This is a genomic window from Nocardia sp. NPDC004573, from assembly GCF_053602135.1.
Window position 1 is genome coordinate 1 of the sequence record NZ_JBSGDA010000018.1, and the last position, 113999, is coordinate 113999.

Annotated in this window: 107 protein-coding genes (1 of these 107 running past the window's edge); 55 read left to right on the top strand and 52 right to left on the bottom strand. The window is 69.2% G+C overall.

Annotation, left to right across the window (positions count from 1 at the left end; translation table 11 throughout):
* Positions 1-450 precede the first annotated feature (450 nt).
* On the bottom strand, positions 451-1098 hold the full coding sequence (locus ACWEKR_RS24790; RefSeq protein WP_452356500.1) for a hypothetical protein: 648 nt from the start codon (positions 1096-1098) through the stop codon (positions 451-453).
* Between the two features lie 280 nt (positions 1099-1378).
* Between ACWEKR_RS24790 and ACWEKR_RS24795 the strand changes: the two genes are divergently transcribed.
* The 4 genes from ACWEKR_RS24795 to ACWEKR_RS24810 all read left to right on the top strand — a co-directional run bounded on the left by ACWEKR_RS24795 (position 1379) and on the right by ACWEKR_RS24810 (position 4567).
* Positions 1379-2071, top strand: coding sequence for an LLM class flavin-dependent oxidoreductase (locus tag ACWEKR_RS24795; protein ID WP_452356501.1), 693 nt, complete (start codon positions 1379-1381; stop codon positions 2069-2071).
* Positions 2068-2523, top strand: a complete 456-nt coding sequence (locus ACWEKR_RS24800) for a nuclear transport factor 2 family protein (protein WP_452356502.1) — start codon at positions 2068-2070, stop codon at positions 2521-2523. The genes ACWEKR_RS24795 and ACWEKR_RS24800 overlap by 4 nt, the downstream gene beginning before the upstream one ends.
* A gap of 25 nt (positions 2524-2548) precedes the next feature.
* Entirely contained in the window at positions 2549-4195 is a 1647-nt protein-coding gene (locus ACWEKR_RS24805) for an amidase (RefSeq protein ID WP_452356503.1), read from the top strand.
* An 87-nt stretch (positions 4196-4282) separates the two neighbouring features.
* Positions 4283-4567, top strand: coding sequence for a hypothetical protein (locus tag ACWEKR_RS24810; RefSeq protein WP_452356504.1), 285 nt, complete (start codon positions 4283-4285; stop codon positions 4565-4567).
* A gap of 45 nt (positions 4568-4612) precedes the next feature.
* Here ACWEKR_RS24810 and ACWEKR_RS24815 read toward each other — a convergent pair whose 3' ends face one another.
* The 3 genes from ACWEKR_RS24815 to ACWEKR_RS24825 are packed head-to-tail and all read right to left on the bottom strand — an operon-like array spanning position 4613 to position 5924.
* Positions 4613-5149, bottom strand: a complete 537-nt coding sequence (locus tag ACWEKR_RS24815; protein ID WP_452356505.1) for a hypothetical protein — start codon at positions 5147-5149, stop codon at positions 4613-4615.
* A 56-nt stretch (positions 5150-5205) separates the two neighbouring features.
* Entirely contained in the window at positions 5206-5460 is a 255-nt protein-coding gene (locus tag ACWEKR_RS24820) for a hypothetical protein (protein WP_452356506.1), read from the bottom strand.
* Positions 5461-5465: 5 nt separating this feature from the next.
* Positions 5466-5924, bottom strand: coding sequence for a DNA-directed RNA polymerase subunit beta (locus ACWEKR_RS24825; protein WP_452356507.1), 459 nt, complete (start codon positions 5922-5924; stop codon positions 5466-5468).
* A gap of 253 nt (positions 5925-6177) precedes the next feature.
* Here ACWEKR_RS24825 and ACWEKR_RS24830 point away from each other — a divergent pair, with 253 nt between their 5' ends.
* The 5 genes from ACWEKR_RS24830 (at position 6178) to ACWEKR_RS24850 (ending at position 11353) form a co-directional block, all read left to right on the top strand.
* Positions 6178-7068 (top strand): helix-turn-helix domain-containing protein, encoded by an 891-nt coding sequence (locus tag ACWEKR_RS24830; RefSeq protein WP_452356508.1) that lies wholly within the window; start codon positions 6178-6180, stop codon positions 7066-7068.
* Positions 7058-7264, top strand: coding sequence for a DUF397 domain-containing protein (locus tag ACWEKR_RS24835; protein ID WP_452356509.1), 207 nt, complete (start codon positions 7058-7060; stop codon positions 7262-7264). The genes ACWEKR_RS24830 and ACWEKR_RS24835 overlap by 11 nt, the downstream gene beginning before the upstream one ends.
* Before the next feature lie 361 nt (positions 7265-7625).
* Positions 7626-8156, top strand: coding sequence for a lipoprotein LpqH (locus ACWEKR_RS24840; protein ID WP_452356510.1), 531 nt, complete (start codon positions 7626-7628; stop codon positions 8154-8156).
* Between the two features lie 99 nt (positions 8157-8255).
* Entirely contained in the window at positions 8256-9056 is an 801-nt protein-coding gene (locus ACWEKR_RS24845) for a hypothetical protein (protein WP_452356511.1), read from the top strand.
* Between the two features lie 233 nt (positions 9057-9289).
* Positions 9290-11353 carry a PhoX family protein gene (locus tag ACWEKR_RS24850; protein ID WP_452356512.1) on the top strand — a complete coding sequence of 688 codons (2064 nt, stop codon included), beginning with the start codon at positions 9290-9292 and terminating at the stop codon, positions 11351-11353.
* A 109-nt stretch (positions 11354-11462) separates the two neighbouring features.
* Here the strand turns inward: ACWEKR_RS24850 and ACWEKR_RS24855 are convergent, their stop codons facing one another.
* Together ACWEKR_RS24855 and ggh are read right to left on the bottom strand one after the other, a co-directional pair.
* On the bottom strand, positions 11463-12203 hold the full coding sequence (locus ACWEKR_RS24855; protein WP_452356513.1) for a glycoside hydrolase family 25 protein: 741 nt from the start codon (positions 12201-12203) through the stop codon (positions 11463-11465).
* 66 nt (positions 12204-12269) lie between these two features.
* Entirely contained in the window at positions 12270-13607 is a 1338-nt protein-coding gene (gene ggh, locus ACWEKR_RS24860) for a glucosylglycerate hydrolase (protein ID WP_452356514.1), read from the bottom strand.
* A gap of 229 nt (positions 13608-13836) precedes the next feature.
* On the opposite strand from ggh, the gene ACWEKR_RS24865 reads away from it, so the two are divergent.
* Positions 13837-14526: an SDR family oxidoreductase gene (locus ACWEKR_RS24865; RefSeq protein ID WP_452356515.1), complete on the top strand. Its 690-nt coding sequence runs from the start codon at positions 13837-13839 to the stop codon at positions 14524-14526.
* A 110-nt stretch (positions 14527-14636) separates the two neighbouring features.
* Entirely contained in the window at positions 14637-14789 is a 153-nt protein-coding gene (locus ACWEKR_RS24870; protein ID WP_452356516.1) for a hypothetical protein, read from the top strand.
* A 3-nt stretch (positions 14790-14792) separates the two neighbouring features.
* On the opposite strand, the gene leuS is transcribed toward ACWEKR_RS24870, so the two are convergent.
* A complete protein-coding gene (gene leuS / locus ACWEKR_RS24875; protein WP_452356517.1) occupies positions 14793-17639 on the bottom strand; it encodes a leucine--tRNA ligase in 2847 nt (948 codons plus the stop codon).
* Between the two features lie 164 nt (positions 17640-17803).
* On the opposite strand from leuS, the gene ACWEKR_RS24880 reads away from it, so the two are divergent.
* Positions 17804-18211 carry an SdpI family protein gene (locus tag ACWEKR_RS24880; RefSeq protein WP_452356518.1) on the top strand — a complete coding sequence of 136 codons (408 nt, stop codon included), beginning with the start codon at positions 17804-17806 and terminating at the stop codon, positions 18209-18211.
* A gap of 79 nt (positions 18212-18290) precedes the next feature.
* Here the strand turns inward: ACWEKR_RS24880 and ACWEKR_RS24885 are convergent, their stop codons facing one another.
* From ACWEKR_RS24885 to ACWEKR_RS24905, 5 genes are all read right to left on the bottom strand, one after another.
* Positions 18291-18674 (bottom strand): hypothetical protein, encoded by a 384-nt coding sequence (locus ACWEKR_RS24885; protein WP_452356519.1) that lies wholly within the window; start codon positions 18672-18674, stop codon positions 18291-18293.
* Between the two features lie 113 nt (positions 18675-18787).
* Entirely contained in the window at positions 18788-19825 is a 1038-nt protein-coding gene (locus ACWEKR_RS24890; protein ID WP_452356520.1) for an aminotransferase class I/II-fold pyridoxal phosphate-dependent enzyme, read from the bottom strand.
* Positions 19822-20856 carry a 3-oxoacyl-ACP synthase III family protein gene (locus tag ACWEKR_RS24895; protein ID WP_159846413.1) on the bottom strand — a complete coding sequence of 345 codons (1035 nt, stop codon included), beginning with the start codon at positions 20854-20856 and terminating at the stop codon, positions 19822-19824. Before ACWEKR_RS24895 ends, ACWEKR_RS24890 begins: the two co-directional genes overlap by 4 nt.
* Position 20857: 1 nt before the next feature.
* On the bottom strand, positions 20858-21517 hold the full coding sequence (locus ACWEKR_RS24900; RefSeq protein WP_452356521.1) for an SRPBCC family protein: 660 nt from the start codon (positions 21515-21517) through the stop codon (positions 20858-20860).
* Between the two features lie 35 nt (positions 21518-21552).
* Positions 21553-23235 (bottom strand): thiamine pyrophosphate-binding protein, encoded by a 1683-nt coding sequence (locus tag ACWEKR_RS24905; RefSeq protein WP_452356522.1) that lies wholly within the window; start codon positions 23233-23235, stop codon positions 21553-21555.
* A gap of 136 nt (positions 23236-23371) precedes the next feature.
* On the opposite strand from ACWEKR_RS24905, the gene ACWEKR_RS24910 reads away from it, so the two are divergent.
* The 3 genes from ACWEKR_RS24910 to ACWEKR_RS24920 all read left to right on the top strand — a co-directional run bounded on the left by ACWEKR_RS24910 (position 23372) and on the right by ACWEKR_RS24920 (position 25739).
* Positions 23372-23902 (top strand): EXLDI protein, encoded by a 531-nt coding sequence (locus ACWEKR_RS24910; protein ID WP_452356523.1) that lies wholly within the window; start codon positions 23372-23374, stop codon positions 23900-23902.
* A gap of 101 nt (positions 23903-24003) precedes the next feature.
* On the top strand, positions 24004-24975 hold the full coding sequence (locus tag ACWEKR_RS24915) for an ATP-binding cassette domain-containing protein (protein WP_452356524.1): 972 nt from the start codon (positions 24004-24006) through the stop codon (positions 24973-24975).
* Positions 24972-25739, top strand: coding sequence for an ABC transporter permease (locus tag ACWEKR_RS24920; RefSeq protein ID WP_452356525.1), 768 nt, complete (start codon positions 24972-24974; stop codon positions 25737-25739). The genes ACWEKR_RS24915 and ACWEKR_RS24920 overlap by 4 nt, the downstream gene beginning before the upstream one ends.
* A 58-nt stretch (positions 25740-25797) precedes the next feature.
* Here ACWEKR_RS24920 and ACWEKR_RS24925 read toward each other — a convergent pair whose 3' ends face one another.
* From ACWEKR_RS24925 to ACWEKR_RS24935, 3 genes are all read right to left on the bottom strand, one after another.
* On the bottom strand, positions 25798-26592 hold the full coding sequence (locus ACWEKR_RS24925; protein ID WP_452356526.1) for an anti-sigma factor family protein: 795 nt from the start codon (positions 26590-26592) through the stop codon (positions 25798-25800).
* Complete coding sequence (locus ACWEKR_RS24930; protein WP_195084448.1) at positions 26589-27125, bottom strand: sigma-70 family RNA polymerase sigma factor; 537 nt, start codon at positions 27123-27125, stop codon at positions 26589-26591. The genes ACWEKR_RS24925 and ACWEKR_RS24930 overlap by 4 nt, the downstream gene beginning before the upstream one ends.
* A gap of 131 nt (positions 27126-27256) precedes the next feature.
* Positions 27257-27901 (bottom strand): YqgE/AlgH family protein, encoded by a 645-nt coding sequence (locus ACWEKR_RS24935; RefSeq protein WP_195084447.1) that lies wholly within the window; start codon positions 27899-27901, stop codon positions 27257-27259.
* A 125-nt stretch (positions 27902-28026) separates the two neighbouring features.
* On the opposite strand from ACWEKR_RS24935, the gene ACWEKR_RS24940 reads away from it, so the two are divergent.
* The gene (locus tag ACWEKR_RS24940) at positions 28027-28788 is read left to right on the top strand and encodes a lysophospholipid acyltransferase family protein (protein ID WP_195084446.1); all 762 of its coding nucleotides are present in this window, start codon (positions 28027-28029) and stop codon (positions 28786-28788) included.
* Between the two features lie 4 nt (positions 28789-28792).
* Here ACWEKR_RS24940 and ACWEKR_RS24945 read toward each other — a convergent pair whose 3' ends face one another.
* Positions 28793-29104 carry a GNAT family N-acetyltransferase gene (locus ACWEKR_RS24945; protein ID WP_159846383.1) on the bottom strand — a complete coding sequence of 104 codons (312 nt, stop codon included), beginning with the start codon at positions 29102-29104 and terminating at the stop codon, positions 28793-28795.
* A gap of 157 nt (positions 29105-29261) precedes the next feature.
* Here ACWEKR_RS24945 and ACWEKR_RS24950 point away from each other — a divergent pair, with 157 nt between their 5' ends.
* Positions 29262-30857, top strand: a complete 1596-nt coding sequence (locus ACWEKR_RS24950; RefSeq protein ID WP_452356527.1) for an alpha/beta hydrolase — start codon at positions 29262-29264, stop codon at positions 30855-30857.
* A gap of 202 nt (positions 30858-31059) precedes the next feature.
* The gene (locus ACWEKR_RS24955; protein ID WP_452356528.1) at positions 31060-32178 is read left to right on the top strand and encodes a glycerate kinase; all 1119 of its coding nucleotides are present in this window, start codon (positions 31060-31062) and stop codon (positions 32176-32178) included.
* Here ACWEKR_RS24955 and ACWEKR_RS24960 read toward each other — a convergent pair.
* Complete coding sequence (locus ACWEKR_RS24960; RefSeq protein ID WP_452356529.1) at positions 32175-32525, bottom strand: winged helix-turn-helix transcriptional regulator; 351 nt, start codon at positions 32523-32525, stop codon at positions 32175-32177. The two genes, ACWEKR_RS24955 and ACWEKR_RS24960, sit on opposite strands and share 4 nt — an antisense overlap.
* 144 nt (positions 32526-32669) lie before the next feature.
* Here ACWEKR_RS24960 and ACWEKR_RS24965 point away from each other — a divergent pair, with 144 nt between their 5' ends.
* The 3 genes from ACWEKR_RS24965 (at position 32670) to ACWEKR_RS24975 (ending at position 35111) form a co-directional block, all read left to right on the top strand.
* Complete coding sequence (locus tag ACWEKR_RS24965; RefSeq protein ID WP_452356530.1) at positions 32670-33545, top strand: NAD(P)-dependent oxidoreductase; 876 nt, start codon at positions 32670-32672, stop codon at positions 33543-33545.
* Between the two features lie 161 nt (positions 33546-33706).
* Positions 33707-34495: an ArsR/SmtB family transcription factor gene (locus tag ACWEKR_RS24970; protein ID WP_452356531.1), complete on the top strand. Its 789-nt coding sequence runs from the start codon at positions 33707-33709 to the stop codon at positions 34493-34495.
* A gap of 169 nt (positions 34496-34664) precedes the next feature.
* Positions 34665-35111 (top strand): nitroreductase family deazaflavin-dependent oxidoreductase, encoded by a 447-nt coding sequence (locus tag ACWEKR_RS24975; RefSeq protein ID WP_452356532.1) that lies wholly within the window; start codon positions 34665-34667, stop codon positions 35109-35111.
* On the opposite strand, the gene aroQ is transcribed toward ACWEKR_RS24975, so the two are convergent.
* Positions 35108-35557: a type II 3-dehydroquinate dehydratase gene (gene aroQ / locus ACWEKR_RS24980; RefSeq protein WP_452356533.1), complete on the bottom strand. Its 450-nt coding sequence runs from the start codon at positions 35555-35557 to the stop codon at positions 35108-35110. The two genes, ACWEKR_RS24975 and aroQ, sit on opposite strands and share 4 nt — an antisense overlap.
* A gap of 38 nt (positions 35558-35595) precedes the next feature.
* Positions 35596-36195, bottom strand: a complete 600-nt coding sequence (locus tag ACWEKR_RS24985; RefSeq protein ID WP_452356534.1) for a hypothetical protein — start codon at positions 36193-36195, stop codon at positions 35596-35598.
* 378 nt (positions 36196-36573) lie between these two features.
* Between ACWEKR_RS24985 and ACWEKR_RS24990 the strand changes: the two genes are divergently transcribed.
* Entirely contained in the window at positions 36574-38253 is a 1680-nt protein-coding gene (locus ACWEKR_RS24990; RefSeq protein ID WP_228829310.1) for an NTF2-like N-terminal transpeptidase domain-containing protein, read from the top strand.
* Here ACWEKR_RS24990 and ACWEKR_RS24995 read toward each other — a convergent pair.
* The 3 genes from ACWEKR_RS24995 to ACWEKR_RS25005 are packed head-to-tail and all read right to left on the bottom strand — an operon-like array spanning position 38224 to position 41274.
* On the bottom strand, positions 38224-38622 hold the full coding sequence (locus tag ACWEKR_RS24995; RefSeq protein WP_452356535.1) for a DUF3054 domain-containing protein: 399 nt from the start codon (positions 38620-38622) through the stop codon (positions 38224-38226). The genes ACWEKR_RS24990 and ACWEKR_RS24995 overlap by 30 nt on opposite strands.
* A gap of 38 nt (positions 38623-38660) precedes the next feature.
* Entirely contained in the window at positions 38661-39749 is a 1089-nt protein-coding gene (locus ACWEKR_RS25000; protein WP_452356536.1) for a lysylphosphatidylglycerol synthase transmembrane domain-containing protein, read from the bottom strand.
* Between the two features lie 4 nt (positions 39750-39753).
* Positions 39754-41274, bottom strand: coding sequence for an adenylate/guanylate cyclase domain-containing protein (locus ACWEKR_RS25005; protein ID WP_195084527.1), 1521 nt, complete (start codon positions 41272-41274; stop codon positions 39754-39756).
* Positions 41275-41417: 143 nt separating this feature from the next.
* Here ACWEKR_RS25005 and ACWEKR_RS25010 point away from each other — a divergent pair, with 143 nt between their 5' ends.
* The 4 genes from ACWEKR_RS25010 to ACWEKR_RS25025 all read left to right on the top strand — a co-directional run bounded on the left by ACWEKR_RS25010 (position 41418) and on the right by ACWEKR_RS25025 (position 45292).
* On the top strand, positions 41418-42698 hold the full coding sequence (locus tag ACWEKR_RS25010; RefSeq protein WP_452356609.1) for an AI-2E family transporter: 1281 nt from the start codon (positions 41418-41420) through the stop codon (positions 42696-42698).
* Positions 42658-43851, top strand: coding sequence for a MacS family sensor histidine kinase (gene macS / locus ACWEKR_RS25015; RefSeq protein WP_452356537.1), 1194 nt, complete (start codon positions 42658-42660; stop codon positions 43849-43851). The genes ACWEKR_RS25010 and macS overlap by 41 nt, the downstream gene beginning before the upstream one ends.
* Before the next feature lie 19 nt (positions 43852-43870).
* Positions 43871-44536, top strand: a complete 666-nt coding sequence (locus ACWEKR_RS25020; RefSeq protein WP_195084433.1) for a response regulator — start codon at positions 43871-43873, stop codon at positions 44534-44536.
* A gap of 120 nt (positions 44537-44656) precedes the next feature.
* Entirely contained in the window at positions 44657-45292 is a 636-nt protein-coding gene (locus tag ACWEKR_RS25025) for a DUF1707 SHOCT-like domain-containing protein (RefSeq protein ID WP_452356610.1), read from the top strand.
* 9 nt (positions 45293-45301) lie between these two features.
* On the opposite strand, the gene ACWEKR_RS25030 is transcribed toward ACWEKR_RS25025, so the two are convergent.
* Complete coding sequence (locus ACWEKR_RS25030; protein WP_452356538.1) at positions 45302-46414, bottom strand: alkene reductase; 1113 nt, start codon at positions 46412-46414, stop codon at positions 45302-45304.
* A gap of 65 nt (positions 46415-46479) precedes the next feature.
* Between ACWEKR_RS25030 and ACWEKR_RS25035 the strand changes: the two genes are divergently transcribed.
* A complete protein-coding gene (locus ACWEKR_RS25035) occupies positions 46480-46848 on the top strand; it encodes a MerR family transcriptional regulator (RefSeq protein WP_195084431.1) in 369 nt (122 codons plus the stop codon).
* Here ACWEKR_RS25035 and ACWEKR_RS25040 read toward each other — a convergent pair.
* A complete protein-coding gene (locus ACWEKR_RS25040) occupies positions 46845-48035 on the bottom strand; it encodes a helix-turn-helix domain-containing protein (RefSeq protein WP_195084430.1) in 1191 nt (396 codons plus the stop codon). The genes ACWEKR_RS25035 and ACWEKR_RS25040 overlap by 4 nt on opposite strands.
* 357 nt (positions 48036-48392) lie before the next feature.
* Here ACWEKR_RS25040 and ACWEKR_RS25045 point away from each other — a divergent pair, with 357 nt between their 5' ends.
* Together ACWEKR_RS25045 and ACWEKR_RS25050 are read left to right on the top strand one after the other, a co-directional pair.
* Complete coding sequence (locus ACWEKR_RS25045; RefSeq protein ID WP_452356539.1) at positions 48393-48860, top strand: hypothetical protein; 468 nt, start codon at positions 48393-48395, stop codon at positions 48858-48860.
* 1115 nt (positions 48861-49975) lie between these two features.
* Positions 49976-51586: a DUF2339 domain-containing protein gene (locus ACWEKR_RS25050; protein ID WP_452356540.1), complete on the top strand. Its 1611-nt coding sequence runs from the start codon at positions 49976-49978 to the stop codon at positions 51584-51586.
* A 147-nt stretch (positions 51587-51733) separates the two neighbouring features.
* On the opposite strand, the gene ACWEKR_RS25055 is transcribed toward ACWEKR_RS25050, so the two are convergent.
* From ACWEKR_RS25055 to ACWEKR_RS25070, 4 genes are read right to left on the bottom strand one after another with little or no spacing between them, the layout of a single operon-like run.
* Positions 51734-54742, bottom strand: coding sequence for an MMPL family transporter (locus ACWEKR_RS25055; RefSeq protein WP_452356541.1), 3009 nt, complete (start codon positions 54740-54742; stop codon positions 51734-51736).
* Positions 54742-55470: an NYN domain-containing protein gene (locus tag ACWEKR_RS25060; RefSeq protein WP_084488352.1), complete on the bottom strand. Its 729-nt coding sequence runs from the start codon at positions 55468-55470 to the stop codon at positions 54742-54744. Before ACWEKR_RS25060 ends, ACWEKR_RS25055 begins: the two co-directional genes overlap by 1 nt.
* A complete protein-coding gene (gene trmB, locus ACWEKR_RS25065) occupies positions 55467-56279 on the bottom strand; it encodes a tRNA (guanosine(46)-N7)-methyltransferase TrmB (protein ID WP_452356542.1) in 813 nt (270 codons plus the stop codon). The genes ACWEKR_RS25060 and trmB overlap by 4 nt, the downstream gene beginning before the upstream one ends.
* A 59-nt stretch (positions 56280-56338) precedes the next feature.
* Positions 56339-57685, bottom strand: coding sequence for a lipase family protein (locus tag ACWEKR_RS25070; RefSeq protein ID WP_452356543.1), 1347 nt, complete (start codon positions 57683-57685; stop codon positions 56339-56341).
* 151 nt (positions 57686-57836) lie between these two features.
* Between ACWEKR_RS25070 and ACWEKR_RS25075 the strand changes: the two genes are divergently transcribed.
* The 4 genes from ACWEKR_RS25075 (at position 57837) to ACWEKR_RS25090 (ending at position 63464) form a co-directional block, all read left to right on the top strand.
* Entirely contained in the window at positions 57837-58619 is a 783-nt protein-coding gene (locus ACWEKR_RS25075) for an SDR family oxidoreductase (RefSeq protein WP_452356544.1), read from the top strand.
* Positions 58620-58685: 66 nt separating this feature from the next.
* Positions 58686-59819 carry a hypothetical protein gene (locus tag ACWEKR_RS25080; RefSeq protein WP_452356545.1) on the top strand — a complete coding sequence of 378 codons (1134 nt, stop codon included), beginning with the start codon at positions 58686-58688 and terminating at the stop codon, positions 59817-59819.
* The gene (locus ACWEKR_RS25085) at positions 59806-61413 is read left to right on the top strand and encodes a hypothetical protein (RefSeq protein ID WP_452356546.1); all 1608 of its coding nucleotides are present in this window, start codon (positions 59806-59808) and stop codon (positions 61411-61413) included. Before ACWEKR_RS25080 ends, ACWEKR_RS25085 begins: the two co-directional genes overlap by 14 nt.
* Before the next feature lie 218 nt (positions 61414-61631).
* Entirely contained in the window at positions 61632-63464 is a 1833-nt protein-coding gene (locus ACWEKR_RS25090) for a phosphoenolpyruvate carboxykinase (GTP) (protein WP_452356547.1), read from the top strand.
* Positions 63465-63577: 113 nt separating this feature from the next.
* On the opposite strand, the gene ACWEKR_RS25095 is transcribed toward ACWEKR_RS25090, so the two are convergent.
* Positions 63578-64330 carry a phosphohydrolase gene (locus ACWEKR_RS25095; protein ID WP_452356548.1) on the bottom strand — a complete coding sequence of 251 codons (753 nt, stop codon included), beginning with the start codon at positions 64328-64330 and terminating at the stop codon, positions 63578-63580.
* A gap of 109 nt (positions 64331-64439) precedes the next feature.
* Between ACWEKR_RS25095 and ACWEKR_RS25100 the strand changes: the two genes are divergently transcribed.
* Both ACWEKR_RS25100 and ACWEKR_RS25105 read left to right on the top strand, forming a co-directional pair.
* Positions 64440-65396 (top strand): GlxA family transcriptional regulator, encoded by a 957-nt coding sequence (locus ACWEKR_RS25100; RefSeq protein ID WP_452356611.1) that lies wholly within the window; start codon positions 64440-64442, stop codon positions 65394-65396.
* Positions 65397-65729: 333 nt separating this feature from the next.
* Positions 65730-65933 carry a hypothetical protein gene (locus tag ACWEKR_RS25105; RefSeq protein ID WP_159846310.1) on the top strand — a complete coding sequence of 68 codons (204 nt, stop codon included), beginning with the start codon at positions 65730-65732 and terminating at the stop codon, positions 65931-65933.
* On the opposite strand, the gene ACWEKR_RS25110 is transcribed toward ACWEKR_RS25105, so the two are convergent.
* Positions 65934-67379: an aldehyde dehydrogenase gene (locus ACWEKR_RS25110; protein WP_452356549.1), complete on the bottom strand. Its 1446-nt coding sequence runs from the start codon at positions 67377-67379 to the stop codon at positions 65934-65936.
* 209 nt (positions 67380-67588) lie between these two features.
* Here ACWEKR_RS25110 and ACWEKR_RS25115 point away from each other — a divergent pair, with 209 nt between their 5' ends.
* Positions 67589-67900 carry a hypothetical protein gene (locus tag ACWEKR_RS25115; RefSeq protein WP_159846304.1) on the top strand — a complete coding sequence of 104 codons (312 nt, stop codon included), beginning with the start codon at positions 67589-67591 and terminating at the stop codon, positions 67898-67900.
* On the opposite strand, the gene ACWEKR_RS25120 is transcribed toward ACWEKR_RS25115, so the two are convergent.
* The gene (locus ACWEKR_RS25120) at positions 67897-68682 is read right to left on the bottom strand and encodes a class I SAM-dependent methyltransferase (RefSeq protein ID WP_324198071.1); all 786 of its coding nucleotides are present in this window, start codon (positions 68680-68682) and stop codon (positions 67897-67899) included. The genes ACWEKR_RS25115 and ACWEKR_RS25120 overlap by 4 nt on opposite strands.
* A gap of 115 nt (positions 68683-68797) precedes the next feature.
* On the opposite strand from ACWEKR_RS25120, the gene ACWEKR_RS25125 reads away from it, so the two are divergent.
* Entirely contained in the window at positions 68798-69970 is a 1173-nt protein-coding gene (locus tag ACWEKR_RS25125) for a glycosyltransferase family 4 protein (protein WP_452356550.1), read from the top strand.
* Positions 69971-70245: 275 nt separating this feature from the next.
* On the opposite strand, the gene ACWEKR_RS25130 is transcribed toward ACWEKR_RS25125, so the two are convergent.
* A complete protein-coding gene (locus tag ACWEKR_RS25130; RefSeq protein ID WP_452356551.1) occupies positions 70246-72405 on the bottom strand; it encodes a hypothetical protein in 2160 nt (719 codons plus the stop codon).
* Between the two features lie 568 nt (positions 72406-72973).
* On the opposite strand from ACWEKR_RS25130, the gene ACWEKR_RS25135 reads away from it, so the two are divergent.
* Together ACWEKR_RS25135 and ACWEKR_RS25140 are read left to right on the top strand one after the other, a co-directional pair.
* The gene (locus ACWEKR_RS25135; protein ID WP_452356612.1) at positions 72974-74146 is read left to right on the top strand and encodes a polysaccharide biosynthesis protein; all 1173 of its coding nucleotides are present in this window, start codon (positions 72974-72976) and stop codon (positions 74144-74146) included.
* Between the two features lie 195 nt (positions 74147-74341).
* The gene (locus tag ACWEKR_RS25140; protein ID WP_452356552.1) at positions 74342-74497 is read left to right on the top strand and encodes a hypothetical protein; all 156 of its coding nucleotides are present in this window, start codon (positions 74342-74344) and stop codon (positions 74495-74497) included.
* Between the two features lie 65 nt (positions 74498-74562).
* Here ACWEKR_RS25140 and ACWEKR_RS25145 read toward each other — a convergent pair whose 3' ends face one another.
* Positions 74563-75723, bottom strand: coding sequence for a DUF3068 domain-containing protein (locus ACWEKR_RS25145; protein ID WP_195084414.1), 1161 nt, complete (start codon positions 75721-75723; stop codon positions 74563-74565).
* 203 nt (positions 75724-75926) lie between these two features.
* Here ACWEKR_RS25145 and ACWEKR_RS25150 point away from each other — a divergent pair, with 203 nt between their 5' ends.
* Complete coding sequence (locus ACWEKR_RS25150; protein WP_452356553.1) at positions 75927-77111, top strand: acyltransferase family protein; 1185 nt, start codon at positions 75927-75929, stop codon at positions 77109-77111.
* Between the two features lie 16 nt (positions 77112-77127).
* Here ACWEKR_RS25150 and ACWEKR_RS25155 read toward each other — a convergent pair whose 3' ends face one another.
* From ACWEKR_RS25155 to ACWEKR_RS25180, 6 genes are all read right to left on the bottom strand, one after another.
* On the bottom strand, positions 77128-77628 hold the full coding sequence (locus tag ACWEKR_RS25155) for a DinB family protein (RefSeq protein ID WP_195084412.1): 501 nt from the start codon (positions 77626-77628) through the stop codon (positions 77128-77130).
* A 118-nt stretch (positions 77629-77746) separates the two neighbouring features.
* Entirely contained in the window at positions 77747-82108 is a 4362-nt protein-coding gene (locus ACWEKR_RS25160; protein ID WP_452356554.1) for an alpha-(1->3)-arabinofuranosyltransferase, read from the bottom strand.
* A complete protein-coding gene (locus tag ACWEKR_RS25165) occupies positions 82089-82259 on the bottom strand; it encodes a DUF2613 domain-containing protein (protein ID WP_195084410.1) in 171 nt (56 codons plus the stop codon). Before ACWEKR_RS25165 ends, ACWEKR_RS25160 begins: the two co-directional genes overlap by 20 nt.
* Positions 82260-82406: 147 nt before the next feature.
* Positions 82407-83501, bottom strand: a complete 1095-nt coding sequence (locus ACWEKR_RS25170; protein WP_452356555.1) for an isochorismate synthase — start codon at positions 83499-83501, stop codon at positions 82407-82409.
* 53 nt (positions 83502-83554) lie between these two features.
* Positions 83555-84043, bottom strand: a complete 489-nt coding sequence (locus ACWEKR_RS25175) for a universal stress protein (protein WP_452356613.1) — start codon at positions 84041-84043, stop codon at positions 83555-83557.
* 210 nt (positions 84044-84253) lie between these two features.
* Complete coding sequence (locus tag ACWEKR_RS25180) at positions 84254-84841, bottom strand: hypothetical protein (RefSeq protein ID WP_452356556.1); 588 nt, start codon at positions 84839-84841, stop codon at positions 84254-84256.
* A 1063-nt stretch (positions 84842-85904) separates the two neighbouring features.
* Between ACWEKR_RS25180 and ACWEKR_RS25185 the strand changes: the two genes are divergently transcribed.
* The 3 genes from ACWEKR_RS25185 (at position 85905) to ACWEKR_RS25195 (ending at position 89119) form a co-directional block, all read left to right on the top strand.
* Positions 85905-87065 (top strand): glycoside hydrolase family 3 N-terminal domain-containing protein, encoded by a 1161-nt coding sequence (locus tag ACWEKR_RS25185; protein WP_452356557.1) that lies wholly within the window; start codon positions 85905-85907, stop codon positions 87063-87065.
* Positions 87066-87164: 99 nt separating this feature from the next.
* Positions 87165-87764 carry a TetR/AcrR family transcriptional regulator gene (locus ACWEKR_RS25190; RefSeq protein WP_159846239.1) on the top strand — a complete coding sequence of 200 codons (600 nt, stop codon included), beginning with the start codon at positions 87165-87167 and terminating at the stop codon, positions 87762-87764.
* Positions 87765-87874: 110 nt separating this feature from the next.
* Positions 87875-89119: a DUF5685 family protein gene (locus ACWEKR_RS25195; protein WP_452356558.1), complete on the top strand. Its 1245-nt coding sequence runs from the start codon at positions 87875-87877 to the stop codon at positions 89117-89119.
* A gap of 117 nt (positions 89120-89236) precedes the next feature.
* Here ACWEKR_RS25195 and ACWEKR_RS25200 read toward each other — a convergent pair whose 3' ends face one another.
* Positions 89237-90127: a MaoC family dehydratase gene (locus ACWEKR_RS25200; RefSeq protein WP_452356559.1), complete on the bottom strand. Its 891-nt coding sequence runs from the start codon at positions 90125-90127 to the stop codon at positions 89237-89239.
* The gene (locus tag ACWEKR_RS25205) at positions 90124-91482 is read right to left on the bottom strand and encodes a 3-oxoacyl-ACP reductase (protein WP_452356560.1); all 1359 of its coding nucleotides are present in this window, start codon (positions 91480-91482) and stop codon (positions 90124-90126) included. Before ACWEKR_RS25205 ends, ACWEKR_RS25200 begins: the two co-directional genes overlap by 4 nt.
* 210 nt (positions 91483-91692) lie before the next feature.
* Between ACWEKR_RS25205 and ACWEKR_RS25210 the strand changes: the two genes are divergently transcribed.
* Entirely contained in the window at positions 91693-93015 is a 1323-nt protein-coding gene (locus tag ACWEKR_RS25210; protein WP_195084403.1) for an acetyl-CoA C-acetyltransferase, read from the top strand.
* A 54-nt stretch (positions 93016-93069) separates the two neighbouring features.
* Here the strand turns inward: ACWEKR_RS25210 and gnd are convergent, their stop codons facing one another.
* Positions 93070-94098 carry a phosphogluconate dehydrogenase (NAD(+)-dependent, decarboxylating) gene (gene gnd / locus ACWEKR_RS25215; RefSeq protein WP_452356561.1) on the bottom strand — a complete coding sequence of 343 codons (1029 nt, stop codon included), beginning with the start codon at positions 94096-94098 and terminating at the stop codon, positions 93070-93072.
* Positions 94099-94397: 299 nt separating this feature from the next.
* Here gnd and ACWEKR_RS25220 point away from each other — a divergent pair, with 299 nt between their 5' ends.
* Positions 94398-96296 carry a VanW family protein gene (locus ACWEKR_RS25220; RefSeq protein ID WP_452356562.1) on the top strand — a complete coding sequence of 633 codons (1899 nt, stop codon included), beginning with the start codon at positions 94398-94400 and terminating at the stop codon, positions 96294-96296.
* A 71-nt stretch (positions 96297-96367) separates the two neighbouring features.
* Here ACWEKR_RS25220 and ACWEKR_RS25225 read toward each other — a convergent pair whose 3' ends face one another.
* The 3 genes from ACWEKR_RS25225 to ACWEKR_RS25235 form a co-directional block, all read right to left on the bottom strand.
* Positions 96368-97453 carry a DUF4185 domain-containing protein gene (locus ACWEKR_RS25225; protein ID WP_452356563.1) on the bottom strand — a complete coding sequence of 362 codons (1086 nt, stop codon included), beginning with the start codon at positions 97451-97453 and terminating at the stop codon, positions 96368-96370.
* A gap of 37 nt (positions 97454-97490) precedes the next feature.
* Entirely contained in the window at positions 97491-98243 is a 753-nt protein-coding gene (locus ACWEKR_RS25230) for an MmyB family transcriptional regulator (RefSeq protein WP_452356564.1), read from the bottom strand.
* 257 nt (positions 98244-98500) lie between these two features.
* On the bottom strand, positions 98501-100336 hold the full coding sequence (locus ACWEKR_RS25235; RefSeq protein ID WP_159846215.1) for an acyl-CoA dehydrogenase: 1836 nt from the start codon (positions 100334-100336) through the stop codon (positions 98501-98503).
* A gap of 412 nt (positions 100337-100748) precedes the next feature.
* On the opposite strand from ACWEKR_RS25235, the gene ACWEKR_RS25240 reads away from it, so the two are divergent.
* Positions 100749-101339, top strand: coding sequence for an alpha/beta hydrolase family protein (locus tag ACWEKR_RS25240; RefSeq protein WP_159846212.1), 591 nt, complete (start codon positions 100749-100751; stop codon positions 101337-101339).
* A gap of 4 nt (positions 101340-101343) precedes the next feature.
* Here the strand turns inward: ACWEKR_RS25240 and ACWEKR_RS25245 are convergent, their stop codons facing one another.
* The 4 genes from ACWEKR_RS25245 to ACWEKR_RS25260 all read right to left on the bottom strand — a co-directional run bounded on the left by ACWEKR_RS25245 (position 101344) and on the right by ACWEKR_RS25260 (position 105393).
* The gene (locus tag ACWEKR_RS25245) at positions 101344-102015 is read right to left on the bottom strand and encodes a class I SAM-dependent methyltransferase (RefSeq protein WP_159846209.1); all 672 of its coding nucleotides are present in this window, start codon (positions 102013-102015) and stop codon (positions 101344-101346) included.
* Positions 102016-102063: 48 nt separating this feature from the next.
* Positions 102064-103272, bottom strand: coding sequence for an erythromycin esterase family protein (locus ACWEKR_RS25250; RefSeq protein ID WP_452356565.1), 1209 nt, complete (start codon positions 103270-103272; stop codon positions 102064-102066).
* A 94-nt stretch (positions 103273-103366) separates the two neighbouring features.
* Positions 103367-104473: a DUF4185 domain-containing protein gene (locus ACWEKR_RS25255; protein WP_452356566.1), complete on the bottom strand. Its 1107-nt coding sequence runs from the start codon at positions 104471-104473 to the stop codon at positions 103367-103369.
* A 176-nt stretch (positions 104474-104649) separates the two neighbouring features.
* Positions 104650-105393 (bottom strand): crotonase/enoyl-CoA hydratase family protein, encoded by a 744-nt coding sequence (locus ACWEKR_RS25260; RefSeq protein WP_452356567.1) that lies wholly within the window; start codon positions 105391-105393, stop codon positions 104650-104652.
* A gap of 117 nt (positions 105394-105510) precedes the next feature.
* On the opposite strand from ACWEKR_RS25260, the gene ACWEKR_RS25265 reads away from it, so the two are divergent.
* The 3 genes from ACWEKR_RS25265 to ACWEKR_RS25275 are packed head-to-tail and all read left to right on the top strand — an operon-like array spanning position 105511 to position 108478.
* Positions 105511-107040, top strand: coding sequence for an acetyl-CoA acetyltransferase (locus ACWEKR_RS25265; RefSeq protein WP_452356568.1), 1530 nt, complete (start codon positions 105511-105513; stop codon positions 107038-107040).
* Complete coding sequence (locus ACWEKR_RS25270) at positions 107037-107801, top strand: crotonase/enoyl-CoA hydratase family protein (protein WP_452356569.1); 765 nt, start codon at positions 107037-107039, stop codon at positions 107799-107801. Before ACWEKR_RS25265 ends, ACWEKR_RS25270 begins: the two co-directional genes overlap by 4 nt.
* Positions 107802-107851: 50 nt before the next feature.
* A complete protein-coding gene (locus tag ACWEKR_RS25275) occupies positions 107852-108478 on the top strand; it encodes a TetR/AcrR family transcriptional regulator (RefSeq protein ID WP_452356570.1) in 627 nt (208 codons plus the stop codon).
* On the opposite strand, the gene ACWEKR_RS25280 is transcribed toward ACWEKR_RS25275, so the two are convergent.
* Entirely contained in the window at positions 108462-109253 is a 792-nt protein-coding gene (locus tag ACWEKR_RS25280; RefSeq protein WP_452356571.1) for an alpha/beta fold hydrolase, read from the bottom strand. The genes ACWEKR_RS25275 and ACWEKR_RS25280 overlap by 17 nt on opposite strands.
* A gap of 98 nt (positions 109254-109351) precedes the next feature.
* Between ACWEKR_RS25280 and ACWEKR_RS25285 the strand changes: the two genes are divergently transcribed.
* The 4 genes from ACWEKR_RS25285 (at position 109352) to ACWEKR_RS25300 (ending at position 111077) form a co-directional block, all read left to right on the top strand.
* Positions 109352-109576, top strand: coding sequence for a hypothetical protein (locus ACWEKR_RS25285; protein ID WP_159846189.1), 225 nt, complete (start codon positions 109352-109354; stop codon positions 109574-109576).
* Positions 109563-109859: a hypothetical protein gene (locus ACWEKR_RS25290; protein ID WP_159846186.1), complete on the top strand. Its 297-nt coding sequence runs from the start codon at positions 109563-109565 to the stop codon at positions 109857-109859. Before ACWEKR_RS25285 ends, ACWEKR_RS25290 begins: the two co-directional genes overlap by 14 nt.
* A 132-nt stretch (positions 109860-109991) precedes the next feature.
* Positions 109992-110321, top strand: a complete 330-nt coding sequence (locus ACWEKR_RS25295) for a hypothetical protein (RefSeq protein ID WP_228829302.1) — start codon at positions 109992-109994, stop codon at positions 110319-110321.
* A gap of 120 nt (positions 110322-110441) precedes the next feature.
* Complete coding sequence (locus tag ACWEKR_RS25300) at positions 110442-111077, top strand: hypothetical protein (protein WP_452356572.1); 636 nt, start codon at positions 110442-110444, stop codon at positions 111075-111077.
* Between the two features lie 33 nt (positions 111078-111110).
* Here the strand turns inward: ACWEKR_RS25300 and ACWEKR_RS25305 are convergent, their stop codons facing one another.
* Positions 111111-111413 carry a DUF1905 domain-containing protein gene (locus tag ACWEKR_RS25305; RefSeq protein WP_452356573.1) on the bottom strand — a complete coding sequence of 101 codons (303 nt, stop codon included), beginning with the start codon at positions 111411-111413 and terminating at the stop codon, positions 111111-111113.
* Between the two features lie 367 nt (positions 111414-111780).
* Here ACWEKR_RS25305 and ACWEKR_RS25310 point away from each other — a divergent pair, with 367 nt between their 5' ends.
* On the top strand, positions 111781-113004 hold the full coding sequence (locus ACWEKR_RS25310) for an acyl-CoA dehydrogenase family protein (protein WP_452356574.1): 1224 nt from the start codon (positions 111781-111783) through the stop codon (positions 113002-113004).
* A 70-nt stretch (positions 113005-113074) separates the two neighbouring features.
* Here the strand turns inward: ACWEKR_RS25310 and ACWEKR_RS25315 are convergent, their stop codons facing one another.
* A complete protein-coding gene (locus ACWEKR_RS25315; protein ID WP_452356575.1) occupies positions 113075-113596 on the bottom strand; it encodes a GAF domain-containing protein in 522 nt (173 codons plus the stop codon).
* A 58-nt stretch (positions 113597-113654) separates the two neighbouring features.
* Between ACWEKR_RS25315 and ACWEKR_RS25320 the strand changes: the two genes are divergently transcribed.
* On the top strand, positions 113655-113999 hold the 5' portion of the coding sequence (locus ACWEKR_RS25320) for a styrene monooxygenase/indole monooxygenase family protein (protein ID WP_452356576.1). It continues 1047 nt past the right edge of the window; only the first 345 of its 1392 coding nucleotides appear in the window; it begins with the start codon at positions 113655-113657; the stop codon falls past the right edge of the window.

Here is a 113999-nt window from a genome sequence, read left to right on the forward strand (position 1 = left end):
GCACCCCCTACAGCCAAGCCCGCCTCACCGGCCTGACCGGCCTCACCGCACACCTCACACTCATCGAGGCCCACCACCCCGGCGACCCCATCACCCTGCCTTTCCCCCTCGGCCGCGCCCGCGCCACCGACCGCGCCGACCGGCCTTCCAGCAGCGCCGATCGATGATGCGGCAGGTCGGTGACCAGCGATAAGATCATGACCAGGTCGGGGAACCGCAGAAATTTCGGTCTCGGAAGGAGATGAGATCGATGGGCTTCTTCGGCCTCGATCTCGGTGCCGGCCTCCACAGGGTCCTCAGATGGCTGGCCGTCACGTTCGGAATCGGATACGGCCTCAGCTGACCAATGCGCCGCACCCTCGCCGGAGCCCGGCTCGCGCGAATCGAGCGGGGCTTCGGGCGTTCAACGAGCGATCGTCGAGAGCGGACACGGCGAGATGGCCCTCTGGTTCAAAGTCGAAACGCCCGGCCGACCGCGTCGGTCAGATCAGTCTCGATCATCGCGATGTCCATCTCGATAGCGGGCAAGCGCAGGCGTGTGGTCTCGTCGCGAATGCGGTCGGTGAACAACCGGTCGCGGTCGAGCAGGTTCTGTGCGGCACGCTCCGGGTGACGTGTCCTGGCGGGGATGTCCCAGCCGCGCCGGTCGAATGCGGCCCGGCGGAACTCGGGTGTCGGAAGCAGCCACACGCCGTGCGAGACGGTCGGGAGCAGGGGCGCGACCAATCGCGGCAGCAGGCGGAACCCCTCGGCGATCACACCGGTTTCGGCAGACATACCCAGCAGGTCCTCGACTATGAAACCGAAACCCTCACCGTGGAACCAGTGAAACGTCTCCAGCATCGTCTCAGGTGATCGGTTCACCCAGCGTTCGTCCATATCCATCGCTCGGAAGCGGCTGAGCAACGGCGCGTCATCGGACGTGCTGCGGGCAGCGTGGTCGCGCATCGCCGCATCGGTCGAATACACCCGCAGCCCGTGCCGCGTCGCGAGATTCCGTGCGATCGTCGTCTTCCCCGCGCCGCTGCCCCCACCGATCCACCGGACGTGTCGAAGCCGCTCACGCAATACAGTCGCGGGGACAGATCGGATGTCCATCAGATCGAGTATTACAACCGAACCGGCTCCTACCGGCATCCGCACAACTATCCGTCCAGGCGATCCCCCGTAGTCGCCCCGTATCGCCGCGTGCAGGAGCGCGTCCACGCTCTCGGCCGCACCGATGATTTTCGGGGCGATCCGCCGTCGATGTCTCTGTAAGGACATGATCATGGACCTTCCCGAGGGGTGGTCGGTAGATGATCTCGCGGACAGGGAGAGGAATCCAGGCATGACGAGACCGTTTCGGTTCGGGGTCGTTGCCCCGCTCAGGACTGACGTGCCGACGTGGCGAGACCGCGTGCGCCGCATCGCCGACTGCGGCTACTCGACGCTGCTGGTGCCCGACTTCCCGCAGACGCAACCGGCGCCAGGCCCGATGCTGGCCACCGCCGCGGCCCTGACCGATCTGCGCGTGGGGACGTGGGTGTACGCCTCTCCGCTTCGCCCGGCCTGGCTGACGGCGTGGGAAGCGCACTCGCTGTCGCTGCTGACCGACGGTCGCTTCGAGATGGGCATCGGCACCGGCAGGCCGGGAAACGAGGACGAGCTCCGCGACAAGGGACAGCCCGCCGTACCGCCGCCGAACCAGCGGCTGGCGCAGGTACGCGAGACCGTCGGGGCGCTGCGAGATCTCGACGGCCCGGACCGTCACACGCCGGTGGCGATGGCGGTATACGGTCCGAAGGCCCGGGCGTTGGCGGCCGAGGTCGCGGACACGGTCACCTTCGTGCTGGGGGGTCAGCCTCGGGGCGAGGTCGAGCGGCTGGTAGGTGAGTTCCGCACCATCGGGGATGCCGAACTGGCGCTCGCGGTTCCGGTTGTCGGCGACACTGTCGCGCCGCACATGGCGCCCCCCGACACCGACCCTGCCGCGTGGCGCGCGGCGGACGCACTGACCGTGCTTCCGGACGACCCGGCGGCCGCCGCGGAGGAAATTCAGCTGTTCGCGGCTATACCCTGCGGTCCATGACACTCGACAGCAGGACCGTTGTCCAGGCCGCGTGGCGTGCGTTCGCCAGCCATGATGCCGAGCAGATCGCGGCATTCTTCACCACCGACGCGGAGTGGCTGGCGCCGTCCGGCAACGCGACCGCGGTCGCGCTGAACGCACCCAGTCACATGGTCGGCCGCACGGCCATCACGCAGTTTCTCGCGAACGACTTCCCGCGCTTGTTCGTCGCCGATGTCGTGGTGAACTTCCACGGCTTCTATTCCGACGGTAATCGGGTGATTGTGGAGGAGACGATGAGTGCCACGCTGGCGAACGGAAATCGATACGTCAACGACTATTGTTTGGTATTCGAGTTGCGCGACGGTTTGATCCACCGGGTTCGGGAATACCTGGATACCGCACGCGGCCATCGCGATGTCTTCGGTGATTCGGCTACCACTACCAGCGGAGATCCCCAACTCGCTTCATGATCGCGAAGTCCGGACGGCGTACTGGTTGTCGGGGGACGAGACATCGACGGCTCTCGCCGCCGCCGATCGTCCCGCCCACGTCCACGGCGTCTCCGGTGCCACCACGATTCCTATTGCGTTCGGCACTTCGATGTGCCCTCGCGGAGGAACTCGCCATATTGTTTCCGTTGCGAGAAAAGTAATTTTATGGCCTCTGCGGATGGCCGTTAGCTTCGAAGTCATGGAATGGAATCTTTGGTCGGCGGGTGAGATGGCGGCCGCGTTGCGGGCTGGTGAAGTGTCCTCGGTGGAATTGACCGACGCGGCGATCGCTGGGATCGAGCGGCATGACGGGGCGATCAACGCCATCTGTGTGCCGGACTTCGATCGCGCGCGGGCGGCGGCACGGCATGCCGACCAGGCGCGCAGCCGGGGCGACGATCGGCCGCTGCTGGGTATCCCGGTGACGGTCAAGGAGTCCTACAACATGGTCGGGATGCCCACGACTTGGGGCATGCCGCAGTACCGGAACTTCGCACCGGCCGAGGATGCGGTGCAGGTGTCGCGGCTGAAGGCCGCGGGCGCGGTAGTGCTCGGCAAGACCAATGTGCCGTTGGGGCTGCAAGATGTGCAGAGTTTCAACGAGATCTACGGCACCACCAACAACCCGTGGAATCGCGGCCGCACGTCGGGCGGATCTTCCGGCGGATCGGCCGCGGCCCTGGCATCCGGCTTCGGTGCGCTGTCCATCGGCTCCGACCTCGCCGGTTCGTTGCGCACCCCGGCGCATTTCTGCGGCGTCTACGCGCACAAGCCGACACTCGGGCTGGCGGCGATGCGCGGTATGACCCCGCCGCCTGCGCCGGCCTTGCCGACCGAGGCCGACCTCGCTGTTGTCGGTCCGATGGCGCGCACCGCCCGTGACCTCACTCTGCTGCTCGACGTGATGGCCGGACCGGACCCGCTGACGCTCGGCGTGGCGTATGAGGTGACGCTGCCGCCCGCGCGCCACGAGAGACTCGGCGACTTCCGGGTCTTGGTCCTCGACCAGCATCCGTTCATCGCGACCGGGGCCGCGGTTCGAGCGGGCGTGAACCGGGTGGCCGACGCGCTTGTCGCCAGTGGTGCCCGCGTCGAACGGCACAGCCACCTACTGCCCGATCTGGCCGAAGCCGCGACTCTCTACACGCGGCTGCTGTTCTCCGGCTCCGTGGCGCGATTTCCCATCGACACCTACGAGCAGTTGCAGGCACGCGCAGCCGGCCTGAGCGCGGACGACCAGAGCCTCGACGCGGCGCGGCTGCGCGGCATGGTGTCGAGTCATCGCGATTGGATCGAGGTGAACAACCGTCGCGAGATCCACCGCCACGGCTGGCGGCAGCTGTTCGGCGAGTTCGATGCCGTGGTGTGTCCCATCACGCCGACTCCCGCGTTCCCGCACGACCACAACCCAGATCTGATGGAGCGTCGGCTCGACATCGACGGGGTCGAGTACCCGTACTTCGACCAGCTCGTCTGGGCCGGGCTGGCCACCATGCCCGGCCTTCCCGCAACAGCTGTACCGGCGGGTCGATCCCCCGAAGGTCTGCCGGTCGGAGTGCAGCTCATCGGCCCGATGTTCGAGGACCGCACCCCACTGCGGCTGGCCGAACTGCTCGAACAGCGAATCGGCGGCTTCCAGCCACCGAAGTAGGCGTGCATCGAGGGCCTGTCGGGGACGAAGGCCCTCGACACTCGCCGGTAAGAAGTGCGCCACCGGCCGCGCTTAGGGTCTGACCGTATGACAGCCCTCTTCCGTCCCATCAGAAGTCTGGCGATCGTACTCGGTGTGGCTGTGGCGATTCCGCTGCTCGCGACCCTGGCCTTCGCGGCCATCGGCCACCCCGAATGCGCGACCATCCCGCAAGATGTGGGCCCTTGTGGATACTGGGCGCGCGTGGCGGAATTCGGGCCGTTCATCATGCTGTGGGGAACGGTCATCACCGCAGGCCTCGGGACAACGGCGTGGCTGATGGGCGTCGCCGTACTCGGTCTCTTCGCGGCGCTGCGCCGTCGCCGCGAGTAGTGCATCGGCGTGGCATATCGGGCGATGCTCGTGGTCCCCGCTCGTTCACGGTCCGTCGTACAGTCGCTCGTTCGGCAGCCGGCGTAAGCCCGTTGTGTCGCCTGGGATCACCTCGACGGAGTCGACGAACCGTCGCCGGTGCTGTTCTTGCAGGAACCACAAGGCGGAGGTGAGGCAGGCGGCGAAGTCCAGGCGGTGGCCGTCGATCACCACAGCCAGGCGCACGTCCGGCTGCTCCGGGTGCGGTGAAAGTTGCTCTCGGGTGTGGTCGAGGGCCGGTTCGTGTTTGCGCCCCACGGTAGATTCCGTGCCGGGTGCTCGCATGATCGATCGTTGGCGCAGGGCATCGGAAACACCGTCGGCGCCAACCGATTTCCTGATTTTGTAGAGCGCCGCTATGTAGGTGGCGCAGGTCATGGGTGGGCAGTTCTGGTGATGGTGGTAGGCCGTGCGCGCGGCCTCGTAGCTCTGCATCGGCCAGTGCGGGTTGCTGTGGTCCAGCCACGAAAGCGTCCGGGCGAGGACGTCGGTGTCGTAGCACGGCCCGCTCGAGTCGGCCTCGGTATCGCCGTTGATGGCCATTCGGTCGAACACCTCCCACGAGAAAGGCGGCGCGGAGCCGCGACAGAACTTCGGAGTCATGTGCGTGGTGCCGCCACGCGAAGGTGGAGCGGGAGCGGTTGAGCCGGACCCGGTTCCGCGCGCACCCACGGATCACGGCGCGGCTCGGTGAGGTCACACAGGCGCTCGATATCGACGTCCGATGGAAGCGATCGGCTGGCGGCCCGCTCCAGATAGAGCCGTTCCGCGCGGGTGACGCGGTACTCGAGGATCGCCGTGCTCACGAAGAAACAGATCGCGAGCCACGAGACAACCCCGAAGGCGATGAGCACAGGCATCATCGCGCTAGTGCGGACCAGGCCCGCACGGCATCGATGACTGCAAGGCCGGACGGAAGGAAGGCGTTCCGAGCCGGGACAACCCATTGCCGGATGGAGCCGTTCGGGACCGGGGAAGGGAGCGCTATGACGGCTCCCTCTCGCGCGATGCTCACATCCCTGCGGAACATCTCGGCGAACAGTTTGACGTCGTCGTCTTCGATGTCGGGACGGATGAGGAACGTCCAGCGATCCGAGCGCGTGTGTCCGACAACAGGTCCGAGTGCGACACCCCTGCCCTGCATGTGCGCTTTCACCGCTCGGCCCAATCCGCTGGGCATCGTCACCGCCCACACAGACCCGGCCCGCATCACGATCCGCCCTAGTTCCGGTGGGTCGATCACGGCGTTGAAGCCGCAATTCCTGCGATAGAACATGCAGCGGGACAGCGGTGTGTCCCCGAACGCTCCGTCATCCATCGGTAGACCTCAACTCACAGAGAAGGCGGGTAGGTGCGCCCGGCTCCGTCCACCCGTGCTGGGCGGCGAACCGGCGTCGGGAACGTGAGCGGAAGATCGCCGTCGCTTGCTCACGCCGCCGGGCGCACGATCAGGAGACACCCAAAACCCGCTTGGCCGGGACGATTTCAACGCAAACGTTCGCAAAAATCTGGTGTCGTTTTAGTTGTTGACGCATCCTTGTTCGAGTTGCAACACACTCCGGAAGGTCGAGATGGCAACAGATTCCACAATCGCCCGGCGCATCCTGGGCATGCAGCTGGAGACGCTGCGGGAGCGCGCCGACATCACGAGAGATGCCGCAGCTACCGCGATCGCCTCCGCGCGATCAACGATCTGGAAGATGGAGACCGGTCAACCGGTCCGCTTCAACCCGGTCCTGATCGAGCGACTGTGTCAGCTCTACAACGCCACTGAGAAGGAGACCCGGGTCGTCCTGGAGCTGGTCAAGGAAACCAAGGGTGCGAAAGGCTGGTGGCAGGCATTTGCCGAGGACACGATCCCGAAGGACTTCAATCTGTTCGTCGGTCTAGGGGATGCCGCCAACCGGATCACGTCGTACCAGACGACGTTCTTGCCGGGCCTGCTGCACACTGAAGAGTACAAGCGCGCGCTTATCTGGACGGAGTTCCCGAACAAGCCCGCCGAGGATGCCGAACGCATGTTGCAGGTCGGACTCAAACGCCAATCACGGCTCACCGACGAACGTAATCCCCTTACCTTTCATGTGTTTGTCGATGAGTCTGTGCTTCGACGCAAGACGGGAAACACCGAAATCATGACTGCCCAGCTCCGCCACTTGTTGGAGGTCGGGGAGTTGCCGAACGTATCGATCCGCGTTGTGCCTGCGACAGTTGGCGCGTACCGCGCTCTTCTGGTCGGCATATTCGTGCTGTTGGAGTTTCCGCGCCACCCAACCGCAGATTTGACGGTGCCACCCGTGGTCTATGTGCAAGGTTTCTTGGGCGACTTGTACCTTGAAAGCGCAGACGAGATCCGGCAGTACCGTCAAGCCTGCGCAGAACTGGACCGTCTGGCGCTGGATGAGGCAGGCAGTCGAACCCTCATCTTCAAGATCGCGAAGGAGTATGACAGTGAGCGTTGACCTATCCAGTGCGAAGTGGTTCAAGAGTAGCCGCAGCAGCGGGGCGAAGGATTGTGTCGAGGTCGCGCACCTCGAAGGCGGCATGGTCGGCGTCCGCGACTCGAAGAACCCCACCGGCCCGGCGCTGGTGTTCACTCCCAGCGACTGGGACGCGTTCACCGCTGGCGTGAACGACGGCGAGTTCATGCGCCCCTAGCAGTAGCGATCCCTGCGGCCCGGCCCGCTGTCCTCGAAAGGACAGGGGCCGGGCCGTTTTCGTTGTATCTCGACCGAGAAGTCGCGACCCGGCAGCCGACAGCCACCGCACACATCAAGATCAGCGGCACATGGTCGAGACTCTTCTCGCGAAATGCCACAGCCGTGTGCCACTCGACGGCACCGCCGCGTTCGGGAACGGTGGCTGGTTGGGGGTGGAGTTAGGTCCTCTACCTGCGGAAATGTGGAAAACCTGGGATCGGTAGGGCGCGAATCGTTCCTACCTTTTTCTCATCGGCCCCACACAAGGGCCGGGGAAACAGAACCAGGGGCCTCCGCCCCGCAAACGACAAGGACAGACCATGAACACCACTTCGTTCCGCATCGCCGCCGCCGCTTTCGCCGCCACCGCCGCGGTCGCCGTGCTCACCGGCTGCGGTGACAGCAAGGGCAGCTCGCCCGCCGCGCCCGCGCCGACCTCGGCGCAGCCGGCCGCTCCGGCGGGGAAGTCGGTCGCTTCGGTCGACGGCAAGGCCTTCGACGCGAAGTTCGACACCACTTGCGCCAAGCAGGGCGGCACCCTCGCGCTCGCGCTGACCGACACCGCGAACTCCGCCTACGGCAACCTGACGGTGAGCGCGACGATCACCGACGCGAACACCGTGCAGGCCGTCGGGATCGCGGGCAGCAAGGGCGGCGACAACGGCCTGCCCTACGCGGTCGGCTTCGGCAACGGCATGCCGGGCGGCTCCGCCACGGTCGTCAAGGACGGCAACACCTTCAAGGTCACCGGCGAGGGCGTGGGCGCCCCCGACCTGACCAACCCGCTGGCCGCCCCGAAAACCGCGAAGTTCGACATCACCTTCGCCTGCTCGTCCATCGTCGGCGCCTGATCGCCGCATGTTCTCCCGGTCCGCCCCGTCATCCCGCTCGAACCACCGGGATGACGGGGCGCGGCGAACCCCGAAACCGCACACCGAAAAGGAAATGTCATGAAAAGGATCCGTCTGCTCGCCCTCGCCCTCGGCGCCGCCGCGATCGGCTACTACGTCTACCACGCTGTCACCTACGTCCCCACCAGCGACTGGGAGCCCTCCGGAATGGGCTGGCTCGGCGTCGAGATGGCGCTGCCGATCCTCGCGTTCACCCTGGTCCCCATGGTCTTCGCCTTTACCGGCGAAGGGATCATGATCGCCTTGACCGGACGCAACAGCGCCGAGTTCCGCGAGGGGCTCACCGGCCTGGGCACGGTCCGGTCGGTGCGGCAGACCGGGGTCACCGTCAACGACCAGCCGCAGGTCCACGTCGAGTTCAGCGTCGAAGGCGCCGACGGCAAGATCTTCCACTCCGCCGCGAAGATGATCGTGCCGTTCACCGAACTGGCCCTGCTGCGGGCCGGGGTGGTGCTTCCGGTGCGCTACCTGCCCGGCCGCACCGACCGGGTCGAGGTCGACCTGTCCGGCGACGCGTCCGCCGCACAGCAGGCGATGAACGAGTCGCTGATCCGCAAGGGCATGACCACCCGGCACAAGCTCGACATCGCCGAGCGGGGCATCGCCACCCAGGCGGTGGTGCAGTCGCTGTCGGTCACCGGCACGATCCGCGATGGGCACACCGAGGTCGAGCTCGGTTTGGTGGTCACCCGGCCGGACGGCTCCACCTTCGCCACCCGGGTCACGAAGTTCCTCGCCCCGGCCGGTGTCGCCCAGGTTCAGGTGGGTCGCATCCTGCGGGCGCACTACCTGCCCGAGGACGAGAGCGAGGTCGTCATCGCCCTTCCGGTGAACGCCTGATGGGTGGGCCGGACGAAATCCGAGCCGGTCCCACCGAGAACGAGGCAGCTGTTTTCCGACACCCATGCCGCGCCGATTCGAGATCATCGAACCGGCGCGGTTTCCGTTTGTTCCCAGGTCTGGTGGTCCGGCAATTTGAGGGTTACCTAATTGGGCGGTTGTTCACTTTGCCGTCCCTTCCGGATTGTCCGGATGGTTTACCGTGCGGCCATCGGCCCAACCCAGGAGTCACCGTGAGTCTTCAGCCACTCGCCCTTTTCGTGAAGCACGACGGACAGTCGTCGCGCGCCGCCGTGACATGTGAGTACAAGTGCGCGAACGCGTGCTTCCACGAGCCGCCGAACACCTCCTCGGGCGCCTACTTCGGCGACATCGTCAGCTCGCTGAACCGGCGGGGGCTGATCAAGGGCGGCGCGGCCGCCGTGCTCGCGGTCGGTGCGGGCAGCGTGCTCGCCGCCTGCGGTGACGACGAGCCGAAACCCGCGGTGTCGGCCTCACCCGCGGGCCCGCCGGGAACCGGCACCGATTTCGCCGCCGTCGCGCCGAACAAGGAAGACGCCGTGGTAATCCCGGACGGCTACGAGCAGTCCGTCGTGATCCGCTGGGGCGATCCGCTGTTCCCGGACGCGCCCGCCTTCGACTTCGACAAGCAGACCGCCGCCGCGCAGGCCAAGCAGTTCGGCTACAACAACGACTTCGCCGCCCTGTTGCCGATCGAGGGCCAGGCCAACGGCTACCTGCTGGTGGTCAATCACGAGTACACCACCAGCCCGCACATGTTCCGTGGCTACAACAAGGACGCGCCGACCGACGAGCAGATCGCGGTCACCATGGCCGCCCACGGGTTGACCGTGGTGGAGGTCAAGGGTGAATCCGGCTCCGGCAGGCTCGTTCCCACGTTCGGCAAGTACAACCGCAGGATCACCGCGACCACCGAGTTCCAGTTGACCGGTCCCGCCGCGGGCAGCGAGTTCGTGAAGACCTCGGCCGATCCGACCGGCACCAAGGTGCTCGGCACCTTCGCCAACTGCTCCGGCGGCCTGACGCCGTGGGGCACCGTGCTGTCCGGCGAGGAGAACTTCAACGGCTACTTCGCCAACGGCGACAAGGTTACCGAGTCCGCCGCCGCGACCCGGCTCGAGCGCTATGGCTTCGCCGCGGGCAAGACCGCCAACCAATGGGAGCGCGCCGACAAGCGTTTCGATCTGGCGCAGGAACCCAACGAGGCCAACCGTTTCGGTTACGTGGTCGAGGTGGACCCGTGGGACCCGAACTCGACGCCGATCAAGCACACCGCGATGGGCCGGCTCAAGCACGAGGGCGCCACGATCTACGTCACGAAGAACGGCGACGTCGTCTCCTACACCGGTGACGACGAGAAGTTCGACTACATGTACAAGTTCGTGTCCTCGCGCAAGATCCAGTCGGGCACGGGCGCGGCCAGCATGCGGCACAACCTGACCATCCTGGACGCGGGCACCCTGTACGTCGCCAAGCTCACCGGTGATCACGCGGACAAGATCGACGGCACCGGCGCGAAGCCGTCGGACCAGGGTTTCACCGGCACCGGCCAGTGGATTCCGCTGCTGGAGACCGGCGCGGACGGCAAGGGCAAGTCGCTGGTCGACGGCATGAGCGCGGAGGAGGTGGCGGTGTTCACCCGTCTGGCCGCCGACAAAGTGGGCGCCACCAAGATGGACCGCCCGGAGGACTTCGAGGCCAACCCGTACACCGGCAAGGTGTACGTGGCGCTGACCAACAACGACAACCGCGGCGCGGAAGGCAAGCAGGGCCCGGACGAGGCGAACCCGCGCAAGCTGAACAAGAACGGCCAGGTCCTGGAGATCGACGACAACCACACCGGCACCACGTTCACCTGGTCGCTGCTGCTGGTCTGCGGTGATCCCGCGGCGGCCGACACCTATTTCGCCGGATACGACAAGGCCCACGTCAGCCCGATCTCCTGCCCGGACAACCTGGCCTTCGACCCGTACGGCAACCTGTGGATCTCCACCGACGGCAATGCCCTGAAGTCGAACGACGGCTTGTTCGCCGTGGTGCTCGACGGCCCGAACCGCGGCCAGACCAAGCAGTTCCTCACCGTCCCGCGCGGTGCGGAGACCTGCGGCCCGGTGGTGAGCGAGGCGCGGGTCATGGTGTGCGTGCAGCATCCCGGCGAGGCCGACGACGCCACCCCCGAAAACCCGTTGTCGCACTGGCCCGACGGCGGCACAGCTCAGCCGCGCCCCTCGGTCGTGGCGGTCTGGAAGAAGGCAGGCGGCCGCATCGGGGTCTGACGACCACAGCCGCGGCGCCCCACCGGCCCCCTGCAACCACGGCCGACCACCTCCGCGGCTTTCCCACGGGTGGAGCCGCTACTCGACTGGGCGAGTGGCGGCTCCACTCTCATCCGCTGCCGGTGCCGCCGCTCATGTTCGCGAAGCGGGCGAAATCGCCTTGGGCGCCGCTGTAGACGTTGAGGTCGACGCGGCCCGCTATGCCGGGGATGGTGCCGCTGTCGGTGGTCTGCCAGAACGTCCACGTGGACCAGCCGCCGGGGACTTCCGGTTGGGCGTTGCCGCGATAGTCGGCGATCCACAGCGGGTAGTCGGCGAACTCGGTCGTGTCGGCCATCGCGGTATGCCAGAAGTTGGGATAGGTGTAGAGAATCGGGACGCGGCCGGTGAGTGCTTCCACAGTGTTCAGGTAGCGGCGAGTCCAGTCGATCAGGGCTGCCGGGCCGAGACCGCCGGTGTTCTCCAGGTCCAGCACCGGCGGCAGGTCGAGCGGTCCGTTCTGTCCCAGCGCCACCGCCGCGTACATCGCGGCCTGCGGTTCGGGCGGCAGATTGGGCCGGGCGTAGTGGTAGGTGCCGCGAGCGAGGCCGGCGGCGCGCATCAGCAGGCTGTCGGGCACGAAGTACGGATTGATGTAGTTGAGCCCCTCGGTGGCCTTGACCATGGCGAAGTTGTGGCCGGCGCGCTTGACCGCGAACCAGTCGATCAGACTGCCATCGGTGTGCTGCCAGGAGGAGACGTCCGGACCGGTCGGCGCGGCGGTCGCGGGTAGCGCGGTGGCGAGGATGCCGGACAGTGCGATCAGCGACAGCGCCGCGGCGCGGCGAGGGGTCGACCTCCAGGTGTCCATGCCGCACGACGATAGCCATTCGCTCTGATTGTTACCAGTGTGACGGATGGGATGTCTGATGTGTCCTCAGCCGAGCCAATCCAACACCGAGGCCGCCGTCCACGACTGCTGCATGCTGCCGAGCGGTTCGCCGGTGAACGGCTCGTAGTACTCGGCGAAACTGCCGTCGCTGGCCTGCCGCAACCCCTCGGCGCGCAGCATGAACGAGCGCTCGGCCCAGCCGCGCCGGGCGAAGACCCAGGAGAACAGCCAGCTCATCACCGGCCACACCGGGCCGCGCCAGTACTCGCGGGAACGGAAATCCTTGGACACCGGCGACGTGGAGGGCGGCAGCGCGTAGCGCAGATCCGGATGCCCGCAGAAGCGCGGGCCCTCGAACAGGCGCAGCAGAGCGCGCTCGGTGTCGCGGGGAAGACCGCCGCACAGCAGCGGCGCGAACATCGAGAGCGTCTCGGTGTTGATCCACCGCTGCAATCGCACGTCGAAATCGCGGGCCGCGCCGGTGCGGGCATCGGCCGTCGCGACGACGCCGGCGCGAAACCGGTCGGCCCAGGCGTAGAGATCGCGCACGTCCGCGTGCGGCTGCTTGTACTCCTCGCCGATATTGGCCAGCACCTCGCAGGCCAGCGAGAAGATGCCGGTGACGAACACGTCCTCGACGGCGAAGCTCATGGTGGAGGCGAGCTGGTAGTCGTCGTAGCCCGCGCGGCGCATCTGCTCGACCAGCCACAGATAGCGGTCGTACTCGCGGTCGGTGGGGCGCTGGGTCGGATCGGACACCACCAGCACGTCCTCGCGCCGGTAGGGCGGCAGGTCGCCGGGGACTACGTGCTCATAGGCGCGATCCCAGCGCGGCGAGTTGTCCATCCCGGACTCCCAGCCGTGATACAGCGTGATGCGGCCGGTCTCCTTGGGATCGCGAGCGTGCGCCAGCCAGCGGTGCCAGCGCACCAGATCCGGCCAGCGCCGGTTGAGGAACTCCTCGGCAATGGCCCTGGTACTGCGACCGTGCCTGCGCGAATGATCCAGGATCCGCTGCACCGCGATGGCGTGCACGGGCGGTTGGGTGATCCCCGAGGTGTCCGGGCCGTCCGGCGCGTCGGCCGCCAGTTTGCGGCACTCCCAGCGGGCCGGGCCGGGGAAGTAACCGTCCACGCCGTTGGCGAAGACGATGTGCGGGATCATTCCGTTCTTCCATTGCGCCGAGAGCAAGGTGTCCAACTCGACCACCGCCCGCTCCACGCTCAGCGGCGCGAGCCCGACCGCGACGAACGCCGCGTCCCAGCTCCACATGTGCGGGTACAGTCGGGGCGCCGCGCTGGTCATCGTGCCCAGATCGTTGCCGCGCAGCAGGTAGGCAGCGCGGGCCGCGAGCTGGGTGGGGGTGAAGCCCGGATGTGCCATCCCCCTATTCTGCGATGTCACCCGCAGATATGCCCGCTCAGCGGTGTCCGTTTCGTCTTCATCCGCTCGGCCCGCGGCCGGTTCTTGTTCGGCGGTTCTCACTTTCGCACGCCCCGTCCATGATTCGCTGCTTCGAGATTCTCACCTCGAGTCAGCCTGCATCGCTAGTCGTTCGTCCAGTGCTACCGGTTTTTACGCCTTCTTCTCCCAGCCGGTTACGGTGGGGGCCATGACTTCCGCCGCGAGCCCGAAACCGACCGCGTTGATCACCGGCGCCGGCCGCGGCCTCGGCGCCGCGATCGCCCGTGCGCTCGCGCCCACACACGATTTGCTGCTCGGCGCGCGATCGGCGGAGTCGCTGCGCGGCATCCTGGCGGAGCTGCCCACCGCGCAGGGCTGGCCGGTGGAGCTCACCGACTACGCCGCCGTCGCCGAAGCGGCCGCGCCGATCCGGAGCCTGAACGTGCTGGTGCACAACGCGGGCATCGCCGATCTCGGCACGATCGCGGAATCCACCGTCGAGCAGTGGCGGAATACGTTGGAAGCCAACCTCATCGCGGTCGCCGAACTCACCCGCCTGCTGCTGCCCGCGCTGCGGGCGGGCCGGGGTCACGTGGTGCTGATCAACTCGGGCGCGGGGCTGCGCGCCAACGCGGGCTGGGCCTCGTACGCGGCGAGCAAGTTCGGGCTGCGCGCTTTCGGTGACGCGTTGCGGCAGGAGGAGCCGCAATTGCGGGTGACCTCGATCCATCCGGGGCGCATCGACACCGATATGCAGCGCGAGATCATCGCGGGCGAGGGACGCGAGTACCGGGCCGAGGACTTCCTCACGCCGGAGACGGTGGCCTACGCGGTGCGTTCGGCCATCGAAACTCCCCGCGACGCGCACCCCACCGAGGTCGTGCTCCGGCCGTACTGAATCGCGGACTCACGGCGAATCGCGGGCGGAGCGCCGACGACAGCGAATTCCGCCCGGTGGCACGGCTCGCTGTCCGACTCCGGTGTGATCACCGAGGAGTAGCTGATCGAATGCGCGCGGCAGCACTCCAGCCGCAGACGATCGTCATCGGGCATGCCGACGCGCCCGCCGTCACGCACTGCTACGGGCGATTGGTAGACATCGTCGAAGAGCGCAACCTTTCGCTGGTCACGCTCGACGACGTCCTGCTCCCGCCGCGCTGACCGTCAGGCGACGATGTTCACCAGGCGGCCCGGCACCACGATCAGCTTGCGCGGCGGCGCTCCGTTCAGCAGCGCGGCGATCTTCTCGTCGGCCAGCGCGGCCGCCTCGATCGCCGCGTTGTCCGCGTCGGCCGCCACCTGAACCCGGCTGCGTACCTTCCCGTTCACCTGGATCGGATACTCCACCGACTCCTCCACCAGCAGCGCCGGATCGGCGACCGGGAAGGGGCCGTGCGCCAGCGAGGCGGTGTGCCCCAGGCGTTCCCACAGTTCCTCGGCGATGTGCGGGGCCATCGGCGCCAGCATCAGCACCAGCGGCTCCACCACCGAGCGCGGCGCACCGTCCGGGTAGCTCTTGGTCAGGTGATTGGTCAGCTCGATCAGCTTGGCGCCCGCGGTGTTGTCGCGCAGCGCGGCGAAATCCTCGTCCACGCCGGCGATCGTCTTGTGCAGCAGGCGCAGCGTCTCGCCGGTCGGCTCGGCGTCGGTCACCCGAAGGGCGCCGGACTCCTCGTCGACCACCAGACGCCAGGCGCGCTGCAGGAAGCGGTGCGCGCCGACGACGTCCTTGGTCGCCCACGGCCGGGAGGTGTCCAGCGGGCCCATGGACATCTCGTAGAAGCGGAAGGTGTCCGCGCCGTACAGGTCGCACATCTCGTCCGGCGAGATGGCGTTCTTCAGCGACTTGCCGATCTTGCCGTATTCCTGGCGCACCGGGATCTGCGCGCCGGTGGCGTCGGTCCAGAAGAATTCGCCGTCGCGCTCGATGACCTCGGCGGCGGGCACGTACGCGCCGCGCTCGTCGGTGTAGGCGTGCGCCTGGATGTAGCCCTGGTTGAACAGTCGCCGGTACGGCTCGCTCGCGGACACGTCACCCAGGTCGTAGAGCACCTTCTGCCAGAACCGGGCGTAGAGCAGGTGCAGCACCGCGTGCTCGACGCCGCCGACGTACAGGTCGACGCCGCCCGGATCGTCCGGTCCGCCGACGTCGGTGCGCGGGCCGAGCCAGTACGCCTCGTTCTCCTTCGCGCAGAACGTTTCCGCGTTCGTCGGATCGGCGTAGCGGATCTCGTACCAGGAACTGCCCGCCCACTGTGGCATGACGTTGGTGTCGCGGCGGTAGCGCTTCGGCCCGTCGCCCAGGTCCAGTTCGACTTCCACCCAGTCGGTCGCCTTGGCCAGCGGCGGGGACGGCTCGGAATCCGCGTCGTCCGGATCGAACGTCACGGGGGCGAAATCGTCCAGCTCCGGCAGCGATACCGGCAGCATCGATTCCGGCAGCGCGTGCGGAGCGCCCTGCTCGTCGTACACGATCGGGAAGGGCTCACCCCAGTAGCGCTGACGGGCGAACAACCAGTCGCGCAATTTGTACTGGATGGTGCCCTTGCCGTGGCCGTCGGCCTCCAGCCGGGCGATCATCGCCGCTTTGGCCTCCTCGACGGACATGCCGTCGAGATAGCCGGAGTTCACCAGCACGCCCTCGCCCGCGTGCGCGCCCTTCGCCAGGTCGCCGCCGCTGATCACCTCGACGATCGGCAGCCCGAGGACGGACGCGAACTCCCAGTCGCGGTGGTCGTGCCCGGGCACGGCCATGATCGCGCCGGTGCCGTAGCTGCTCAGCACGTAGTCGGCGATGAAGATCGGCACGGCCTTGCCGTCGGCCGGGTTGATCGCGTAGTTGCCCAGGAAGACGCCGGTCTTCTCCTTGTTCTCCTGGCGCTCCAGATCGGACTTGGCCGCGATCGACTTGCGGTAGGCCGCGACGGCGTCGGCCGGGGTGGCTGCGCCGCCGTTGGTCCAGCGCGGGTCGGTGTTCGCCGGCCACGCCGGCGCGGTGAGCTTGTCGACCAGCTCGTGTTCCGGCGCGAGCACGACGTAGGTGGCGCCGAACAGGGTGTCGGGCCGGGTGGTGAAGACCTCGATCTGCTCGCCGTCGGCGTCGAACTTCACCTGCGCGCCGCGGGATCGTCCGATCCAGTTGCGCTGCATCGACTTCACGTTCTCCGGCCAGTCCAGCCGGTTTAGGTCGTCGACCAGCCGATCGGAATAGGCGGTGATGCGCATCATCCACTGCCGCAGCCGCTTCCGGAACACCGGGAAGTTGCCGCGCTCACTGCGGCCGTCGGCGGTGACTTCCTCGTTGGCCAGCACGGTGCCCAGACCGGGGCACCAATTGACCACCGACTCGGTCTGATACACCAGCCGGTGCGAGTCCAGCAGCGCGCCGCGCTCGGCCGCCGACATCGTGTCCCAGGACCGGCCGTCCGGCACGGCGCGCGCGCCGGAGGCGAACTCGGCCGCCAGTTCGGCGATCGGGCGGGCGCGGTTCAGTTCGGTGTCGAACCACGCGTTGTAGATCCGCAGGAAGATCCACTGCGTCCAGCGGTAGTACTCGGGATCGGTGGTCGCGAACGAGCGGCGCCGGTCGTGGCCGAGGCCGAGGCGGTCCAGCTGGCGCTGCATCGTGGCGATGTTCGACTCGGTGGTGTCGCGCGGGTGCGCGCCGGTCTGCACCGCGTACTGCTCGGCAGGCAGGCCGAAGGCGTCGTAGCCCAGGGCGTGCAGCACGTTGCGGCCGTGCATCCGGTGGTAGCGCGCGAAGACATCGGTGGCGATGTAGCCGAGCGGATGCCCGACGTGCAGACCCGCGCCGGACGGGTACGGGAACATGTCCTGGATGAACAGCTTGTCGGCCGGGGTGGGGCCGGCCAGCGGCCCCACCGGGTTCGGCGCGTGGAAGGTTCCGCGTTCGTCCCACGTCCGCTGCCACCGGCGCTCGATGCGGCCGGCAAGCTCCGCGTTGTACCGGTGCTCTGGTACATCGCTTTCGGTTGCACGTGTGTCTTGCACGGTCCTGCCTTCTTGTGGTCGCCGATCCCCGACAAACTTCGTCTATCAGGGTAGAACGTCCCCTCCGATGGACCGAAAATCGGGCTGGCCTGGACTTTGCGGACGTGTTCGCCGTCGCACCGCCCGTCGGCGGCGCGGCGGCACCGATGCGCTAGCCTGCCTAGGTGTTCGTCGTCGCTCTCGTCCTGTTCGTGCCTGCCGTCGTGGCCGTCACAACCGGCGCCCTCGGACTGACCGGCCGGTTGCCCCGCAATCGTTTCTTCGGCGTCCACACCGAGGCCGCGCTGTCCACGGACGAGACCTTCCGCGTCGCCAACCGGGTCGCCGCGCCCACCTCGATCGCGGCCGGAGCGCTGCTGTTCGCCGGTGGTCTGGTCGGGCTGGCCGCGGGCGGCGTCGTCGCGCTCGCGGTCGCGGGTGTCGCCGCCCTGGTCGCGCTGTTCACCCTCGGCGCGGGCGCCAATGCCGCAGCGCAGGCGGCCGCCGCCATCGCGCCGCCGCCGGAGACCGGTGGCTGCGGCAACTCCTGCGGCGCCTGCTCACTCCGCGACGCCTGCCAACCGGCAGGCTGACGTCGGCCGTACGCGCCGGGCCGCGATAAGCCGGGCCGACAGATAGCCGCGCGCATTCGCAGCGTGCCGAGTAAGAGGCTCACGCCCTGTCTTCCGCACACGGCGGCGGTGCGACACTGCGCGACAGCGGGCTGCCGACCGGAGTGATGTAGAGCACACACAGCAGTACCGGCGCGGTCCCGGCGTTGCGAGCCACGTGCGGGTAGCGCGGTCCGCTCGGTTCCCGGAAGACCCGCCACCGCCGATAGGCGACCGGCGCGCAGTCCGCGCCGGGGTGATCCAGGGTTCCCCGCGCTACCAGTACGAACAGTGTCCCGTCGTGGTAATGCCACCCGCTGCTGCCGCCGGGCTCGATGAGCGTCTGTCGCAGGATGAACGCCCATCGCCCCACGGCGAGCCGGAACAGCACACGACTCGCGGTCCCGTGCGCGGGCGCCGCGTTGACCTCGAATTCGCCCCACATCCCTTGATCGAATCACCTCGGACAGCCGCTCCAACCTCCCGACGCGCACGGATGGCGGATGTCCTGCATCGGACATCCGGTCCGCGAGTCGTCGTCGGGGCACGGCCCCGAGCTCACCGGGCGTGCGTCGAAAGCGCTTGGAGAACCGCCTGGTCTGCGGAGGGATCGCCGACCGCGATCCGCGCGCTGCCGTCCGGATAGGACTTCGCGGCGATCCCCGCGCGGCGCAGCGCGGTGACGGTGCCGGGACCGGGGATGTACAGAAAGTTGGCGCGACTTTCCGGTATCGCGAATCCGCGAGCCATCAGTGCGGCTCGGAGCGCATCCCGCTCCTCGGTGATGCGGAAGGTGCGCGCGGCGAGCTCGGGTTCGGCGGCGTAGGAGGCGGCGACCGCGGCCACCGCTGCCGCGCTCATCCCGAAGGGGAGTTGCAGCTTGCTCGCGCGCGCGATCAGCTCGGGCCTGCCGAAGGCGTAACCGATCCGCAGCCCGGCCAACCCGTACGCCTTCGAGAAAGTCCGCAGGACGAGCAGGTTGGGATGCTTCGCGATCAATGCCAGCGGGTCGATGTACTCCGCCGCACCGAGGAATTCGACGTACGCCTCATCGAGAAGCACCGGGACACGGGCAGGCACGTCGGATAGGAACGCTTTCAACTCGTCCGCCGCAAGCACCGTTCCGGTGGGATTGTGCGGACGGCACACCACGACCAGTGCGGTGCGCCGGTCGACGGCATGCCGCATCGCCCGCAGGTCCTGATCCCCCGCCGCGTCCAGCGGCACCGGCACCGCCTCGAGCCCGGCCATCTCCGCCATGATCGGATACCCGTCGAACGTCGGCGCGCTGTAGACGATCTGTTTTCCCGGCGTGGTGAGCGTTTGCAAAATCTGCAGGGCCACGCCGGTCGCCCCCGAGCCGACCACCACCTGATCTGCCCGAACACCCACATGCCCGGCGATCAGCGACGGCAGCCGACGCGGCAGGAACTCCGGGTAGCGGTTGGCCTGAGCAAGCGTCATGTGCACCGCCCGCAGCACCGAAGGCAGCGGTGGGAACGGATTCTCGCTGAGGGTGAGGTCGAAGCGGGGCGGCACCCGGGATACCTGGTGCCGGCGAGAGGGCCGGGTGCCGTCGACGACGCGCACGCTCATCGCGCAGCTCCCCAGCGGACGGCGGCCGCGCCCGCGAAATCGCCCGCGTGCGCGAAGCCGGCCAGCAGCACCAGCGATCCGTTGGCCAGCCGTCCCGCCCGGTTCTCCACATCCAGCGTCACCGGGATGCCCGCGGCGAACAGGTTGCCGCAGGAGTCGAAGGTGTCGGGATGCCGCTGCGCGGGCAACTCCAGCGCGTCGTGCCAGTTGCGCAGGAACAGCCGGTTCGGCTGATTGGTGACGAACGTGTCGACGTCGCGTCCCCGCACCCCGATCCGATCGCACACCGCCAGCGCCACTTCCGGAACCAGCCGGTTGCCCCGGGCGAACACCTTGGTCACCTTGGACTCGGTGAAGCTGACACACCCTTGGCCCTCGCCCGGCTCCCAATACTTGCGCTCGCCGTTGGTGGAGAACTCCATGTCTCCGGCGAACTCGGGATAGGTGCGGCATTCGATGTCGAGAATCGGCGCGCTGTCGTCCTTGCGCAGCAGCCCCACCCCGCAGCCGTCGCCGGGCACCGGGGCCTGGGCCAGCTTGCGGATCTCGGTCTGGGTGAACACCGGTCCCGCGCAGTTCTGCGACGCCGCGATCAGCGCGGTGCGGGCCGGGGTGGTCTGCAAGATCATGCGGGCCATCGCCATCATGTGCACGAACGCCGCGCATCCGCCGTTGTGCAGGTCGTAGACGTAGGAGGGGCGGATGCCGAGCCTGCGCGCCACCTCGGGCCCACAGCCGAGCACCGGGTTGTCCGGCAGCTGGGTGTGCGTGATCAGCACATCGATATCGGCGATCGCGTCCGCGCCGTTGCGCTCGATCAGCGGTGCGACGGCGCGCTCGACCATGTCCACCGCGGTCTCGTCCCGAGCCACGTGGTGGCGGCCCTTGGGCGCGCGGAACATGACGTTCTTCGCCATCCGATCCGAGCGCGCGAATTGCGTGAAGTACTCGGTGCCGACCGGCTCGCCGGGTAGGTACGAGGCCACGTCGACGAGACTGACCTGCGGCAAATTCTGGGTGATCAATGCCATCTCATTTCATCCAGTCGGGCTTGATGGGCAGGCCGTGCGCGGCCCGGTACTCGCAGATGGCCTTGAGGTTGTCCATCTCCAGCTGATGACCCGCCGAGAACATGTCCCAGAAGTCGCCGACCCACACCGGCCGTTCAGGCGGCGCGGTCTCGGGGTACGGGTTCGCGTCGTAGAAGGGGTGTTTGCAGTTCACCCACAGGACCACCGACCCCGGCTTGTCGAACACCACTTGGGCGTCGACCACGCGCAGGAGGTAGATCATCCACAGGTGCCGGGACTGGTCCCAGGCGCAGTGGTAGTCGACGGTCATGGCCTCGGGGTTCGCGAGGGTGCGGGTGAAGATCTTGGTCTCGTCGCCCAGCCGGTCGTAGGCCAGCCACAGCCCGGGTTCGTCGGTCTCGACGAACCCGCGCATGCTGTAGGTCCACTCCTCCAGCGACCTGGTGTCGGCGAGATATTCGTACACCTCTCGCGGCGGTGCGGCGATATAGCCCTGCACCGGACAGTAATCGCCGTAGATCTGGTCGTGCGGATACACCGACCGCAGCATGTCCATGATGATCGGCGTGGTCGCGTCCTTGTCGGAGTTCTCGATGCGGAGCACGCCCGGCACGGCCTGTTCCGGGATGTCACTGAGGGCAGGGAGGGAACTCGTCGTCACGGGGTTACTCCTTCGGGTTGTGCGGGCGCGGACGTTCAGTTGTGGCCGCGGGTTTGCTCCACGGTGGTCAGGAACGGCAGGAACGGCGGAATCTCGTCGGGATCGCACTCGATCGAGAGGAACGACGGTCCCTCGGTATCCAGGCAGTGCCGCAGCGCTGCGGCGAGATCGTCGACGGTGTGCACCGAGAAGGCGGGCAGGCCGGGGAACATCGCGGCGATGCCCGCGCCCAGATAGGCCGGACGGAATCGGTTGAAGCTGTAGCGATCCCGGTAGTACAGCTGCTCCCTGGTCACGCACATGGCGTGCGCGTTGTTGTTCAGTACGACGAAGGTGACCGGCAAGGCGTGCTCGATCGCGGTGTGCAACTCCATGCCGTGCATGTAGAACGACCCGTCACCGGCGATGACCACCGTCCGGCGGACGCCATCAGCTCGCGCGAACGCGGACCCGATGCCCGCGCCGAACGCGTACCCCATTCCACCCATGCCGAGGGCGACCACGAACCGCCCGTCCCGCGGGACCCGGAGATGGTGCACGACGGCCGCGCCGGTGTTGCCCGCGTCCGCGAACACATCGGTGCCTTCCGGCAAGACGGCGTCGATCGTCTCGACTGCTTCCCGATAGCGTAGACCGGGACCGGCGGAGGCGGGTACGCGCAGCGAGGTCAGCGGTTGCGCCGCGCGCACGCGTTCGGCTCCGGTGCTGCCGTCGTCCAGTTCGTCGGCGAGCCTCGCGAGCGTTCGCGAGAGATCGGTGCTGGTCGCGTGGATCGCGGGCAGGAACGGTGGCGCCACACCGATGCTCGCGACCATGCGTTCGGCGAGCGCGGTCTCCGAGCCGGCGCGGGCCGGAACCGGCATCCGGGTGCCGACCAGCAGGCACAGGGCCGAAGACCGGATGGCCGCCGCCAGTTCGGGATGACCCATGCTGCCCGTGACACCGCAGAAGGCGGGATCGGTGTTGTCGTAGGTGTCCTTCGCGTCCGGCGCGACACCCACCGCGGCGTCCAGCGCGGTGGCCAGGCGCGCGAGTTCGGCGCGCGCGTCGTCGCGCGCGACCTGATCGCCGGCGATGATGACGATCTTGCCGGTGTGCCGGGCCGAGTCGAGCGCGGCGCGGACGCGGGCGATCCCGGCCTCGTCGGACCGATGCGTCCGCGGCGCGGGGCGCCACCACGGCGCCGGGTCGCCCGCGTCCGCCTGCTGCACGTCTTTGGGCAGCAGCAGCACCGCCGGACCGCCGCGCCGGGCGGCTCGCACCGCGCGGTCCAGCCGATCCGGCAGGTCGGCGGCGGCCTCCACACGGGCGCAATAGGTGCTGACCGCGCCGAACAAACGGACGGCGTCGATCGCGCCCGCGCGTCCGCTGGTGTCCTGGAAAGCGCCGTTGCCTTCCAGGACGGTCGGAGGCTGGCCGACCAGGGCGAGCACCGGCACCCGCGAGGCGAACGATTCGGCCAGTCCGGCAACGAGATTCATCGCGCCGCCGCCCGAGGTCGCCGCGACCACCCCGAATCCCCCCGTGCTGCGGGCGTACCCGTCGGCCATGGTGGCCGCCGAGAACTCGTGTTTGGCAACCACTCCGGTGACATGCTCCGGCGCGTCGAAGATCGCGTCGTACAGGTCCTCGATGTTGGCGCCGTCCACCCCGAAGATGTGGCGCACGCCCAACGCCGAGACCGCTCGCACCAGATGGTCCACCACCCGAGTCCGCATCCGCGCTCCTTTCCGCTGACGAGATATCGACTGCGTACAGGAGTGATACGGATCGGGACGCCGGACGGTTCAACGGCGGCTCGAAAGATATGCCGCCCTACTTGCGTGTACGTATACATCTACGTATAGTCAGAGCATGCCCAACAAGACGATCTACGTTGCCGACGACGACCTCCCGCTCTTCCAGCGCGCGCAGGAACTGGTCGGCGGCAATCTCTCGGGGGCGGTGGTCACGGCGCTGCGCCGGTTCATCGAACTCGAGGAGGGCCGGCTGGAGGGTTACGACGAAATCGTGCTCAAAGTCGGTCGCGACGGTGTGCGGCAGGTCCGCTTCTCCGGCGCCCTGCTAGGGGAGTGGCACGAGGTCAACGATACGCGGATCGAGCACGTCCAGGTGTATCGCAGCCGCAAGGGCAAATTCGTGATGCACGCCCAGTATTCGAACTGGGACGAGTATCCCGCCGACGTGGGTGCGAAGTGGCTCAAGGACTGGCGGGACCCGAAGAGCTGGCGTCGCTTGCTCGGCGTCGGCCAGCAGGACTGGGGTGATTTCGTCTTCGTCGTCGTCGATTCCCTCGACGAACTGAAGGGTCAAGTGCCCGACAAACTCTACCGGCGGGTGGTCGACGTGGCCGAGGGCCCGAAGATCGAAGACCTGGACATCTAACCGCCGCAACTGAATCAATCAGCACCGCGTCCCCGAGGGGGCGGTGTGGGCAACACATGCCCGAATTCGCATAGTCGCATGTATATCAGAAGGGAAAGACCATGGTGAACGGCCATCGCACGGCCGCCGTCTCGGCGCGGGGCCTGCGGAAATCGTTCGGCGAGCAGGTGGTGCTCGACGGGATAGATCTGACCGTCCCCGAAGGCACGGTCTTCTCGCTGCTCGGACCGAACGGCGCAGGCAAGACCACCACCGTGCAGATCCTGACCACGCTGATCACCCCGGACGCGGGCGACATCCGCATCGGCGGCCACGATCTCGCCGCCGAGCGCAAGCAGGTGCGCGCGCAGATCGGGGTGACCGGCCAGTTCTCGGCGGTCGACGAACTGCTCACCGGCCGGGAGAATCTGCTGCTGATGGGTGATCTGCACCATCTGCCGCGGCGCGATGCCCGCAGGCTGGCGCAGAGCCTGCTGGAGCGCTTCGACCTGGTCGACGCGGCGGACAAGACGGTGGCCACCTACTCCGGCGGCATGACCAGGCGCCTGGACCTGGCCATGACGCTGGTCGGCGATCCGCGCATCATCTTCCTCGACGAGCCGACCACGGGGCTCGATCCGCGCAGCAGGCGGGCGATCTGGGACATCATCCGCGGGTTGGTGGACGACTACCGCGTCACGGTCTTCCTCACCACCCAGTACCTGGAGGAGGCCGACCAGCTCGCCGACCGCATCGCGGTGCTCGACCACGGCAGGATCGTCGCCGAAGGCACGGCGGCGGAACTGAAGCGCCTGGTGCCGGGCGCGCACATCCGCCTCGAGTTCGCCGATCGCCCGGCTCTGGCGGCGGCGGCCGACGCGCTCGGCGTCGCCGCCCCGGCACCGGACGACGACGAGAACCTCACCCTCGCGGTGCCCAGCGACGGCGGCGTGAAATCGCTGCGCTCCGTATTGGATCGCCTCGACTACGAGCAGATCGAGGTCGAGGGCCTCGCCGTGCACACCCCCAACCTCGACGACGTCTTCCTCACCTTGACCGGCCACCCCACCACCGAGAAGGAAACCGTGCGATGAGCATGTCCTACGCCCTCGCCGATTCGGCGACCATGCTGCGGCGCAATCTGCTACACGCCAAGCGTTATCCGAGCCTGAGCTTCGGCGTCATCGTGATGCCCACCGTGCTGCTGCTGGTGTTCAACTTCGTCTTCGGCGGCGCGCTGGAGAAGTCCTCCGGCGGAAACTACATCGACTATCTCGCGCCGGGCATGCTGTTGATGATTCCGGCGTACATGACCGTCTCGGTCGCGGTGTCGGTCGCCACCGACACGACCAAAGGCATCGTCAACCGGTTCCGCACGATGGACATCGCGCAGTCGGCCATGCTGACCGGTCACGTTGTCGGCGCGTTGATCCAAGCGCTGGTCGGCATCGCCGCGATGGCGGGCGTCGCACTGCTGATCGGCTTCCGCCCGAATGCCGACCCGGTCGAGTGGCTCGCCGTGTTCGGGCTGCTCGGCTCGGTGATGTTCGCGCTCACCTGGCTGTCGGTGGCGCTGGGCCTGCTCGCGCCGAACCCGGAGAGCGCGAGCAACACCCCCTTCCCGCTGGTGATGCTGCCGTTCCTCGGCAGCGGCCTGGTCGGCACCGACACCATGCCCGCCGGATTGCGTCAGTTCGCCGAGTACCAGCCCTTCACCCCGTTCACCGAGACCGTCCGCGGACTGCTGATGGGCACCGAGATCGGCGACAACGCGCTCATCTCGATCGCCTGGTGCGTCGGTCTGACCGCGGTCGGTTACCTGTGGTCGTCGTCGATCTTCCGGCGTCGGACGCGCTGAGCGAGTCGTGCGCAGGCGATCCCCCGCGAGCAGTGCCCGCGGGGGATCGTCCTATCGCTCACACCGTGCCGGTGAGCAGCACCTTCCCGGAGTTGGCCGCGCGGATCTCGACCGCGCGGACCTGCTCGGGCGCACCGTCGATGGTCCGGTCGATGGTCAGCTCGGTCCCGGGGCCCGCGGGCCAGGCGTCGAGTTTCTCCTGTTGACCAGTGGTGCGGGTGAGGTACAACGCGAGCTCGGTGCTGTAGGGCTGCTGTTCGCCGGGCGGGTAGCTGCAAGTCATCACCACTCGCGTCCGGTCGCCCGCCGGGACGAGCTTGAAGCTCGCCGAGACCGGCGTCGGCTCCACCGGAGTCATCTGGCGTTCGACGAACGCCTGCTCGCTGGTGCCCGGCTCGGTCGACTGGTTCGATCCGGACACCGAGACGGCGATCGGGACCGCGATCGCCACCGCCGCCGCGGCCGAGGCCACCGCGATGCCGACCGACGTCCACCCGCTGCGCCTGCGGCGGCGTTCGGCCGCGTCGGCGATTCGCGCGGGTGGTGGGAGGGAGGGTATCGGCGGTGGGGGAAGGGAGGGCATCGGCGGTGGGGGAAGGGAGGGCATCGGCGGTGGGGGAGGCAACTCCGGCGCGGGCTCGGCGGGGTGGGCGGTCGGCTCGATCATCGCGTTCGCGATGTCGCTCTCCACGAGAGCGAGCATTCCCGGTAGCCCGGCCAGTTCGGCCACGGCCGCCCGGCAGTCGGGACAGTCGGCGAGATGGCTCTCGTACTGCAGGCGCTCTTCGCGGGTGAGGGAGCCGAGCACGTACGGGGCGTCCCACGTGCTGTAGTCGTCGGTGATCTGCGTCACTGGTTCGTCACCCCCATCTCCTGTAAGGCCAGGCGCAATGCGCGCATACCGTAGTGCATCCGGGACTTCACCGTGCCCGGCGGAACGCCGAGTTCCTCGGCGATCTGGTGTGTGGACAGGCCGCGATAGTAGGCCCGCACGATCACCTCGCGGTGATCGGCGCTGAGCCTGCCGAGCGCATCCGCGACCAGCCAGCTGTCCAGCGCGCGGTCGGACTGGTCCGGGGCCGATTGTTCGGGCGGACTGTCGGTGCGGACCTCGCGCCTGCTGCGGGCGCTGCGATGCTCATCCACGGCGAGATTGCGCGCGACGGTGAACAGCCACGCTCGCGCCGACGCGGTGGACTGATCCAAGACGTTCGGCCGTTGCCAGGCCCGGAGCAAAGTCTCCTGCACGATGTCCTCCGCCCGTCCGGAATCCCGTACCAAGCCGAGCGTGTACCGCCACAGCGCGGTGGCGTGTTCGCGATAGAGAGCCCGCAGCAATTCGGACTGATCGTCGGGTCGACCCGTCTGGCCGCCTAGGTTGCGCACAACTGGGTACCTCTCCGCTCGAGTCGCGGGGCCGGTCGGTGGGCGCAGTCGACAAGTCACCCATGCTCTTGCCGTTCAGTTGTCGTGTCTCATACCGTGTCTCCTTCGGTGCCTTCGAGGAGTACACGTTCTCAGTTGCGTTCGAGTTCAATGGGGTGCGTCGCCAGCAAGGACAGCGGCAGCGGCTGGCGGCGAAGCACATGCGCCCACAGGTCCGCACGGCCGCTGCTGATGGGGTCGGACGGCAGCGCGGACACCACCATCCAGTCGTTGTTCTCCAGTTCGCCTTCCAACTGGCCGAAGGTCCAGCCCGCGTAGCCCGCGAAGATCCGAATGCCCTCGACGAGCGGGGCCACCCGCTCGGGATCGGCGTCCAGGTCGACCAGGACGACGCGTCCGTCGATGCGGCGCAGACCGGGGACGCCCTCGATCCGCGCGCCCACCCGGACGGTGCCGAGGCACAGCGCGGCGTCCCGTTTCACCGGGCCGCCGATGAACAGCGTGCGTGGCGCCGCGACCGCCTCCGTCCAGCGCGGCAGCACCTCGTGCACCGCGGTGTCGCTCGGGCGGTTGAGCACGACGCCGAGACTGCCCGCCTCGTTGTGCTCGATGATGTAGACCACGGTGCGCCGGAAGGTCGGTTCGACCAGTTCGGTGGCCGATACCAGCAGCGTCCCGGCACGAACCACCTGGTCACCGTGCCGGTACTCGCGTCGCCTGCGGCCACTGTGCCCGCCGCGAGTCTTCCGATCGTCCGGGTCTTCTGCGCGTGCCACTCCGACATCATCGCAGCTGTTCGCTCAGATTGCGCCTTCTGCGGCCGACTTCTGCCTTCCGGATTCGCCGAGCGGACGGCGGACGCCCCGTCGCGCCGTCGCCGCGACATCGTAGAGTCCAGGTCATGGAACCGCCCGAGGTGCGCCTCGAGAACAGCGACACCGTGTACGACTTCTATCGCGATCACCGCCAGAACCGCCTACAGGCTTGGGGGGCTTACGCCATTCTCGGCCGCCGCTACCATCCCCGCGTCACCTACGCGGACGGCGCGCGCTCCGCGCTCCGCGCGGCCATCAGGCAGAACCGGCCGCTGCTCATCGCGATCAACCATCTCTCCGAGAGCGATCCCTACACCGTGGCCGCGGCCGCCTGGCGCAGCGGACTACGGCGGGTGATCGGCCGGGTGCGGGTGCTGGCCAAGGACGAGTTGTTCGCCGATCCCGATCAGCGCCGCAAGATCGACATGATGGGCGGCATCCCGGTGTTCCGCGGCAAGGACCACGGCATCCGCGCGGTGAACGCCGCAGGCCAGCGCATGATGGATGTCTGCGCGGAGCGGATGGCCCGGGGTGACGGCATCGCGGTCTTCCCCGAGGGCACGTGCAACGACGTGGATCCGGCCCGTGTGCAAGCGGTGGGCAGCGGTATCGGGCACATCGCGTTCCGGGCGATGAAGCTCGGTGCCGAGCCCGTGCTGGTGTCCATGGCGCTGAGCTACGGGCCGCGCCGCGATCCCTCGGTGCCGCCGACGAAGGAGGAGGCCAAAGGAGCCAGCTTCCACTTCGGCGTCCCGGTGCTCGAGTTGCCGCCCCGGCCCGGTGACATCGCCCGGCTGGTGCGCGCGGATCTGCAGAAGGCGCTCGACAGCGCCGTCGCCGCGTACTGACGGCTTACTGCGGCAGATTCAGCCGGTCGCGCGCCCAGTGCGGCACCATCCCGAGGTATTCGGGACGGGTCTCGATGAAGTGGTGGACGGTCCGGCACATGGGCAGCGCGCCGAGCTTGTCGTCGCGCGTGCTGTTCAAGGCCGTCTCGACCAACAGCCGCGCGTAGCCCTGGCCCTCGTAGCGGGGGTAGATCTCGGTGTGCACGAACGCGCGCTCGGAAGCAGTGTCCTGGTATTCGGCGTAGCCGGCGATCGCACCGTCGACGTAGATCTCGAAACGGTCCAGTGCGGTGTTGTTGTTGACCTCGGTCGACATGGCTCGACGCTACTCTGTGCCCCGGTTTCCCGGTAAATCACGCTCCGGACCGGGCGGAATCCCGCCACCGACTTGTCTGACCCGGCGGCCCTGCGCAGAATGCTCTTGGTCGGGTCCGTCGTCACGCGCGAGCGGGCAGGCTCGGGGAGGTACGAACATGATGAGGACACCGCGGTTTTCGCGGGTCGCGGCCGCCGTCGCCGTCGCCGCCGCGGGCCTGCTCGGTGGATCGATCGCCACCGGCGGCGCGGACGCCGCGCCCGCAGTGGCGTTCGGCCGGTGTCCCGCGGGGTCCGTGACCGCCGATCGGGGCGTGCAGTGCGCCGTGGTCTCCGTCCCGATGAATCACGCCGACCCGGACGGCCCCCGGATCGAGTTGACCGTCAGCCGGATCGCGGCCACGGGCGAGCGGCAGGGTGTCCTGTTCGCCAATCCCGGCGGCCCCGGCGCGGACGCGCTGGATTTCTGGGCGCGCAGGCTGGAGGTTTTTCCCGCGGCGCTCGCCGCGCACTACGACCGGATCGCCGTGCAGCCGCGCGGATTGCGCTGGGCGACGCCGCTGGAATGCGGCACGAGCTCGACGGACGGGCCGGGTCGGCAAGTCTCGCTGGGCGGCGGTAATCGCGACGAGATCAAGAAGGCTTGCGATGCGGCGCAGCCCGGGTACCTGGACACCATCACCACCGAGAACACCGCGCGTGACATGGACGCCGTGCGCGCCGCGCTCGGGTTGGAGCGGATCGGCTACCTCGGCACCTCCTACGGCACCTACCTCGGTGCGGTCTACGCGGCGCTGTTCGGCGACCGGGTGGAACGGATGATCCTGGATTCCAACGTCAACCCGGACTGGGTGTGGACCGAGGAATTCGCCCAGCAGCAGGTCGCGGGCAAACAACGCCTCGACGATCTGTTCGCCTGGATCGCCGAACACGACGGCGACTACCACCTCGGCGACACCGCTCTGCAGGTCTACCGCACCTGGGTGCGGTTGGCGGCCGCCCAGGGCGGCGGCTGGTACGCCAATCTGACCCCGCCGCCCGCGAGCATCGCCGACCTGCCCGGCGCGCTGCCCGAACCGCTGGCCGAAATCGCCAGGGACGGCTACACCGGGAGCGTCGAGCAGCTCGGCAAAGTGCAGAACCTGTTGCGCACCTTGGTGAGCGGCGGTGTCTCCGCGCAGGTGCCGTTGCTCGGCGCGACCACCGTGGCCACCTATACCCGCACCTTCTGGCCGACCTTCGCCCGCGCGATGGCCGACGCCGCGGCCGACCCGGCGAACGTGCAGCGTCTGCGGGCCATCGAGGGTGCCACCTCGACGGACCCCACCGGGCGGTTCGTGTTCAGCGCGATCACCTGCAACGAGAACGCCGTGCCCGGCAGGCCGGAACTGCTCGGCGCCGCGGCGGGGCACATCGTCTCCGGCGGCAACGCCATGGACGCGCGCGCCGACCTGGTGCGCTCGGGAATGGCCTGCGGTTCCTGGAAACCCGTGACGAAGCCGGTGCCGATCACCGGCGCGGGGCTGCGCACTCCGCCCCTGGTGCTGCAGAGCAAGCACGACGCGCTGACCAAGTACGAAGGCGGCCCGGCGATGGCCGCGGCGTTGGGCGGCAGGCTGGTCGTCGTGGACGGCGGCGACCACGGCACTTTCGGTCGCGGCAACCCGGCGGTGGACGAGGCGGTGCTCACCTACCTGCGCACCGGAAAGGTGGACATCACCCGCGCCGACCAGGCTCCGTTGCCCGTTGGGTGAGCGTCCCCAAGCGCGAAGGCGGTTCGCGTCGGTCGCTATCGCGAGCGTGACGGTGTCGTGACTGCGCCGAGCGGGCCCTGTTGCCCGTTGGCTGAGCGTCCCCACGGGCGCGGGCAGTTCGCGTCGGTTGCCGTCGCGAACGCGATCACGGCGTGGCGGGTGTCGTGGTGCGGCTCGTCCGGTCGCGCCCGAGAATGTGGGGATGACATCCGCTGCGCGAGTGATCCTCGCCCCGGACAAGTTCAAGGGATCGCTCGCGGCTCCGGAGGTGGCGGCGGCGCTGGCTTCCGGACTGCGGAAGCGTGCGCCGCATGCCGAGATCCGCCAGCTTCCGGTGGCAGACGGGGGTGACGGCACGGTTGAGGCGTTCGTCGCGGCGGGTTGGACGCGGGTGGAGGTGACGGCGCCGGGACCGACCGGCGTTCCGCGCCCGGCGGCCTATGCCCGGCACGGGGCGAGGGCTGTCGTCGAATTGGCCGCCGTGGTCGGTCTGGCCCAGTTACCCGAAGGACAGCCCGATCCGTTGGGCGCGAGCACGTACGGGCTCGGCGTGGTCTTGGCGCACGCTATGGAGCACGGTGCTACCGAGATCGTGCTCGGTTTGGGTGGCAGCGCCTCCACCGACGGCGGCGCGGGCATGGTGCAGGCGCTCGGCGTCCGCGTCCTCGACAGCGACGGACGGGAACTGCCGCGCGGCGGAGCGGCTTTGGCCCGCGCGGTGCGAGTGGACCGGTCCGGCCTGCACCCCGGTGTCGCCGGTACCGAGTTCACGCTGGCCTGCGATGTCGACAATCCGCTGCTAGGCCCGGCCGGCGCGACGGCGGTGTACGCGCCCCAGAAGGGGGCCGGGCCCGCCGACCTCGACGTTCTCGAGAATGCCCTCGCCACTTGGGCGCGGATCGTCGGCCCCGAGTTCGCGCGGCTCCCCGGTGCGGGCGCGGCGGGCGGTACGGGTTTCGGCGCGCTCGCCGTGCTGGGTGCACGAGTGCGCAGCGGTATCGAGGTGGTGCTCGAATCGCTCGATTTCCCCGCCTTGCTCACCACCGCGACGCTCGTGGTCACCGGTGAAGGATCGCTCGATCGGCAGAGCATGCACGGCAAGGCGCCGATCGGCGTGTGCGCGGCCGCTCGGAAGGCGGACGTCCCGGTGCTCGCCGTGGCGGGCCGCACGCTGCTCACGCCCGAGGAGATCCGGTCCGCGGGTTTCGCTGATTGCTATGCGCTCGCCGATCTGGCCTCCGACCCCGAACGCTCGATGTCCGAGGCGGCGGCGCTGCTCGAACGCGTCGGCAGGCGGATCGCCGAGGAGTGGCTGGATTAGCTCGCCGACGCCAGCAGGTTCGCGGCCAGCTCGGTCTTGTGCCGGTCGCCCCACTCCTCGAGCGGACGCAGCGCGACGGCCAGCTCCTCGCCGAGCGGGGTGAGCGAGTATTCGACCCGGGGCGGTACCTCGGGATAGACCTCGCGGTGCACCACGCCGCTGGCCTCCAGCTGGCGCAGGTTCTCGGCGAGCACCTTCTCGCTGACCCCGTCGAGCAGCCTGCGGATGCGGCCGAAGCGCTGCGGGCCTGCGCTGAGCACCCACATCAGGTGCATCTTCCACTTGCCGCCGACGACATCGATCGCGACCGTCATGCCGCACACTTCGTGATCCGCGTCACTGCTCATGCCCACCGCGCTCCTCTGACCTCGTTTCGGACCTCGAGGTAAGCAACCGCACCTCGACGTTCGGTCTTCCCGACCCTACCTGCGGGAACGACGATGAACACCGGCGCCGACGCAAGTAACCGACGAGAACCGAAGGGACCAACCATGTCCGAACAGACCACCGCCCGCACTGTCTCCGTCGTCGGCCTCGGGCCGATGGGGCAGGCGATGGTCCGGGCCTTCCTGGCCGCGGGCGTCGAGGTGACGGTGTGGAACCGCAGCCCCGAGAAGGTCGACGCCATGGTCGAACTCGGCGCGAAGCGTGCCGCTACCGTCGCCGACGCGCTCGACGCCAACGAGGTCACCGTGCTCAGCCTCACCCACTACGCGGCGATGTACGACGTGCTCGGCCCGGCAGCCGACCACCTGAAGGGCAAGGTGATCGCGAACCTGTCCTCCGATTCGCCGGAGAAGGCCCGCGAAGGTGCGCAGTGGGTTCGCTCGCACGGCGCGCAGTTCCTCTCCGGCGGCGTCATGTCGGCCGGGGACAACATCACGCATCCGGCGTCGTACATCTTCTACAGCGGCCCGCGGGAGGTGTTCGACGCGCACGCCGAACTGTTGCGGCCGTTGAGCCCGCAGGAGTACCTCGGCACCGACGACGGCTTGGCGCAGATCTTCTACCAGGGGCTGCTGACCATCTTCCATCCCTGGTTGCTCGCCTTCGACCAGGCCACGGCGATGATCGACCGCTCCGGTCACGACGTCGCCGCTTTCGTCCCGTTCGCGATCCGCTCCGCCGCCGCCTTCCCCTATTTCATGGAGGAGTTCTCGGTCGCCAATCAGAACGGCGGCTGGGCGTCGCTGGCGAGTTTGAAGATGATGGACGCGGGCGCGCAGCACGTCATCGACGCGAGTGAGGAAGTCGGCGTGGACGCCGTGCTCTCGCACACCGCCCAGCGGCTGTGGCGTAAAGCCATCGCTGCCAGCGAGGAGGCGGGCAAGCCCATTTCCACCTACGCCCTCCTCCGCAACCCCTGACCGATCCCGTTCTCCGGCTTCGCCGAGCCGGCCGGTTCCTCGTCCGTGCGAGGAGTCGACCGGCTTCGCGAGGCCGGTTTGCTTTCCAGGGTTGATACGCAGCCATTAAGCTGCCTATTGTGTTTAGGCAGCCAAATGGCTGCATGTTGGAAAGGTGGGCGATGGACGAGGTCTTCCGGGCACTGGCCGACCCGAGCAGGCGGCGACTACTGGACAGCCTGAACGCCCGTAACGGGCAGACGCTGCGCGAGTTGTGCGCCGGGCTGGCGATGGCCCGCCAGTCGGTGAGCAAGCATCTCGCGGTGCTGGAGGAGGCCAACCTCATCACGACCCGGCGCAGCGGCCGGGAGAAGCTGCACTACCTCAATGCGGAGCCCATCAACGCCATCGCCGACCGCTGGATCAACCGGTACGACCGCGAGCGCGTGCACGCCCTCGCCGACCTGAAGAGAGCACTGGAGGACCAACCCATGGGCGACAACGCATTCGTCTACACCACCTACATCAGGACGACCGCCGAGAAGCTGTGGCGGGCGCTGACCGATCCGGCGTTCACCAACCGGTACTGGGGCGCGAGCTTCGACACGGACTGGCGTCCCGGCTCGGAAATGACGTGGCATCAGCAGAGTTGGACCAGCAAGGACCCCGAGCAGGTAGTGCTCGAAGCCGAGCCCTACCGCCGTCTCTCCTATACCTGGCACACCTTCGACCCGGCCTTCGCCGCCGCGTTCGACATGAACCCGGATAACGTCGCCGCCTGGGCGCGCGAGCCGCGATCGAAGGTCACCTTCGACATCGAAACCCAAGGGGAGATCGTCAAACTGACAGTCGTGCACGACGGCTTCGAGCCCCGCAGCCAGGTGCTGGAGATGATCACCACCGGATGGCCCGGCATCTTGTCCGGCCTCAAGACCCTGCTGGAGACGGGTGATCCGCTGCCCTCCGCATAACGTCGAGTTCAACGGCACATGGGGACGGCCTACTCGCGAAAAGCCGCAGTCATGTGCCGTTGATCGTGTCCACGCGGTACCCGAAAAGAGAGCAGTGCTCTTGACGTTGCCGCGCCTTGTGTGGAACACTTCTCTCTATAGAGAGCAGTGCTCACAACAAGGAGTAGTCATGGACCTCGGCACCCGCTACATCGGCCCCGCCGGATTCGACGCGATCTTCAACCGGATCGCCAACCTGTTGCCCAAGCTCGGCATCAGCGTGATGGGGTCGCGCCTGCTCGCGGTGCGCGGGCGCAAGAGCGGCGAGTGGCGCACCACGATGGTCAACCTGATGGTGCGCGAAGACGGCGAGCGCTTCCTCGTCGCGCCGCGTGGGCACACGCAGTGGGTGCGTAACCTGCGCGTGGCGGGCGGCGGCGAGCTCCGGCTCGGCCGCAAGGTCGAAGCGTTCACCGCCACCGAGGTGGCCGACGCCGACAAGGTGCCGCTGCTGCGCCTCTACCTGCGGAAATGGGGCTGGGAGGTCGGCAGGTTCTTCGAGGGCGTGACCAAGGACGCCACCGACGAGGAACTCGCCGCCATCGCGCCGGGGTTCCCGGTCTTCCGGCTGAACTAACTCCGGCGGGCGAGGAATTCGATGGCCGCGGCGTAACCCTGGATGCCCATGCCCGCGACCACCGCGGTCGCGATCGGGGAGATGTAGGAGTGATGCCGGAACTCCTCGCGCGCGTGCACATTGCTGATGTGCACCTCGACGATCGGCAGTTCCGGAATCACCAGCGCGTCCCGCAGCGCCACCGAAGTGTGGGTGAGTCCGCCGGGATTGATCACGATGCCCGACTCGGCGCCCCGCGCCTGGTGGATGCGGTCGATGAGCGCGCCTTCGGAATTGGACTGGAAAGCGACGACCTCCCGGTCGAACCTCGCCGCCGTTCGCAGGCACAACTCCACCACGTCGTCCAGCGTCGCCGACCCGTACACCTCCGGTTGCCTGGTGCCGAGCATGTTGAGATTCGGGCCGTTCAGAACCAGGATCGGGCCCGGCGTCGCGGTCGCAGCCATGCACGGCAAGATACCGCGCCGCCGCCGGACCCGACCGGCTACAGCCCCTGCGGACCTTCCGAGCGCAGGTCGTCGACCTTGCGCATGGCCTCGCGCAGTTCCTCCAGCCACGTTTCCGCGTGCTTGCCCGCCAGCTTCACAGTCCAGGCCAGCGCGTCGGCGCGGGAACGGGCGACGCCCGCGTCGACCAAGGTGTCGAGCACCTTGCGCTCCGGCTGGCGCAGCCGGGTCATGACGGGGACGGCGAGATGGGTGAACATGATCCGTTCCCCGTCCACCGAGACGCCCCAGGCCACATTGCGCCGGTAGCGGTGCTGTGCTTCGTTCGCGATCTGCATGCGAGCCGGCCGGGTCGACTCGCGGAACCGGGCGACCGCGCCCTCCTTCGTCGCGCGCGGCACTTCTTCGGCCGGAGCGTCGGCGTCGTCGGCGCCCGGCTTCTTCTCCGGCTGCGGAATCGGCAGTTCCCCGATGACGACGATCTCGTCCCGGTCCACCTCGATCACCGGAGGGCCGGTGAACCAGTCATCTGGCAATCTTCCGGCGAACCAGTCGGGCAGGTCCGACGGGTCCGGCAGATCGGCCTGCTGCCAGCCGCCTGTGCGGCCGAAGCCCCGGCCGCGGTGTGCGTTTCTCATTGGCGGGTCACCTACTTACTATGCTGCGGTGCTTTCAGTGATTACAAGATTACTTCTCAAAGGGCCGCTCGGGGTTCCGCTGTGTGCGAACAGGGGTCCGATTGCTTCGATCCACACCCTTCGGGGTATTTATTGATTCGAAAACGTCGAGGGCGGCGGTAACCGCGCGACTTTTCGAGAAGGCCGGTACGGTAGCGGCGCCGGTTGCCGCCGACCGGCTGGGCGATGATCATGAAAGGCCCCCCGAGATGCGAGATCCCGGGGCAGAATTGGGATGCTGAGCATGGGTAACGTCCGCGCTACGGAGGCATCGCGGTCTGGTCTTTTTCGGGTACGGTGGTCTTGTTACTGGAGTGACAAGAGTGAAGAGTGGGCGACATGGACGTGTGGGGATCCCGCCGCTTTCGTGTTCGCGGCGCAATGGCACTCATGGGGGTGGCGGCGCTCGCGCTCGGGATCGGGTCGTGCGGGATACATGAGAAGCAGAACGAAGCCGAAGCGGTCGTGGAGCGCTTCACCGATCTGCTCGACGATCAGGACTACACCAAGGCGGCAGACCTGACGTCGTACCCCACGGCGGCCACAGCAACCCTCAAGCAAATGTTTACCGGGCTGCAGGGCGCCGAGGTCGACTACCGCAAGACCCAGTTCATCGGTCTCGATGCCGAGTCGGCGATCTTCAGCATGGACGTCGAATGGAGTTTCGGGGAGAAGAAGACCTGGAACTACAGCCTGGAAGGCAATGTGCGCAAGCTGGCCATCGGCTGGCGGATCTCCTGGGAGCCCGCGGTCGTGATGCCCCAGCTCACGCACAACCGGAGGGTGCAACTGGTGCGCACCTATCCGACGCCTGCGCCGCGAGTCAACGACATCGCCGGTGCGCCGTTGATGACCGAGCAGGTCATCAACGTCGTCAAACTCGATCCCGCCAAGATGCCCGACCCGATCGCGTCCACCGACGCGCTGGCCAAGGCCATCGAGCCGGTCGCTCCGTTGATCACCGGACCCGCGCTGATGCAGCAGCTGGCCACCTCGCAGGGCAAGCCGATCGTCGCGGTGAACCTGCGCGAGGGTGACTTCGCGATCCTGGAACCGCGAATGGCGCCGATTCCCGGCGTGGTGATGGAGAAGCAGCCCCGGCTGATCTCCGCCGACCGCCGCGTCTGGTCGCCGATGCTCGACGCGCTGCGCAAGGTGCAGCAGGAGAGCCAGGAGGCGCATTCCGGATGGGGCGTCCAACTGTTCGAGCAGGACGGACGGTTCATCACTCAGCTCGCGGGCCAGCAGGGTCCGCCGGGACCGGACATCGCGGGCACGATGGACCAGCGCTTGCAGCGTGCCGCCGAGGACGCGGTGGTCAGCGTGCCCACCCAGGCCTCCATCGTGGCGATCCAGCCGTCCACCGGCGCGGTCGTGGCGGTCGCGCAGAACAGCCAGGCCAGTGAGCACGGGTCGGTGGCGTTCACCGGACTGTATCCGGTGGGCGGCGCCATGGAGCTGTTCCGCGCGGTCGCGGCGTCGGCCGAAGGCAAGGCGCCGCAGGAGGTGTCCGTGCAGGACGCGGCCGAGGCGGCGACCGCGCTCGGCGTCGGCATCGACTTCAAGGTGCCCGGCCTCGACGAGGTCACCGGCCGCTTGGCCGTCGCGGGACGCAGCGCCGAGCAGGTATCGCAAGGCGGCGGTTCGGACGCCGTGCTGGCCAGCCCGTTCGGCATGGCCATCGCGGCGGCGACGATCGTGCGCGGGTCGGTGCCGCCACCGATGATCGAGGCGGGTCGCCCCAGCGCCACCGATGCGCGGCTCGATCCGCTCCCGCCGCAAACCGCCGACCGGCTGCGCGGGATGCTGCGCGACGCCTCGAACGCGCCGGAGCTGGCGAGTGTGCGCCGCTACCGTGACGTCGACGCGTTCGCCGCGACCGCGGGCCCGGACGGGTGGCTGATCGGGGCGATGGGCGATCTGGTCTTCGCGATCCACATCAACGACGTGGACAGCAAGGACGCGACCGCGCGGATGGCGGCCAGAATGCTACAGGCGCTGGCCACTCCGGAGCCGTGATCGCCGGACGGCTTCGGACACCGCGCGCCAGCCGAGCAGGAAGACCGCGAGCACGACGCCGGCCACCAGGACGAAGCTCACCGCCGTGCCCTGACCGCTGACCACGCGCAGCAACATGCCCCCGACCAGGGTGCAGGCCCAGATCACGACCCCGGCGGGCCACAGGGCGGTGATGTCGAATCGCGCGTCAGCGGCGGCGCGCCACCGCCGCGCCGCCACGGCGAGCCAGCCGACGACCAATCCCGTCGCGAACGGCCACACGGTGCGCAGCAGCCCGGCGAGCACCGCCTCGTCGTGGCTGCGCCTGCCGATCGCGCAGAAGACGACGACGAGCAGCGCATCGAGCACGAACGGCAGCGATTTCCTCACGCGGGCCAGCGTAACGCCGGACCCCGGTGCGGTCGCGGTCACAGCCGCCGCTGTTCGAACTCCCGCTCGAACTCGGCGTCGTCGGCCTGCCGCCTGCGGAACAGGAACAGGAAGACGATCCACCCGGCGATCGCTACCAGGATGAAGCTCACCATCCGATAGACGAACGCCGCGGCGACCGCCTGCGCGGCGGGCAGACCGGCCGCGGCGGTGAGGCCGTAGATCAGCGTGGCGTCGACGTAGACGATGCCGCCGGGTGCGAAGGGGATGGACCCGACCGCCTTGCCCACGGCGAAGGCGAGCAGCAGGCCGGCGATGCGGGGATCGGCGCCCACCGCGTAACAGGCCGCGCCGAGGCAGGCCACGTCGGCGAAACGGTGCATCAGCGCCCAGAGCGCCACCAATACACCGTCGCGCTTGCCGAGCTTCACCGATTCGAGCTGGTCGAGCACGTCCTCGATCTTGGCGGCGCCGGACTCCTGCGGGCGCTTGCGCAGCCGGTTGACCAGCGCGAGCAGCTTGCGCAGCAGTGCCTCGAGCGAGCCGGGATGGCGCGAGACGTGATTGCCCGCCAACACCAGCGCGACGACGGCGGCCACCGAAAGGATCAACTTGAACGGGCCGACGCGCCCGCCCGCCAGCAGCGTGCCGCCGACGCCGAGCAAGGCCAGGCCCACGGCGGCGACCACACCGGAGAAGACCAGCTGCCAGGAGGCGACGATCGGGCTGGCGCCCCAGCGCCTGGTCTGCCGGTAGGTGAACGCGGTGGAGAACACCTGGCCCGCGGGCAAGGTGACCGACATCGCCGTCGCACCGTAGACCACCGCAACGGATTTCCGCTGACTCACCGCGACGCCCCCCGCGTTGAGCAGCTGCTTCTGCACCCTGCCGAACCCGCTCATCGACAGCGCTTGCAGCCAGATCGAGGCCGCCAGCCACCCCCAATGGATCTCGGTGAGCTTCTGCCAGGACTCGTGCAGGCGCGGCCAGAGGTACACGCCCTCGGCGATCAACAGGGCCAGCAGCGCGGCGCCGAGCACCCATTTCAGCCAGCGGAATCTGCCACGGCGGGAACCCGCCGTGGGCGGCGGCGCAGGATCCCCTGCCAGTTCCCCGTCGGCCGTCACGCGGTCAGCCTAACGAACGCACCGTTTCGACCTCGGTATCGTCGGGCGCGTCGGCCCGTTCGCGGGGCCAGGCCAGGAGCGTTTTCCTGCGTCTGCCGCGCAGCTGCACCTCGTCGCCGGTTTCCCACTGGTCCTGCTCGCTTTCCTCGGCGAAATACAGCGCACTGCCCGAGGCCAGCGTCCGGCCGGGACGTTCTTTGGCCAGCTCGGTGAGCCGGGATGCCTCGTTGACCGGGTCTCCGATCACCGTGTATTCGAAGCGGTTGGCCGCGCCGATGTTGCCCGCGACGGCCAGACCGGCCGAGACGCCGATGCCGATGTCGAGACCGGGCACTTCCCGCAGGGTTTCGCGCAGTTCGCGCGCGGCGGCGAGCGCGGCGGTCGGTGCGTCCGGGCGATCCAGCGGCGCGCCGAAGATGGCCAGCGCCGCGTCGCCGACGAACTTGTTGACGAAGCCGTGGTGGCGGTCGATCACGTCGACCACGATGCGGAAGAACTCGTTGAGCAGGCTGACCACCTCGGTGGGCGGGCGCTCGGCCGCGGCGGCGGTGGAGCCGACCATGTCGACGAACAGCACCGCGACGAACCGGGTCTCGCCGCCGAGTTCGGTGCCGTAGTCCAGCGCCCGCTGCGCCACCTCCTCGCCGACGTGCTGACCGAACAGTTCCTGAAGCTGGCGGCGTTTGGCGGCCTCCTCCATCATCCGGTTGAAGCCGACCTGCAGCAGGCCGATCTCACTGCCGTCGAAGACCTCGACCTGCACGTCGCGCGCCCCGGCCTGGACCCGATCGATGGCCTGGCTGAGCTGGCGCACCGGGTCGGAGATGCTCGAACCGGTGAGCATCGACAGCGCGAGGGCCTGCATGATCACCACGCCGCACAGCAGCAGGATGGAGATGGCCAGCGACTGCGCGGAGAACTTCACGTCCGAGGAGATCTGGGTGACGCACAGCAGCACGATGGCGATGGTGGGGGCGAAGGTGCCCATGCCCCAGGTCATCGCCATCCTGGTGCCGACGCCCGGGGTGAGGGTGTGGTCGAAGGTGCCCTCGGTCAGCGCCTGGGCCGCGACCGGGCGCAGGATGCGTTCGCCCAGCATGTAGGTGAAGCCGAACACGATGGTCGCGGCCATGCACTCGGTGATGATGACCGCCCCGGCCAGCGCGGGAGTGTCCCGGATGATCAGCGTGGCCAGCACGGCGCCGCCGATCAGCCACAGCGCGAGATGCAGGATCGCCTGGCGCAGCGGTGCGTGCAGCGCGGCCATCTGCTCTTGGCGGCTCGGCGGGCCGCCGCGCATCTGCCAGCGCATCACCGGACGCAGCATCAGCGCGGACGCGGCCATGCTGAGCAGGCCACCCGCCACGAAGACGACGGCAGGGACCAGCAGGCCGGTGCGCCTGGCACCGGAGGCCTCACCCTCGGGAACGGGTAGCCCGTACTGGATGAACGCCCACACCAGAACCGCGCCGAAAGCGTTCGCCAGCAGCATCGATGTCAGGTACAGCGGCCAGCGCGTTCGCATGGTCTGTTTGACCGCTTCCAAGGGCGCCGACACGGGGTCCAATCTAGCGTTCCGATCATGTCGGCATGTCCGCGGCGCTGGCCGCCGGTCGCGCCGCCGCTGATGGCGGACAGGGCTCGGCCGAGCCGGTTAGGCTCACGGAGGTGACCGACGCGAAGTCAAGTCCAGAGCGGAAAATCACCCTGTCCCGGCCCGCCACGGAGACGGTGCACCCGATCGTCCGGGTGTCGGCGGAATGGGGCTGGCGGCTGCTGGTGCTGTTCGCGCTGGCGATCGCGGTCACGGCGATCGTGCAGAAATTGGCGACGGTGGTCATTCCGCTCGCCATCGCCCTGCTGGCGGCGGCCCTGCTCGCACCGCTGGTGGACTGGATGCAGCGGTTGGGCGTGCCGCGCGGGGTGGGGGTGTTCGTCGCGCTGGTCGGCTCGATCGGTGTGGTCGCGGGCATCATGACCTTCGTCGTGGAACAGTTCGTCGCCGGTGTGCCGGAGCTGTCGAACAAATTCACCGACAGCATTCATCAGATCCAGGACTGGCTGATCAACGGCAGGCTGCATCTGAGCAACGAGCAGATCCGCAACGTGGGCGATGCCGCCGTCAAGGCGATCCAGTCCAATCAGGACAGCCTGACCAGCGGGGCGCTCACCACCGCCACCGTGATCGGCGAATTGCTGACCGGCACATTCCTGACTCTGTTCATCCTGATCTTCTTCCTGTACGGCGGCGACCAGATCTGGGAGTTCGTCACCAGGATCGTGCCCACCGACCATCGGGAGCGGGTCCGCACCGCCGGGCGGCTCGGGTTCGGCACGCTGGTCGGCTTCGTCCGCGCGACCGTCGTGGTCGCCGCGGTCGACGCCATCGGCATCGGCGCCGGGCTGGCCATTCTCGGGGTGCCCTTGGCGCTGCCATTGGCCTCGCTGGTGTTCATCGGCGCGTTCATCCCGATCATCGGCGCGTTCCTGGCCGGGTTCATCGCGGTGTTCATCGCGCTGGTGACCAAGGGCCTGGTCACCGCGTTGATCGTGCTCGGCATCATCATCGCGGTGATGCAGCTGGAGGGGCATGTGCTGCAACCGCTGCTGCTCGGGCGCGCGGTCAGCATCCATCCGCTGGCCGTGGTGCTGGCCATCACGGCGGGCGTGGTGATCGGCGGGATCGCGGGCGGTCTGCTGGCCGTGCCGTTGGTCGCGGTGATGAACACGGCGATCCGGTCGCTGCTGGACGGGCCGGAGGAGTTGTACGAGGAGCTGCAGACCGGCGACGATCATCGGGGGCTGTACGCGGTCGAAGCCGATCGACCCGATCCCGGCCGGTTCGACCTGGCCGCGACGCTGATGGAGGCGGCCGCGAAGCGGGCGGCGGAGCGGAAGGCGGGATCCGATGGCGACGCGCAAGCGGGCGAAGGCAGCGCGCGGGACTGAGGTGCGCTCGGCCGACGTGGCGACCACCCCGCTGTGGCGGGCCGCGCAGGCGCTGCGGTTGGTCACGCTCCTGTACGCGGTCGGCCAGCAGATCGCCTCGGTGCCGTACTACACGAACCAGCGGTTGAGCTGGGTGCTCGTCGCGCTGATGGCGGTGTGGTCGGGCGCGTCGGCGATCATGTTGTCGCAGTGGCACTTTCCCGAGGTGGCCCGGCTGCGCATCTGGGTGGTGATCGGTGACCACGTGGTCGTGATCGGGCTGATGGCCGCCACCCGCCTGGTCGCCGATTACGGCTGGTACCACGGCCACCAGACGCTGCCGACCACGCTGTGGGCCACCAACGCGGTGATCGGGGCGGCGATTCTGCGCGGACCGTTCGCGGGCGTGCTGTCCGGAGCCTTGATCGCCGCGGTGTCGCTGACCGTGCGCGATCAGTGGGGCGAGGACGTGTGGACGGACGCGACGGTGCCGGTGCTCGTCTCGGTGGGCCTCGCGCTCGGGTTGGCCGCCAACACCGCGCGCCGCGCACAGGACCAGTTGGAGCAAGCGGTGCGCCTGACCGCGGCGGCCGAGGAGCGCGAGCGGCTGTCCCGCGAGGTGCACGACGGGGTGTTGCAAGTGCTCAGCTACATCAAGCGCCGCGGCAGCGAGATCGGCGGTCCCACCGAGGAATTGGCGCTACGGGCCGGTGAGCAGGAGGTGGCGCTGCGCGTGCTGATCACCGAGCAGGCCGATCACCGCGACGCGGGCGGAGCCGAGGTGGACCTGCGTCCGCTGCTGACGGCGCAATCCACCCCCACGGTGTCGGTGTCCACGCCCGGCGATCCGGTGCGGGTGGGCCGCTGGATGGCGAACGAGATCGCCTCGGCCGTGGCCACCGCCCTGTCCAATGTCGAACTGCACGCCGGGCCGGATGCTCGCGCATATGTGTTGCTGGAGGACACCGGCGACGAACTGGTGATCAGTGTGCGCGACGATGGTGTCGGCATCCCGCCCGGCAGGCTGGCCGAGGCGGAAGCCGAAGGGCGCATGGGGGTTTCCCGATCGATCGTCGGGCGGATCGCCGCCCTCGGCGGCAGCGCGGACCTGCTCACCGAGATCGATGGCGGAGTCGGGTTCGGCACCGAATGGGAATTCCGGGTGCCCAGATGACCGGAAGCGGGAGGCGCGGATGACAGACCGGGCGGATGGATCCATCTCGGTGATGGTGGTGGACGACCACCCGATGTGGCGGGACGGCGTCTCCCGCGACCTCACCGAGGCCGGATTCCGGGTGACGGCCACGGCCGACGGTGTCGCCGCGGCGGGCAGGCGCGCGGCGGCGGTGCGCCCGGACGTGGTGCTCATGGACATGCAGCTGCCCGACGGCAACGGCGCGCAGGCCACCGCCGAGGTGCTGCGGGTGTCTCCGCAGAGCCGGGTGCTGGTGCTTTCCGCCTCGGCCGAGCGCGACGACGTGCTCGACGCGATCAAAGCCGGCGCCACGGGCTACCTCGTCAAGAGCGCGTCGGCGGCCGAACTCGTCGACGCCGTCCGCGCCACCGCCGCCGGTCAAGCGGTGTTCACTCCCGGCCTGGCCGGCCTCGTGCTCGGCGAGTACCGGCGGATGGCGACTGCCCCCGCGCAGCCGGACGAGCCGCACCGGCCCGCGCTCACCGAGCGCGAGACCGAGGTCCTGCGGATGGTGGCGAAAGGGCTGTCCGCCAAGCAGATCGCGACACGGCTGGGACTGAGCCATCGCACCGTGGAGAACCATGTGCAGGCGACACTGCGCAAACTGCAACTGGCGAACCGGGTCGAGCTGACCCGCTACGCCATCGAACAGGGGCTCGAGTGATCCGGGTGGGCGCCCCCGAATCAGGGATCGCCCGGATGCGGTAGTAGCCCACGGCTCGGTAACCTCGATCGCATGGGCGGGCCCGAATCGGTATCGAACGCGGTCGGCTCCGGCGGCGCGGTGGGCGATCGGGAACTGCGCGTGTCGGACGCCGAACGCGAACACGTCGGTCAACTGTTGCAGCGCGCGGTCGGCCTCGGGATGCTCTCGCTCGGCGAGTTCACCGAGCGGATGGACACCGCACTGGCCGCCAAGACACGCGGCGAACTGAACGCCGTCCTCATCGACCTGCCCGGCGTCCGCCTGGTCGGGCAGCCCGCCGCGCCGCCGTCGGCGTTCGTGAACTCCTCGCCCGCTTACCCAAGGCGGGCTCCCGGCTCGAACGCCACGGGCGCCGTGATCCGTTCCCGCATGTCCGGGTTGAACCGCCGGGGCTCGTGGCAGGTGCCGCCCACGCTGCATCTGAACAACTGGCTGTCCGGGATCACCTTGGACTTCACCGAGGCGATCATGTCGACCCAAGTGGTGGAGCTGCGGGTCGACGACTTCTTCGGTTCGATCACCCTGGTCGTGCCCGCGGAGGCCACCGTCGACCTGAACGGGCTGGAGCTGATCGGTTCCAGCGTGAACAACAAGGTGCGCACCGGGCCGCCGCTGGGGCCTCTGCATCTGGTGGTGCACGGCAAGATGCGATTCGGATCGGTCACCGCGAAACATCCGCTCGTCGCGCAGTGGCGCCGGTTGATCGGTCGCTGAGCGGCCGGGTCAGGCCGCGGTCGGCACCGCGGCCAGCGTCGGGTAGTCGGTGTAGCCTTCCGCGCCGCCCACGTACATGAGGTGCGCGTCGCGAACCGGGTTCAGCGGCGCGCCCGTGCGCAACCGCTCGACCAAGTCGGGGTTGGCCAGGAAGGAACGCCCCAGCGAGATCATGTCCGCGCCACCGGCGAGCAGGCGCTGCGCGGCATGCCCGCCGCCGTCCTCGGGCAGCGGAACACCCCAGCCCAGATTCGGGTTGGCGATCAGGACGCCCGGCCACAGCGCCCGAATCCGCCGGAACAGCGGCTGATCCGGGTCGGCGAAGACGTAGTGCAGGTAGGCGAGTCCCCTGCCCGCCAGCGCCGAGACGAGTGCGGGATAGATGTCCTCGGTGTCGCCCTCGTCGACGCCGTTGACGGAAACTCCGGGGGAGATGCGCACCCCGACGCGCTCGGCGCCGATCGCGTCGGCGACCGCCTCGACCACTTCCAGGGTGAAGCGGATGCGGTTGGTCACGGTCCCGCCGTAGGAATCGGTGCGCTGATTGGCGTTCTGCGCGAGGAATTGATGCAGCAGATAACCGTTCGCGCTGTGCACCTCCACCCCGGCGAAGCCGGCCGCGATGGCGTTTCGGGCGGCGGAGACGAAATCGGCGACGGTGGCTTCGATATCGGCGGTGGACATCTCCAGCGGCACAACGGCATCCTGCGCGCCGCTGGGCGTGTGGATGGGTTCCGGTAGCGGAATCGGCGAGGGCGCCATCGGGGTCAGGCCGCTGTTGTCCGGATGGCCGACCCGGCCACCGTGCTGGAGTTGCAGGAACATACGCCCGCCCGCCGCCGAGACGGCGTCGGTCACCGCATGCCACCCCGCGATATGCGCGTCGGTGTAGATGCCGGGGATGTTCGCGTAGGTCTGGCCCACCCGGTTCGGTGTGGTCGCCTCGGCGATGATCAAGCCCGCGCTCGCGCGCTGGGCGTAGTAGGTAGCCATGAGCGGGGACGGCGTGCCGTCGGCCGCGGCGCGATTGCGGGTCATCGGCGCCATCACGAGACGGTGCGGCAGTACCAGGGAGCCGAGGGCCACGGGCTGGAAGAGGGCGGGATCCGCTGCGTCCGTCATGTTGATACGGTAAAACTTGACACTGATGTGAGATTCAAGCCGGAACGGGAAAGGCCAGGTGGCGGATGCGAATCGGGGAGCTCGCCGAGCGCACCGGCGTGAGTGAACGGTCGCTGCGGTACTACGAGCAGCAAGGCATGCTGGCCTCCGATCGCACGCCCGGAGGTCATCGAGACTATCCGGAACGGGCGGTGGACCGGGTCATCCACATCCAGGAGTTGCTCGCGGCGGGACTCACCAGCAAGAAGATCGCCCGCATCCTGCCCTGCATGCGCGACGCGGACGGCGGCCCCAACGAGTACGCCACCCCGGCGCTGGTCGCCGAGCTGCAGACCGAGCGGGAGCGGATCACCCGGACCATCGACGATCTCATGCGCTCGCGCGAGGTGCTGGACGAGGTGATCGAACGAGCCGACGAGCGGTCGTCGGCCTAGGTGTTGACCCCGATCCGGCGGGCGAACGCACGCAGCGGCACCTTCCGATCGTGGTCGAGCAGTTCGGACACGATATGCCGGGGCAGCGTCTGGTATTTCAGCCAGTCCGCGCCGCCCACCCGTTCGGCGGTGAGCAAGGCATCCAGCGCGCGCTGATGCCTGCCGGTGCGGGTCAGCGCGACAGCCGTGTCGGCGAGGTGCCGGGCCCGGGACGTTTGCGGGAGACTGCCGTTGGCAGGCATGGCCTTGGCGGCGGCCAGCGCCTCCGGGTAACGCTCCGAGGAGACGTTGACGTCGACCGTCTGCATGACGACCTGCGACGGGCCGAAATACGTCTCGTAGTCCTGCCGATCCGCGCCGATCCGCAGGGCGACTTCGCTCGCGGTCTCCACCAAGGACAACGCGTCGGGCACGTCCTGCGCCCGGCCCGCCGCGGTCGCGCCCTGCAACACCAGTGAGCCGTAGGCGGACAGGTGCATCGGTGTGACGTCGCCGGAGGGCTCCAGAGCCGCGGCCGCGTTCAGCGCGACGCCGCGGGACTCGTCGTAGCGGCCCTGCACCAGCAACTGCCAGGCCACCGATCCGCGGATGGTGGCCAGCAGCAGGGGATCGTTGCCGAGCTCGGCGGCGGCGAGCGCCTGCCGGATCGCCAGGAACGCCGGATCGGTCTGACCGAGATGCACCAGCGTGCATCCGGTCACCCAGTACATCCGGGCCAGCAACTCGTTGGCGGGCGCGACCGAACCGTTGTGCGCGGCGTGCACGGTGGCGCGGAGCTGGGTCAATCCGGGCGGCAGGATCGAGGTAAGCAGTTCGTAGCGACCGGACCAATAGGCGCCCCAGGCGTATTCGACCGAGCGACGGCCGTCGTCGAGACTGACCGCCGCCTCCTCCTCGGTTTCGCCCAGCAGGTCGTCGACCGGCGTCAAGGCGCGGCGGATGGCCACGATGCCCGCGTCCGGATCGGCGGACGGCACGCCCTGGCGCTTGCCGATCAGGTCGGCGATGTCCACGTCCAGGGCCCGGGCGAGCTTCTGCAAGCTGGCGATGGATGCGGTCTGACGGCCGCCCTGCTCGAGTTTGCGCACCAGATCCACACTGACACCCGCCTGATCGGCGAGCTGGCGCTGCGTGAGCGCCTTCCCGCGGAACTGGCGGATCCGAACTCCGATCGACGAGTCGTCCATACCCAAGTCCTTTTGTTAAATCTGGGTTTCAGAGTACGACGCTATGTTATCCGCGACTACCGGAGTGGGACATTGCGTACGACTCGTTCGCTGCTGGTTGGAATACCGTTGCCTTTCTGCAACTTTGACTGCAAAGGGCGGCGGCAATGAAAATCATGCCGAATACCACCGTGCAGGCCGGGCGCGCCGATCGCGCGCGGCGGCCTGGTGCACAGATCACGCGACCGGCGCGCCGCAGCGCGATTCGATCGGAACACCGCGTCAGCGCACGGCCCGCGAACACCGGAACACGGATGCGCGACCAGCGCGAGTTGCTATGCCGAAAGTCTGCCGCTATGACCGGATTCGGCTCTCATGATGCGGAGTAGAGCGATGTTCGAGGGCTGTCATACACCCCATGAAGTCGCACATCTGCTGCGGCATACCTACGGGCTTCCGGTCCAGCTGCTCGCCGGACGCCCGATCATCACCACCGGCTCCATCATCGGGGCCATCGTCATGCCGCCGGAACTGGGCCGGAAAGTTCTGGCTCCGTTGAACCGCCAGCACACCGCCCCCGTGATCGCCGACCCGGGCGAACGCTCATGGACCTTTCTCGTCACGCCCCCGAGCCCGGCCCGGCCGGTGGAGGTCCCGGTCCGGCGCTGCCTCGCCGGGCACGGGGTCACCGTGATCCCCGGCGGTCGCATCGTGCTGCTTCCCAGCTCCGATTCGACGCTCGGCTGGCATTGGGCGGGCGAACCGGCGCCGGGTGTCCTGCGCATGCCGCCGCGCGGCGCGGTGATCGACGCTGTGCACGAGGTGGTCGGACTCCGCGCGCACTGACCACCTGGCGCGACCGGTCCGCATCCGACTGCCCGGGTGCGGGCCGGTCGGGCCGGCTGGTCGGAAGCCGGGTAGAACCCGTCCGTCTACCAGGGGTAACTACTCATGCCCGCGCGCGGCGCGGAAACCAGCATGAAGTCATGACTACCTCCATCGATCCGGCGCTGCTCGCGCGGCTCTCCGGCGAGTTCACCACCTTGGGAACACAGCTGGGCGTGCTCGGACGGGATCTGGATCTGCTGCGTGAGCAGGTCACCGCGGAGACAACCGGCGTCCAGGGGGATTCCGGCGCATCCGGGACACCGAGTGCGCGCGTGCCTGGGGGAGCGAGCGAGCCGGTGTCCGGCAGGGCTGCTGCGCCCGGGGCTGATCCGACTCGCGCGCGCGTATCGGGTGCGCCTGGCACCGAGGCAGCGTATGGGCCGGTATCCGGTGCGCCAGGTGTGTCGGGGAGCGATGCGGCTCGCGGGTGGGCGTCTGGTGCGCTGGGTGTGTCCGAGACGGGCGCTGCTCGCGGGTGGGAGGCCGGCGTGCCGGGTGCGGAGGGGACCGGGTCAGTGTCCGGCGCGCCAGGTCTACCCGGGAGGGATGCTGCTCGTGAGTGGGCGTCTGGCGCGCCGGGTGTGCCCGGGACCGGGGCAGCGCGCAAGTTGGCGGCCGGGGAGGTGAGCGGTTCGGTATCGCGGCCCTCGGTGCCAGGCGGAAGCGACGGCCAGGCACTCGGAGTTCCCGGTGCAGCGGCATCCGATGCGCCCGGTGGTCCTGTCGCGGTGCCGCCGGGTGGAGCCGATGCGTCCGTGGGCGGCCGTTCCTATGCGAGTGAGTCCGGTGCGTCCCACGGGAACATCGGCGAGGTACACGCGGGATCGGCGCGCGTCCCGTCCGATGCGGGCCCACCGGTGATGCCGCCCTGGCCGGGCCACGCGCCGACGGCCGGTATGCCGGTTCCCCCTCCGCAGCCCGCGTATGTTCCGCGTTTCGCCCCGCCGCCCGGCGGCGCGTGGGGTGGCGCTCCGTGGCCGCCGAACGCGCAGGGGCCGATGCCGCCTCGTCCTCCCGTACCACCGCCCGCGAGGCCACCGGCGCCGCACACGCCGTGGTGGCAGCGCGACGGCGTGATCAGCCGGATCCTGGCGCTGGCCGGTGTCGCGGTGACGTTGATCGGCGTCGCGATGCTGCTGGTCCTGGCCGCACAGGCGGGGTTCTTCGGGCCGGTACCGAGAGTGGTTGCCGGTGCGGTGTTCTCGGTCGCGCTCGTGGGCGCGGGCGTGCGGGTCTTCCAGCGGACCGGCGGACGGGTCGGTGGTATCGCGCTGGCCGTCACCGGTATCGCGGGTGCTTACCTCGACGTCGTCGCGGTGACGGTCGTCTACCACTGGCTGCACCCGGTGTTCGGGCTCGCCGTCGCCTTCGGTGTCGCCGCCGCGGGCGTCGGGCTGGCGATGCAATGGCGGGCACAGCCTTTGGCGGTGCTGGTCGTGCTCGCCGCGGCGGTGCTGTCTCCGGTGCTGACCACGCGGCCGGTGCTCCTCGCGTTCTTGATCGTGTTGCAGTTCGCCTGCGTACCGGTGCAATTGGCCAAAAACTGGCCGTATCTGCACGTGGCACGGACATTGCCGGCCGTACTGGCGACGCTCGCGTTCGTCGCGGGGGCGGCGCTCGGTACGCCCGCGGCCGCGGAGCGCGCCTGGGTTCTCGCGGCCGCCGCGGCGGTCGCGCTGGTCGGAGTCGCCGGGACGATCGTCGTCGTCCGGCGCCGGGCCGCCGATCTCACCGCCTCGTCGACGATGGCGGCGGCGCTCGTGCCGATCCTGGTCGCCGCGGGGATGTACGAGCAACGAGTCGTCACCGTGTCGGTGGCGTCGATCATCGCGACGGTGCTCTTGCTCGTCGCTGCGGTGACCTTGGTGCCGAAACTGAATGCGCTCCTGCGAATTCCGGGGCATACCGCGCTCGTGGCTGCCCTCGCCGGCTCGGTCGCGCTGCTCGAGGCGTGCGTCGGCGCGACCGAGACGCGGACGCTGCCCACAGCCTTGTTCCTGGTGGCGTTGGCCTTCCTCGGCGTGGCGGGCCAGCGGAGGTCGCGCCCGGCGGCGGGCCTGGGCACGGCCTTCGCGGTGCTCGGCGGCTTCGCGTTGCTGAACGTCGCGAGCCCCGAAATCCTCGCTTCGCAGCATCGCTCGGAGGCGAGCCTCGGTGTGGCGAGCGTGCTCGGGGCGGTACTGGCCCTCGGTGTGGTGGCCGCGGCGCTCTGGTGCGCGCGGCGACTGCCCGGCCTCGCCGGGGGCAGTGCGTGGCCGTGGATCGCCGCGAGCGTCGCGGGACTCTACGCGGTCACCACGGCGACGGTCTCGATCGGCGTCGCGATCGGCACGCCGAACGGGTTCCTCCTCGGCCACAGCGCCGCGACCATCCTCTGGATGGCGGCCGCGACCGGCGCACTGCTGTTCGGACTGCGCGAACTCGCCGACGCACCCGCGGTCGCCAAACTCGCGCTCGGCTCCGGTCTCCTGGTCACCGCAGCCGCATTGGCGAAACTGTTCCTCTTCGACCTGGCCACCCTGGACGGCTTGGTCCGCGTCGCGGCGTTCCTGATCGTCGGCATCCTGCTGCTCTTGGCTGGAACCCGCTATGCCCGCGCCTTCGCCGACGCGGGCGCCGGCTCTGACGGAAACCGCGATGACGCTGGGGAAGCGGCTGAGCGAAAGATCGACGCCGACGGCTGAGCTGGTACTCATCAGCGGGGTGCTGCGCGGCCGATCGGGCTTGCCTTCGCAGACCTGGTCAGCGGTACCACACAGCGTGTCCTGAGGAGAAGAAAGCCGCTGTGCCCGACGGGCGCAGCGGCTCTCCCATAGCTCAGCGGCTACGGCTCATTCGCGTTCGCGGCGGCGCAGCAGTTCGTTGACACTCACCGTGCGGCCGTCACCGCCGTGGTGCCTGCCCTCCTCGGGGACCCTGCCGATGTGGCGGCGGGAGGAGCGCAGTTCGGCCATCCAACTCTCGATGCTGCTGCGGTTGGTGGTGTCGGGACCGTTGTACGGCTCCGCGGGGGCCTCGGGTTCGGGGGCGCGATGCGCGGGACCTTCGGATGCGTCCGGAGCCTCGGGCGGCAGGTGCCGCGCAGCATGGGGCTGCTGTGCGAGGTCGACGGTCGGGTCCCGCGTGATGCCGGCGAGCGGGCGAGGTTCCGGTGCCCGCGTCGGACGCGGAGCGGGCGGCGTGATCGGCGAGACGGCGGGCCGCGGGCTCGGCTCGGGAAGGATCACCGACGGCACACCGGCATACGGCGCGTTCCGGTCCTGGGACAGACCGGTGGGCGGCGCCGGTCGCGGCCCCGGGTTCGCGGGCGGCGCCGGCGGCCGCTGTTCTGCCTGATCGGGTGCCGAGCGAGGGTCGTTCGGGACCTGCGAGATCCGCCGCGGGCGAATCGGTTCGCCCTGCGGGGGTGTGGAATTGCGCGGCGGTTCCGGTCGCTGCCTGCCCGGATCGAGCGGCGGCGGCGCGGGCGTCGCCTGCGCCGCGGATGACGGCGGGACCCGGTCCAGCCGCCTGGTCGGCGCTTCGGCCTCGATCTCGGCGACCGTGCGCGGTTTGCGCCTGCGCGGCAGCTTGTTGGCGTCGGCCACCGCGGGGATCTGCATGGTCACCGGGTCGGTGATCGGCGTGGTCTTGACCAGGTCGACGACATCGCTCCCGCCGACCCGCTCGTCGTCGAGGATCGGCTCGCCGAGCCCGACCTTCTCCTGCACCTTCTTCATCCAGGCCGGGGCCCACCAGCAGTCGTCGCCGAGGAGTTTCATGGTGGCCGGGACGAGCAGCATGCGCAGCACGGTGGCGTCGATGAACAGCGCCGCGATCATGCCGTAGGCGATGTACTGCATCATCACCAGGTCGGAGAAGGCGAACGCTCCGGTGACGACGAGCAGGATCAGCGCGGCGGCGGTGATGATCCGGCCGGTCTGCGCGGTGCCGATCCGGACGGCCTCGGTGGTGCTCGCGCCCTGGGCGCGCGCCTCGACCATGCGCGACATCAGGAAGACTTCGTAGTCGGTCGACAGACCGTAGATGATCGCGATGATCAGCACCAAGACCGGTGACATGATCGGTTGCGGAGTGAAATTCAACAGCCCGGCGCCGTGGCCGTCGATGAAGATCCAGGTGAGAATGCCGAGCGTGGACCCGAGACCGAGGGCGCTCATCAGTGCGGCCTTGATCGGCAGCACCAGCGAGCCGAAGGTCAGGAACATCAGCAGCGTCGTCACGAACAACACGAGCGCGATCATCAGGGGCATCCGGGCCAGCAGCGCGTCGATGCTGTCCTTCTGGATGGTCGGCTGACCGCCTACGAGCATGGTGACGCCGTCGGGTAATTCCAGCGATCGGAGATAATCGATGGTCGGTTCGGCGTCCTCCGAATTGATCAACGTGACGGAGGTGTTGTAGATGGTCTTGTCTTTAGGGGCCGTGCGCGGCGGGTAATCGAATTCGCCCGCTAGTCCAGGGGCTTTGCTCGCCTCTTTGACCACCTTGCCGACCTGGGGGGCGAGGCTCGGATCGTCGACCACGAAAACCAGTTCGATCGGGTCCGATTTGCGCAGCGGAAAGACCTTGTCGAATTCCATCTGCGCCAGACGAGTCGGATTGTCCGGCGGCAGATACCGCTCGTTGATGCCGCCGAAACTGAGGTTCTTGACCGGGATGATCAGCAGCAGCAGAACGATGCACAGCGGAATCGCGATCTTGAGCGGATGCTTCATCACCCAGCGGGTGGACTGGCCCCAGAAGCCGCTTTCCACTTCGTCGGCGGTCTTCGTCTTGCGGAACCGCTTGAGCCCGAGCATGTCGACGCGCTTACCGAGCACCGCCAGCATGGCGGGCAGGACGGTGATCGAGGTCAGCGCCGCCAGCGAGACCGTCGCGATGGCGCCGTAGGCGACCGATTTCAAGAAACCCTGTGGGAACAGCAGCATGCCGCCGAGGCTGGCGACGATCATCGTGGCGGAGAACACCACGGTGCGGCCCGCGGTCATCACCGATCTGCGGACGGCCGCTCTGGTGTTGTAACCCTCGGCGAGTTCCTCGCGGAATCGGCTCACGATGAACAGGCCGTAGTCGATGGCCAGGCCGAGGCCGATCATCGAGACGACCGGCGAGACGAACGAATTCACCTCGGTGAACTCGGTGATGAAGCGGACGATGCCCCACGCGCCGACCACGGTGAGGCCACCGACGATCAAGGGCAATCCGGCGGCGACGATACCGCCGAAGATGAAGAAGAGCAGCAGGGCCACCGCCGGAATGGCCAGGATCTCCATGCGCTTCTGGTCGTCGGCCATGGTGTCGTTCAGCGTGCCCGCCACCGCTTGCAGGCCGGTCACCTGCACATCCACACCGGGGATGAAGAAGACGTTCTTCACCTTCCGGTAGTTGCGCACCATGTCGGTGTCGTTGTCGCCCTTGATGGCGATGGAGGCGAAGGCGTACTTCTTGTCTTTGGAGCCGAAAACGGAAGCCTGAACCGGGATATTCGCGTCGTTGCGCCAGTAGATGCCGTTGACCTTGGTGATCTCGTCCGGATGCTCGCGAGGCAGACTCGCCAGATTCGCGACGATCTTGCCGCTGAATTCCGGATCATCGATGGTCTTGCCCTCCGGCGCCGTGTACAACACGATGACGTCGGAGTTGTGATCCCGTTCGAAGGCTCCGTCTTTGATTCGCGCCGCGCGCGCCGACTCCGATGTCGGGTCATCCCACCCGCTGGAGCTGAGGTGGTCCTCCAACCCGAGGCCGTAGCCACCGAGAGCCAGAAGACCGGCCACGACCACGCCGATGACGGCGAAACGCAGCCGGTATACCAGATCGCCCCAGCGTGTGAACACTAAGCGACTCCTTGGGCGGGGCGAGAGGTGAGCAGTGCCGACAGCGGCCGGAACGGCTGCAGCCAGGCACCCTCGTCGGGCAACGAGTCGAGGCTCACCCGGGGCAGGGGTTCACGGAACACGCCCGGAATGTCCTCGAGGTCGATGAATTCGAGAGTATCGGATGTGACGGCCCAACTCGCGTGCTCGCGGAAGCCGAGTACCTGAACCGGCACTCCTTTGGCGGCGAGTTCCTCCAGCGGTTCGCGGAACGCCTGGCCGTCGGCCGAGGCGACCATGATGCCCGCCAGGCCGGCGCCGCGACTGCGCAGGGCGATGTGCGCGAGCATGTCGGCGTCGACGTCGGAGTCCTCGTCGATCTTGGGTTTGGCGAAGACCGCGTAGCCGACGTTGCGCAGCGCCTCCACCCAGGGCCGCACGACGTCGGCGGTGCCCGGCGCGATGTTGGTGAAGACGGTGGCCTCGGGTTCCACGCGATGCACCGCGCCCACCGACAGTTCGGCGGTCCGGGCCAGCAGCCAGCGGCCGAGCGCGTCGAACCGCGGGCGGTAGGCGGCGGTCGGCCGACCGCCCAGGATGGCGCCGAGGCCCATGTCGAGGTTCGGGGCGTCCCACACCAACAGGACGCGGCGCACGTCCGGCCCCGCGCTGCCCAGGCCTTCCGCTCCGCTTCCGTGCACCTCCCCGGCAACATCGACCACTTCGTGGGCCATCTCACTGACGCTCATCGGTCGATCTTCCCCCATATGAGCTCGGTGATGGCGCTACCGGCGCGATGTGCCTTGCCTTCGAATTTCGTGACGGGACGCTCGAAACCGATCGGCGCGGTGGCGCGATGGTCGGCACTGACGCCGCCCGTGGCCTCGTTCAATCCGCTGAGCAGGGGCTCCGCCATACCGACCGCATGGATGTGCTCGGCGTAGCCGGCATGGTCGGTGGCGACGTGCAGTACGCCGCCCGGCTTCAGGCGGCTGGCGATCAGCGCGACCGTCGCGGGCTGCAGCAGCCGCCGCTTGTGGTGGCGCGCCTTCGGCCACGGGTCCGGAAAGAACACGCGGACACCGGTTAGCGACTCTTCGGCAATCATGTTTTCCAGCACGTCGACCGCGTCGCCGCGCAGCAGCCGGATGTTCCCGATCGCCTCGCGTTCGATGCGCTGCACCAGTTGCGCGAGGCCGGGCTGATAGACCTCGATGCCGATCAGGTTCAGGTGCGGTTCGGCCTGCGCCATGGCGGCCGTCGCGGTGCCCGTGCCGCAGCCGATCTCGATCACCAGCGGCGCGTCGCGGCCGAACCAGGCGGCCGCGTCGAGCGGCTCGTCGGCGACCTCGCGGCCGATCGACGGCCACATCCGGTCCCAGGATTGCTGCTGGGTCGCGGTCAGCGCTCCCCTGCGCGACCGGAAGCTGGTGACTCGTGGGTACAGGCGGGAGCCGGTCTTGTGCCGGGGCCCGCCCTCGGCCGGAGCCGAAGCTGTGGACGGCGGGCCCGGAACTGACTCGGCAGTATGGTTCGCGGCGTCGTTCACGGCGTCCATTGTCCAGCATCCGGCGATCAGCGCGGCAAGCGGTTGGGCGCGCACCGCTGAGCAGGAGGTCAGGCGGCGCGCGCGGGCGCGACTGCGGCCACCGTCGGACGTTCCTGGCGCAGTGGTCTGCCCAGCGCGACCTTGGCCGCCGTCACCGCCATCTCCAGCAGGCCACGCACGCCCGAGGGCGAGGCCGCGACCGACCAGACGGTGCGGTCGCCGACGTCGCTCACCGGTTGCCCGGCGAACCGGTCGGCCAGCCAGTCCAGGCTGATCGGCGTGGACAGCGGCAGCAGGGAGAAGTGCTCGCTGAGCCGGTCGCGGACGTAGGTCACCGCGGCGCCGCCGCGGCGGTAGCGCGACACCTGGCCGTCGATCCCCTCGATGTGGATGACCTGATCGTGGATCGGTTGCACCACCAGCAGCGGGCAGGCGGGCGTCGTGTTGCCCAGCCGCAGGTCGTCGAACATGGCCCGCAACTCGGGGGTGTCGAGCACCTCCGCGAGCGGGCGGTCGAGGAAGTCGTCCACTTTCTTGCCGGCCAGCCCGAGGATGGCGCCCACGGGGGTCGCGTTCTCCGCGCGGACGACGAATCGGTGGCCTTCCGGGCTCAGTTGGTCATCGATCAGCGAGCTCAACGCGGGATACAGCCTCCGCAGGGCGGCGATGACGATGGCGGGCAGGCCGGCGTAGGAGGTGCCGTTGAGCCGGTCGAAGACCTGGCGCGGGTCGCCGACCGGGGCGCCGAGCACCGCGCCCACGATGTCGAGCTCCGGGGCATAGGTCGGCGCCATCTCGACCGTCCAGGAGCTGGCCATACCGCCGCCGGAGTAGCCCCATACCGCGACGCGGGTCTGCGGGCCGAGGCCGAGCGGGCCGAAGCGCAGGGCGGCGCGGATGCCGTCGAGCGCGCGGTAGCCGGGCTCACGCGGCGCGCCGAAGTTCCCGTGCGGGCCCTCGTGGTCGGCGATGGTTACCGCCCAGCCGCGCCGCAGCGCGTTCGCGACCAGCAGCCATTCGAGCTGGGTGATCGAGCCGAGGGCCCGCGCGCCGTGCCGCAGGGCGTAGGACGGGGAGCATTTCTCCGTGACCGCGTCCATCGCGGTCTGGAAGGCCAGCAGTGGGCGATCTTCGTCGGGTTCCGCGTCGACCGGCAGCAGGACCGTGGTGATCGCCGCTTCCGGCGCCCCGTGCAGATCACAGCTGCGGTACAGTAGCTGCCAGGCCGAGACCTGCTGCGGCACAATCCCGAACAGCGCTACCTCGATTTTCCTGCTGCGCAGGATGGTGCCGGGCGCTTTGGCCGCGAACCCTTTGGGCGGTCGATGGAACGGGTCCGTGCTGGGCAGCAAAGGCTTGCGGGCCGCGGGACAGGCCGGTTCCGGGTCGACAGCGCCGATGACATTCGCGGTCATCGCAACCTCCTCATCGTCGAGGTCGGTTGCCGCATGCGAAAGTTCAAGTTGCGCACCGGGTATGGTGCCGACCACTTCAGCAGGGTAAGTGACCGGCGGGCGTCTGGGAACCCCGGAGTACACGTCATTCCCGGCACTAGACTTCCCGGGCATGAGCAGACCGACAGTATTCATCACCGGCGCGGCGGCTGGTATCGGCCGGGCCACGGCCTTGCTTTTCGCTGCGCAGGGGTACCAGGTCGGGGCTTACGACATCGACGAAGTCGGGCTGACCAGGCTTTCCGGTGATATCACAGCTGCGGGTGGCGTCGTTCACACCGGGGTGCTCGATGTGACCAACGCCACTCAATGGGTGGAGCGCCTCGCGGAGTTCCATGCCGCGACCGGACGGCTGGACATCCTGGTCAACAACGCGGGCATCCTGCGCGCCGGGCCGTTCGACGCGATCGAACTCGCCGCCCATCGGGCGATCGTCGAGGTGAACCTGGTCGGCGTGCTCACCGGAACGCACAGCGCCTTCCGCTACCTGCGCGACACCCCGGGCGCCCAGGTGGTCAACCTGTGCTCGGCGTCGGCGATCTACGGCCAAGCCGAACTCGCGACTTACGGCGCCACCAAGGCGGCGGTGAAGAGCCTCACCGAGGCGCTGGACCTGGAGTGGGAGCGCTACGACATCCGGGTGCTCGCGATCTGGCCGTTGTTCGTGGCCACGGCCATGGTGGACGGGGTGACGACCGGGACGACGAAGTCGCTGGGAGTGCGGCTGACCGCCGACGACGTCGCCGCCGGAATCTGGGAGGCCACCCGCAAGCGCGCGCGGCTGCCGAAGGTGCACTACGAGATCGGCGCGCAGGCGAAGGTGCTGGCGACGGTGGCGAAATACGCGCCGAACTGGGCCGTGCGCACCGCGAACAAGTACTTCAGCGGCAGCTGAGCGGTCGCGCCTGCCCAGGGAGCGGACTTCTGACAGAATTGCGCACCGTACAAGGGGGTGGGCAGCATGCCGACAGCCACGGATTCCGACGGGCCGGTGCGGGAGCGCGGCGTTCCCACATCCGCCCATGATCAGCTCGACAAGCTGCTCGCCGAGCTGCGCTTCGGCACGGGGCGTGATCCGCAGATCGGGTACGCCGCGGCCGCCGCCGTCACCGCTTGGCGCAAACCGCCGCGCATCCAGGTGACCGGGCGCGCGCACGCGGGCCGCTCCACGGTGCTGCACGCGCTCGCGCTCATGTCGGCGGTGGAGACCGATCCGGTGGACCGGCCCGGAGCGCCCGACCCCGAACTCGACGCCGACATCGTCGTGTACGTGTTGTCGGCCGCGCCGACACCCGCCGACCGCAGGGTGCTGGCCACGCTGCCGCCGCAGCGCGCGATCGCGGTGCTGAACAAAGCCGACGCGATCGGCTCCCGCTGGGGTGATGCCGTGGCCGCGGCCCAGCAGTACGGCCGTGAGCTGCGGATACCCGTGGTTCCGGTGGTCGCGTCACTGGCCGTGCGCACCAGGTCGGGCGCGTTGAGCGGCGCCGATCTGGAGCTGCTGCGCAAGCTCGCCGCCGACGCCGACCCCGCGCTGGTCCTCGCGCCCGACCTGTTCCTCGCGCCGGGACCGGACGCCGCCGAGCGCGAACAGCTGCTGCGGCGCTGGGACCTCTACGGCGTGGCCTGCGCGTGCACGGCCCTGCGCCACGATCCGGACCTCGCTCCCCAGGCGCTGCTGCAGATCCTGCACGCGGCCAGCGGCATCGACGCGCTGCACCAGTTGTTGCACCGCCGCTACGAGCAGGTGTCCGCGTTGCGCGGCGGCGAACTGCTCGACGAGCTTGCTCGACTGGCCGCCCGCGCGGTCCCCGAGGAGGGCGGCCGCGCGCGCGACCTGCTGGAGTCCTATCTCTACGGCGACGATGCCGTCTGGCTCGGCCTCTGCGCGGGTCTCGCGGGGCCGGAGGTGGCCCACCTCGCCGCGGGGTATGCCGCCCCGGCGCCCACCGACGCCGACGACGCGCTCGCCCGCGCGACCCGCTGGCGCGCCGTCGTCGCCAGCGATATGCCTCCTGCCGCCCGCCGCGCCGCGTTGCGCGTGCACAACGGATACGTCCGACTATGGGAACGGATGAGCAGTGCCGGTCTCTGAACCTCCGGAATCGGCGACGGCGAGTAGGCCGCCCGAGGCGGATGCCCCGGCGCGTGCGGGGGACTCGTCCGCCGACGGTGCATCCGGACGTGCCGCGACCGCGCTGACGCCCGAGCTCGCGGCCGTGGTGGAGCGGTGGAATCCGCAGGGCATGGCGCTGCTGCGCGCGGTGCACGGCTCCGGCGGCGCGGGTGCCGTCGTGGTGATCGGCCCCGCCGACGTGAACACGACCTTGTTGCGCACCGAGCTGGCCCGGTTCGAACCGCGCGTCACGCTGTCCGAGCCGCCCGCGGACGCGGGCGCGGGGGTAACGGCCACCGCGCCCGCCGGTGCGGCCCCGCCCGCGGTGGCGTTGATCCTGCTCGACGCGGGCACCATCATCGGCGCGGACCTATTGGGCGTGATCGGCCGGTTACGCGCGGACGGCACCCGCCTGCTGCTCGCCATGAACGGCGTCCACGCCTACCAGGACTGGCGGGCGGTGCGGGAGCGCGACCTGGAGTTGCTCGCCGCGCACGGGGCGGGCGACCTGGACATCGTGCCGGTCTCGGCGCGGCTCGCGGCCGCGGCGCGCACCGCGGGCGACGCCGGACTGCTCGATCGCTCGGGTGTCGGGGCGCTGCACGCGCAGCTCACCGCGGCCGCCGCCGCGGGCGGTGACCGGCCGGGCGCGGTCACCGCACGGGTGCTGGCCGATACCCGCCAGCGGGTGGCCGAGCAGGTGGCGACGCTGCGCTCCGGCGCCGAACCGGCGCGGCTGCGCGAGGAACGCGCCGTCCTGCTGGCCGGACGCGACGGCGGACGAGCGACCGCCATGTCCACCTTGCGCGGGCAGCTGCACCTGGCCCGGGTGGATCTGATGACCGAGATCGGAGCGAGCATCCGGGCGCTGCACACTGCCGTGCGTGCCGATCTGGACCGGCTGCGCCCCGCCGGTCTCGCCGGCTATCCGGCCCGGCTCCAGCAGTCCGTCACCGAACTGACCGGTGCTCTCGACCATGTCATCGACGAACGCATCGCCGATCTGAGCGCCCGGATCGAGAGCGGAGATCGCGGTGCGCCGACGCGACGGCGCGACCCGGCTCCTCGGGTCGGCCCCGATCCGGAGCCGCGCCATCGGGGTGTCGAAGATCACCTTATGATCGCGCTCGGCGCGTCGGCCGGTGTCGGCCTCGGTCGCTTGCTGGTTGCTCCGTTCTCCCTCGTCCCCGCCCTCGACGTCGCGACCGTGCCGGTAACGCTGCTGCTCGGCGGGGGTGCGGCGGCGTGGGTGGTGCGCGCCCGACGCCAGCTGGCCGATCGAGCGCACATCCGGCAATGGGTCGCCGACGCGCTGGTCAACGTAAAAGCACAGCTCGAGCAACGTGTGGTGACCGCGCTCGTGGAAGCGGAGACCGTTTTGGCCGATCATGTGGTTCAAGCAAGCACCGCGCGAATGGTCGAGACGGATCGCCGGGTGGCCCGGTTGGAGGCCGATTTGCGCCGGATCGCGGCCGAACAGCCGGGGCAGCTCGCCGCGTGCGAGCGCGACATCACGATCCTCGATCGGTGGATCCTCCCTGTTGAAACGAACGACCGATTGGGTACACAGTGAGGAACCCGATACCGTACCGGCCGTCACATCGCGTTAACCTCTATTCAGGAACTTGGGCGTCCGCTAAGTCCTGATCTGCCGCCCTCGGTGGGTGCGTGTTCGACCGGTCGGAGCGGGCGCCTTCCCGCCAACGGTGGCGCTCGGTGCATTCGCGCTGGTCATGGGCCTAGGGCCAGGCGGCGAAGCAGCGAGTAGCCGCCCATCTCAGGAGAGTTTTCATGACGTCAGCGACCATTCCTGGTCTTCGTGGATCCGACGGCAAGGCGCCGACCGAGCACAGCGAACTACTCGCCTGGGTACAAGAAGTCGCCGAACTCACCCAGCCGGATCGAGTGGTGTGGGCGGACGGCTCCGACGAAGAGTGGGAGCGGCTGACCGAGCAGCTCGTGGCAGCGGGGACGTTCAAGCGCCTGGATGAGAAGAAGAAGCCGAACTCCTTCCTCGCTCTCTCCGATCCTTCCGACGTGGCGCGGGTGGAGTCCCGCACCTTCATCTGCTCCAAGACCGAGGCCGACGCGGGCCCGACCAACAACTGGGTCGACCCGGCCGAGATGCGCGCCACGATGACCGAGCTGTACCGCGGCTCGATGAAGGGCCGCACCATGTACGTGGTGCCGTTCTGCATGGGCCCGCTGGGCGCCGACGACCCGAAGCTCGGCGTCGAGATCACCGACTCCGAGTACGTCGTGGTGTCGATGCGCGTGATGACCCGTATGGGCGCCGCCGCTCTGGAGAAGCTGGGCGCCGACCGTCCGTTCGTGAAGGCGCTGCACTCCGTGGGCGCGCCGCTGGCGGAGGGTCAGGCCGACGTGCCGTGGCCGTGCAACGACACCAAGTACATCACCCACTTCCCCGAGGACCGGGAGATCTGGAGCTACGGCTCCGGCTACGGCGGCAACGCGCTGCTCGGCAAGAAGTGTTACTCGCTGCGGATCGCCTCGGCGATGGCCCACGACGAGGGCTGGCTGGCCGAGCACATGCTGATCCTCAAGCTGATCTCCCCGGAGAACAAGGCGTACTACATCGCCGCCGCGTTCCCGAGCGCCTGCGGCAAGACCAACCTCGCGATGATCCAGCCGACCGTGCCGGGCTGGCGCGCGGAGACCCTGGGCGACGACATCGCCTGGATGCGTTTCGGCAAGGACGGCCGCCTCTACGCGGTGAACCCCGAGTTCGGCTTCTTCGGCGTCGCGCCGGGCACCAACCGCAGCTCGAACCCGAACGCCATGGCCACCATGGAGGCGGGCAACACCGTCTACACCAACGTCGCGCTGACCGACAACGGCGATGTCTGGTGGGAGGGCCTGGAAGGCGAGCCCGACCACCTGATCGACTGGAAGGGCAACGACTGGTACCTCCGGGAGACCGAGACGCTGGCCGCCCACCCGAACTCCCGCTACTGCACGCCGATGGCGCAGTGCCCGATCCTGGCGCCCGAGTGGGACGACCCGCAGGGCGTGCCGATCTCGGCGATCCTGTTCGGCGGCCGCCGCAAGACCACCGTCCCGCTGGTCACCGAGTCCTTCGACTGGCAGCACGGCGTGTTCATGGGCGCCACGCTGTCCTCCGAGCAGACCGCGGCCGCCGAGGGCAAGGTCGGCACCGTCCGCCGCGACCCGATGGCCATGCTGCCGTTCCTGGGCTACCACGTCGGTGACTACCTGGGCCACTGGATCAATGTCGGCAAGAACGCCGATGCCGCCAAGCTGCCCAAGATCTTCTACGTCAACTGGTTCCGGCGCGGTGACGACGGCCGCTTCCTGTGGCCGGGCTTCGGCGAGAACTCCCGCGTGCTGGAGTGGATCGTCGGCCGTATCGAGGGTTCCGCGCAGGCCGAGGCGACCGCGATCGGCAACGTGCCGACCGCCGCGCAGCTCGACCTGGACGGGCTGGATGTCGACGCCAAGGACGTCGACGAGGCGCTCGCCGTGAACGCCGAGGAGTGGCGCAAGGAGATCCCGCTCATCGAAGAGTGGTTCGAGTTCGTCGGAGACAAGCTGCCTTCCGGCGTGCGTGACGAGTTCGAGGCGCTCAAGCAGCGTCTGGGCTGACACTCCACCCAAAGTAGCATTCGCCCGCACCATCTGGCAGATGGTGCGGGCGTTTTGTTCTGCGCGACAGACGTTTTGCGCGCACTGCCGGGGAATCCGGTGCAGCGACCGCGTTATTCGTGGAACGGTGACAGCCGGATCATGGTCAGGAAGCCCGCTCGGTTGAGCCAATGGATCCGGCCTTCCGGCATGGCCTTCGCTTCCGCCCGGAACGCCGCGATCACGCGCCGCTCGAAGTCCAGGCGCGGGTGCCGCCGCAGCAGTTCGGTGACCCAATCCCGGTCCAGCTCCGCGAGCCGCGTCCCGAGCACGTCCACGGACGCTCCCGCGGAGACGAAGCCGCCGGGATCGCCGAGATCGTCGGCGACGCCGGGCGTGATGTGCGCGGCGATCGCCGCGCCGATCGCGTCGGCCCGTTCCGGCGGGGCGCCCGCATCCCGTGCGATCGCGGCCGCCCGTTCGCCGCCGACCACCGCGAAACACCTTCCGGTTGTCGGGCTTTCGAGTTGCAGGTCGTGCAGCAGGCAGGAGACGTAGACGAGTTCGTCGTCGTAAAGTGCGCCGTCGAGCTCGGCGAGGACCCGCCCGAAGTAGTAGGTCCGCAACGAATGGTGCAGGACATGCGGAGACAGCGACTCCCGCGCCTCGGTTTCCGCCGCGACGGCGAGTTTCGAATCGGGTAGCCGCAGACCGGCGAACTCCAGCTTTCCGCGGCCGCGCCTGCCCAGCGCGATCCGGACCCGGTTCGGCGCCATGGCGGGCAACGTACGGGCGATCGCGACGGCGAGTCGGCGGCGTTGCTCCTTCGACAGCGCGCCCCCGGTACGGGTGGCCCATGCCCAGTCGAGACCCGTCGGTGCGGCCACGATGTCCTCCTTCTCTCGGGTCGCTCGGTATGCCCTTGGAGTCAAGTGTGCGGCGAGGCCCGCGACGAGTGGCGGAAATGACAGTAATACTCGGATTCGTGCCAAACTGCTGGTGATGAAGCAAGTGGTGGCGCTCGCGCTCGACGGGGTGATGACCTTCGACCTGGCCTGCGCTGTGCAGGCGTTCCGGCACGGGCCAGGGAAGACCGGGGAGCCGTCCGGGTTCGAGATGCGGACGTGCGGGGTGCGGCCGGGGCCGGTGTGGACGCCCAACGGCTTCGACCTGCGGGTCGAGCACGGACTGGAGGCGCTGGCGGACGCGGATGTGGTCGTCGTGCCCGGAATCGGCATTCCGACGCTGCCGACGCCGCCGCGGGCGTTGACCGCGTTGCGGAGCGCGGCCGGGCGCGGCGCGACCATGGTGAGCATCTGCGTCGGTGCGTTCGTTCTGGCCGAGGCCGGACTCTTGGACGGACGACCGGCGACGACGCACTGGGCCTACTGCGGCGAGTTCGCCGAGCGGTATCCGGCGGTGCGGCTGGACCCTACCGCGCTGTACGTGGACGACGGTGACGTACTGACTTCGGCCGGGTTGTCGGCGGGCCTCGATCTGTGCCTGCACATCGTGCGCCGGGAGCTGGGCGCGCACGCGGCGGCGGAGCTGGCGAGGTGGAATGTCACCGCGCCGCACCGGGAGGGCGGCCAGGCGCAGTACGTCCCCGATGGACCGGCCGCGCGTGCCACCGACGGGGGTCTCGCCGCGACTCTGGCCTGGGCGGTCGCCGAACCCGCTGCGGCGGTGGACGTTTCCGCGTTGGCCGCGCACGCGTTGCTGAGTGAGCGCACCTTCATCCGCCGCTTCAAGGCGGAGGTGGGCACTACGCCGCGGCGCTGGCTGGACGCTCAGCGCACCGCTCGGGCCAGGGAACTTCTGGAAACCACACGTTTGCCAGTGGAAGTCGTCGCGGCCAAGGCCGGGTTCGGCAGCGTCACCGCGTTGCGGGTGCACCTGCGTGCGGCGACGGGCGCCACCCCCGCCGCCTATCGCCGATCAGTGGGCGGGTGAGTTCGCCGCCGTGACCACGAATGCCGTTGCCTGAGCGCTCATTCCGCCGAACCGCAGCAGTGATCGGCGGTCCGCCCGGTGCGGGGCCGTCGTGGCGTCGGCCGCTTGTCGGCGAAACTCGTACGGATGAAGGGGTTTAGCCGGGTGTGGGAAGGGGTAATGATCTTGTTGAGAGATTTCGTGTATTCGTAACTTATGCTTGGCGTGTTCTTCCTTCCGCATCACCCAGTCGGATTACTGACGGTTAACTGATCGACTGAACTACTTCCCTACCGACATCGGACCCGCGATGCCGCGGCGCACGGCGAGATCGACGCGAGAGGTGGATGGAGCATGGCCGATCTGGAGACGGCGACGTCCCTTGCCCCCACGGTGGCCGAATTCGAGTTCGCGACCGCGAGCACCCCGCTGCGCCGGGTCGCGGGGCGGCTGCGGGCAGTGCTGCCGCCGGGGTGGCGCGTCGAGATCGTCGAGGCGCCACCCCGGCGTTACGGCAACCGTGCGCCGCTGCTGCGGGTCGTCATGCCACCGGACTGATCACCCGGTCCAGCCGAGCGGCATGAGCAGCGACTTCTGCTCACAGAACGAATCGAGACCCTCCGGGCCGTTCTCGCGTCCGAGCCCGGAGGCCTTGTAGCCGCCGAACGGCGAAGTCGGATCGAAGGCATACCAATTGATCGCGTAGGTACCGGTGCGCACCCGCGCCGCGATCTCGGCGCCGTGCTCGATGTCGGTCGTCCACACCGAGCCCGCGAGGCCGTAGACCGAGTCGTTCGCGATGGCGACGGCCTCCTCCTCGGTCTCGTACGGGATCACCGACAGCACCGGCCCGAAGATCTCCTCCTGGGCGATGGTCGACTTGTTGTCCACGTCGGCGAAGATCGTCGGCTCGACGAACCAGCCCCGGTCCAGACCCTCCGGGCGGCCGCCGCCGAGCACGAGGCGCGCGCCTTCGGCCTTGCCCTTGGCGATGTAGCCCTCCACCCGGTCGCGCTGGCGTTCGGAGATCAGCGGGCCCAGCTGCACGCTGGGGTCGTTCGGGTCGCCCACCTTCATCGTCTTCACGTGTTCGACCAGTGCGTCGAGGATCTCGTCGTACCGGCCGCGCGGCGCGAGGATGCGGGTCTGCGCGACGCAGCCCTGCCCACTGTTCATCAGGCCGGAGAAGGCGAGCACCGGGATGCCTGCCGCCACGTCCATGTCGGGCAACAGGATCGCCGCCGACTTGCCGCCGAGTTCCAGCGAGACGCTCTTGAGCTGACCGGTCGCGATGGCGCCGATCTTCCGGCCGACCGCGGTGCTTCCGGTGAAGGTCACCTTGTCCACGCCGGGGTGCGAGACGAGGTATTCGGCCGCGTCGGGCTCGGCGGGCAGCACCGACAGCACGCCTTCGGGCACTCCGGCCTCGGTGAAGATCTCGGCCACCAGATTGGCCGTGATGGGCGTCAACGGGGCGGGCTTCAGGACCACGGTGCAGCCGGCCAGCAGGGCGGGCGCGAGCTTGTTGACCGCGAGAAACAGCGGAACGTTCCACGCGGTGACCGCCGCGACGACGCCGCGCGGCTCGCGCGTGACGCGCGTGGTGCCGAATCCGCCCACCCTGGTCTCCTGCCAGGGGAAGGACTCCGCCAGGGCCGCGTAGGCGTCCAGGGCGGCGACGGCGGGGAGCTGATTCAGGGTCATCGCGATCATCTGCGGCGCGCCGACCTCGGCGGTCAGCGCGGCGAGCAGGTCCGCGGAGCGCTGTTCGATCAGCCGCGCCGCGCGGGTGAGCACTGCGGCGCGCTCCTTCGGCGGTGTGGCGGGCCACGGGCCGTGGTCGAAGGCGTGCCTGGCCGCGGCGACCGCGGCGTCGACGTCGGCCCGGCTCACCGCTGGGACGCTGCCCACCGGCTCGACCGTGGCCGGCGAGATGACCTGGATGCGCTCGGCGGTGGCTGGCGCGGTCCAGCGGCCGCCGATGAACAAGCTGTCGTAATGCATGAGAACACGTTACAGTTTTGCCCCGCTTCTGTCTGTAACATGTTTCAGTTTTGCTCACCGCCGAGGCGCTGACCGGTGTGAATCCCGACCTCTCGGTTCGCTTTTCGCAGAACGCACTATTGCGTTCTGTTGCTGGAAGGGGGATGCTGTAGCGACATATCAGCTCGCTCCATTACCGAATCGTTACCGCAAACTGGGGAGTCCGAGTCATGGCGGTGCAAGTGATCGGCCGGTCGCTGATGACAAGTGATCAAACCGAGCATCAGGCTAAAAGTGTCGGCAGCGGCGGGTGGGTGGTCTCCTTCCTACCCGGCCGCACCCTGACGATCGAGCAGGCGACGGCGGCTATGCAGGCCGCGGAGGCGGTCGCCGCCGTCGGAATGCTGGCCGACCTGGTCGGCCTCACCACGCTCGAGACCGTCGGGCTGGCGATGCGCGAATCGCCGTGGAGCGAGCCTGTGCATGCTCCGTGCGGGAAGCGGCACTGGCGCCGCGGATGGCTGGAGCCTTACCTCCGCTAACTTTTGGTTGCCACCACAACCAGATTGCTGACAAGTAACTCGCGCACCATCGGCACCCGGACCAACCACCACGCCCAGCGGGGGTGGTAGCGCGGAAACACCGTGTGCACCTCCGCCGGAGTGCCTGCCGCCCAGCGCAACCCGTCCGCGGCCCGCACCGCGAACAGCGACGTGCCGAACCTGTTCTTGGGTTCACGTCCGTGCTTGCGCCGATACCGGCGCGCGGCGTACTCGCCACCCAGGTAGTGCCACGGCCCGGTCTCGTGCCCGCCGAACGGGCCGTGCCACACCGTGTAGGACAGCACGACCAACCCGCCGGGCCTGGTCACCCGCACCATCTCGTCGGCCATCAGCCACGGCTTCGAGACGTGCTCGGCGACGTTCGACGAGAAACAGATATCCACCGCGTCGTCGCGGAACGGCAGCGCCATCCCGGACCCGCGGACCGCGCCCGCGACCGAGAGGCCCGCGGCGTGCATCTCCGTGGGGTCGGGCTCGACCGGGATGTAGCGCGCGCCCGTGCGGGCGAACTCGTCCGCGAAGTAGCCCGGCCCGCCACCCACGTCCAGGATCGTCGCCCCGTGCAGTGACCGGCCGGTGAGGTCGGCGTAGAAGTCGCCGATCATCGCCACGCTGTCGGCGGCCAGACCTCCGTAGAACAGCGCCGGGTCGGTCTGCTCGAACCGGAAACTGCCGAGCAGCCGCAGCGACCGGCGCAGGGTCGCCCGGCGGGCGAACCGGAGCGAACTGCTGCGCGTCGGCGTCTTTTCGGCTTCGAGCACGGCGCCGAGTTTCGCACAACCCCGATGCCGGGTATCTCGGGCGGGTGCTCGGGTTAGGGTGTAGCGCGACATCCGGCGTTCCCACCGGGACCTACTGACCGAGAGAAGCTCCACCGTGCGCGAAGTCCTCCTGCTCTGCTGGCGTGACACCGGGCACCCGCAGGGCGGCGGCAGCGAGCGGTACCTCGAGCAGGTCGGCGCGCAGCTCGCGGCACGCGGGGTCAAGGTCACCCTGCGCACCGCAGGCTACCCGGGAGCGCCGCGGCGGGAACACGTCGGCGGCATCGATATCAGCAGAGCGGGCGGTCGCTACACGGTGTATCCGCGAGCGCTCGCCGCGCTGCTGCTCGGCAGGATCGGCCTCGGTCCGTTGCGCGGCGTGCGGCCGGACGCGGTGATCGACACCCAGAACGGCATCCCGTTCTTCGCCACCGCCGTCACCGCGGCGCCGTCGGTGGTGCTGGTGCACCACGGCCACCGGGAGCAGTGGCCGGTGGCGGGCCGACTGGTCGGCCGTATCGGCTGGTGGATCGAGTCGCGGCTGTCACCCCGCGTGCATCGCCGTAATCAATACCTGACCGTTTCGCTGCCTTCGGCGGAGGAGTTGGCCACGCTCGGTGTGGACCGTTCGCGAATCGCGGTGGTGCGCAACGGTGCTGAACCTGTTCCAGTCGACGCTCCCACCGGCGCGGCGGAAACCCGCAATGCCGCACCCACTGTCGTGGTTCTGTCCCGTCTGGTGCCGCACAAGCAGATCGAGGACGCGCTCGCGGCCGTTGCCCGGCTGCGCGACCGCGTACCGGGGCTGCGCCTCGACGTGATCGGCGACGGCTGGTGGGCGGACAACCTGCGGGACAACGCCCGCGCACTCGGCATCGCCGACGCCGTCACCTTCCACGGGCACGTGGACGAGCGCCGTAAGCACGAACTCCTGGCCCGCGCGTGGGTGCATGTGCTGCCTTCCCGGAAAGAGGGGTGGGGGCTCGCGGTGATCGAGGCCGCCCAGCACGGCGTGCCGACGGTCGGTTACCGGAGCTCGCGCGGCCTCACCGATTCCATCGTCGACGGCGCCACCGGAATCCTGGTCGACGACGTCGCCCAGCTGGCCGATGCCGTCGGCGATCTACTGGACGATCCCGGCGCCCGCACGGTCATGGGTGAGAAGGCGCGCGCCCGCGCCCGGGAGTTCTCCTGGGAGCAGACCGGGAACGGTGTGTACGAAGTGCTGGCCGCGGCGGCCCGAGGCGAGCACAAGAGCGGGTTGATCGTGCCGCGGACGGTCTGCTGAGCCGTTGCCGCCCGCGTCGGACAAGACGTCTTCCTCTCGGCGCGGTAGCCGGCATCTGCACGCCGAAGCGGCCTGCCCCGCGTGGGGCACAGTGCGCAGGACGCCGAGGACCTCGCGGAGTTCGGTGATGCCGTCCTCGGCGAGGAAGTGGCCCGTGAGCGACGAACTCGACCGCATCGCCGCGCGGCTCGCCGCGCAGCAGAAGGCGCTGGAGGCGACGCGGCGCAGGCTGGACGCGCTGCGGAGTGCGTGACAGCGCGCGCCGTCGAGGTTCGTCAGTTCCGCGGTCTCCGCTGGAATCGGGCTCGTGTGCCGAGGGCGGTGAGTGGGCCCGCGACGAGCAAGGTTCCCCACAGTAAGTGGGCCGCGGCGGCGACCGAGCGGTCTGTGGTGGTCGGCCGGGCGCGCTCCGCCACACCGGGCACGCGATACAGCGCGAAATCGGCGTCCTCGTAGACGCGCTCCAGTCGGCCGAGAGCCGAGGCGGATTCCCCGAGCGGCCCGGGAGTGGTGCGTTCGACGAGGACCCAGCCCACTGCGAGACGGGCCAACTCCGTGGCGGAACCACCCCCGAGCAGCAGCGTTTCCACTTCCCTCGCGCGGGCGCCCTCGCCGGACACCGTGCGTCCACGCACAGGCAACTCGCCGGTCTGCAGAACGTCGTTGGGCAGCATGCGCGGCGCGGGGTCGAGAACGGGGGCTGCGCCGCTGTAGCGGAACTTCCGGAACATCCCGCCGGGCAGCACCGCGATGTCGCCCGGGCCATCGATCCGTTCGGCGACCCGCTGCCAACCGGCGGGGTAGCGCACCGGGCGAACCGCTCCACCGACGCCCCAGGCGAGGTCGTACAACGGCAAAACCAGAAGCGCGATGAATACCACCGCGGCCGTGGAAGCCCCGGCGGGGTGCGCTGTCGTGCGCCGCTGCGCCGAGGCGCTTCGGTATACCGACGAGAGACGCCGTGCCGTCACCGCACATCCAGCGGCCGCACACAGGGCGTAGGCGGGCATAGCCAGGGCCACGTACTTCTGGGTGTCCCGCAGCAGGCCCGCGCCGGGCACGTGAGCGACCAGCCACTCCATGACTGCCATGCCTCCCGCCGTCGCGCCGAGCGCGGGAAGCAGGATCGCGCCGGCGGCGAGCAGCAGCAGCGCGCGGCGAACGTGCCGATTGTCCGGATCGGCGCCACCAGTGGCCACGGACCGCAGACCCAGCGCCACGATCGCCAGCAGCGCCACCGTGCCGATCGCGGCCAGCGGTGTGGTGCGCGAATCAGGGACCGCCTCGGCGTTCCAGATCCCGCCGAGACCGGCCAGGCTGCCCAGCGTGCCCAGGCCGGGTTCGGCCCGTGCGGCGAAGGCCGCGATGCCCGCTGGATCGGATGGTTCCGCACCTGCGCCCGACAGCACGGTCGCGGCCAGCCATGGCGCCGAGGCGGCGAGCCAGACGACGAGCGTCCCGGGTAGTTGTCGCCGCTGTACCAAGGCGAACGCGGTCGCACCCGCCAGCAGCGCCCCGGTCGGAGTGAGCCCGGCCGCGGCCAGCGATCCGGCGAGGGCCGCCCAGGCGGACGCGGTCCGGATGGGCTCGCGCTGTGCCGCTGTGACGCTGGGGCGATCCGGACCTCCTCTGGCCGCCGCACTGATCGGCGCGGAGCGGGAAGGGCCGGTCGGATCGGCCGGTGCGTCGTCGTCGGGAGCGCCCGAGGAACCAGGCGTTTCCAGCGGTGTTCCGGTTCTGCGGGACTCGGCGGTGTGGGCCGCGTCAACTTCGCCGATGCGGTCCGGCGAAGCGGGAACACCCAGCGGTGATCCGGCTCGGTCGGCCGGTGCGGGCTGCTCGGGAATTTCGGTGCTGCCGATCGGTGAGGCGTGCTCGCAGTGGTCGGCTTCCCGCGGTTCGGACGGTTCGAGAAGGTCGTTCGGGTGTTTCGCCGGTGTGTTCGACAGCAGCCGTCGGCGTCGCTGCACGGTGGCCGTCGTTCGGAGGTGGTGCGCGGCCAGTGCCGTCCACGGCAGCGCGGCGTAGCCGGCCAGCAAGCTCCAGTGCCCCTGCAGCACCCGCTCGGCCACGTACGGATTCCACAACGCGACCGTCGCGGCGACCAGTTGCGGGCCGAGCGACGCACGCAGCAGTTCCCGCGCGAGCGTCGCCGCTCCATACGCCGCGGCCCACAGCGCGACGACGAGAATCGCTTTGATCAGCAACCCGCCGTCGATGAACGCCGACAGCACGGCCAGCAGCGCGTCCTGCGGCACCGCTCGCGGCGCGGCGTCGCCGAGGCCGAGCGCCGAGTCGGTCGGATAACTGCGCGGCGTGCTCACCGCGTCGCGCAGCAGCAGGTAGCCCGGCGCCAGCAGGGGCGCGGTCACCAGCAGCGCTCCGGCCGCGCTGTATCCCGCAGTCACCGCCCGGTGTCGCCCGCTCCCACTCACGCCTGAGCACTGTACGTCCCGATCCTGGCCACCGCCGAGCCAGCGGGCCCGGCGATGTCTCCTGGCTCGGTATCGGTGTCCCACCCACGCGGTGCAGCGCCTTCCCGGTCTTGGTGCGTATTTCGCCTCGATAGGACGAGACCGATCCGGTGATGTGCGCCGGCGTGCATGGCGGCCGGGCGAGTGTGCGGCGGCGTGTGATGTGGGAGTGGTTCGGCGCGCGGGATGTCGGGTGAGCACGCGCTTCGCCCTGCGGCGGCGTGTGAGCGGTCCCGTCGCAAGCGTATCCCGTCTGAGGTGCACCCGGTGTGGATCGTATGGAGACGCGCTCGGCCCGGCAGTTCGGTGCGGCGCCGTCTGGCACAGAGAGCTGCCGCGTGAGTAGTGAGCGGGCACCGCGCGGGGGTGCGCGGTTCGGTTCGTTGGAGGGGTGCCGATGAGTGGCGGTCACCTGTGGCTGCGGCGGGGCGGAGCGCGCGACGGCCGCTGTGGGTGGGACGATGAGCGCGTGTCTGCTGTCCGTCGGTTTCCTGTGGTGGCGGATCTGACGTGGGTGACGGCCGGTGCGATGACCGCGAACGTCGCCGGGTATCTGTTGCAGCTGCTGGCCGGGCGCTGGCTGGGGGTCACCGGCTACAGCGAGTTCGCGAGTCTGCTCGCGGTCCAGCTGTTGTGCGCGGTGCCCGCGCTGGCGTTGCAGAACGTGGTGGCCAGGGAACTCGTGCGCGGCGCGGGAACGGCGGCGCTGCGCGGGCTCCAGTGGCGCTGCGCCGTGATCGTCGCCCTGGTGGCCGCGGTGCTGGTGCCCCTGGTCGCCGTCACGCTGAACGTCGGGGTGGCCGCCACCGCGGCGGCGCTGGGCGCGGCGCCCGCGCTGGTGTTGTTGTCCGGTGAACAGGGGGTGTTGCAGGGCGGCAAGCGGTTCCGGGCGTTGGGCACGGTGCTCGGCCTCGCCGGGATCGCCCGGGTAACGCCCGCGCTGGTGCTCCTCGCGCTGGGCGGCGGCGCGACGCTCGCCTTGTGGGCGGCGGCGGGTGGGATCGCGGCGGCGGCGCTGCTGGCCAGGATCGTTGCCGGTGCGCCGTCCACGCGCGCCCGCGCCGTCGAGCCGGGCGAGGTCGCCGCGGCCCCCGGCGTACTGCCGGTACTGCGGGCCGCTCAGGTGCAGGCGGCCATGATGGCGCTGTCGTCGGCGGACCTGATCGTGGTCCGGATCGTGCTCGACGACGTGGACGCCAGCCGGTACGCCCTCGGCACGATCGCTACCAAGATCGCCTTCTGGCTGCCGCAGGCGGTCGGTGTGGTGCTCTACCCGCGGATGGCGCAACCCGCGCACTCCGCCGGCGCGATCCGGTCGGCGCTGGCGGTGCTCAGCGGAATCGGCCTCATCGCGGTGCTCGGAGCCGCGCTCGCCGCGCCGCTCGCGCCGCTGTTGGCGGGCGAGGACTATGCCCCGATCCAGGGCCTGCTGTGGCTGTTCGCGCTGCACGGCGCGCTGCTGGCCGTGCTGCAAGGCGCGGTGCTCTCGGCGATCGCCGTCGACCGCACCTCACTCGCGCTGGTCGCCTGGCTGGGGCTGGCCGTCGAGGTCACCCTGATGTTGTCGCTGGCCCGCTCGATTCCCGCGCTGATCACCACGGCCGTGTCGGTCGCGGCCACCACCACGGTGGTGGTCGCCGTGATCGTCCTGCGCGCGGCCTCCCACACGACGCGGCCGGAACCGCTGCGCCCGGTCGGCTGACCCGGCGCCGCCTACGACGTTCCATGATCACCGTGGTCCACGCGGACGATCCGGACGCGGCGCGGGCGTTCTTCCGCGATGTCCTACGCCGGCCGAACCTCGACGCCCACGACGGCTGGCTGTTGTTCGCGACCGGCCCGAGCGAACTGGGCGTGCACCCCACCGAAGGACGCCGCGTCACGAGATCTCGCTCATGTGCGACGACCTGGATCGAACGATGGCCGAGCACGTGGCGCGCGGTTCGAGGGCGAGGTCGCCGAGCGGGGCTTCGGCCGCTGCGTGGACCTGCGCGTGCCGGGCGCGGGCACGATGCTGCTGCATCAGCCGCGGCATCCGCTCGCCGAACAGTAGCGGACCCGGAAACGAAGTCGGCTCCCCCGCCGGAAGGCGGGGGAGCCGAAGTCAGGTGCGGTCGATCAGGGTTCTTTGTTGATCCGGATCTGTTCGGTCGGCGCGTCGTCGGCACCGCGGTTGACGCGCGGGGCAGGAGCGGCGGGAGCCGCGCCGCTCGGACGCCGACCGGGAGCGCCACCCGTCCGAGCCGGCGTCGGAGCCGAGCCGCCGCGGATGCCGAGGACCACGCCCACGATCAGCGCGATCACGCCGAGAACACCGAGGATGATCGGCAGCACCCGACCGTACAGCGACAGCTTGTCGATGTTCTCCTTGGCCACCGCGAGCTGCGACTCGACCGTGTTCTCGTCGAACACGAGGTGCGACTTCAGTGCGGTGACCTCCGGCTTGTCCGCGGTGCGCGAGTAGTAGAGGTGCAGCGCCTCGCCGCCCTTGACGACCGTGCCCGTCTGCGGTTCCACCCACAGGTCACGGGTGTTGGTGTAGTAGCGGGTCATGGTCACCGGGGCTTCGCCGCCCTCCACGCCCCACTTGGCGGCGGGCAGGCTCAGCCGGTTGGTCGGCGCCTGGACGACGTCCCACAGGCTGGTGGCGGGCACCGACATCTGGAAGTGGTAGACCTTGGTGTTGTTGATCTCGGTCTCTTCGATGAAGTTTGCGTCGTAGGTCTTGCGCACGTTGAGATCGAAGTACGGGTAGGTCTTCTTCTCGGTGCCGATCGGGAACCGGTACTGCAGACCGGTGTGCTGCACCGGCTCGGCGATGCTCTCACCCTGCGGGTTCGTGGTCACCGCGATGGAGCCGTTCGGCTCCTTGGCGACCGGCTCGCCGGTCACCCGGTCGATGGTCACGCGGTCGATGGTCGCGGTGAGCAGGCCGGTGTCGCCCTGCTTGTCGATGCGCCGCAGCGTCTGGCCCGCCTGCACCGTCATCTGTTCGGCGTCGGCCGGATCCTCGACGGTGAGGAAGCGCTGCGAGACCAGCGGGACGTTGGTGTCGACCTTCGCCGATCCCTCCGGAGCGGTGAGCGACTTGGCGTCGAGCACCAGGCTGTCCTCACCCTGCTGGTTCGTGGCGATCGTGGTGATCTCCAGGTCGAGGGGAGTTTTCGCCAGCTTGTCGACGGTGTAGGTCGGGATCATGATTGCGGCGACGATCAACAACGCGCCGAGACCCACGAGCAGGCAGGCCACCGTCCTTCTGGTACCGGCACTCAGTGCCATGCAAACTCTCCTCGTCGTAGAACACAGGTCGCTCCGTCGAGTACTGCGGGCAGGCCGCGGCACTCGTGAGCCCCGACACTAACAGTCCGATGTCGTACTATGCGCCGTCGAGGCCGAAACGGCCGAGAAATCGCCCGAGTCTAGCGCGAAATCTGAAACGTCGGGTTATCAACTGTGGATTCGGCAAGGCAGACTGGAGCCCGATGACAGCGACCCTGCCCACCGCCGCCCCCGTGACCGAACGGGTGCGCCCGCGCGCCTTCGTGCCGGCCTTGGAAGGCATGCGCGGCATGGCGGCGCTCGGCGTGCTGCTCACCCACGTCGCGTTCCAGACCGGCGCCGCGGGCACGCCGGTCATCGGCCGGGTGTGGGGCCGGTTCGACATGGCGGTCGCCGTGTTCTTCGCGCTGTCCGGATTCCTGCTGTGGCGTCCGCACGCCGCGGCCGCGCGCGGGCTCGACACCGCCCCGCCGGTCGGCTACTACCTGCGTCATCGTGCCGCGCGCATCCTGCCCGCGTACTGGGTCGTGGTGTGCGCGGTCCTGGTGCTGCTGCCCGGTGCGTCCGGGACCGCGGGTCTGCGGGTGTGGGTGTCGAACCTGGCGCTGTGGCAGATATACGTGCCCCTGACGCTCACCGACGGCCTCACCCAGATGTGGAGTCTCGCGGTGGAGGTCGCCTTCTATCTGGTCTTGCCCGTGCTGGCCTTCGCGCTGGTGCGCCTGCGCGGGACAGCGGCGCGGTGGCGAGTGCCGGTGCTGCTTTTCGTCGCTCTGCTCAGCCTCGGCTGGAACTTGATTCCGGTGCCGACTCCTGACGCGATCCACGCCGACAACTGGCTGCCCGGCTATCTGCCCTGGTTCGCCGGGGGCATGATCCTCGCGGAGCTCGCCGAACATAGCGTCCGGCTATCACGCTGGTGGAAAGTCGGCGCGAATCAGCCACTGATGTGGAGCGTCGCGGTGGCGGCTTTCCTGCTCGCCGCGACCGATCTGGCCGGTCCCGCCGGGTTGACCCGGGCCGAACCCTGGCAGTACGTGGTGAAGATGGGTCTGGGCGCGATCATCGGATTCGCGTTGCTCGCGCCGCTGGTGCTGCGGGACCCGGCGGCTCGGGGGCACCGCTGGCTGGAGTCGCCGGTGGCCGCGACCCTCGGACGCTGGTCCTACGGGATCTTCATCTGGCACCTCGCGGTGCTGTCGATCGTGTTCCCGGTCTTCGGCCTACTGCCGTTCCAAGGGGACTTCGGCTATGTCCTGGTCCTCACGATCGCCATCACGCTGCCGGTCGCGGCCGCAAGTTACGCCCTGGTGGAGGAGCCGGTACGGCGCTGGGTCCGTCGCCGGGACCGGGTGCGGCGAAGCGCAGAGCACGAGCCCGCGCCCTGATCGGCGAGCCGCGAGCTCAGCCGTCGAGCTGCCGGTGGATGTCCAGCAGGTGGTGGCGCAGTTCGTGCAGGGTGTGCACCGCGAGCCAGCGCAGGGAACGATCCGCGGGTTCGGGGTAGGGGAAGCCGAGGGTCCGCTCCCAGTCGTCGTCGCCGAGGCGCTCGAGCACGTTGGCGAACAACAGGGCGGCATCGCGGATCTGACGTGCGACGTCCGCGGGGTTCTGCTCGGCGTACCCGTCGTGCTCGACGCGCTCGTCGCGGCCCATCGCCGTGGCGAGCGGGTTGTCCGAACGGCGCGCGGCCAGCACCCGCTCGCGTTGCGCCAGCAGCACGTCCCGCACATGGCAGGCGTACTCCAGCGGCGACCACACATCGGGCTTGCCGCGCTCGCGCAACTTGGCGCTGTCGGCGCCGAGCAGGTCGGCGTATTCCACTGCGTGCTCCCGCGCCAGCGACGGCACATCGGCCGCCGAAGCCAAGTCGTAGACGAAACCGCATTCGGCACAGGTGTTCACGCGGGGTCACGTTAGCAACGAGTGCTCTTGCGGTGCACGGCGAATGCGCGTCCGATCGGGCGCCGACGCCACGCATCACGTGGGCCGGGGCTGCCAGGCCGGTGTGCGGCGCGGGCGGTCAGTGCTCGTGCGTCCCGGATTCGAAGTCGTCGGACCGGCTCACTCCGGGCCGATCGGCGCGTTTCGACCAGGGCAGCGCCGCGATGCCCACCGCGATGATCGCGAGCAGAGCGGGCAACTGCACCAGCACGGATCCACCCATATAGCCCTCGGGCGAGCGCCAAGGGCCTTTGGACAGGGCGGCGGCGGAGAGGGTGGTGCCCACCCCCGCCACGACGACGAGCACACGGGCGGTGACATACGGCGTGAATCGGGTTGCGGCCAACGCCATCACCGTGCCGGCGGCGCCCACCGGACCAGCGATCAAGGTGGCCGCCCCGGTGAGTCCCACCGCGCCCATCCAGCGCCTGCCCCAGGTGCCGGGCACTGCCGCGCTCGCCTCAGGCCGGTCGGTGGATCTCTCCGGCTCGGCTCCGTCCGGCTCGGCCCGGGCGGCATCCGGCCGCGTGCGACGTGGGATGGCCAGGACCATGAGCGGCAGGAGCAGCAGGAGGCCGCCGAAGATGGCGACGCGGTACCACCGGTCGACCGGGAAGGCGATCGTCACCGGACCGGTGGCATCGGCGGGCAGCAGCCAGCCTTGCTGCCAGCCGTCGACCACCACGGGGTCGAGAACCTGCCCGTCCGCGCTGGTCGCGCGCCACCCGACGTTGGTGCTCAACGGCAGCACGAGCAGCCGGGTCTCCGAGTCCGCACCCGGTGCGGCATCGGCTTCCGCCCCGCTCCGCGGCAACCGCAGCCGATCGACGAAGAACAGATCGGTCGGCCCGACCGCCACGTCGGCCCGGCCCTGCGGCAACGCGAGCTCGCCCGGCGCCCCGGTCGGGTCGTCGGCGCAGACCCGGGCGGGAACGGGTGCGCCGGAGCGCAATTCGCCGACGGTGGCGGTGACCGTGGTGCGCAGTGTCCGCCCGCCCGCGTCGATCGTCGGCCCCAGCTCGCAGGGGACGGTGAGCTCGCGGTCCAGCGGAGCCGCCGCGGGATAGTCCGGCCCCAGCACCGTCACTTCCGCCAGGCCGGGCGGCTGGGTCTGCACGAAGCCGAGCGCGGTCTTGTCCAGCACCGGCCGCCACGTTCGCATGCTGAGTTCGATGCGGTCGGTCACGGTGGGATACAGAGAGATCCGGGTGGGTGTGCCCGGTCCGTCGTCGTCCAGCTCCCGTACCTGCGGACCGTCACCCAGGTTCACCGTCACCGAGGTGGGCGCCGCGGGCAGGCCGCCGAGGGAGGGGGTCAGCTCGAGGCCGGTCACCAGGGTGGGTTCGGGCAGCTCGAGGGTCAGTGTCGGCCTGCCGCCGGTCGGTTCGCGGACCGAATCCTCCGGCGCGGTCCAGCTCGTGCGGGGATCGCCGTCGGTCGCGGCGAAAGCGGCCCCCCGCAAATCGCCGACGTCGGCCTTGCCGCGCGCCACCGGCCGGGCGTGGTCGGTGAGCAGCGCCTCCAGGGCCGGGCCCGGTCTGGTGCGGACAGTCAGTTCGGGGACTACCGACATCGGTTCCGGGACGGTCAGCGTGCGCTGGTACGTTCCGGGCTCCTCCGGCGCCAAGGCGAGGCCTTTGCTGCAACGCACCCGGTCGGGCGCGTCGAAACAGGCACTGCGGCCGGGGAATTCCTGACCGAGATCCCAGCCGCGCACCTGTGCGGCCGTCGGAGCGGAGGGCACCACGGTGCGGTGGCGGATGTCGACCCGGACCGGCGCGTTACGTATCGAGTAGTCGTCCAGCGCGAGTTCGCTGATACCGAATTGCCCCCCGCCGGAACCATTCTCGGTGCGAATGGCGGTGATGGTCAGCCATTCCGTGCGGCCGGCGGGAAGCGAGACCGACACCGGCGCACCGGGTTCGGATACCCGGACCGAGACGGTGCCGTTCGCGGTGCGCACCTCGATCCATTTGACCGGGTCGCCGATGGCGGCCGAACTCGGGGTCAGGTTCAGCTGCCCGGCTCGGATCGGGCGGTCGAGATCGAGCCGCAGCCACTGCCCGAGGGCGTGCTCGGTGCCGTTGCTGATCCACGCGGTGGCCGGATCACCGTCCACGACGGCCGCGGTCGAACTGCCCGGCGCGGAGCCGCCGAGCTGGGTGGCGTCCGCGGCCGAACTCGACGCGGTGATCGTGGCGCCCGACCATTCGCCGCGCACGAGTTCGGCGCCGGGCACCGGATAGTCGGGCACCAGGTTGAAGGTGCGGCGAGCGTCGTCGGGGGCACGCAAAGCCGAGTTGTGGTTGTCCACCCGGCCGAAATCGGCCTCTCGATCCATCGGCGTGTCCGTGACGGTCACCGGACCGAGCGGCAGCCCGGCCCTGGTCGCGTCGGCGGCGAGCAGCGCGGGCATGCGGGCCGGGCCGGAATCGCGGCGCATCCGCTCCAGCACCTCGGGTCCGCCCTGCACCACCGGTACTTCGCCGAGCGGGACGGTGTACGCGCCCGGGAACGCCTTCGGCGCGCCGGTGCCCGCGCGCACCTCGGCGGGCGTTCCCCGCCCCGGCGCGTCGACCCGGTAGATCTCCACCGCCCGATACGGCGGGCGCAGGTCACCGTCGGCGACCAGGTCGTCGGCGATCACCACCGATTCGATCGGGTTGCCGAACTCGGCCACCTTGCGCAGGCCGGGCGATCCGTCGAGCGCCTGGTGGGCCAGCATCGGCCGGGTCGAGCGCGAGGTCTCCGGATCGAGGTCATTGCGCAGGACGACGACGCCGATGCCCTGTGCGTTCAGCGTCGCGGCCAGCCCCGCCGACGGTCTGCCGTCGGCGATGAGCCGCTGCACCGAGTCCATCGCGCGAATGGTGCCGGGCGGATTCAGCGGCACCGCGTCACGGATCGCCCACGGCGTCGCGGCCAACGCTTGCAGCGGTTCGTCGCGAGTGAGTCCCCAGACCTGACTGCCGAACGGCGCGCCCGGCACGACCAGGGCGCGCGTATCGGCGGCGTTGTCCTTCAGCCACTCCGCGGTCTGCTGCCAGTACTCGGGCACCCGGTCGTAGGCGCCGCGCGGCGCGAGCTTGCCGGTCCAGGCCAGCGAGGTGGACAGGGCCAGCGCGGTCAGGATCAGCGCCGCGACGGCGACCGCGCGGTCGCGCTCCGGGTGCGCGAACGCGCCGCGCCAGACCTTCCACGGCACGGAGGCGGGCAGCGGAACCCGGGCGAGCAGCTGCGCCAGCCCCAGCACGAGCGGGATGCGGATCAGCGGCTCCAGCTTGTGCACGTTGCGCAGCGGGGCGCCGCCGGAGTCCAGGAAGACGCGCACCGACTCCGCGAACGGCCCGCCCAGCTCACCGACGAATCCGGCGCAGATTCCGACCAGCCCGACGCACAGGATCAACACGAGCCTGCCCCGGTACGGCATGGATCGCAGGGCCAGGCCCGCCATGCCCGCCGCCGCCACCAGCCCGGTCGCGAGCACCGCGGCGGGCTGGGTCACCAGCACAGCGCCCGCGATGCGTTCCGGCGAGACGAACGGCGTCCAGCTGTCGGTGCCGCGCAGCACCTCGCCGAGCGAGGCCCACTGCGTGGTCACTCCCGACGACTCGATGTAGTCCAGGAACGGCGGACTCACCTTGCCGAGCAGCAGCAGCGGCACCGCCCACCAGAACGTGGCCAGCGCCAGCAGCGGAATCCAGGCCGCGGTGAAGCGCCACCACCTGCGGTTCGGCCGATAGGAGCCCCACCACAGCAGCGCGGGCAGGAAGGCGGCCACCGTCGCGACCGCGTTGACCGAGCCCATCAGGGCGAGTGCCAGCGCGCTGCCGGCGGGCGAGGCGGCTCCGCCCCGCCGCCGGGCGTGCCCGGCGACGCCGAGCGCGGCGGGCGCGAGCAGCACCCACGGCGCCAGCATCATCGGCAGCGTCTCCGAGGAGATCGACCCGACGGTGGTCAGGACCCGCGGCGACAGGGCGAACGCGAGCGCGGCGACGACGCGCGACCCCCGCGTGCCGATGCCCAGCGTCTCGCACAGGCGGACGATTCCCCAGAATCCGGCGAGCAGCAGCAGTGCCCACCAGATCCGTTGCGTCATCCAGGCGGGCACGCCCAGCAGATGGCCGAGTGAGAAGAACGCGCCGTGCGGGAAGAAATAGCCGTAGGCCTGGTTCTGCACCTGGCCCATCGGCGCCTGGCTGCTCCACAGATGGCTCGCGCGTTCGAGGAAGCCGAGCGGATTCTGCGCCAGGTCGTATTTGGTGTCGGCGACCGTGAGGCCGGGCGCCTGCACGAAGGTGAGCAGGAACGCCACGACGACGGTCGCGGCGAACCAACGTCTGCCCAGCGGCGCGGTGCTGTGCTGCCCCGGCGCCGCGGACGATCCGAGCGAGTCGGCGGGTGAAGCGGAGGTCAGCGGGTCAGCGGCTGCCGTACTCAACGTTGTTCAGCAGCGAGGAGTCCTTGTCGCCGCTGCGATCGATCTCCGGCCGCGAGTTCTGCTGAACCGCGAGGGTGATGAGGAAGACGCTGAGCACGCCCAGCGCGGCGCCCGCGACAGCACTCGCAACACCCGGGACAGCAAACTTCATCGCGGCACTCCAATACGTCGATGCAGGCACGTTCCCGGCCAACCTAGCAGGACGTCCGGTATTTGTATGCGTTCAGGCCGCGGATTCTCCTCCGGATCGCCGCTGCGGCACGCGGCGACGCCGCGGAAACGGGCGGAACCGGACGCGTCAGGGGGTGGGCAGAGCGCAGTGCAGCGCGCCGAGCAGGGTGCGCAGTTTCGCGGTGGTCTCGTCGAGTTCCGCCTGCGGGTCGGAGGCAGCGACGATGCCGCCGCCCGCGTACGCGCGCGCCGTCCGGCCGTCGGCCGAGAGTTCCGCGCACCGGATGGCGACCACCCAGGCGCCGTCGCCCTCCGCGTCGCACCAGCCGACGGCGCCCCCGTAGAACCCGCGGTTGTCCTCGATCCGCGTGATGGTGTCCAGGGCCAGTTCGGTGGGCGTGCCGCAGACCGCGGGCGTGGGGTGCAGCAGCAGCGCCAGGTCGAGCGCGGTGATCGCGGTGTCGCGCAGGCGTCCGGTGATCGGCGTCGCCAGGTGCCACACCTCGTGCGTGCTGACCAGTTCCGGGCTCTGCGGGATCGACAGCTCGGCGCAGACCGCTCCGAGCCGCTCCCGGATCCAGTCGATGACGAACGCGTGCTCCTCGCGATTCTTGGCGCTGGCCAGCAATTCGCGGGCCTGCGCGGCGTCGGCGTCCGGGTCGGCGCGCCGCGGCGCGGTGCCCGCCAGCGGGCGCAGCGTCACCAGGCCGCCCTGCCGGGCGATCAGCACTTCGGGCGTCGCGCCCACCAGCGTCGCGCCGGGGCGCCCGGCCGGAGTGAGGTCGACCGCGAAGACGTTCGCGTGCGGATGTCTGGTCAGCAGGTGCCCCGCGACGACTTCCGGATCGAGCGCGGCCTGCGCCTCGGCCAGCACCGATCGCGCCGCGACCACCTTGCGCAGCGGTTGCGCGGGATCGTTCAGCTGCTCGACCAGTTTCGTCACCCGCGCCACGTGCTCGGCGGGGCTGGGGATCTCGGTCACCACCCGCACCGCGGGCAGATCGGGCAGTGCGGCGGGCCGCCATGGACCCGCGGTGTGCACCGCGCGCTCCGGCACGCTCAGCGCGGCGGGCTCGCGGGGGTCGAAGGGCAGCGCCCCGACCACCAGCGGCGCGCGGCCCTCGCGCAACGCTGCCTGCGCCGAGCGCACGTCATCGAAGCAGGCTCGGCTCCCATGACCCCGAACAACCCCGTCGGCCCGAGCTAGCAGGAACCCATCCATGACCCCAACCTAGCCCCGGTGCGACGCCCCGAGGCGATGGAGCGATTTACATCTCACGGTGCGCGATTCGAGGATTCCTTGCAGGGCGGGACGAGCAGGACGGGACGGTGGCAGTGCTTGAGGACGGCGTCGGCGACGCTGCTGTGCAGCAGCGCGCGGATGCCGGTCGCGCCGCGGGTGCCCGCCACGATGATGTCGACGTCCAGTTCGTCGGCGCAGTCGATGATGGCGTTCCAGATGGTCGTGGTGCATTCGGCGGTGCGCGCCTCGGCGTTCAGGCCCGCCAGTTCGGCCAGCCGCACGCCCTCGGCATTGGTGGCGCGCGCGTCGACGTAGGCGATGTCCTCGAGCTCGTCGTCCGGCACCCACTCCGGTTGCATGACACCCGACAGCCCGGACAGGCGAGCGGCTTGCCGCACCATGGGCTCCCAGGCGGTCAGCACGACGGCTCGGTCGGCGCTGAGGAACCGACCGGCGTAGATGATGGCGCGCTTGGCGTTCTCGGAGCCGTCGTAGGCGATGAGCATCAGATCGCAGGGCACGATGACCTCCTGAGAAGGACGCACGGCGATACCTCGAGATTACCCCGCGCAGACCCGGGCGAACCGCCGTTTTCCTCGGTATGACCTGCGCAAACGTCGGCGTGGCCGACCACCCTCCCTCGCGGTCGCGGCATACCGACCGAACACGCCGGTACATCACCCTGCCTGACGGCTTCGGGAGTGCCGGGCCGGATAGGTGAGCCGTCCGGGCTACGGCTCGGCCGGTCGGACTTCGCTTGCCTTGCTGTACTTTCCGTGCCGACCTTCGCCGATGACCCATGTCACCGGCATGCCCGGCGTGATGAGTTGTTCGTCGCCCTGGTACTGCCAGAGGGAGAACCACACGTCGCCGGAGCGGCTGGCGATGAGTCCGTCGTAGGTGTCGGGCAGCCACCACCGGACCACACCGTCGAGGCCGGCATCAGGCTCCTTCGCCGTCTTGACCTGCCCGTACGGGATGACGCCGCCCTTCCCGTGCCACCCGTCGGGAGTGGGGAGCAAAGGCTGGTCCCCGCCTTTGGGGTCGGCGGGCCAGATCTTTCCACTGCGGGACAGGACGTCGTCGTGGACTTCCCGGGCCAGTCTGCACGCCACACCGTTGGGAGTGCGCTCGACGGGGGTGGTGCCAACCATGACGCTCAAGGTCGGGACGGTGAATTCGATCCGCCATCCCGGTGGATCGGCCAACCGGCGAAGACGCTCGGGGATCGTTTCGTCGATGTGTACCTCGAAGCCGAGAGCCGACTCGATGTCGGCCGCCAGCAGGTCAGCGCCTCGCCTCGAAATCTCCTGACTCATGTAGCTATCCTGCCGTGTAGGGGACGGTGCAACGGTTGATTGGCGTCACATACAGGTTTTTGCCAGCGGCGTGGGAAGCGATGACCTGGATTTCGTCCCCCGACCCGTACCGGTAATGACCATCTAGATACCGGGGGATCGTCATGTGAAAGTTGTCGTCCTTGAACCTGTTATCCGTCTCGATAGCCCTGCCGTTGACCAATATCTGGTAGTCGTACCTGGTATATCGGCGATGTTGTTGAGGAACATGGCCCATGCGATGTTGCCGATGGGGTCCCCGTCCCTCGGCCTGGTGTCGACTTCGACTCTGCCCCATTGGGTGGTGACTCTGTAGTTGGTGCATGGCTGATACGAGGCTTGTGCGTTACCGGAGGCCAGTACGCTCGCGATCATAGCGATGGTCAGTGTCGCTGCGAAGAGAAGCGTTCGACCGACTCGGCTCGTCGGCGCAGCTGATGAATCGTTGCGGACCTTCATGGGATCCCCCTCTTTCGTCGAAATACGAATCGACCTGCCCACCCGGCACCGGTTCTGTGTCACCCCGAGCACGAGACACCCCCCGATCTGCGAAATAAAGGCAGTCGATTCATTGGACGCACCTAGACCCGGATCGGTTCCACCGCAACATGATTTATGTGTCATGCATCCTCGTGTAGGCGGTTCCGCAATCGACTCGCACACCACTGCCCGCCGGACGTGCTTCCTGGAAACGGCCCCCCGCGCGGCCTGGAAACGGCCCGCCGCGCGCGGCCCGGCCTGCGGCAACTCCTCAGCCTGGTACGACCGCCGACGAAGGCCGCCGGCACCCGCGTGACCGGTTGTCGCATGTCGATCAGTGCTATGTCCGCGCCCTGCGATCCGGGGCAATCGGCCGCGTCCGCACAACGGCAGGTGGTGGACCGCCATCTGTCCTAAATCGTCAGCGCCCGATTTCTGGTCGTTGCTCCCGGGTACCGGTACGGCCCGCCCCGGGCAACGATTCGATACCGGTGCGTGAGTTGCCTGCTCGGTAGCGACGTAGCGAGTGCGGTCGCGCAGGTCGCGACGAGTACGGTTGACCTCTATGCGGAAGACGCCCCTGCTCGTCCTCGCCGTTCTCGCCGCCGTCGCGACCGCCTGCTCGAACGGCGGCTCCACCGAATCGGCGTCGTCGAGCACCACCACGCGGGAAGCGACCACCGCCGTGATCCCCGCGACCACCGCGCCGCCGCCGGACTGCAACGCGGGGTACCTCGGGCAGTTCACCACCCGGGAAAAGCTCGCGCAGTTGCTGACGGTCGGTGTCACCGGCGCCGACGACGCGACGAACGTCGTACGCAACGAGCAGATCGGCGGCATCTTCGTGGGCGGATGGACCGAGCAGGCGCTGCTCGCCTCGGGGCAGATCACGCAGGTGAAGCAGGCGGCCAAGGTGCCGCTGATGGTGACCATCGATGAGGAGGGCGGCCGCGTCTCGCGGGTGCGCGACCTGATCGGCGCGGCGCCATCGGCGCGGGAGACGGCGCAGACCATGACCCCCGAGCAGTTCCACAGCGCGACGCTGACCAGGGGCCGCGCGCTGAAGGATCTCGGCGTGACGGTGGACTTCGCCCCCGACGTGGACGTCAGCTCCCAGCCGGACGACTCGGTCATCGGCGACCGCTCCTTCTCCGACGATCCGGAGGTAGTCACCCGCTACGCGGACGCCTACATCCGCGCCATGCGCGAGGTCGGCGTCGGCACGGTGATGAAGCACTTCCCCGGGCACGGATCCGGTTCGGGCGACTCGCACACCGGAGCGGTGCGCACCCCTCCGCTGGATCAGATGCAGAACGTGGATCTGGTCCCGTTCCGCAACCTGATCGGCTCGGGCGCGGGCGTGATGGTGGGGCACTTGGACGTGCCCGGACTGACCACCCCCGGCGTTCCGGCCAGCATAAGCCCGGAGGCGATGCGGTTGCTGCGTGACGGCACCGGGTACGGCGCCGCGCCGTTCTCCGGGGTGATCTTCACCGACGATCTCGGCGGCATGGCGGCGATCACCAGCCGGATGTCGATCGCGGACGCCGTCGAAGCCGCACTGGTCGCCGGCGCGGACAATGCCCTGTGGATCACCACCGACGCGGTGCCGCAGGTGCTCGACCGGCTGGAGCAGGCGGTGTCGAGTGGACGACTGCCGATGGCGCAAGTGGATGCGTCGGTGTTGCGGGTGGCGGCTTACAAGGGTGCGTTGCCGCGCTGCTGAGGCGCGCCGCACGGCCGAGTCGGGCGACTGGTGAGCAAATCGGACCGCCGGAACTTACCTTGGAGTAATATATGAGATTAACCTGTGGTAGGAGTGTGGATGGCGGGCGGTACGAAGCGGCTTCCGCGGGCGGTACGCGAGCAGCAGATGCTCGACGCCGCCGTGGAGGTCTTCTCGCGTAAAGGCTTCCACGACACGTCGATGGACGCGATCGCCGCCGAGGCGAAGATCTCGAAGCCGATGCTGTATCTGTACTACGGCTCCAAGGACGAACTGTTCCGCGCCTGCATCCAGCGGGAGGGGATGCGCTTCATCGAATCCGTCGCACCCGCGGGAAATCCCCTGCTCACGCCGCACGAGCAGGTGCGCACCGCGCTGGAGGGCTTCCTCGGCTTCGTCGACCGCAACCGCCGCTCCTGGCAGGTGCTCTACCGGCAGGCCATCGGCCAGCAGGCGTTCGCCTCGGAGATCGAGAACGCGCGCGAACGCGTCATCGAGCTGACTGCCAAACTCCTGGAGTCCAGTGCGAAGCACGCCGAGCCGGGGACGAATTTCGACGTCGTCGCGGTCGCCGTGATCGGCGCGGGCGAGGCCATCGCCGACCGGCTTGCCAGCGGGCGGATCGAGGTCGCCGAGGCGGTCGACCTGCTCGACGATCTCGCCTGGCGCGGTCTCGCCGGCCGGAAGAAGGCCGAGTAGCCCGCCTATTGCCCGGACCGGTTGCTTCCGCGCCGCCCTCCTGCCACAGTGCGTGAGTTCGCACAGCGCGGACCGGCTCCTTCGACGAGCCGGAGAGAAACGGGGCGGAAGTGTTCGGGTTGCTCAGGCCGTGTGCGCACGGCGCTCAGAAGTATGGAATCGATGCGGCCGAGTGGCGGGCGCATCTGTGCGGTTTGTGTCTCGGGCTGCGGGACGGGCACGGTCAGTTCGCCCGCGCCACCACCAACAAGGACGCGCTGGTGCTGAGCATGCTCACCGAGGCGCAGTCCGGTGCTAAGACCCGCACCATCGCGGCGCCGTGTGCGTTGCGCGGTATGCGCCGGGCGTCGGTGGTCACCGCCGACTCGCCGGGTGTGCAACTCGCCACCACGGCGTCGCTGTTGTTGGCGGCGGCCAAGATTCGTGATCACGTGGACGACGGCGAAGTCGCCGCGCTCGCGCGCAGGCCGCTGGCGAAAGCCGCGACGCGCTGGCACAGCGAGGCTCGCGCCGGCGCGGCGCGGATCGGCCTGGACGTCGAGCCGCTCGTCGCGGCGCTCGACGCGCAGGTAGGCCTGGAGCGCGAGGCGAAAAATACGGCCGCCGTGAGCGGTTCGGGTTCGGGGGCGAGACGGGTGCCACATTCCCTCGCCGCTTCTCGGTATTGGCATGCGGCGATGGCGGAGTCGTCCGATCCGCTGGACCGCTTGACCGCGCCCACTCAGCTGTGCGCGTCGGAGTTCTTCGCCCACACCGCCGTGCTGGCCGACCGCCCGGACAATGTCGAGGCGTTGCGCGCGGCGGGGTGGCAGTTCGGCCGGATCGCGCATCTGGCCGACGCTCTCGCCGACTACGACGACGACGCGGCCCACGATCGCTTCAACCCCCTCATGGCCACCGGCACGACCATTCCCGAGGCTTACGGTCTACTGCGGCAATCGAATTCGCGCTTGCGCGCGGCCGTCGCGGCGGCCGAACTCAGCCGCGTGCCCACCGTGCGCTGGATGCTGCTCGACCCGCTGACCGCGGTGGTGCGGAGGCTCGGTGGCGGTCTGGGAGCGCTTGCCACACACACGTGCTCGGTGCCGTCCGAAGGGGCTTCCCGCGCCGGCGTCCACGCGCGCACGGGTCATCGCCCGCCGACGCGGCGGCCGGGGGTGGGCGAATCCCTCGCGCTCATCTTGGGCGGTTACTGCACCGGCTACGCGTGCTGCGCCGACCACACGCAACCGTGCACCGGCGAACGCAAGGAGGCGTGGATCAACAACTGCGATTGCAGCGATTGCGGCGAATGCGATTGCGGCTGCTGCAATTGCGGGGACTGCAACTGCTGCGACTGCGGTTGCGACTGCTGATCGGAGACGCGCGGCGGCGAGCCGGCCGCGCGGATGCGGGACGGAGGGGCCCGAGCCGATCTCGCCGAAAATACGGAGCCGCACCCGATCGCGAATCGGGTGCGGCTCCGGTTCCGCTCAGCGCAGGGTCGCCGTCAGATGCGGGTATCCCTTCTTCGGGTGGCGCAGCGCCAGATCCCACCCGCCTTCGGCCTGGTCGGCGTACAGGTTGACGGTGGAGGGCAGCAGGATCGGCTTTCCGAACTTGACCGAGTACGTGGTCTGCTCCGGAATCCGGCCCTCGACCGCGCCCAGAACGGTCGCCGCCGACCACATGCCGTGGGCGATCGACCGCGGGAAGCCGAACGCCTTGGCGCCCAGCGCCGACGTATGGATCGGATTGTGATCGCCCGACGCGGCCGCGTATCGGGTGATCGTCTTCTGATCCACCCGCAGGGTGCGCAGCGGCGGCGGCGGAACCTCGTCCGGCTTCGGCTCCTGCTTCGGCTCGCCCGACAGCGAGGTGCGCTGCTGGTGCAGGAACGTGGTCACCTGGTGCCACACCAGCTCCCGGCCCACCTTGACGTCGCTGATCGCGTCCACGAGCAGACCCTTGGGGTGCTCGCGCAAGTTCTCGATGTGCGTGCGAATGTCCAGCGGCTCGCTCACCGAGATCTCCCGGGTGCGCTCGATGACGTTCTGCGCGTGCACCGCGCCCACCGCGACGAACGGGAAGTCCCGCGCCACCACCAGCTGCATGGCCAGTGGGAAGGTGAGGATGAACGGATAGGTCAGCGGGAGCGCGTCGCCGAACCGCAGACCGGTCGCGCGGCAGTAGGCGGCCAGATGGTCCGGATCGACCCGCAGCCCGTCGAGCTGCACCGCCCGGTCCGGAGGCGCCGGCTTGCGCGCCGACAGCAGCGGCACGGCGCCGAGCGCGGCCTTGACGAACAGGCGGCTGTTCTTCGGCGGTTCGGTGAGGCTGATCACCTCGGTCTTCTCCTTGCCTGCCGGAGCCTGGGTCATCATGCCCCGATCAGGCTCTGGCCGCAGACCCGCACGACGTTGCCGGTCACCGCGTTCGACGCCGGGCTCGCGAAGTAGGCGATGGTCTCGGCGACGTCCACGGTCTGGCCGCCCTGCAGCAGCGAACTCATCAGCCGCCCGGCCTCGCGGGTGGCCAACGGGATGGCGGCGGTCATGGCGGTCTCGATGAAACCGGGCGCGACGGCGTTGATGGTGATGTTCTTCTCCGCCAGCTTCGGCGCCTCGGCGTTCACCATGCCGATGACGCCCGCCTTGGAGGTGCCGTAGTTGGTCTGCCCGCGGTTGCCCGCGATGCCCGCGATCGAGGACACGTCGATCACGCGGCCGCCCTCCTTCAGCGCGCCCCTGGCCACCAGGCCTTCGGTGATCCGATGCGGCGCGGCGAGATTCACGTCGATGACCGCGTTCCACCGGCCCTCGTCCATGTTCGCCAGCAGTTTGTCGCGGGTGATGCCCGCGTTGTGCACGATGATGTCGATGCCGCCGAAACGCTCGGTGGCGAACTCGGCCAGCTTCTCCGCCGCGTCGGGCGCGGTCACGTCGAGCGCGAGCGCGGTGCCGCCCACTTTGTTCGCGGTCTGCGACAGCGCCTCGCCCGCGGCCGGGATGTCGGCGACGATCACTTGGGCGCCGTCACGGGCGAACACCTCGGCGATGGTCGCGCCGATGCCGCGCGCCGCGCCGGTCACCACCGCGACCTTGCCTTCGAGCGGGCGGTCCCAGTCGGCGGGGGCGCTCGCGTCGTCCTTGCCGACCCGGATGACCTGGCCGTCGACGAACGCCGACTTGGCCGAGAGCAGGAAACGCAGGGTCGACTCCAGGCCGGTCGCCGTGGCGGACGCCTCCGGGTGCAGGTAGACCAGTTGCGCGGTGGAGCCGCGCAGCAGTTCCTTGGCCACCGAGCGGGTGAAGCCCTCCAGCGCGCGTTGCGCGATCTGCTCGTCCACGCCGGAAGCCAATTCGGGGGTGGTGCCGATGACCACGATGCGGCCGGACGGGGTGAGGCTGCGCAGGGCGGGCTGGAAGAACTCGAACAGCTGCGAGAGGTCCTCGATGGTGCCGATGCCGGTGGCGTCGAACACCAGGGCGCCGTACTTGGTGCCCTGGCTCAGCGCGTCGGCGAAGGTGTAGTCCGACAGCAGGGCGCGCACCGGCTCGGCGACCCGGCCCTTGCCGCCGATCAGCACCGGACCGGACAGCGGCGGCTCGCCCTTGACGTAGCGGCGCAGCGTCTCCGGCTTCGGAAGGCCGAGCTTGCCGGCCAGGAACGCGCCAGGCGCGGAGTGTACGAACGATCCATAGAGGTTGGGAGCACCCTTGCTCTTGCTGGCTGCCACTATTCCTACCTTTTCTGAGTTCTGTCTCTCGGGTCTGGGGTATCGCCCCGGCGTGGTCTGCTGGCGCACTTTTGCGGGGTACGTGTCGACATTAAACTTACTCCAGAGTAAGTTTAATGTAAACCACCGCGACGGGGCGCCGAGCACGCGGAAATGTCCGCGTTCGACCGGGCCGCCGGGACACCCATCCACGAGACCTTGGAGACTCGAGTGACTAGCAAAGCCCGTTCGGCGAAGAGCACCGCCAAGACCGGTAAGACCACCCGCCCGGTCGCGATCGTGGGCGGCAACCGGATTCCGTTCGCTCGTTCCGACAAGGCGTACGCGCACGCCTCCAACCAGGACATGTTCACCGCCGCGCTGGACGGACTGGTCAGCCGTTTCGGCCTGCAGGGCGAGCGGCTCGGCATGGTCGTGGGCGGCGCGGTCCTGAAGCGGGTCGGCGAGCACGGCCTGATCCGGGAGAGCGTGCTCGGCAGCAAGCTCAGCCCCTACACCCCGGCCCACGACCTCCAGCTGGCCTGCGGCACCGGCCTGCAGGCGATCGTCACCGTCGGTGACGCGATCGCGGCAGGCCGGATCGAAGCAGGCGTGGGCGGCGGCACCGACACCACCTCCGACGCCCCGATCGGCGTGAGCGAGGGCATGCGCGAATGGATGCTCGACGCCAACCGCGCCAAGACGAACAAGGACCGTCTCAAGCTGGTCGGCCAGCTGCGCCCGAGCATGCTCGGCATCGAGATCCCGCGCAACGCCGAGCCGCGCACCGGCTTGTCGATGGGCGAGCACGCCGCCATCACCGCCAAGGAATTCGGCATCCCGCGCGAAGCCCAGGACGAGCTTGCCTACCTGTCGCACAAGAACATGGCGGCCGCCTACGACCGCGGTTTCTTCGACGACCTGATCACTCCGTTCCTCGGCCTCACCCGCGACGACAACCTGCGGCCGAACTCCTCGATCGAGAAGCTGGCGACGCTGAAGCCGGTCTTCGGGGTCAAGGCGGGCGACGCGACCATGACCGCGGGCAACTCCACCCCGTTGACCGACGGCGCCTCCGCGGTGCTGCTGTCCAGCGAGGAATGGGCCGCCGAGCGGAACCTGCCGGTGCTGGCCCACCTGGTCGACAGCGAGGTCGCGGCGGTCGACTACATCCACGGCCCCGACGGTCTGCTGATGGCGCCGACCTACGCGGTGCCGCGCCTGCTCGCCCGCAACGGCCTGACCTTGCAGGACTTCGACTACTACGAGATCCACGAGGCCTTCGCCTCGGTGGTGCTGGCCACCCTGGCCGCCTGGGAGTCCGACGCCTACTGCAAGGAGCGCCTCGGTCTCGACGGCGCGCTCGGCTCGATCGATCGCAGCAAGCTGAACGTCAACGGCTCGTCGCTGGCCGCGGGTCATCCGTTCGCCGCCACCGGCGGCCGTATCGTGGCCGCCACCGCGAAGCAGCTGGCCGAGAAGGGCTCCGGTCGCGCGCTGATCTCCATCTGCGCCGCGGGCGGCCAGGGCGTGGTCGCCATCCTGGAGCGCTGAGTCGCGTCCGCGTGGTCCGGCCGGAATTCCGGCCGGACCACCTTTTGTCCCGGCCTAGTCACCGGGGAGTTCGATGTGCCCGCCGAAGGCTTTGCGCATCGCCGAGAGCACTTTGTCCGCGTAGAGTGCATCGCCCCGCGAGGAGAAGCGCGCGAACAGCGCGGATGCCAACACGGGCACGGGCACACCGGTGTCGATAGCGGCATCGATCGTCCAGCGGCCCTCGCCCGAGTCGGACACCCGGCCGCTGTAGGAATCCAGGTTCGGGTCCGCGTGCAGGGCGGCCGCGGTCAGATCCAGCAGCCAGGACGCGACCACCGACCCTCGACGCCACACTTCGGTGATCTCCGGCACATTCAGGTCGTACTGGTAGTACTCGGGATGCTCCAGCGGCGTCTCCTCCGCGGAGAACTCGCCGCTGTGCTCGGCCCCATAATTGGCCCGCCGCAGGATGTTCAACCCTTCGGCGTAGGCGGCCATCGCCCCGTACTCGATGCCGTTGTGCACCATCTTCACGAAGTGGCCCGCCCCGACCGGCCCGCAGTGCAGATAGCCCAGCTCGGCCGTGGACGGTTCGCCGGTGCGTCCCGGTGTCCGTTCCGCCGCCTCGAGGCCCGGCGCGATGGATTTCAGCAGCGGGTCCAGGTACTTCACCGGCTCCGACTCGCCGCCGATCATCAGGCAGAAACCGCGAGTCAGGCCGAACACCCCGCCCGAGGTGCCGATGTCGACGTAGTGAATGCCCGCGGGCTTCAACCGTTCGGCGCGCGCGAGGTCCTCGTGGTAGCGGCTGTTGCCGCCATCGATGACGATGTCGCCCGGGTCGAGCAGCTGGGCAACTTGGTCGATCACCGCCCCGGTCGCGCCGGCCGGGATCATCACCCACACCACGCGCGGCGTTTCGAGCATGCCGACGAATTCGGTGAGATCGGTGCTTCCACGGAAACGTTTCCCGAGTTCCGCGCTCAATTCGTCGATGTGCGCGGAGTGACGCTCGTATCCGACGGCGGTGTGTCCGTCCCCGACGACGCGACGCACGATGTTCGCGCCCATCCGGCCGAGGCCGATCATTCCCAGCTGCATGCCATCCATCTCCCTCGTGTATGCGAAGTCTTGCCGCGGGGTCGTCTCGATTCTCCCGCGTGGGATCGGTCACGGTTGGGCGCGCGGATGTAACGCCGCCCGCACCGACCCGATAAACAGGTCGGCTCCGCGCAGTTGCCAGACCCCCGACCCGGCAACTGCGCGGGCCTCTTCATGTGGTGTACCCGGTTCTCCGCGTCGGATGTGCGCTGTGCCGACCACTGTCGGCGGAACCGTTATCTTGGTGGGGACTCGCATCGGCGCGGGTCCACAATTCAATCGAACGGGGAGGACGGTTCGTGACGAGCCAGCCGAGCACCGGAGGACGCGGCCCACAGCCAGGGGGCGAAGTCGGATGGCGCCAGCTCCTCGGGGCCGAGCGCCCCCAAGGATCGGACCGGTCGGTCGCCTGGAGTGGTGACGAACAGCTCACTCAGCCTCTGCAAACTACCCGGCGCAGGCCCGCGCCGCCCGCACCCCGCCGTGCGCCCGCGCGTCGCCCCGTCTCCACTCCGCCGCGCAAGCGCCTGGACCGCGCGACCGTGCGCCGGGCGGGTATCGCGGTCGGCGCCGTGCTCGCGGTCGCGGGACTCGGCTACGTGGTGGATTTGGTGATGTCCTCGGGCGAGGTGCCGCGCGGCACGGTCGTGGCAGGCGTCGACGTGGGCGGCATGGACACCTCCGCCGCCGACGCCCGGCTGCGCGCCGAACTCGAGCCGAGGGCGGGGCGGGAGCTGCCGCTGCGCATCGGCGACGTGCAGACCCGCATCGTGCCGAGCGCTGCCGGACTCGGCGTGGATTGGGACGCCACCTGGTCGCGGATCGGCTCCCAGCCGCTGAATCCGTTCACCCGGCTCGCCTCCTTCGTCACCACCCGCGATGTGTCGATCGTCAGCGCGATCGACGAACCGGCGCTGGATCGTCAGCTCACCGAGTTGCGGGTGCACGATCGGGCTTCGGTCGACGGCACCGTCACCTTCGACAAGGCCGAACCTGTCGCTGTCCCGCCCGTTCCGGGGCGGGTCCTCGACGTGGCCGCCGCACGCACGGAATTGGCCGACAAATGGGTCACCGGGTCGACGGTGGACTTGCCGGTCGTCCCCGCGCCGTTGCAGGTGCGTCCGGAGGCCGTGGACAAAGCCCTGCGCGAGGTCGCCCAGCCCGCCGTGCGCTCGCCGATCTCGTTCGCGGGCAAAGGCGGGTCGGGCAAGCTCGATCCCGAGCAGATCGCGTCGGTCCTGGCCTTCGTGCCGGACGGGCAGGGCGGTCTGGCCGTGTCGGTGAATCAGGACGCCGCGATCGGTCTGCTCGCGCCACAGCTGGCCACCACGGAGGTCGAGCCGAAGGACGCGACGTTCGCGGTGTCGGGCGGCAAGCCGTCGGTCGTGCCCGCCGTGGTCGGCGACAAGATCAACTGGCCGAAGACCTTCGAACAGTTCACCGCGTTGCTGGTCGCGCCGGGCGAGCGGACCGCCCAGGTGGTCTACGAGCGGATCGAACCGAAGCTGACCACCGAGGCCGCGCAGGGACTCGGCGTCATCGAGCCCGTCGGCTCGTTCACCACCGGTGGTTTCAGCGGTCCCTCCGGCGTCAACATCCGAACGGTGGCCAAAAAGGTCGACGGCGCGATCGTGAAGCCGGGAGAAACCTTCTCGCTCAACGATTTCACCGGTCCCCGCGGCACCGCCGAGGGCTACGTGGAATCCGGCATCATCGACCACGGCCGCCCGAGCACGGCGGTCGGCGGCGGCATCAGCCAGTTCGCCACCACGCTCTACAACGCGGCCTATTTCGCCGGTCTGGAGGACGCGGGCCACACCGAGCACAGCTACTACATCTCCCGCTATCCCGCCGCCCGCGAAGCCACCGTGTTCGACGGCGCGATCGACCTCAAGTTCCGCAACAACACCCCCACCGGCATCTACATCGAAACCGTGGCGACCAGCACGGATATCACCGTCCGCCTGTGGGGCACCAAGACGGTCGAGGTCGAATCCATCACCGGCGAGAAGACCAAGCCGACCGAGCCGAACACCATCACCCTGCCCAAGGGCAAGGACTGCATCGCCTCCGAGGGCGCTCCGGGCTTCACCATCTCCGACACCCGCGTCATCACCGACCGGAAAACGGGCCGCGAAGTTTCCCGCAAGACCCGCACGGTGAAGTACGACCCGATCCCGGTCGTGAAGTGCGAGTGAGGGCGTAAACTCCCGCGCGCCGGGAGCGAGTACGCCCGGTCAGTCGCCGGACCGGGCGGACGCTCGCAGCCTCACAGCGGTGTTCTCATCAGCAGCACGTTGTACTGAGTGTGCTGCGTGACCAGGAAATAGAGATCGCGGCCGGTCTGGTAGGGGTAGATCATGGGCGCGTACGCGGTGGGGAGGGAGCGGGCGTCGATCAGGACTCGGGGTTCGCTCCACGGCCCTTCCGGCGCGGGCGCGGTGCGCAGGACGACGCTGTTGGCCGGGTCCGTGGTCAGCATGACGTACTGGCCGAGGTAGTCGTTCCACATCACCGAAAGTTCGGCGACGCCGCCGACGACGGGAGCCGCGGTCTTGGCATCGGTTGGCTTCCACTCCTTGCCGTCCCAGTACTCGTAGGCGTCGATATTCGCGATATCGGATTCCTTTGCCCGGGAGACGAATCCGGGGTTGTTGCGGCCCGCGGGCGTGCCGTAGCGGTAGACGTGGCCGCCCGCTTTCAGGAAGGCGTTCTGCTGGAAGTTCTCGTGGCCGTCGACGTTGGCGCGCCGGGTGTGGGTGAGCTGCGTCCAAGTGGTGCCGCCGTCACCGGAGGCGGCCAGGGTGGAGAAGTTGGTCTTCCACTTCCCGTGGTCGCCCCATTCGCGGACCGACATCAGGCTCATGTATTGCACGCCACCCGCCGCGATGCCCGCGGTGGGGATCAGGCTGATCTCGATGCCCGGGATCTTGGGGCTGGGTAAGGGATTCGGGACCACGTCGTCGAAAAGGATGCCCTCGGCCGGGTCGTGCGAAGAACTGCGGAACAGCACGTTGCTGGTCCACGCCCAGATGCTGCCCGCGAGGAGATTGGGGACGCCGAGACCCGCGCTGTCACCGAAGGCGGTGATCATCCGGCCGTTGCCGTCGTCCCACATGATGCCGAGGTCGGTGCCGAGCACGTTGACGCTCTGGGTGCGGTTCGGGCTGTCCATGCCGGTCACCTGGAACACCGCTTCGGTCGGTCCGGGCAGTCGGGGCAGGCCGTGAATACCGTTGAGGGCCGGGATCGGGATGACGTTGTTCGGATCGGCTCCGGCGGGCGCGGCCGCGGCCACCGCGAGGACCGCGGCGAGCGCGCCGGTTCGGGCGAGGGCGGACAGCGATCGGCTCATGCTGGGTCATTCTGCCCGCTCGCCGTCGCGCTGTCGCCTACATCCGCGCCCGAGCCTCGGGCGTTCGACCGATCGTCACCAGCCGGAAAAGCCACCACGGGCGTTCCGGGAGTTCGGGGCTGTAGACCCGCATGCTCATCGTGCGGACCCGGCCCGTGGCGAGCTCGCGCACCTGCAATCGGCGGCGCGGGATGCCCGCGGCGCGGACTTCGGTGGTCCACATGCGGTCCCAATCGGGGGAGCGGCGGCAGCGTTCGGCGATCTGCTCGACGCGCTCGCGCGGGGCGAGGGGGGACAGGAAGCGGAAGGCGTCGACGAGCAGATGCGCCTCCACGGCCCAGTCCACCATCACCCGTCGCGCCGCCGCGTCGAGGAACATCCACTCCAGCACGTTCCCACGGGCCACCGCACCCGGGAACACGCGCTGGTAGGCGGAATTGGCCTCCACCAGATCCTGCGTGGGCATCCGTTGATAGCAGGCCGGGTCGGGAAGGCTGTGCAGGTCGGCTTGATCGTCCGGAGTCGGCACATCGGGGCCGGGTCCGTAGGCCGTCGCGAAGAAGCTCGGCTGGGTCAGTGCGACGATGTGCTTGCGGTACCAGATCGGCACCTCGAGCGCGTCGAACAAACGCTGCAGCAGCGGGTGATTCGGCGCTACCGCCCCGGTTTCGATCTGGTCCAGTCCGGCCTCGGTGAGTCCGGCGCGGGCTGCCAGATGGGCGGCCGTCAGCCCCGCGGCGAGGCGTCGTTCGCGCAGATAAGCGCCGATGCCAGTTGCGTTGCGCGTCACCTCGGGCACCTCTGCCGACATGTCCTTTGCCGAACTATGTGAAGCGGAAGGTTGCTGTGGCCTCCCGGGAGCACGCAATCTACCGGAGAGGATCGGCGTCGAGCGGTGATCGAACGTCACGAAACGACAAATCTAGACGACAACGGCCCGGAGAAGATCTCCGGGCCGTCGTGCCGTCTGCAGCTGCCTCGCCGTCGCTCTGTCCGGCCGCGATCCGGCGGACGGGCCAGCGCATCGCCGAGGCGGGCGTGCGCGCGTCAGAACGCGGCTTCGTCCAGCTCCATGATGTCGTTGTCCAGGTTGGACAGCACCGCGCGGGTGGCGGTCAGCTCCGGCAGGATGTTGCGGGCGAAGAACTGCGCGACCGCGATCTTGCCGTTGTAGAACGCCTCGTCGGCGCCGGTCGCGCCGTTGTCGAGGGCCGCGATGGCGACCTCGGCCTGGCGCAGCAGCTGCCAGCCGATGAGCAGGTCACCGACCGAGAGCAGGAAGCGCACCGAACCCAGGCCGACCTTGTACAGCTCGCTCGGCTGCTCCTGCGCGCCCATCAGATGGCCGGTGAGCGTGGCGGCCATGGCCTGCACGTCCTCCAGCGCCGTGGCCAGCAGCTTGCGCTCGCCCTTCAGGCGACCGTTGCCTGCTTCCGCGTCGATGAACTTCTGCACCTGCCCGGCCACGTGGGCCAGGGCGACGCCGCGGTCGCGGGCGATCTTGCGGAAGAAGAAGTCCTGCGCCTGGATGGCGGTGGTGCCCTCGTAGAGGGAGTCGATCTTCGCGTCGCGGATGTACTGCTCGATCGGGTAGTCCTGCAGGAAGCCGGAACCGCCCAAGGTCTGCAGCGACTCGGTCAGGTACTGGTAGGCCCGCTCCGAGCCGACGCCCTTGACGATCGGCAGCAGCAGATCGTTGACCCGCGCGGCCAGATCCGCGTCCGCGCCCGAGACCAGCTGCGCCACATCGGCGTTCTGGTGAGCGGCGGTGTAGAGGTACACAGCCCGCAGGCCCTCGGCGTACGCCTTCTGGGTGGCCAGCGACCGGCGCACGTCCGGGTGGTGGGTGATGGTCACGCGGGGCGCGGCCTTGTCGGTCATCTTGGTCAGGTCGGCGCCCTGGACCCGCTCCTTGGCGTAGTCCCGCGCGTTCAGGTAACCGGTCGACAGGGTCGCGATGGCCTTGGTGCCCACCATCATGCGGGCGTGCTCGATGACGTCGAACATCTGCGCGATGCCGTTGTGCACCTCGCCGACCAGCCAGCCCTTGGCCGGGATGCCGTGGCCGCCGAAGGTGACCTCACAGGTGGCCGAGACCTTCAGGCCCATCTTGTGCTCGACGTTGGTGACGAAGACGCCGTTGCGCTCGCCCAGCTCACCGGTCTCGTGGTCGAAGTGGAACTTCGGCACGAAGAACAGCGACAGGCCCTTGGTGCCCGGTCCCGCGCCCTCGGGGCGGGCCAGCACCAGGTGCATGATGTTCGGGAACAGGTCGTCGGAGTCGGCGGAGGTGATGAACCGCTTGACGCCCTCGATGTGCCAGGTGCCGTCTTCCTGCTTGATCGCCTTGGTGCGGCCGGCGCCGACGTCGGAACCGGCGTCGGGTTCGGTGAGCACCATGGTGGCGCCCCAGCCCTGCTCGGCGGCGATCTGCGCCCACTTCTTCTGCTCGTCGGTGGCGTTGTTGTAGAAGATGTTCGCGAAGCCGGGGCCCGCGGCGTACATGAAGGCGGCAGGCTGCGCGCCGAGGATCAGTTCGGCGACGGCCCAGTAGGCCGCGCGGGGGATCGGCAGGCCGCCGAGCTCCTCGGCGATGCCCAGCTTGTCCCAGCCGCCGTCCTGCAGGGTGCGGTAGCTCTTCTTGAACGATTCGGGCAACGTGACCGTGTGGTTCTCGGGGTCGAAGACCGGCGGGTTGCGGTCGGCGTCGGCGAACGACTCACCGAGCGGACCTTCGGCCAGGCGACGTACCTCGTTGAGCATCTCCTTCACGGTGTCCGTGTCGAGATCGCCGTAGGCGCCGCTGTCCAGGATCGACCCGAGGCCGAGAACCTCGAAGAGGTTGAACTCCAGGTCGCGGACGTTGCTCTTGTAGTGACCCATTGTCAGTACTCACTCTCCGTTGAGTTGGTGCGGTCGGTATGGTTGCCGTTCCCGCCCGTTGTTCGCTCCACCGGGTAGTCGTCGCCGGTTTTCCGCATGCTACTCGCGGGTAACTTATGTAACATATTACCGGCCGGTAATGACTGCGCAAAGAGCTGAGCAGGCAATGTGACGCGTTTTACAGTGTTTGATTTGCCGCGCCTTCGCGCGAACGGCGGATGCTCGGTCTCGCTTCGCTCGAAAGATGTGGTCGAGGTGCGTTGGTGGTGAAGCTCGTCGCCTGTCCAGCGGCTGCTCGAAGCGGGCCGGGCCGCGAACGGGCGGACGTTCGATCTCGGTTCCTCTACCGAGGTCGAGGCGTGGCGGTGCGGCTTCGCGGGTGTTGTGGAACCGGCGCGGCAGAATGACTTCGATGCGGATCGAGACGAGTGCCGGGCCGGCTGAGGTCGAGCTCGAACAGCCGCGTAGGCCCGCGTTTCTTCTGCTGCTCACGCATGGCGCGGGTGGTGGGGTGGAGGCGAAGGACCTGCTCGCGGTGCGGGATGCCGCGCTGCGGTTGGGGGGCGGGGTCGCGCGGGTGGTGCAGCCGTATCGGGTTGCGGGGCGGCGCGCGCCGGGGTCGGCGGTCAAGCAGGACGAGGCGTGGCTGGAGGTCGTCGCTCGGTTGCGGGGGCGCAAGCGCATTCCGTTGATCCAGGGTGGGCGTAGCAACGGGGCTCGGGTGGCCTGCCGGACGGCGGTCGCGGCACGGGCCCGTGGCGTGCTCGCGCTCTCGTTCCCCCTGCATCCGCCGGGCAAGCCGGAGAACTCGCGCCGGGACGAACTGCTCGCACCCGGCGACATCGAGGTCGTGGTCGTCAACGGAGCCAACGACCCGTTCGGCATTCCCGATCCCGCCGACGCCGCGGAGGTCCGTGTCATCCCGGGACAGCCGCACGCCTTCCGGGCCGGGTTCGACCTGATCGCCGCGACCGTCACCCCGTGGCTGGAGCGCTGGTCCTGACTCCCTACTCGGCCGGGCGGGTGGCGATGACCAAGGCGTCGATCGCGTCGCCCGTCTCGGTGGGCCGGTAGACGCGGTCGGCGAGGCGCACGCGCACCTGGCTCGCCGCCGCCAGGGGGCCCAGGTCGGCGACGATGTCGTCGGGAGTGAAGAGGATGGCCGGGTCCTGCGGCCCGCCACAGCCGTCGGTGATGTTGGTGGTGTCGTGGCCGAGCACGAGCAGGGTGCCCTCCGGAGCGAGCAGGCCGGCCGCCTTGCGGACCAGCGCGCGACGCGGCTGCGCGGGCAGGTGCAGAAAGACCATCAAGACCAGTTCGAACGGCCCGGTGATCCCCGCCTCGTCCAGGTCTGTGACGTCGGCGCACTGCCAGGTGATGCGACTGCGGACCGAGCGGGACAGGCGCGACGCCACGGTGCGGCCCTTGTCGATGCCCACCTGGGAGTAGTCGACGGCGTGCACCTGCCAGCCGTGTGTGGCGAGCCACAGGGCGTTGCGGCCCTCCCCGCACGCCAAGTCGAGCGCGCGGGGGAACTCCGGCGCCTCGCCTTCGGGCGTGGTCTGCAGGGGCGCACGGCGTTCCAACCCGTAGACGTGCTCCACCACGGTGTTGTTCGGCGGTGCGCCCCAGACCAATTCCGTTTGCGCGTAGCGCTCGTCCCAGTCGGCCGCGTCCATATCTCGAGTCTATTGATCGCGCGGCCCGCGCTCCGTGGGTTGCCGGAGTCAGTCCGATACCTGCGAGAGCCACTGCACCGGCGTGGTCTCGCGCAGGTGGATCAGCACGTCGAACGCGTCGACGAGCGAGGAGAGCCGGATGTGCGCCGTGGCGTCGGCCGCCGGGTCGTAGACGCCGCTGATGGTGCGCAGTTTCGCCGGGCCGGTCAGCCACTCGCGGACCGGTTCCGGCGCCGCGGCGTGCAAGTCCACGTAATAGGCCGGGAGTTCCAGCGCACCCAGTGCGGCATCGACCAAGTCCGGCTGCGGGTCGGGCGCCACGGTCGCGCCGAGATCGCCGTGGTGGAAGCCGATACCGACGGACACGTACCCGTCACCCAGCTCAGCGCGCAAATAGCTTCCGGTACCGCGGAATTCGGCTGAGCCGAGCACGATCGGAAGACCGCTGGTGTGCGCGAGCCCGTCCCAGTAGACGATCTTGGCGCCGGTCGAGCGTCGCCGTTCCAGCACCCTTTCCGCGGTAGGCCGTTCGTCCCGGGCGAATCCTCGGTTGGCGACGCTCTGCCGGTGGAAGTCGAGGATCAGGCGGGCATGGGCAAGCGCGGTGGTCCGCTCGCTCGTGTCCGGCAGCTCCGCCAGCAGCGCGAGGGCGTCCGCGGCATGCTCTACGAACGGGCGACCGGGGTGGGTGCCCTGGTGCCGCTGGACATGCTCGTCGACCTGGTGTGCGGTGCGGATGGGGGCGAGGTGCGCCTCGATCGCGGCGAGCCGGTCGGGCGCCACCTGGCGCACATGGTCGAACACCGCGTCGTAGTCGCTCGGCTCGGCACGCGGTGGTTCGACGCCGAAGATGCGTACCGGGTCCTCCGGATGCGCCAGGTTGTACGCGCGGATCCAATGCAACGTGGCTACCGATTCCTCGGTGCGCCATGGGCGCCAGGCCCCGGCGAGCACCGTTTCCGGGTCGCCTGCGCCGGTAGTGACGAATCGGTCCCAGCGCTCGCCGGAGCGCGCGCTGTCCTGAATGGCGAGGGCGCGGAAACCATGCCGTTCGACCAGTCCGCGAAACAGCCGCTCGCGCACCCCGAAGGTCTGCCGGGAGAACCGCGTCGACTCACCCAGGCCGACCACGTCGGCGGCGCCCAGCAGCGCGATCAGTGTGTCGAGATCCGCGCCGGACGCATCCGGATCGAAACTGTCGATCGCGGCGGCGTTGTCGCGCAGCCAGGCGCGGACGTCGACGGTGGTGTTGAGCACGGTGCCTCCCGGAAATACGAACGATCCAACGCGATGCAGCCTCATACATAAACCAATGTTGAGGTCAAGCGCCGCGTCGGTTCGCCGCTCCGTACTACAGCGTGGTGCGCATCAGCAGGACGTTGTACTGGCTGTGCACCGTCGTGAGGAAGTACAGATCACGCCCGGTCTGGTACGGGAAGATCGAGGGTGCGTAGGCGCTCGGCAATTCCCGTGTGTCGATCAATACTTCGGGTTCGCTCCACGGGCCCACCGGCGAGGAAGCCCGCCGCATCACCACGGAATTGAATCGGTCGGTGGTGAGCGAAATGTATTGGCCGAGATAGGCGTTGTACATCACCGACAACTCACCGACACCGAACATGATCGGCGCGGCGGCATCCACGTCGTTCTTTCGCCACGCGTGGCCGTCCCAGTACTCGTATTCGGCGAGATTCGCGATGTCCGGCGCGCGGACGCGGGCCACGTGGGCGGTGTGATTACGCCCGGACCGCGTGCCGTATTCGTAGATGTACCCGCCGTCGGAGAGGAAGGCGTTCATCTGGAAGTTGGCGTTCCCGCCCTCGTTGTTCCGCCGCGTTTCCGGCAGTTCGGCCCAGGTCTCGCCGTTGTCCCCGGAGACGGCGAGCCCGGAGAAATTGGTGCTCCACTGCCCGACGTCGTCCCAGGTCTTCACCGACATCAGGCTCATGAACTGCACGCCCTCGACCGAGATGCCCGCGGTGGGGATGCGGCTGATCTCCAGGAAAGGGATCTTCGGGCTGGGAATCAAGTCGCGCGCCTGGCCGAATACATCCCGCACCACGCTGTCGAAGAAGATGCCCTCGGCAGGATCGGTGGTGTGGCTGCGCAGGAGGATATTGCTGCGCCAAGCCCACATGCTGCCCGCGAGCAGATTGGGGAATCCGACGCCCGCGGTGTCGCCGAACGCGGTGAGCATTTCGCCGTGCCCGTTGTCCCACATGATGCCGAGATCGGTGCCGAGGACGTTGTAGGTCTGGGTGTTGTTCGGGCTGGCCATGCCGGTCACCTGGAAGACCGCTTTGGTGCGGCCGAGCAGATTCGGTAAACCGGTCGTGCCGTTGAGTACGGGAATCGGATTGATGGCGTTCGGGTTGGCGATGGCGGGGGTAGTCGCTGTGCAGAGTAGGGCCGAGACGCCCGTCAGCGCCGAGAGCAGGAAAGATGCGGTCTTTCGCACTGTCTGTGAGCCCTCCGGTTTCTTCCCGAGAGCGGTGCGAAACACAGACGTCCCGCGATACACAGACCCTTCGCAGCGTGCCTCGCACCACTAGTCGACTGGCTGGCAAATCGTGCAAATGCTAGCAGTGGAATCGGTCGCGAGAAGCCGTCTTCAGCATATTGGCAAATTTACAGCTATCTACCGATCGCCTTACGTATGATCAACGGGAATTGGGTCGCGCGCTCGACGGCGAGAGTTCGCCGGGTGGATGCTTGCCACGACTTATCGAAGAGTCGTTTGGCTGCGGCGACCGCGTGGGGCGACCGCGTCGCGAGGCGGTCGGCGAGCTTCTCGGCCGCCGCGACGGGGTCCGGCGCCAGCTCGGTGACCAAGCCGATCCGTGCGGCGTAGGCCGCGTCCACGGTGTCCGCGGTCATCGCGAGCAAGAGGGCTTTGTCCATGCCGATCAGCCTGGACAGCGTTGCCGCGCCGGTCATGTCCGGAACCAGGCCGTGCTTGACCTCCATGACCGAGAACTCCGCGTCCGGAGTGGCGAAACGGACGTCCGCCGCGAGCGCGAGCTGCAACCCGCCGCCGTAGCAGCGCCCGTGGACGGCGGCGATCACCGGCACGGGCAGGCGGCGCCAAGCCCAGCACGCCTCCTGGAAGGCATTCGTGCCGCGCCAGGGCAGGGGAACGAAGTTGCGGACGATTGCCAGAGGATCGCTGATGGCTGCGGCGACGTCCAGTCCGCTGCTGAAGCTGGGTCCGTTGCCGGACAGAATCACCGCCCGAACCTCGCTGCGACGAGCCACCAGCTTCGCACTGGCAACCAGCCCGTTGAGCATGTCGACGGTCAGCCCGTTGTGTTTGTCCGGCCGGTCGAGCATGACGTACGCGCGATGATCGTCGAACCGCACGGCGATGTTGGTGCCCATTCCCGAATCTTACTCGTGAGTCAGTTGGGTCGCTCGTGCTGTTGCCCGAGACCCGGGCCTCTGTTCTAATCGAACTCGAGTTACCGTCAATGTTGACGGTTCTGGAGCGGAGGACACATGCTGCCAGCCGGGATGGACCCGAGGACGCCGGTGCTCGTCGGCGCCGGGCAGGTCGTGCACCGACCGGGTGAGCCGGGCTTGCCCGGTCCGGTCGAACTCGCCGCCGAGTCCCTGCGCCGGGCGGGCGCCGACAGCGGCGTCGGCGACCGGCTGCTGCGGTCGGCCGATCTGATCGCCGCCGTCGCCCCGGTCAGCCGCCCATACGGCGACTTGGGTGCGCTCGTCGCAGCCGACCTCGGCGTCACCCCGAGAAGGACCGTGCAGTCGGTGCGTTTCGGCGGTGACGCGCCGCAGCGGCTAGTCAACAGCGTCGCCCAGGCCATCGCCGACGGCCGCTCGGACGTCGCCCTGCTCACCGGGGCCGAAGCGGTGTACTCGGGGACGGCGGCCGCGCGGACCGGCACGGCGGTGGACTGGCCCGATCAACCCGAGGACGTGGGCCCCGACGAGATCATCGGCTCCGATCGCGGCCCGAACTCGGATATGGAGACCGCCGCGGGCCTGTGGGGCCCTGTGTACTTCTACGCGCTCATGGAAACGGCGCTGCGCCGCAGACTCGGGTCGAGCGCGGCCGCGCACAACGAGCGGATCGGTGCCTTGTGGTCGCGGCTGTCGGAGATCGCTGCGCGCAACCCGTACGCGTGGCAGCCCACCGCGCAGTCCGCCGCCGACCTCGTGACGCCCGCGCCCGCCAACCGGATGGTGTCGACGCCGTACCCGAAACTGATGGTCGCGAACCTGACCGTCGATCTGGGAGCCGGGCTCATCCTGTGCAGCGCGGCGGCCGCCGACGCCGCCGGTGTGCCACGGGACCACTGGGTGTTCCCGCACGCGGGCGCCACCGCGACCGACGAGTGGTTCGTCTCCGAGCGCGCGGACATGTCCCGCTCGCCCGCCATCGCCGCCGCGGGCAAAGCGGCGCTCGGTGCGGCGGGCATCGCGATCGACGACGTCGCGCACATCGACCTCTACTCGTGCTTCCCGATCGCGGTGCAGATCGCGGCGGAGGAACTCGGCCTGCCGATCGATGATCCGGCCCGGCCGCTGTCGGTCACCGGCGGCCTGACCTTCGCGGGCGGGCCGGGCAACAACTACACGACGCACTCGATCGCGACGCTGTCCGGCATCCTGCGCGCGGAACCCGACGCCTACGGCCTGGTGACGGCGCTCGGTTGGTACAGCACCAAGCACGGCGTCGGCGTGTACTCGGCCGAGCCGCCCGAGCGGCTGTTCCGTGCGAGCGAGGCGGAAGTGCCCGCGGCGCGGCGCGAACCGGCGCCCGGGTACACCGGGCCCGGCACGGTCGAGTCCTACACCGTGGCCTACCGCAAGGGCCCCGCGCCCGACCGCGCCGACGAGCCGGAAGCCGTTGTGGTGAGCGCGTTGACGCCCGCGGGGACCCGCATACTGGTCCGGGCGTCGGATGCCGACACCCTCGCGGCGTTCACCGCGGGCGACCCGCTCGGCGCGGACGCCGAGCTCGCCGCGGACACGTTCACCCTGCTCACCGAGAGGAGTGCCCGATGAACGACTCGGTCCTGATCGAGCGGCGCGACGCCGTCACCGTGCTGACGGTCGACCGTCCCCAGGCGCGCAACGCGATCGACCTGGCCACCGCCCAGGCCATCGAGGCCGCCGTCGACGAGTTCGAAGCGGACGCTTCCGCGCGCGTGCTGGTGCTCACCGGGGCGGGCGGAACCTTCAGCGCGGGTATGGATCTCGTCGCCGCGTCGAAGGGCGAGATGCCGATGACGCCGCGCCGAGGGCCGCTCGGCATCACGGCGAAGCCCCCGGTGAAGCCGATGATCTCCGCGGTCGAGGGCTTCGCGCTGGCCGGTGGTTTCGAGCTTGCCCTGGCAGGCGATCTCATCGTCGCGGCACGCGACGCGCAGTTCGGCATCCCCGAGGTCAAACGCGGTCTGGTGGCCGCGGGCGGTGGCGTGTTGCGCTTGACCCAGCGGTTGCCGCGCAGCATCGTCGCCGAACTCGCGCTCACCGGCGGGCGGATCGGCGCCGAGCGGCTCTACCAGCTGGGTCTGGTCAATCGGGTCACCGATCCCGGTGCGGCGCTGTCGGTGGCGCTCGAACTCGCGGCCGAGATCGTCGCCGCCGCACCGCTGGCGGTGGCCGCGAGCAAGCGCATCATCGACGAGTCGCCGGATTGGCCGGTCGCGGAGGCGTTCGCGAAGCAAGGCGAGATCGCCCTGCCCGCGTTGATCTCCAAGGACGCCGCCGAAGGCGCGCTGGCGTTCGCGCAGAAGCGCGAGCCGCAGTGGCAGGGTCGCTGAGGGGCGGGCCGGGACACGTCCGGCAGCCGCAGGCGCAGCGCAGGGAGCGGATGCGCACGCGGTTGCTGGACGCGGCGGTGGAAAGCTTGGTGGAAGTCGGTTACGCGGGCACCACCACGCTCGAGGTGCAGAAGCGGGCGGGCGTGCCGCGCGGGACGTTGCAGCACCATTTCCCCACCAGGGCCGACCTGCTCGCCGGCGCTGTCGAGCACGTGGCGCGTCGCCGATTCGACCAGCTGACAAGCGAATTCCAAGCCATTCCGGACGACGCGGACCGGTTGGAGACGGCCGTCGAGCTGACCATGCGGATGCTCAGCGGCCCGTCGTTCTGGGCGGCGCTGGAGATGTGGGTGGGCGCGCGGACCGATCCGGAGCTGCGGGCGGCGTTCCTTCCGTTGGAGGTCCGCCTGTTCGAGGTGATGCACACCAGCATTCGCGACAGCTTCCGGCGCGAGTTCCCCGACGACCCCCGGGTGCCGACCATCACCGAGTTCACCATCGAGATCATGACCGGCCAGGCCCTGCGCGTGTTGCTCACCGGCGACATGTCCCGGAACCGGATTCTGCGGCATCGGTGGGGCAACGCCGTGCGCGTCCTGCTCGGCACGGCGGGCTCGGACACCTTGCTCGACCCGCCCGCGGGCCGCGACGGGCAGACGCCTACCGCCGACGGGTGATCGTCTCCAGCAGGACCTGTGCGCAGCCCGCCGGGTCGTCGAAGAACGGCGTGTGCCCGCTGCCGTGCAGCGTGACGTGCTCGGCGTCGGGCAAAACGCTGCGTGCCTTGCGGCTCTGCGTCGCGTAGGTGAGCAGGATGTCGCGGCTGCCCCAGGCGATCGTCACCGGAATGTCGGCCAGCGCACGGATTTCGAGCGGCCGGACGTCGGTGAACGAGGCGATCGCCTCGTCGAAGCCGGCCGCGTCCGCCGCCCCGAGTGCGGTGTCCACCGCCACCTTCGCATCCAGTGCCCATGGTTTGCCGAAGACCAGCGAGAGGAAGACGGTCCGGCCCGCGGCGGTGCCGAGGACGGACGGAAGGGCGGGACGCAGCTTGCGCGCCAGCGCCCGCGACTTGCCCAGCGACTGCTGGCACCACACCCGGCCCGCGGTGTCCCAGAACCCGATCGGCGAGTAAGCGGTCACCGAGCGGGCCAGCCCGCGGGCGCCCAGCTCGAGTGTGATCAGCCCGCCCATCGAGTTGCCCGCGAGATGCGGTTGTTCGATCCCTTGCGCGGCGAGGAATTCGGCGAGCGCCTCGGTGAGATTGGGTACCGTGTTGTGCGCGAGAGGGTGCGTCGTTCCGCCGAAGCCGGGCAGGTCGACCGCGATCACCTCGTACGACGCGGCCAATGTGTCGATGATCGGCTCCCACACCTGCCATCGGCTTCCGACCCCGTGGACGAGCACGAGCGGCTCGCCCGCGCCGACGCGGTGGTGGTGCAACGTCGTCATGTGCCAACCCTAACAGCAGTCACCTGTCGTCAGTTGGGATCGCGGACCGTGTGGCGAGGGCTGGCGCCGAGTTGCGTGTTGTCGGTAGGATAATTGGTATGGCAACGCGTAAGGTCACCCTTTCGCTGGACGAAGCCGCCTGGTCGTACGCCGAACAGGCGGCAGCTCGCGCGGGAATGTCGCCGTCGGCTTGGATATCGAAAGCGGCGCGCCGGGAGGCCGTGCGCACCGGGGTCGGTCCGGTGTCGGATGTGACCGCCGAGGCCGCCGCGGACGCGGCCGAGCTGGCGGCCGCCGAGGAGGAGATGCGTGCGTCGGGGTGAACTGTGGACCTACAACCCGCATGGTTCGCCGCGTCGCCGAACGGTGGTGCTCATCAGCAGTGACGGCATCAACGAATCGCCGCGCCCCTGGCTGATCGCGGCCGAGGTGATCGAGGACGATCCGCAGGACATCCTCGCGGTTCCGGTAGAGGAACACGGCTGGGTGCACGCCGGGAACATCGGGCGCATCTTCCGCGGTTGGCTGGCCGAGCGGGTGGATGTGGTGGACACCGACACCCTGGAACGGCTCGACACCGCGCTGCGTGCGGCGATGGATCTCTGATTCCGGGCGTTGTGCGGCAACGTGACTCGCGTAGGTCACCGCGGACGACTACCGCTGGACGGCACACGGCATTATGGTGGCCACGCCACCGACAGTGGTCAGTCGAGGAAGAGGAGTCAGGTGCGGATCTGCATGATCGCCGCGGCGCTGATCGCGCTGCCGGTGCTCGCGGCATGCGGCAGTGACGAAGAGACGGCGGCGCCCACGGTGACGCAGGCCGATCTCGCCAAGTCGTTGCAGGACAAGGGCCTCAAGAACAAAGAGCTGGCCGACTGCGCCGCGAAGGTGTTCGTCGACCAGGGGATCTCGCAGGACGGACTGCGGATCATGATCAGCGACGAATACGACACCAAGGCTCCCAACCAGGAAACACTGGGGATGAGCAAGGAGGACGCGGACAAGGCGCGCTCGGCCAGTGGTCGCATCGCCAGCGAATGCATGTCGGCGGCCCAGCCTCGGTGAGAAATGGGCGGTCGCCGTCGCGGTGCGGCGGCTGCCGATTCGCGTAGCGAGGCGGTGCGCCAGACCGTACGCTGACGCTACGTCGACACGGGTGTCGACCCGGAAGCCGAGGATCCGACCGTGTCACAGCCGCCTTTTCCGACCTCGCCGAGCTCGGTCGGAACACCGGCCCCGCCACCGATCACCCCGTCCGGTCGCTGGTTCGCGCTGGGTGGCGCGCTGATCGCCCTCGGCATCATCGGCGGGATCGCGCTCGGCGGCTTCGGTTTCCTGCAGACCTCGGCCCGGATCGACGACTTCCAGCGGGTGAAGGTGCCCGGCTCCGGCGTCGTGAACTTGTCGGAATCCGGCGGATACACGGTGTACGTCGAGTACTCCGGGGCGTCGTCCCGGGGCACTCCCGGCACGGTCAACCTGCGGGTGCTCGACCCGGACGGCAAACATGTGGAGTTGCAGAAGTACGACGCGACCATCACCTATTCCTTCGGCGGGCACGAGGGACGGGCCGGATTCTCGTTCGAGGCCGCGAAGCCGGGCGCCTATCGCGTGACCACGGCCGGTAGCTCCCAAGTGACGGTAGCCGTCGGCCAAGGTCTCGGCTCGTCGTTCGCCGGCGCCCTCCTCGGCGCGCTCGCCTTGGGTTTCGGTGGCGTGGCGCTCGGTGTACTCGTGATCGTGCTGGTGGCGGTCAAGCGAAGCGCGGACAAGCGCGATGCCGCGGCGGGACGGTCTTCGGGTCGTCCGCTCGAATACTGAGCTGCGCGCGGACGCGTGTGCGATCCGTCCGGCTCACAGTGCGACGGTAAGCTCGATCAGCGCGCTCGACCCCGCTTCCAACCCCTCCGCGACCCGGATCGCCTTCTTCATCGGCAGCACGTAGGTCGCCCGCGATTTGTCCGGGAACAGCGACGTGGACCAGCTGCTGTCGCCTACGACCACATGCACCCGCACCGCGCCGAAGCCGCCGGACCGATGCGCGTAGCGCTCCTCGATGTCATCGGCCACGTCCTCGGGCAGCGAGACGAAATGCCAGGCGGCGTCCCCCTTGTGCTCCCACACTTCCGCCGTGAACGAGTACCGCGAACCACTCACGCCGCGACTGTAGCGGTGGGCACCGACAGCGATCCCGCCTCGGCAGCTGAAGTACTTACGACCATCCAGGACGGCGTCGGTCCGTCACGCACTCCACGCCATTGTCCGACGTGCGCAGGCCGATCGACCTGTCCGCGTCCTCTCGGATCCACGCGACGACGGGCGGGCGTTCGACCTCACCCGGGAGGCGCGAGTCCAGCAGCAACGGCCGGAAACCACGGATCGCGGAGTAATCGACCTGGTGATGTACCCCCAAACGTATTTCCGGACCGGTCAGGCGGTCCGGGACGGATCACGTCGGGCCAGGATTCCGATCGCGCTGCGTGCAACCCGTGAGCGACCGGACGGGGTGCGCGATCGTGGGCTGATGACGACCACCGAGGCCCAATCCACCACCGATGCCGAACTGGATGCGATCTTCGGCCCGATCTTCGACCGGATCGCCCAGGGCGCCGTGGCGCGGGAGATCGATCGCACCCTGCCCTACGACGAGGTCGGCGAGTTGCGCGCGGCGAAATTCGGCGCGCTGCGCGTTCCGGTCGAGTTCGGCGGGTACGGCGTCACCGTCCGGCAGCTGTTCCGGTTGCTCATCGAACTCGCCGCCGCCGAATCGAACTTGCCGCAGGCGCTGCGGGTGCACTTCTCGTTCGTCGAGGATCAACTGCTGGCCGAGCATGGGCCGGAGCGGGACCGCTGGTTGCGCGCGGTGGCCGAAGGCATCCTGGTGGGCAACGCGATCACCGAACCGGGCGTCGGCGCGGTGGACCGCTACCGCACTACGCTGACCGAGGACGGCGGGCGTTGGCTGCTCAACGGCGTGAAGTACTACAGCACGGGGTCGCTCTACGCGGACTACATCCTGGCCGCCGCCGACCGGAACGGTGAGCGGGTGGGGGTCCTGGTGGACGCGAACGCCGACGGAGTGCGTCAGCACGACGACTGGGACGGCTTCGGTCAGCGGTTGACGGCCAGCGGCACCACGGAATTCACCGACGTGGTGGTGACCGAGGATCGGATTCTCGGTCCCGGCTACGGTGCGCCCGGCCCCACCTACGCGACTTCCTACCTGCAACTGGTCCAGCTCTCGGTGCTCGCGGGCATCGCCAAGCGCGCCGAACGCGACATCCGGGCATGGGTCGCCGCGCGCACCAGGGGCTACACGCATTCCGCCGCCGATCTGCCGCGCCATGACCCGCTGGTGCAGCAGGTGATCGGGCGCCTTTCGGCGGCCGCGTTCGCCGCCGAAGCCAGTGTGCTCGCCGTCGCCGACGTGCTCGACGGGGTGCTGGCCGGCGGCGCGAAGGAGGAGAGCGCCCTGGTCGCGGCCGAACTCGCGGCGGCTCGGGCGCAGCTGGCGGTCATCGACCTGGTGCTGCCCGCGACCTCGCTGCTGTTCGAGGTGGGCGGCGCTTCGGTGGTGTCCGAACAGCTGCGGTTGGATCGGCACTGGCGCAACGCCCGCACCATCTCGGTGCACAACCCGGCGATCCAGAAGGCGCGCGCGATCGGTGATCACCTGCTCAACGGCGCCGACCTGCCGTTCGCGTGGAGCGCGGGCGAACGCACCCAGGCCCCCGGAGCCGCGCGGTGACCCGCCGGACCTGCCCGGACGGCGCCGGAGCCCTCGTGGCCCGGCGCCGTCCGGCTTTCCGGCCGACGACTCAGGTCGCGGCGAGGAATATCTCGGCCAACGCTTCCAACCCAGCTCGGTCGATTTCATCGAAGCGCTCGGGCAACGGACTATCGAGATCGAATACTCCGATCAGCACGTCGTTCCGGACCAGCGGAACGACTATTTCCGAACGCGTGTCGGCGTCGCACGCGATGTGCCCGTCGAATGCGTGTACGTCGGGCACGAGCTGGGTTGCCCTGGTCCGCGCCGCGGTGCCGCACACGCCTTTCCCAACGCGATGCGCACGCACGCGGGCCGGCCTTGGAACGGGCCGACGACCAGTTCGCGGCCGTCGTAGAAATAGAAACCCACCCAATTCACATTCGGCAGCGCGTGGAATACCAGCGCGGCGAGATTGGCGGCGTTGGCGATGCGGTCGGTCTCGCCCGCGACCAGCGCTTCGGCCTGGGCGGCCAGCTGGCGATACTGCTCGGTACGGTCTCCGGTGAGTTCGGCGACGACGAACGACATGGCCCGAATGGTACGCGCTGGGAATTCGCTGTCTGCCCATTGATTCTCGATGATCGCAACACTCCGCGACCACCGTGCGGCCATCGCATCATCCCTGCATGACTTCGCAGCAATCCGTTTCCCGTTCCACTCGTTCGGCCGCGGTTATCGGTGCCGGACAGACCGGCGTCACTGCGGCGCTAGGACTTCTCGACGCCGGTTTCGACGTCACCCTCTACAGCGAGCGCGATCAGCGCGCTCTGCGCGACGACGTGCCCGCCACCGGTACCGCCCTCGAATTCGGTGAGACCCAGCAGGCCGAGGCCGCGCTCGGATTGGACGGTTACACCGCGCGAGCGCCCCGGCACACCGGCTTGAGCGTGCGCATCGCGGGACCCGGCCCAGAGCGTCCCGAGTTGATCCAATTCGATGGTCATTTCGACGGATACGTCGGCGTCGCGGTG

Bases quoted from the DNA above. Each gene is read 5' to 3' on its own strand.
- ACWEKR_RS24960 (WP_452356529.1), bottom strand. From the start codon at position 32,525: ATGAGCAGTGACGCGGATCACGAAGTGTGCGGCATGACGGTCGCGATC.
- ACWEKR_RS24790 (WP_452356500.1), bottom strand. From the start codon at position 1,098: ATGGACATCCGATCTGTCCCCGCGACTGTATTGCGTGAGCGGCTTCGA.
- ACWEKR_RS25245 (WP_159846209.1), bottom strand. From the start codon at position 102,015: ATGGACGCGGCCGACTGGGACGAGCGCTACGCGCAAACGGAATTGGTC.
- ACWEKR_RS25040 (WP_195084430.1), bottom strand. From the start codon at position 48,035: ATGGACGACTCGTCGATCGGAGTTCGGATCCGCCAGTTCCGCGGGAAG.
- ACWEKR_RS25080 (WP_452356545.1), top strand. From the start codon at position 58,686: ATGCCGACAGCCACGGATTCCGACGGGCCGGTGCGGGAGCGCGGCGTT.
- aroQ (WP_452356533.1), bottom strand. From the start codon at position 35,557: ATGGCTGCGACCGCGACGCCGGGCCCGATCCTGGTTCTGAACGGCCCG.
- ACWEKR_RS24965 (WP_452356530.1), top strand. From the start codon at position 32,670: ATGTCCGAACAGACCACCGCCCGCACTGTCTCCGTCGTCGGCCTCGGG.
- ACWEKR_RS24920 (WP_452356525.1), top strand. From the start codon at position 24,972: ATGAGCATGTCCTACGCCCTCGCCGATTCGGCGACCATGCTGCGGCGC.
- ACWEKR_RS25235 (WP_159846215.1), bottom strand. From the start codon at position 100,336: ATGGGTCACTACAAGAGCAACGTCCGCGACCTGGAGTTCAACCTCTTC.
- ACWEKR_RS25180 (WP_452356556.1), bottom strand. From the start codon at position 84,841: ATGAGTCAGGAGATTTCGAGGCGAGGCGCTGACCTGCTGGCGGCCGAC.
- ACWEKR_RS24840 (WP_452356510.1), top strand. From the start codon at position 7,626: ATGAACACCACTTCGTTCCGCATCGCCGCCGCCGCTTTCGCCGCCACC.
- ACWEKR_RS24895 (WP_159846413.1), bottom strand. From the start codon at position 20,856: ATGGCATTGATCACCCAGAATTTGCCGCAGGTCAGTCTCGTCGACGTG.
- ggh (WP_452356514.1), bottom strand. From the start codon at position 13,607: ATGGCACATCCGGGCTTCACCCCCACCCAGCTCGCGGCCCGCGCTGCC.
- ACWEKR_RS24870 (WP_452356516.1), top strand. From the start codon at position 14,637: ATGCGCGCGGCAGCACTCCAGCCGCAGACGATCGTCATCGGGCATGCC.
- ACWEKR_RS25200 (WP_452356559.1), bottom strand. From the start codon at position 90,127: ATGATGACCCAGGCTCCGGCAGGCAAGGAGAAGACCGAGGTGATCAGC.
- ACWEKR_RS24845 (WP_452356511.1), top strand. From the start codon at position 8,256: ATGAAAAGGATCCGTCTGCTCGCCCTCGCCCTCGGCGCCGCCGCGATC.
- ACWEKR_RS25190 (WP_159846239.1), top strand. From the start codon at position 87,165: ATGGCGGGCGGTACGAAGCGGCTTCCGCGGGCGGTACGCGAGCAGCAG.
- ACWEKR_RS25260 (WP_452356567.1), bottom strand. From the start codon at position 105,393: ATGGGCACCAACATCGCCGTGCGGTTCGACGATCATCGCGCGTACGTC.
- ACWEKR_RS24800 (WP_452356502.1), top strand. From the start codon at position 2,068: ATGACACTCGACAGCAGGACCGTTGTCCAGGCCGCGTGGCGTGCGTTC.
- ACWEKR_RS24950 (WP_452356527.1), top strand. From the start codon at position 29,262: ATGATGAGGACACCGCGGTTTTCGCGGGTCGCGGCCGCCGTCGCCGTC.
- ACWEKR_RS25045 (WP_452356539.1), top strand. From the start codon at position 48,393: ATGCGGAGTAGAGCGATGTTCGAGGGCTGTCATACACCCCATGAAGTC.
- ACWEKR_RS24970 (WP_452356531.1), top strand. From the start codon at position 33,707: ATGGACGAGGTCTTCCGGGCACTGGCCGACCCGAGCAGGCGGCGACTA.
- ACWEKR_RS24855 (WP_452356513.1), bottom strand. From the start codon at position 12,203: ATGGACACCTGGAGGTCGACCCCTCGCCGCGCCGCGGCGCTGTCGCTG.
- ACWEKR_RS24885 (WP_452356519.1), bottom strand. From the start codon at position 18,674: ATGTGGGGCGAATTCGAGGTCAACGCGGCGCCCGCGCACGGGACCGCG.
- ACWEKR_RS25110 (WP_452356549.1), bottom strand. From the start codon at position 67,379: ATGCATTACGACAGCTTGTTCATCGGCGGCCGCTGGACCGCGCCAGCC.
- ACWEKR_RS25150 (WP_452356553.1), top strand. From the start codon at position 75,927: ATGACAGCGACCCTGCCCACCGCCGCCCCCGTGACCGAACGGGTGCGC.
- ACWEKR_RS25285 (WP_159846189.1), top strand. From the start codon at position 109,352: ATGGCAACGCGTAAGGTCACCCTTTCGCTGGACGAAGCCGCCTGGTCG.
- ACWEKR_RS25075 (WP_452356544.1), top strand. From the start codon at position 57,837: ATGAGCAGACCGACAGTATTCATCACCGGCGCGGCGGCTGGTATCGGC.
- ACWEKR_RS24890 (WP_452356520.1), bottom strand. From the start codon at position 19,825: ATGAGCGTGCGCGTCGTCGACGGCACCCGGCCCTCTCGCCGGCACCAG.
- ACWEKR_RS25115 (WP_159846304.1), top strand. From the start codon at position 67,589: ATGGCGGTGCAAGTGATCGGCCGGTCGCTGATGACAAGTGATCAAACC.
- ACWEKR_RS25295 (WP_228829302.1), top strand. From the start codon at position 109,992: ATGATCGCCGCGGCGCTGATCGCGCTGCCGGTGCTCGCGGCATGCGGC.
- ACWEKR_RS25105 (WP_159846310.1), top strand. From the start codon at position 65,730: ATGGCCGATCTGGAGACGGCGACGTCCCTTGCCCCCACGGTGGCCGAA.
- ACWEKR_RS25090 (WP_452356547.1), top strand. From the start codon at position 61,632: ATGACGTCAGCGACCATTCCTGGTCTTCGTGGATCCGACGGCAAGGCG.
- ACWEKR_RS25005 (WP_195084527.1), bottom strand. From the start codon at position 41,274: ATGCGAACGCGCTGGCCGCTGTACCTGACATCGATGCTGCTGGCGAAC.
- ACWEKR_RS25030 (WP_452356538.1), bottom strand. From the start codon at position 46,414: ATGACGGACGCAGCGGATCCCGCCCTCTTCCAGCCCGTGGCCCTCGGC.
- ACWEKR_RS24810 (WP_452356504.1), top strand. From the start codon at position 4,283: ATGACAGCCCTCTTCCGTCCCATCAGAAGTCTGGCGATCGTACTCGGT.
- trmB (WP_452356542.1), bottom strand. From the start codon at position 56,279: ATGGACGCCGTGAACGACGCCGCGAACCATACTGCCGAGTCAGTTCCG.
- ACWEKR_RS25035 (WP_195084431.1), top strand. From the start codon at position 46,480: ATGCGAATCGGGGAGCTCGCCGAGCGCACCGGCGTGAGTGAACGGTCG.
- ACWEKR_RS24915 (WP_452356524.1), top strand. From the start codon at position 24,004: ATGGTGAACGGCCATCGCACGGCCGCCGTCTCGGCGCGGGGCCTGCGG.
- ACWEKR_RS24825 (WP_452356507.1), bottom strand. From the start codon at position 5,924: ATGGATGACGGAGCGTTCGGGGACACACCGCTGTCCCGCTGCATGTTC.
- ACWEKR_RS25275 (WP_452356570.1), top strand. From the start codon at position 107,852: ATGCGCACGCGGTTGCTGGACGCGGCGGTGGAAAGCTTGGTGGAAGTC.
- ACWEKR_RS24945 (WP_159846383.1), bottom strand. From the start codon at position 29,104: ATGTCGACCGAGGTCAACAACAACACCGCACTGGACCGTTTCGAGATC.
- macS (WP_452356537.1), top strand. From the start codon at position 42,658: ATGGCGACGCGCAAGCGGGCGAAGGCAGCGCGCGGGACTGAGGTGCGC.
- ACWEKR_RS24955 (WP_452356528.1), top strand. From the start codon at position 31,060: ATGACATCCGCTGCGCGAGTGATCCTCGCCCCGGACAAGTTCAAGGGA.
- ACWEKR_RS24905 (WP_452356522.1), bottom strand. From the start codon at position 23,235: ATGCGGACTCGGGTGGTGGACCATCTGGTGCGAGCGGTCTCGGCGTTG.
- ACWEKR_RS25145 (WP_195084414.1), bottom strand. From the start codon at position 75,723: ATGGCACTGAGTGCCGGTACCAGAAGGACGGTGGCCTGCCTGCTCGTG.
- ACWEKR_RS25020 (WP_195084433.1), top strand. From the start codon at position 43,871: ATGACAGACCGGGCGGATGGATCCATCTCGGTGATGGTGGTGGACGAC.
- ACWEKR_RS24865 (WP_452356515.1), top strand. From the start codon at position 13,837: ATGACTTCCGCCGCGAGCCCGAAACCGACCGCGTTGATCACCGGCGCC.
- ACWEKR_RS24815 (WP_452356505.1), bottom strand. From the start codon at position 5,149: ATGGCCATCAACGGCGATACCGAGGCCGACTCGAGCGGGCCGTGCTAC.
- ACWEKR_RS25135 (WP_452356612.1), top strand. From the start codon at position 72,974: ATGACCGCGAACGTCGCCGGGTATCTGTTGCAGCTGCTGGCCGGGCGC.
- ACWEKR_RS24830 (WP_452356508.1), top strand. From the start codon at position 6,178: ATGGCAACAGATTCCACAATCGCCCGGCGCATCCTGGGCATGCAGCTG.
- ACWEKR_RS25240 (WP_159846212.1), top strand. From the start codon at position 100,749: ATGCGGATCGAGACGAGTGCCGGGCCGGCTGAGGTCGAGCTCGAACAG.
- ACWEKR_RS25225 (WP_452356563.1), bottom strand. From the start codon at position 97,453: ATGAGCCGATCGCTGTCCGCCCTCGCCCGAACCGGCGCGCTCGCCGCG.
- ACWEKR_RS24910 (WP_452356523.1), top strand. From the start codon at position 23,372: ATGCCCAACAAGACGATCTACGTTGCCGACGACGACCTCCCGCTCTTC.
- ACWEKR_RS25165 (WP_195084410.1), bottom strand. From the start codon at position 82,259: ATGAAGTTTGCTGTCCCGGGTGTTGCGAGTGCTGTCGCGGGCGCCGCG.
- ACWEKR_RS25170 (WP_452356555.1), bottom strand. From the start codon at position 83,501: ATGGATGGGTTCCTGCTAGCTCGGGCCGACGGGGTTGTTCGGGGTCAT.
- gnd (WP_452356561.1), bottom strand. From the start codon at position 94,098: ATGCAGCTGGGAATGATCGGCCTCGGCCGGATGGGCGCGAACATCGTG.
- ACWEKR_RS24990 (WP_228829310.1), top strand. From the start codon at position 36,574: ATGGACGTGTGGGGATCCCGCCGCTTTCGTGTTCGCGGCGCAATGGCA.
- ACWEKR_RS25060 (WP_084488352.1), bottom strand. From the start codon at position 55,470: ATGAGCGTCAGTGAGATGGCCCACGAAGTGGTCGATGTTGCCGGGGAG.
- ACWEKR_RS24940 (WP_195084446.1), top strand. From the start codon at position 28,027: ATGGAACCGCCCGAGGTGCGCCTCGAGAACAGCGACACCGTGTACGAC.
- ACWEKR_RS25315 (WP_452356575.1), bottom strand. From the start codon at position 113,596: ATGGGCAGACAGCGAATTCCCAGCGCGTACCATTCGGGCCATGTCGTT.
- ACWEKR_RS25310 (WP_452356574.1), top strand. From the start codon at position 111,781: ATGACGACCACCGAGGCCCAATCCACCACCGATGCCGAACTGGATGCG.
- ACWEKR_RS25280 (WP_452356571.1), bottom strand. From the start codon at position 109,253: ATGACGACGTTGCACCACCACCGCGTCGGCGCGGGCGAGCCGCTCGTG.
- ACWEKR_RS24975 (WP_452356532.1), top strand. From the start codon at position 34,665: ATGGACCTCGGCACCCGCTACATCGGCCCCGCCGGATTCGACGCGATC.
- ACWEKR_RS25270 (WP_452356569.1), top strand. From the start codon at position 107,037: ATGAACGACTCGGTCCTGATCGAGCGGCGCGACGCCGTCACCGTGCTG.
- ACWEKR_RS25185 (WP_452356557.1), top strand. From the start codon at position 85,905: ATGCGGAAGACGCCCCTGCTCGTCCTCGCCGTTCTCGCCGCCGTCGCG.
- ACWEKR_RS24985 (WP_452356534.1), bottom strand. From the start codon at position 36,195: ATGAGAAACGCACACCGCGGCCGGGGCTTCGGCCGCACAGGCGGCTGG.
- ACWEKR_RS25265 (WP_452356568.1), top strand. From the start codon at position 105,511: ATGCTGCCAGCCGGGATGGACCCGAGGACGCCGGTGCTCGTCGGCGCC.
- ACWEKR_RS25070 (WP_452356543.1), bottom strand. From the start codon at position 57,685: ATGACCGCGAATGTCATCGGCGCTGTCGACCCGGAACCGGCCTGTCCC.